We start from the raw sequence: 93,134 nt of genomic DNA on the forward strand, positions 1-93,134 counted from the left end.
CCAACGCCCGCAAAACGTCGTTGCTGGAGGGGATCGCGGACGTGCTCGCCGCGGCCTGACACAGCGGTGGCCCGCCGGCGAAACACCGGCGGGCCACCGTGAACTCACTGCTGTGGCACGAAGTACGACCGTTCGAGGTTGCCAGAGACGACACCGTCGGGCGTCCGGCTCGACACGGTCAGGGAGAACGTTCCGCTGGACGGCAGCGTCACGGTGAACCGCGCCTTGCCGTCCTCGCCGACCGGAACGACCTGCGGCGGGTTGAACGCGATGTTCCACAGGACCTCGCGCGACCCGGCCAGCGCCGGCGTCACCACGAACTCGATCGGCTCACCCGGCCGTGCCGTCACCGGTCCGCCGTCCGGGTACTGCGGGCTCGTGACGACCGGGAGCGCCGCCTTCACCTGGAACATGTACGACCGCTCGTCCGACTCCACGCCGCCCGCCGTCACGCCCATCACGTGCAGGTAGTGGTAACCCGGCTTCTTCGGTGCCCACTGGACCTGCGTGCCCGTGGTGCTCTGCCACGGCTCGTCGTCGAACTTGTACTTGTACGACACGACAGGCAGCCGCGGCGACGAGAACGTGAACGTACCGGTCTGGCCCGGCGCGCCACCCGGCTCGTACTTGTAGTCGTTGCTCGTCACGTCCGGTGCCGGAGCTTCGGCGAGGAACTCACCGGTGCCCCAGCCCGAGCGCACGCCCGCGGCGTTGATGCTCGCCACCCGCATGGCGAAGTCGCCCTTCGCTGTCGGCGTGTACTCGAACGTCAGCGACCCGTTCGCGTTGGCGGGCAACTGCTTCTCCGGCTCGTCACCGACCTTGTACACGTACGACACCACACCGGTGCGGCCCGTCGACACGGTGACCGTGCGCGTCTGGCCGACCACGCCGTCCCACGGGTCGACCTCGACGTCGGGCCGGAACAGGTTCACCGAGAACGACCGCTCCGAGTCACCGGACCTGGTGCCTGCGGCGTTGACGGTCCAGACCTTGATCTCGTGCCTCTCCTCACCCTGTTCGGTGAAGGTGACGGTCTTGCGGCCCTTCCGGTCCTCGCCGACGGGCACGGTCTGCTCGGCCCCGTCGTCGAGCTGGTAGACGAACTGGGTCGCGCCGTCCTGGTTGGCGGTGAACACGAAGTCGCGCGGCACACCGATGTCGAACAGCGGGACCTCGACGAACGGCGCCGTCGTGCGCACCCAGAACCGGTAGCTGGTGCCCGGCGAGCGGTGACCGGCCCTGTCGATGCCCGTGACGGAGATGTACAGCGGACCGTCCGTGGTCGGCGTGATGGAGACCGTGGCCTTGCCTCCGGGCGCGTCGGCGTTCACCCGGCCCCCGCGGAAGCCGAGACCGCCGTACTCGAACGCGATGACTTCCTCGTCGCCCTTGGCGTCGAAGGTGAAGTCGCCAGGAATGCCCTCGCCGCCGTCACCGGGCGGGCCACCGTTCTCGCGGTAGGTCGTCGACGAGATCGCCGGCGCGGTGGCGGGCGGGGTGAAGTCGGCGGTGAACTGGCACGGCGCGGACCACTCGGAGGTGGCGAACCCGTCCTCGGTGCGGGCGGCGAACGCGTAGACGCCGCCGTCCTTGACCATGCCTGCCGGGAACCAGCCGTTCAGGTAACCGCTGCCCGCCCACAGCAGGCCGGACTCGACCCGTTGCTCGGGCGCGGCCACCGGCCAGAACGCCAGCCGGCCCTCCAGCCCGTAGGTGCCGTCGGCGTCGTGCGCGATCGCCGACACCGCGGGCTGAGCGTCGGAGAAGAAGTTCGTTGCGGGGTCACATGTTCCGTTGCCGACCTGGAGGTCCGTCGGGACACCGGGCGGCGTGTTGAACGTCGTGCTGAGCACCGCGGCGGGGTCGTAGGTGCGGCCGTACTCGACCTTGCCCTGAACCGGTTCCGCGATCCGCAGCGCGAACGTGATCTCGGTGCGGCCGCGCTCGAGCGCCTTCTTGATCGGCTCGACGACGTTCCAGGTGACCCACGGCGAGACGCAGTCCTCGTTGGCCGTCGGCGCGATGTTCGTGATCTCCCAAGGCTGGTTCGCCCAGGTGATCCGTTCCTGCGGCTTCACGACCCACAGCTGGGTGGAACGCGGTTTGGTGCAGTCGTTCGCGGCCTTCTCCGGCGTCCTGAGCGACGCCGTGAACAGCTGCGTGCCCTTGAAACGCGACAGGTCGAACGTGAAGTAGGACTTGCCGATGTGGTGCCTGTCGTCACGCCAGGCGCCCACCCTCGCGTCGCCCGTGGTGATCGACTTGTGCGGCTGCTTGGAGTCCGTGGTGACCCACCTGACCGGTGATGACGTGGCCCAGTTGGGTTGCTGGGCGGCGTGCGCGGTGCCGGGCACCACCACGACGAGTCCTGCGACGAGCGCGGCGACGAGTGCCCCAGCGCCGCGCCAGGGTCTGCCTGAGCTTCTCATGTTCCCCCTATGCCGAACCGTTCGGTGGATCGTGTCATCCGTCCAACGCCAGGTGGTACGGGTTTGTTGATTCCACATCGGACAATTTCGGAAGGTGTCAGCGGATGCGCCCGTCCTGGCGATGGACATCGTCAGGACGGGCGAGGATCGTGCAGCAGGTGGAGCAAGTCGTCGAAGCGACGGGCTTGGACGCAGCGCACGAGCTGCTGAGCGCGGCGTACGGCCGGATGCGGCTCAACGGCGGTGTGCGGAGTGCGACGCTGCGAATGGCCACGAGGGCGCTCGGACGGGTCCGGTTCGACGAGGTCAACGGTCGGATCGGTCTCGAGGTCGACAGCGAACCGCCCGGCGCGTACCTGTTCGGGCACCTGACTGGCGGTCGGATCTGCTACCGCTCGGACGGCGAGGAACGCCGCCTCGTCGCCGGTGACGCGTTCCTCGCGGTTCCTCCTGGCAGCTCTTACACGGCGACCGCGCAAGACCCGCAGGCGTCGATGGTCGTGCTCAGCCAGGCCCTCGTGGACGAGGTCGCCGAGGACGTCCGGTTCGTGGGTTGCAGCCCTCTCTCCGCTCGCGCCGCTGCGGCGTGGCGGTCCACCTGCGTCCTTCTGCACGACGAACTGCTGCCGGTGTTCGGAAGCAACCGTCTGGTCGTGGCGAACGCGACACGCCTGCTGGTGGCCACGACACTGGCCACTTTCCCGAACACCGGGCTGGTGGATCCCACGGCCGCTGATCGGCGTGATGCGCGTCCCCAGGCTTTGCGGCGTGCCATGGCGTTCATCGAGGACAACGCCGCGTCGGACATCACCGCCGCCGACATCGCGTGCGCCGCCCGTGTGTCCATTCGTGCGATGCAGCTCGCGTTCCGCCGTCACCTCGACATGACGCCGATGTCCTACCTCCGAAGCGTGCGTCTCTCGTGCGCACACGACGACCTGAAGTCGGGAAACGGTTCCGTGACCGCGATCGCCGCACGTTGGGGTTACGCCCGTCCGAGTGTCTTCGCAGCTCATTACCGCGCCGCTTACGGCGTTTCTCCGTCGCAAACCCTCCGGTCACGCTGACGCGCTTCGCTTTCCCGTGCGTGGGTTCGCTTCCGCTGCTATCGCTGCGTTCGGGGAGTGCGGTGAAGTGATGTCCACTTTCTGGTGATGTGAGGGGCTATGAACGCCTGTGAGACGACTCCGTTCGCCGTGCGGACGCAGCGCGCGGGAACCCGCTTCGTGGCCACCTGCCAGGGCGAGATGGACGTGACGACCTGCGACCTGTTCTTCGCCGCGGTGCTGCCCGGCATCACGGACCCGGCCACCGACCGCGTGTCCGTCGACCTGGCCGAGGTGACGTTCCTGTCCGCGAGCGGCCTGCGCAGCCTCCTGCTCCTGCTGTGCGCCGCGCACTACAACGGCAAGTCGTTCGACCTGCACCGAACCCAGCCCCAGGTGCGCCGAGTGCTGGACCTGTTCGGCTTCACCACCTTCAAAGCAGGCCTTGTGTGGGAGACAACCATGTCGCCGAAGGTCCGCCGTCACTAGCTTGACCAGCTATGTTGCTCCCGCTGGTACTCGTACTCGCGCTGACTCCGCCGGCCGCGGTGGTGAAGGTCCCGGGCGCCGAACATCAGCAGCTCGCCCACCTGGCCGACCTCACCACGACCGGCACCACCGCCACCGGCCACACCGACCCGGCCGACTGGGCGGGCCTGACGAGCGCCACCCTGCCGGTGCCCGCCGCCGTCCCCGGCCTCCAGATCGACGGCTACTTCCCGGACAAGTCGTCCACGAACACCAACCACGGTTGGAACCACGACTCCCAGTTCGTGGTGCGCCTGCCCGACCACTGGAACGGCGGCCTGGTGGTCACAGGCGCACCTGGCGTGCGCGAGCAGTACGCGAACGACCGCGCGATCTCCGACTGGGTCCTGTCCCGCGGCTACGCCTTCGCCTCGACCGACAAGGGCAACACCGGCGCGCAGTTCTACCGCGACGGCCGAGCGATGGAGGAGTGGAACCACCGCTTCACCCAGCTGACCGTGGCGGCTCGTTCCGTTGTGGCCCAACGCTATGGTCGTGGGCCGCGCCGAACGATCGCCACCGGCATCTCCAACGGCGGCTACCTCGTGCGCTGGCAGCTGGAGAACCGCCCGCACCTCTACGACGGCGGCGTCGACTGGGAGGGGACACTGTGGACGGTCGACGGCCCGAACCCGCTGACGTTCCTGCCCCCGGCACTCCGCGCCTACCCCGCCTACGTCGCCGGTGCGCCGGGCGCGCACGAGGCGATGGTGGCGGCGGGTTTTCCGGCCGGCACGGAATTCCTGTGGGACTACCACTACCGCTACTACTGGGACCTGACGCAGCGGATCTACCGCGAGGAGTTCGACCCGTCTTTTGACGGCGCTTTGGAGGCCGGCGTGCCGTTCTGCGCTTCGGGAACGCCGTTGTGCGACGCGGACTACTCGTACGCCGCGCGGCGTCGCGTCGCGGGGCCGTTGGTGTCGCGGATCGATCTGACCGGCGCGGTCAAGCGGCCGTTGCTGACGGTGCACGGGACGTACGACGTGCTGCTGCCGATCAGTCAGGACTCGGACGTGTACGCGGGCATGACGCCTGATCGGTTGCACCGGTACTACCGGGTGGAGCAGGGGACGCACGTGGACGGGCTGGTGGACGCGTACCCGGATCGGTTGCGGCCGTTGGCGCCGTGTCATCGGGCGGCGTTCGTGGCGCTGGAGAGGTGGTTGGAGGGGGTGGAGCCGCCGGCGTCGGCGACGTTGGGGCGGCCGGCGGATGTGGCGACCTGCCCGCTGTCGTGAGCAGAGTGGGGAGGCGCGGGTCGCGCCGCAGCGACCAGGACGGCGGCTGACATCGGGTGCGTTGGTCGGGTCGCCACCTGCCCGCTCTCGTGATCCAATCAACCACGTGGCCACCATCGAGTACGTCCTCGGCGACATCACCGAGCAGGAAGTCGACGTGATCGTGAACGCCGCCAACTCCTCCCTCCTCGGCGGCGGAGGAGTGGACGGCGCGATCCACCGCAAGGGCGGCCCCGAGATCCTGGCCGAGTGCCGCAAACTGCGAGCCGGTCACTACGGCGGAGGCCTCAAAACGGGCCAAGCCGTCGCCACGACCGCCGGACGCCTGCGCGCGCGTTGGGTCGTGCACACCGTCGGCCCGGTCTGGTCGGCCACCGAGGACCGGTCGAACCTCCTCGCCGACTGCCACCGCAACTCCCTGCGCGTGGCCGCCGACCTCGGCGCCACCACGATCGCCTTCCCGGCGATCTCCACCGGCATCTACCGCTGGCCGGTCGAAGACGCCGCCGAGATCGCCCACGCCGCCGTCGAGGACGCTCCGCTCGACCTGATCAGGTTCGTCCTGTTCGACCAGGCCACCTACAACGCCTTCGCTCGTCCGTAGTCCGCGATCTCCATCGCCCACCGGTAGCGCAGGTGAACTTCATCGGGCCACTGTGCTTTCCCGCACCAGCAACGAGAACGGCGTCTCCACGTGCTCCAGTGCCGGGGACGACGTCTGGCGGTGCAGCAGGTCGACGGCGGCCCGGGCGATGGCGCCCTTGTCGGGGGCGACGGACGTGAGGGACGGCGAGCTGTAGACGCTCTCCTCGTTGTTGTCGAAGCCCACGACAGCCAAGTCGGCGGGCACTCGCACGAAACGTTCGGTGGCCGCCCGCATCGCGCCGATGGCCAGGAGGTCGTTGAAGCAGAACACGGCGTCCGGTGGGTTTCGCAGGTCCAGCAACGACTTCATGGCGGCGGCACCGTCGGCTCGGTGGTAGTTCAACGCCGTCACCACCAGTTCGTCCAGGAACGGCAGACCGGCCTCTTCCAGAGCCGAACGGTAGCCCTCCAGTCGCAGGGCCGCGGTGCCGCGCTGCGGGTGGGCGCCGATCGCGGCGATTCGCTTGCGGCCCAACGAGATCAGGTGGCGGACCGCAACCCGCGCCGCGGCCACGTTGTCGATGCCCACGCGGGAGATCGGGACGTCCACCGCGTGCTCGCCCAGCAGGACGGACGGGACGGAGAGCTGGAAGTCGTCCACGTGCAGGGCTTCCGGGCTCAGGATCGCGGCGTCGACCAGGTGCGGGCCCAGGGAGGCCAGCGCTGATCGTTCGCCGGAGAGGGTGCCGAAGGTCTGCTCGATCAGCACGTTCCACTCGTGTTCCTGGGCCGCGGCGATGACCAGGCCCGCGAGCTCCGCGAAGTAGGGGATCGAGAGCTCCGGCAGGACCAGGGCGATGGAGCCGGTGCGGCCGCGGCGCAGGTTGCGGGCGCCGAGGTTCGGGCGGTAGCCCGTGGCCTCCAGGGCCTCCTCGACGCGGCGGCGGTTGTCCGGTTTCACGAACGAGTAGCCGTTGACCACGTTCGACACGGTCTTCACTGAGACGCCCGCCAACCGGGCGACGTCCTTGAGCGTGGCCAACGCCAGCCTCCAGAGTGGTACCGGGAAAAGTACCGGGAAGTGTTTCGTCTTTACATCGTTGGAACAACGATGGAAATCTAACCGGTGAGAGCGCGACCACGACAGTCCGTGTAGGAGCCAACGATGTCTCGCATGCTGCTCATCGCCGTCACCGCCCTCCTCGTGACAGGGTGCACCGCCAGAGAAGGTCAGGAGACCGCGGCCAGTGGCGGGCCCGCCGCCAGCGCCGCGCAGCAACAGGCCTCCGGTCCCGGCTGTGCGCGCGCCAGGACCGGCTACCCGCAGGTCGACCTCAAGGGCGCGACGGTCGGGTTCTCCCAGTCGGAGAAGGAAGCGAACCCGTTCCGCACCGCCGAGACGCAGTCGGTCAGGGACGAGGCGGCGACGCGCGGGGTGAACCTGCTGGTCACGAACGCGCAGAGCGACCTCAACAAGCAGATCAGCGACATCAAGTCGTTGCTGGACCGCGGCGCGAAGCTGCTGATCGTGGCACCGCTCAACTCCGACGGCCTCCAGCCCGCGTTCGACGCCGCGAAGGCCAAGCAGGTGCCGGTCGTGACGATCGACCGCAAGGTGACCTCGCAGCCCTGCACGGACTACCTCACGTTCATCGGCTCCGACTTCGTGGAACAGGGCAAACGCGCCGCGAAACAGATGGTCAAGGCGACCGGCGGCAGCGGCAAGGTCGCGATCCTGCTCGGCGCCTCGGGCAACAACGTGACGGTCGACCGGACCAAGGGCTTCAAGGACGGGATCGCCGGCACCGGACTGCAGGTGGTGGCCGAGCAGACGGGCGAGTTCGACAGGTCCAAGGGGCAGGCCGTGATGGAGCAGCTGATCCAGAGCAACCCCGACATCACCGCCGTCTACGCGGAGAACGACGAGATGGGCGTCGGCGCCGTGACCGCCCTCAAGGCCGCGGGCAAGACTCCGGGCAAGGACATCAAGATCGTGTCCGTCGACGGTACGCGCAACGCCGTGCAGCTGATCGCGGACGGCAGCTACACCGCGGTGATCGAGTCCAACCCGCGCTTCGGGCCGCTCGCGTTCGACACACTGGAGAAGTTCGGCAAGGGCGACGAGATCCCGCAGAACATCGTGATCTCCGACGACGAGTACGACACCTCCAACGCCGCCCAGAAGCTCGACAATGCCTACTGATCCGGTGATCGAGGTCGCCGGCGTCACGAAGACCTTCGCCGGCGTGCGGGCGCTCGACGACGTGGACTTCACCCTCGAGAAGGGCGAGATTCACGCGCTGGTGGGGGAGAACGGCGCCGGCAAGTCGACGCTGATCAAGGTGCTGACCGGCATCCACACCCCGGACGCCGGACGCGTCGAGCGCCACGGCCGGATCTCCACGATCTACCAGGAGGTCAACCTCGTCCCGCTGATGAGCGTGGCCGCCAACCTGTTCCTCGGCCGCGAGCCGCGCACCCGGCTCGGCCTGATCGACCGCGCCCGCCGCGACGCCGACGCCGCCGCACTGCTCGGCGGCTACGGCATCACGGCGGACGTGCGCAGTCCACTCGGGACACTCGCGGTCGGCGAGCAGCAGATGGTGGCGCTGGCCAGGGCGGTCCAGGCCGAGGCGGACGTCGTGATCATGGACGAACCGACGTCGTCACTGGAACCGCGCGAGGTCGAGACGTTGCTCGGCGTCGTCGCGAAGCTGCACGAGGCGGGGATCGCGATCATCTACGTCAGCCACCGCATGGACGAGCTGTACCGGATCTGCGACCGCGTCACCGTGCTGCGGGACGGGAAGAGCGTGCACACCGGCTCCCTGGCAGAACTTCCGCGCATCGAGCTGGTCTCGCTGATGCTGGGCCGCTCGGTCACCGAGATCCGCACGCACGGCACCACGGCGTTCGGCGAGGACCACCACGCCGACACCGAACCGGTGCTCGAAGCACGCGATCTGACCAGCACACCACGCATCAACGGCGTCAGCGTCGCGATCCGGCCCGGCGAGGTCGTGGGCCTCGCCGGACTGCTCGGCTCCGGCCGCACCGAGACCGCGAAAGCGATCATCGGGGCGCTCCCGCTCGACCACGGCACCGTGCTCGTCGCGGGCAAACCCGTGCCGCACAACGTGAAAGCAGCCACCAGAGCGGGCATCAGCATGCTCGCGGAGGACCGCAAGACGGAGGGGATCATCCCGAACCTGTCCGTGCGCGAGAACATCGTGCTGGCCGCGCTGCCGAGGCTGAGCCGGTTCGGCGTGACGAGCCGGGCGAAGCAGGACCGGATCGTCGACACGTTCGTCAAACGCTTGCGCATCAAGGTGTCCAGCCCGGAGCAGAAGGTGTCCGAGCTGTCCGGCGGCAACCAGCAGAAGGTGCTGCTGGCCAGGTGGTTGTGCACCGAGCCCAAGATCCTCCTGCTCGACGAACCGACCCGCGGCATCGACGTCGGTGCCAAGGCGGAGGTGCAGGCGTTGATCGACGAGCTCGCGCGGGAAGGCCTGGCGGTGCTGCTGATCAGCTCCGAGCTGGACGAGCTGCTCGACGGTGCGGACCGGCTCGTGGTCCTGCGGGACGGGGAGGTCGCGGGTGAGCTGGAGGGAGCCCGGCTCACCCGCGAGCACGTGCTCGCGGCGATCGCGGCGGAGGTGATGGATGACGCTGACAGCCACTAGAACGCGCTGGCTGCAGGACAACGGTGTCTACGTCGCCGTGGTGGCGCTCCTGCTGTTCAACGCCGTGTTCACGGCCAACTTCCTGACGCTGGGCAACTTCCGCACCCAGCTCGTCCAGGCGGCACCGGTGCTGATCGTGGCGCTCGGCATGGCGCTGGTGATCGGCACCGAAGGCGTCGACCTGAGCGTCGGCGCGGTCATGGCGCTGGCCGCCGCGATCATCCCGCTCTACCTCGGCGCCGGCCCGGTCCCCGCCGTCCTGATGGCGCTCGTCGCGGGCCTGGTCGCGGGGGTCTTCAACGGTTTTCTCGTCGCGAAGGTGGGCATCCAGCCGATCGTCGCCACCCTCGCGCTGCTCGTGGGTGGCCGCGGCCTCGCACTGGTCATCGCGAACGGCCAGTTGGTCCAGTTGCACGACCCGGCATTCCTCGCGCTGGGTACCGAGGACGTCCTGGGCGTCCCGATCAGCGTGCTGACCGCGGTCGTGCTGGCGGTGGCGGTCGCGGCTCTCACGAACCGCACGACGTTCGGCCGGCAGCTCGTCGCGGTCGGCGGCAACCGCAGGGCGGCCGCGTTGGCCGGGTTGCCGGTCAACCGGGTGCTGATCGGGGTCTACACGATCTGCGGCGTGCTGGCGGCGGTGTCCGGCGTCCTCGCCACGTCCCGGCTCGGCGCCAGCGATCCCGCGGACATGGGCCTGCTGATGGAGCTGTCCGCGATCACCGCCGTCGTCGTGGGCGGAACTCCACTCACCGGCGGCAAGGTGCGCGTTCTCGGCACGGTGATGGGAGTGGTGCTGATGCAGCTGGTCAGGGCCACGCTGATCAAGCACGACCTGCCGGACTCGATCGCCCAGATGATCCAGGCCGCGATCATCGTCGCCGCCGTGTACGTGGCACGGGAGCGCCGATGATGACGTTGACAGCGGCAACGAGAACGAAGGTCCTGCAACGCCAGGGATCCGCCGTCGCGCTGGTGCTGGTGGTCGCCGTGTCGTGGCTGGTCTTCCCACGTTTCGGCAGCCTCGACAACCTGCGTGACCTCGCCCTGCAGGGCTCGTTCCTCGCGGTGATCGCGCTCGGCATGACGTTCGTGATCATCACCGGCGGGATCGACCTGTCCGTCGGGTCGGTCTACGCCCTCGGTGGTGTGCTCGCGGCCTGGGGCTCGCAGCACGGTTTTCTGGTGGCGCTCGCACTGCCGCTGGTGGTGTGCGCGGGAATCGGCCTGGTCAACGGGCTGCTGATCGCCCGCACGAACATGGCGCCGTTCATCGTGACGCTGGCGTCGCTGCTGTTCGCGCGCGGGCTCCTCCTCGTCATCACCGACGAGGGCGCGATCACCTACCAGATCCCGCCGGACAGCGCGTTCGTCGAGCTCGGCCGCGGCACCGTGTTCGGCTTCGGCTACCCGATCTTCGTCGCGGCCGCGCTCTGCCTCCTGGGCGGAGCGGTCCTGAACCGCACGAGCTTCGGCCAGAACGTGTTCGCGACCGGCGGCGCCGAGCAGTCCGCCATCCTGATGGGCGTTCCCGTCGCCAGGACCAAGATCGGCGTCTACACCGCGAGCGGCACCCTGGCCGGCCTCGCGGGCGCCCTGACGGCTGCCTACCTGCAGTCGGGCGTCACGGTCATCGGCGTCGGCACCGAGCTCGACGCCATCGCGGTCGTGGTCATCGGCGGCACCCTGCTGACCGGTGGCACGGGCACGGTCCTCGGCACCGTGATCGGAGTCGGCCTGATCAAGGTCATCCAGAACGTGATCAACCAGATCGGCACTCTCGACAGCAACTACCAGTCGGTGGTCAGCGGCGTCTTCCTGCTCGTCGTCGTTGTCCTGCAACGAGTTCTTCGGAGATAAAAGGGGGAACCCATGACCAGACGCGTCCTGGGCGTGTTGGTCGGAATCCTGATCGCAACCACGACAGTCGTACCGACAGCACATGCGGCGGAGTGGGTGCCGAAATCCCCTCCGCTCACGACACCCTGGACGTCCCAGGTGTCGCCCTCCAACGCCCTGCCCGAGTACCCGCGCCCCCAGCTCGTGCGCACCGAGTGGCAGAACCTCAACGGTGTCTGGGAGTTCACCGGCGCACCGAACCTGAACGACCCGCCGATCGGCAGGCCGCTGGCCGAAGGCGTTCTCGTGCCGTACCCGATCGAGTCCGCGCTGTCAGGCATCAAACGGCACGAGGACAACATGTTCTACCGCCGCACGTTCACCGTTCCGTCCACTTGGAACGGACGGCACGTCAAGCTCAACTTCGGTGCCGTCACCTGGCAGACCAGGGTGTGGATCAACGGCAGGGAGGTGGGCGCGCACACCGGCGGCTTCGACGCGTTCTCGTTCAACATCTCGGCGGCGCTGACGCTCGGTGTGAACGAGATCGTCGTCGGTGTCCACTCACCGGTCGACGGCAGCCGTTACCCGATCGGCAAACAGCGGAAGACGCCGGGCGGAATTTTCTACACCGCCGCGTCCGGAATCTGGCAGACCGTGTGGCTGGAACCGGTGCGTGCCGAGCACATCACGCGCCTGGACACGACCCCGAACGTCGGCGCGAGCGCGCTCGACCTGGTCGTGCAGAGCACCGCCGGGCAGTCCGTCACCGCCGAGGTGCTCAGCGGCGGCCAGGTGGTCGGCAGGCAGACCGGCACGACCGGCGGATCTCTGCGGATTCCCGTGCCGAACGCCAGGTTGTGGTCGCCGGACGACCCGTTCCTCTACGACCTGCGCGTGACACTGGCGAGCGGGGACGTCGTGACCGGCTACTTCGGCATGCGCTCGCTCGGCAAGGCGATGGTGGGCGGCGTGATGAGGCCGTTGCTCAACGGGAAGTTCGTCTTCCAGATCGGCACGCTCGACCAGGGCTACTGGCCGGACGGCATCTACACCGCGCCGACCGACGAGGCGCTGCGCTGGGACCTTGAACGCCAGAAAGCACTGGGGTTCAACATGGTCCGCAAGCACATCAAGGTCGAACCCGCGCGCTGGTTCTACCACGCCGACCGGCTCGGCCTGATGGTGTGGCAGGACATGCCGTCCGTCGACGCGGTGGACGAGGTGCCGAACTCGCACGCCGACTACGAGTCCGAGCTGCGCCGGATGATCGACCAGCTCAAGGGCATCACGTCGATCGTGCAGTGGGTGCCGTTCAACGAGGGCTGGGGCGAGTACGACGCGGCCAGGATCGTGGACCTGGTCCGCGGCATCGACAACACCCGTCTGGTCAACCACAACTCGGGTTCCAACTGCTGTGTCTCCGATCCCGATCCCGGCAACGGTGACGTGATCGACGACCACGCCTACCAGATCACCACGGCCACCCGGCAGCCCGACGCGAACCGCGTCGCGGTGCTGGGCGAGTTCGGAGGTCTGGGGCGTCGAGTCGTCGGGCACGAGTACGAGCCGGGCAACGGGTTCGCCTACGGCGCGCTGTACCCGGACGAGCAGTCGCTCACCAAGCGGTACGAGGAGATCACCAAGCAGGTCGCGCGGATGGTGCACACACGCGGGCTCTCCGCGTCGATCTACACCGAGCCGTACGACGTCGAAAACGAGATCAACGGCTTCTACACCTACGACCGCCGCGTGCTGAAGATGACCGAGGCACGGGTGCGCGAGGTCAACCAGAAGGTGCTCGCGATCGCGCGCGGCACCGCGGTCGGCCCGGACGACGTGGTCTCGTTGCGCGTCACCACGAGCGGCTTCACCAACCGCTACCTGCGCCACCAGAACGGGCTGGCCCGCACCGACGAGGTCAGCACCGATCAGGGCAGGCTGGACGCGACGTTCCACGTGCGTCCGGGACTCGCTGATGCCGCATGTCTTTCGTTCGAGTCGCGCAACTTCCCCGGCCAGTTCCTCAGGCACAGCAACGGGCGCATCCGCAAGGACGTGAACGACGGCACGATCGCCGCCGACGCGACGTTCTGTGCGCGTGAGGGCACTGGCGGCACGGCGCTGGAGTCGTTCAACCAGCGCGGGTCGTTCATCAGGCACTACAACGAGACCGTCTACCTGGCTCGCTCCGGTGGCCCGAACCCCTGGGACACACCGAACTCGTTCGCCGCGGACACCACGTGGGCGGTGGGCGTGGCGTTGTGGCGCAGCGGTGCGGACCTGCCGCTGGACCAGGCCAGGTCGTTCCGTGTGACCACACCGGGTTTCACGGACCGCTACCTGCGGCACCGCGACGGCCTGGCGCGCACGGACGTCGTTTCCGGCACGAGTGACGGCCTGCTGAAGGCGGACGCGACCTTCGTGATCAGACGCGGTCTCGCCGACCCGACCTGCTACTCGTTCGAGTCGCGCAACTTCCCGGGCAACTTCCTGCGGCACGCGGATTTCCGCGTCCGCCTGAACGCCAACGACAACACCGACCTGTTCCGTCGTGACGCCACGTTCTGCGCCCAGCCGGGCGCGGGTGGCGTGCGGCTGGAGTCGGTCAACGAGCTCGGCACCAACATCCGGCACTACGCGGAGGAGGTCTGGGTCGCCTCGAACGGTGGCTCGCACACGTACGACAACCCTGTCTCGTACAACCAGGACGTGAGCTGGACCGTGAGCTCGCCCTGGGCCTAGGTGAACAGGATCCGCTTGGCCACGGCCTTGCCGAGCGGCGTGCGCAACCCCGCGAACGCCAGCTCGGCAAGGTCCGGCTCGCGCACCATCGACAGCCCGCGCCGCATCAACGACCGCACCCGATAGCGCCGTCGCAGCGCCGCGCCGTCGTAGTGCTCCAGCACGAACCTGTTGCCACTGCGCAGGTAGTCGAACGTGACCGAGGCCGCGAGCTCGGACATCCGCAGGCACGGGTCGAGCCCGCCCGCGGTGAGCGGGGAGACCGCGCCCGCCGCGTCACCGACCAGCAACCCTTGCTGCGACACGATTCTGCGCAGCAGTCCGCCGACGGGGATGGGTCCACCGCGGCGCTGGACCGGGCCGGCCGGTTCCGGGGTGGGGAAGCTGTCGCGGAACCGTTGCAGCAGCTGGGGGAGCGGTGCGCGGAACCTGTCGGCGCGGCCTGCCAGGCCCACGTGCGCGTGTTCGCCGTCGTCGATCACCCACGCGATGTAGCCGGGGGCGAGGCGCGGGTCAACGACGCAGTGGAACGTGGGCGTCGAGCCGCTCCTGACCGGGTAGACCTCCTCGATGCCGGTGATGAGCTGCCGGTTGACGTCGAGGCCGAGCTTCTTCGCGACCGTGGAGCGCGCGCCGTCCGCGCCGATGGTGAAGCGCGCCTTCGTCGACTTGGCGGGATAGCTCGCGTTCAGCGTGACCTGCGCGCCTGCTCGTCGTGCGTCCTCGACGGCCTGGGCGTAGATGCCGGCCATGTCGCCGACGCGGAACTCGTCGCGGGCGCTCACGAGCTCGACCGGGTCCCGGTGCGACGGCGGGTAGAGCAGCACGCGCCGGACCGCGGGGCCGAGGTGCGGCAGCGCGTAGTCGTCGAGGGTGCGCCGGACGAAGATGCCGGTCGTGCGGATGCCGGTCTCGAGGCTCGTCCTGCGCTCGCACACGGCCACGTCCAGGCCTGCTTCCGCGAGCAGGCGCGCGGTGTTGAGACCGGCCAGACCGGCGCCGACGACGAGCACGTCCACGGTGTCCATGCCCGACGGTAGAACCGGCCCGCGGTTCTCCGGCTGCACCTTCACGAGATCTGCACAGCATCTCCACAACCCTTGCGCACCAACAGATGCACCTGGTGGAACGGCCGCTCGCCCTCGTGGGGCTCGCGCCGCATCCTCCCGACCTCGCTGAAACCGGCCTGGCGCAACAGGTTCACGAGGCTGTCGGGTGACCACCGGTAGGCAAGCGTGACCTTGTGGTCGAACGCCTCCGGCCGCGGGTCGTCACCGGCGAAGAAGCCGAGCATCAGGTGACCGCCCGGTGCCAGCACACGTTCGAACTCGGCGAACACGATCGGCAGCTCGTCCGGTGGCGTGTGAATGATGGAGAACGACGAGAGAACGCCGCCGAGAGCCCCGTCGGCGAGGTCCAGCGCGGTCATCGCCCCGACCTCGAAGCGCAGGTCCGGATGCGCGCGGCGAGCGATGGCGATCATCTCGGGGGAGAGGTCGATGCCGAACGCGCTCAAGCCCAGCCCGGTGAGGTGGGCGGTCACGTGGCCCGGCCCGCACCCGATGTCGGCGACGGGGCCCTGGTCTCGCACGAGCTCCGCGAACGCGGCGAGCATCGCGCGTTCCAGCGGCAACGTCCTGAGCACGTCGCTGAACAGTTCGGCGTAGAGGGGTGCGACGGCGTCGTAGGCGGCCCTGGTGTCGAGTTCGGTCACAGTCAGAACCTTGACACATCGGAGGTCTGTCGCTGATCGTGGTGCGTACCGCCGCCTCGGACCGCCGCCTTGGTTCGAGGAGGAGCTGATGGACTTGTTCAACCGCCGCACGGCAATGCGAGGAGCACTCGCCATCGCGGCGACGCCGTTCGCGGCCGGTATCGCGTCTGCAGACGTGGGGTCACTGGCGTTCGTGCAGAAGTGGGCGGCGAACCCCGGTTCGGCCGGGCTGAAGGCGTTCGTCGGCATCGAGGACGACCGCGCGAACTCGCACCCGTCCGCCACGCACATCTTCGCCGAGAGCGACCAGTACCGGTTCGTGATGCACAGGTCCGACCGGGACGGATCGGACCGGCAGCGCCAGGAGGTCCGCGCGATCCAGACCAACGGCACCCGCCACGACATGAAGAAGGGCGAGACCTGGCGCTACACCTACCAGATGTACATCCCCAGCTCGTTGAAGGGGACCACCAGCTTCACACACATCTTCCAGGTCAAGCACACCGGCGTCGCCTCGCCCGTGGTCACCATGTCGCTGTTCCGCTCCGGCTCGGCGGAGTCGGTCGAGATGCGGCTCTTCGGTGCCGGACAGGCGAAGCTCGGCAGCACACCGCTGGCGCCGTTGCGCAACAGGTGGATCGACGTCGAGATCGAGATCAAGGTCGCCGACTCCGGCAGCCTGCGGTTCACCCTCAGAGACGGCGGTGCCACCGTCGTCAACGCGTCCCGGTCCGGTTTCGACACGTGGCTCGGCGGTGACCAGGCGCATCCGAAGTGGGGCATCTACCGGTCCCTCGGCGACTCCGCCCAGCTCCAGGACACCTACCTGCTTCTGCGGAACATGAAGGCCTACCGGAACGAATGAGGTGTTCCCAGGCGAACGTTCAGAGGTGAGAATTGTTCGCGTGGGGGACCTACACGGACGCACGGTCGAGAGCAGGGCCGGTGTCACCGCGTTTCTGGCCGGCGTGTGGCTGATCGCGGCGCCACCGATCCTGCACTTCAGCGCGTCCACGCACGCCTTCCGGCCGTACTGGTGGTCGATGGGACTGGCCGTCGTGCTCATGCTCCTCGGCATGGTGCGGGCGATGGCGCCGCTGGACGTGCCGTTCGCCCAGCCCGTGACGATCGCGCTGGCGCTGTGGCTCGTCGTCGTGGCGCTGCGAGGAGACGGCTGGGTGTGGGCCGTTTGGCTCAACCAGCTCGTGGTGGCGACGGTGATCGCGCTGTCCGCCGGGCTCGCGCTGCTGATCGGCCTGCGTCGATGAGCAAGTGGCACGAGCCGTCCGACAACTGCCTGATCTGCCGCGGTCAGCAGGAGGTCGTCGTCGGCATCCGGGAGCGCGGGCCGTACGAGCGGATGCACGACTACACGCGCGTGCTGTTCTGCGCGGCGTGCGACGTCGGCGAGCTCCGTGCGTTCAGCTACGACGACTTCGTGGTGTTCGGCGAGGAAGACGACGTCATGGTCTGGTCGGCGATTCTCGCCTCGGAAGACGTCGGCCGGTTGCGTTCGGGGTTCGCGTGCACGTCGCCGCTGAACCACGAGTGCCAGTGCGTCCAGCACGTCAGGGCCTACGACACGAGCCTGAGTGCGACCAAGACCCTGCTGCCCGAGTACGGGCCCGCCCGGCACAGTCCGGACGGGCGCACCACCGTCACCGTCGAGCTCGTGGACGGGCTGGCGGAGTTCCGCTGAGCCGCTGGTGCATCAGTCGATCACGGCGACCGCCTCGATCTCGACCAGGTGCTCCGGCACGTCGAGCGCGGCCACACCGATCAACGTGGCAGGCGGCGCCTGACCCTGCGTCACGCGGGCGATGCCTTCGAGCAACTGCGGCATCTTGTCGGGCGTCCAGTCCACGACGTACACGGTCACCTTGACGAGGTCGTCGAACGTCGCCCCGGCCGCCTTGAGCGCGACGTGGACGTTCTCGTAGGCCTGCGCGGTCTGGGTGGCGAGGTCCGGCGCGGCGTCCCAGGCGACCTGGCCTGCGACGTAGACGGTCTTGGACCCGCTGGCGACGGCCACCTGGTGGTAGACGTCGATCTTCGGCAGCTCGTCGGGGTTGATGAAGGTGATCACTGTTCGTCCTTTGCTCTCTTGTGGTTACTGGCAAACCGTAGGAGAGTGAACGCTGACCTGGAAGAACGCACTTTTTCGTGAGTGGGGAACCAAAAGGTGAGCAAGCAGCTCAGCGGGGATCTGGCGCGGGCGGATTCGTTGGCGCGCGAGATCTTCTCGGACATCGCGAACAAGTGGGCGCTGCTGATCATCGAGACGATCGGTGACGCGACCAAGCGCTTCACGGAGCTGAAGGTGGAGGTCGACGGGATCAGCCACAAGATGCTGACGCAGAACCTGCGGCTCTTGGAGCGCAACGGGTTGGTCGTGCGGGTGGTGCATCCGACCGTGCCGCCGCGGGTCGACTACACGTTGACCGAGCCCGGGCAGGCGTTGCGGGCGACGGTGGATGCGATGTGTGACTGGACGCAGCGGTATTTGGGGGAGATCGAGGAGGCGCGCAGCCGCTTCACCGGCTAGTCCTCGTCTCCGGTCAACTGCCGCAGGAAGTCCAATGCTTCCTCATCCTCGGCGGTGTCGTCGACGGTTCGGCCGCTCAGATACGTGGAGACGAAGGAGGAACAGTCGTCCTCGCTCGTGCTCGGCTGGAACCGTTTGACCAGCTTCACGACGACCCCCAGGCTGATCTGATCGGCCGCGCCCCTCACCACCGCGTGGAGACCGGCGAGAAGGTTGTCGTTGATCGTCGGTTCGGTTGTCCGTGCTTCAGCCAGGTATTCGAAGGCATCGACGGGGAGGTATCCGGAGCGGAACTCGTCCAGGTGAGGTGTCGAGGCCCTTTCCACGAGGTCGGCGAAGTCACGGAACGCGTCATCGATTCGGCTGTCGTCCGAGTTCAACGTGGCCCACACGAGCACGAGCGACGGCAGCGCCCCTTCGCCGGTCGCCTTGAAGATGTGCGGCAGCAGTTCAGCGGGGAACGCGCCGCGACCGATCAGGTCGGGGTGGGCGCACACCATGGAGATCAAGTCAGATGGGTGTGCTCCAAAGCTTTGACAGTCGTCCGGTGTGCGCGGGGCGAGGAGCTCGAGCCCGCGCTCCACGACGCGGCGGGGGAGCCTCGTCGCTTCTCTTGCGAGCGCTGCCGCCAGGACCCGACCCGTACGGCGACTCATCGAGACGTTGGGGCTCAGTTCGTCGAGAACGAAGCCGATGACATCGACGTCGTGGGGGAATGCATGTCCTGTGCCGCCGGATCCAGAAGCGCTGGCGAGCCAATGGCACAGGTCTTCGACGAGCGTCTGTTCGTGGGGATCCGCCGTGATGCCGGCGTCGACGAACGCCCGGCCGGCTCGCAACATCCCTTCGGCGACGGGGTCGCCGAGCAGTCGCGCCTCCAAGACCGATGTGATGTGGCCATCCTTCTCGGGGATGACGTGCAACGTGTCTGGTGTGAGCGTGATGGCGTCGAGGAGTTCGTTCCAGCCCTCGGGGTCCAAGCCCGACTTCCACAGGTTGACCATGGAACGCCAGGCCCTGAGTGGCGTGGTGTCGCCTTGAGAGAGCGGACCTTCGAGTGGTGTCTTCAACCCGGGGTTCAGGAGTACCCGCAAGGTGACGAGATTGGCTGAATAGTTGGCGATGCGGCTCACGACCGTGCCGTTCGCGGGTCGGTAAGTCGGGTGAGGGTCGAGCAGCGCCCGGTCGTGGAAGGACTGGATGAGGTCGTCGAGCGTTGCCAGCACGCGTTCCTGCTCGTCGGCGTTTAGTGCGTTGAACAAGCCCTGTGCGAACTCGATGATCGGCCCGCGTTTGACGAAGGCCTGGTGCGACGTGAGTGCGAACAGCCCCGAGTCGTCCGGCGTCACGACCTCGCCGAACGGGTTGGCTGTCTGGACGGCTCGCGTGGCGGCCATCTGGACGAGCAGCTTCATCGTGACTTCAGCGATCAGATATTCGCCAAAGGTCGCGTGCAGGAACTCGTAGGTGCGCAGGGTGCCATCGTTGATCTTCGGCGAGTGGATGAAGAAGAAGTTCTCGACCGTGCGGTCGGCGTCGTCGATCGGAGTGTCGAAGGTGGTGCTCGTCCTGGTCACGCGGTTCGGTGCGAAGACCGCGAGATCCTGGTTGAGCTGCGGCGCGGTCACGTACTGGTGGCCGCGGTTGAACATTGCGAACGCGGCAATTCCCAACCGCCACGAGTTCTGGACCGTGAGTCTCTTGATGATGTCCGGTGCCAGGGGTTCGGCGCCCTTCTGGCTCACCTGGCGCACGACGAACAGGTTGATCAGGCGCCGGTACAGCTCGGCGTTCGACAGGCTCGGATCGTCCAGCGGCGCCTGACTCGGGTCGGCCGCGTAGATGGCGAGCATGAGGAGGAGCAACGGTTGCCGCGCCAGTTCGAGGTGCTGGTCGAGCGACTCCACGGTGATCGGGCGGAAGTCGGGAGTGGCGTGGTTCGCCGTGTTCCACGTGTCCAGCCAGCGCCCGATCCGGTCGTCATCGAACTCCTCCAGCTTCACGATCGGCACGCCGTGCGGGATGCGCGCCCGGTCAGCGACGAGCATCCGGGACGTGACCAGCACGGCGACCGGCCTGCCCAGGTCTGCTTGGTGCTGCTGGAACTCCTGCACCTGCTGGAGGTAGTTCGACTGGTGCACCCCGCTCGCCTGGATCAGCTCGTCGAACCCGTCCAGCAGGATCACCGGCAGGCTGTCTTCGCAGCTGTCGGCGAGTTCGTGCCAGTCGACGCCCTTGCCCAGCACGGGTTGCAGCGCCGTTTCGATCTGGTCCTGCAGGCGGTCCTCGGCGCGGACTTTGCGGAGTTGAACGGTGACCACGGTGAACTGGCTGGCCGGCAACCGGGCGGAGAGGACGTCCATCAACAGCGACTTTCCAGCGCCGGGGTTGCCGAGCACCAGCAGGGGACGCTCGATACCCTCGACCCCTGTCAGGTGTGCTGCCAGGAACATGTCCAAGTCATCACGGACATGTGTTTTCTCCGTCCACCACTCCCTGGACGACGCGACCGTTTCGTCGGCGTAGACAGCGAGTCGATAGCCGGGGGCGATGAAGCCCTCCTCGACCGTCGGGAACACGGCCTCGACCGAGGACGGATCGATGTTGGATCCGATGATCGGCCTCTTGAGCACCGCCTCGGCGACATTGCGCAGCTTCTTGCGATACCGCTGACCCGGCGCGGCCTGTCCGGCTGAGATCTGAGCCATCAGCCGGGCGAACAGCTCGAGTGACTCCGTGCGGACGGCGGCCAGGTCTCGTGCGAGTTCGGTGTTGTTCTCCTCGATCTTTGCGCGCGTCGCAGCGTGTTCCCCGAGCAACGCCCAGATCTGGAGCTCAGGAATCGCAGAGGCGATCCCGAGGTAGTGGTGGTAGTAGATGTTGACGGCTTTCTGGCACACCAGCCCCGAGAAGTCCGCGGTCTTGACGCGCGTCGGCTGGCCGATCAACTTGGTGAGGAACCTCTGCACGTCGATGATGGCCTTGGCCAGGAACTGCAGCAGTGGTCCCTGGAAGTTCTCGTGGAAGCCGCGGGTGGCGCTCGGCAGCGGTACGGCGAGCGACGTGAGAGCCGGCAGGGCGGAGGCTTCTTTGCGGTTCTCCGGCGGTTCCGTGTACAGGATGCGGAACTTCTCGCTGTCTGTGATCTCGAGCTTCTCGAAATCCTCTCCGATTGCCTCCTGGAAAGCCTCGAACACCGATGTCACAACGATGATCGTGTGCGCAGCTGCGATCAGCTCGTGCCGATGGGTTCCCGACAAACCGGTGAGTTTGTCGGTGATGCCGTTGAGGATCTTGCGGAGACAGGCGGTGGCCTCGTTCTTGGGGTCGACCAGGCTGAGCACGTCCGGCTCGATCGCGCCACCAACGAGGATGCCGACGCCCAGGAAGGTGTCGGCCTTGTCCAGCCACGGTCTGTCGTACTTGCCGAGCACCCGGAGTGCGCCTTCGTACGAGAACAGGGCCGGGCGCGACATCCGTTACCTCCGCTGGGGGACTGCAAGATCTATCGCCGCCTGTATGACGCGGGTTACACCCAAACGACTTGGTCACCGACCTTGATAGTCACTAATCATGACTATATGGTGGGTGCATGACGAAGAAGATCATTGCTGTGGTGGGTGCGACCGGTACGCAGGGTGGAGCGGTGGCGCGGGCGTTGTTGGCCGATGGGGAGTTCGCGGTGCGAGCGCTCACTCGAAGCACCGAGTCGGATGCGGTGCAGGAGCTCGAAAACCTGGGCGCCGAGGTCGTGAAAGCCGACCTCTACGACGTGGAGAGTCTGCGGAAGGCGTTCGACGGGGCCTACGGGGCTTACCTGGTCACGCCGTTCTTCACGCACCTGTCGGCGGCCAAGGAGTTGGAGGAGGTCACGAACCTCGTCGCGGCGGCCGAAAACCTCCAGCACGTCGTGTGGTCGACGCTGGAGGACACCCGCGAGGTGATTCCGCTGGACGACGACCGGATGCCCACGCTCGACGAGAAGTACAAGGTGCCGCACTTCGACGTGAAGGGTGGCGAGGCGGACGCCTTGTTCGAGCAGGCCGGTCTGCCCACGACGTACGTGCGGATGTCGTTCTACTGGAACAACTTGCTGCGTGACCTGGCGCCGCGGCGCGGCAACGACGGTGTGCTCAGGCTGTCGTTGCCCATGGGGGACAGCAAGATCTCCGGCATCGCCGCCGAGGACATCGGCAAGGCGGTGGTGAGCGTGTTCAAGCGGCCCGCGGAGACCGTCGGGCACACGATCGGGCTCGGGTCCGAGCACCTGACCGGGCAGCAGGTGGCGCAGGCGTTCAGCGAGGTCTTGGGCGAGGAGGTGTGGTACGAGCCCATGTCCCACAACGACTTCCGCGGGCTCGGGTTCCCTGCGGCGGAGGAGCTGGGCAACATGTTCCAGTACTACGCGGAGTTCCCCGAGCACATCCTGCCCCGCCGGGACGTGGAGCTGACGCGCTCGATCGTGCCGACCTGGTTGTCGCTCAAGGACTTCCTCGCGCTGCACCGCGCGGAGATCACGATCGGCGGGTGATCTCCGCGAAGACCTCCTTGAACGCGGCGAACCGCTCGGGGCCCACCTCGCGGGCCAGCCGGGACTCGATCTCGGCGATGATCCTCGCGGCCTGGACCATCTGGTCGCGGCCGAGCTCGGTGGGCACGACCAGCTTCGCCCGCCGGTCCGCCGGGTCTGGCCGGCGGGTGACGTAGCCGAGGCGTTCCAGCTCGTCGATCAGCGTGCCGATGACCTGCTTGTGCTGGCCTGAGCGTTCGGACAGCTCGCTCGCCCGCGTGCCTTCTGCGGCGATGTAGGCCATGACGGCACCGTGCCGCGGGCGCAGCTGCTCGTGGCCCGCCTCGGCGAGGCGGGTGAAGAGCTCCTTCTGGAAGCTCGACAGCAGGTGGGCGGAGAGCACGCCGACGTCCGACATGTCCAGCATGGTAGCCGGATCGCCCGTCAGTCCGAAGAGGACGGAACGGGAGTGCTTTGGAAGTCGGAGATCTGGCGCACGATTCGAACGGCGAGGACGGCGGCGAGGATGCCCACGACCGCCGAGATGGTGCTGAACGTCGCGGCGATCAGGAACGAGTCCATCGTGAGCCGGCCGTTGACGTAGAACCGGACGTACGCGAAGTCGAAGAGCCACATCAGCAGGTACGCCGTCCACCACTTCGAGATCGTCCTGGACGGCGGACTGCCTGCCTGCCAGATGTCCTCGACGACCTGCTTGGGGTACCAGAGGTTCACGACCGGCACCAGCCAGCCCAGCCAGACCCAGACGCGGCTGTGGCGGTGTTCGGCCTCGGGGCTGAGGCGTTCGGCGTTGATGCGCGCGTTGTACAACCAGGTGAGGAACACACCGATGGTGACGAGCGTGAGCAGTGTCAGCGGCCAGTCGACGAGGACGTTGGCCACGTCGGCGTTCCTGAGGTCGGCGGGGGTCGCGGTGCCGGCCCACAGGTCGCCGGCGGTCGACCAGGTGAACCAGCCCACCGCCGCCTCGGCGACGTTGCCGAGGGCGGTCAGCCCGATGAGGACGGACGCGGCGAGACCGAGGCCTCGCACAGGTCTGAAGTGCTCCATGCCCGCAAGACGCGGGCAGGCGCGGATTTGTTGAGTGGCCCGCCGTGCGACGGGCCACTCGCGCAACTCAGGCCTTCGGCTCGTAGAGGCTGAACGGCGTGCCCTGGTCGTCCGAGCAGTGGGCGATGCGGCCGACGTCGGGCACGGTCTGCACGTCGTCGCTCTTGCCGCCGAGCTCGGCGACCTTGCGCACGGACGCGTCGATGTCCGTGGTGTGGAAGTAGATGCGCGGCTGGGTGAGCTGGCCGTCCTTCGCGGCGATCGCGCCGGACGCACCGTTGGTGATCACGTGGTAGTCCTCGCCCATCGGGCTGGTTTCCCAGCCGAACACACCCGCGTAGAACGCCCGTGCCCGCTCGGTGTCCTCGGCGGGCAGCTCGAACCAGTTGACCTGTCCGGACATCTCGATCGCTCCTTCGGTTGTCGGTGCTGTGACCTGAGGACGAGCGAACATCCCGGAACTCGACATCAGTCTCCGAGAATTTTTCTGGCGGTGTCGTAGTGGTCCAGAGCAGCGCCAACGGCGGCGGCGACGGTCACCTCGAAGATCTCGTCCTCGGTGTGGTCCTGCCTGAGACGGGCGATGTCGTCGTCGGTGATGCGGTGGGAGGCCTCGCGAACCGTCGCCGCGAAGGTGCCCCAGGCGTCCCCTGCCGCAGCGGCCCGCCGGAGCTCCGCCGGGGTGTGCGCGGGAGCTTCCAGGACGGCGCGGCGGAGTTCGGCGATCGTGCCTTCGCCGGGCCCGGTCAGGAAGCGCGGGAAGCGGTAGCCGAACCGGTGCAACGAGCGGGTTCCCGACTTCAGCTGGCCCGGCCGCAGCTGGAAGTCGAACGTGTTGGCGAGCCGGTTCACCACCTGGAAGACGAAGCTGACGTCGAGCGCGCCCACCGCCGCGTCACGGGGCAGGTCCGTGGGGGGCAGGTCGTCGAGAAACGCCAGCGCGGCCACGAGTTCGGGACGCAGCGGTGAGGGATCACCGGCCAGTTCGATCAGCTCGGTGTGCGTGACGGCGCAGAACGGGCACCGCAGCCGTTCGGAGGTGGCCCTCGCCAGGTACTCGCGTTCCCCCGCCGTCCAGAACGACGGCCCGCGCATCGCCTTCGCCGTCAGGTCGAGGAACACCGCGCCGAAGAAATCCGGGCGGTACAACAGGGCTTTGGGCACGTCCGACATCGGCACCCGCGACACCAGCTCGGTGAAGCCGAAGAACACGCGGGCCGGCAGCCGGTGACCGCGGTCGAGCACGGTGAGTCGCATCAGTGGACCTCCAGGGAACGCAGTCGCCCGGCCAGGAACCGGCGATCCGCGGGACTCGTCGCCAGGTCGTGCGCGACCCGGTACGCCGCAACGGCTTCGTCGCGCCGGTCGAGGCGGCGCAACAGGTCGGCGCGGGCGGAGTGCAGCAGGTGGTACGAGTCGAGGCCCGAGATCCCGTCGATCAGCTCGAGCCCCGCCGCGGGTCCGTCGGCCATCGCGACGGCGACCGCGTGGTTCAGCTCGACGACCGGAGTCGGTGCCACGCAGAGGAGTTCGGTGTAGAGAGCGGCGACGCGGCGCCAGTCGACCGGGTCCTGCACGTGCAGCGCGGCGATCGCGGCGTGCAGCACGTACGGGCCGGGCGAGCCGAACCGCAACGCGCGGGCGAGCAGCGCCACGCCCTCGGAGATCTCGTCGGCGTTCCACAGCGTGCGGTCCTGGTCCTCGAACAGCACGACGTCACCGTCCGCGGAGAGCCGGGCCGCGCTGCGCGAGTTGTGCAGCAGCATCAACGCGACCAGGCCGTGCGCCTCGGGTTCGTCGGGCATCAGTGCCGCGACGAGCTTGCCGAGCCGCAACGCCTCCAGCCGCAGCGAGGCGTCCGCGGTCGTGTAGCCGCGCGTGAAGATCAGGTAGATCACCGCGAGCACGCCCTGCAGACGTTCGGGCAGCAGGTGGTCGGCCGGCACCTCGAACGTGATGCCGGCGTCGCGGATCTTGCGCTTGGCCCGCACCAGCCGCTGGGCCAGCGCGGGCTCGGCGACGAGGAACGTCCGCGCGATCTGCGCGGCGGTGAACCCGGCGACGGCCTGCAGGGTGAGCGCCACCCGCGCGTCCTCGGCGAGCGCGGGGTGGCAGCAGGTGAAGATCAGGCTCAGCCGTTCGTCGCCGAGGTCGGCGAGCTGCTTCTCGCTCATCGTGACCGGCTCCGGCGGCGCGGGGAGCCTGGTGCGGGCCATCTTGGCGTGCCGGAGCCGGTCGAACGCGTGGTTGCGCGCCACCGTGAGCAGCCACGCGAACGGGTCGTCCGGCACGTGCGAACGCGGCCACTTCCGCAACGCCTGCGAACACGCCTCCTGCAACGCGTCCTCGGCCAGCTCGAAGTCGCCGAGAGCGCGCACGAGCGCCGCGAGCATCCGGGTCCGGTGCTCGCGGTACACCTGCTCGACCGCTGCCGACGCGAGGTCGCTCATTCCAGCCCGTGGTTCAGGCCGGGGATGCGTTCGACCGGGCGCACCTCGACCGTGCTGCCGTACTGCGCCTGCGGGCACATCTCGGCCAGCTCCAGCGCCTCGTCGAGGTCGCGGCAGTCGAGCAGGTAGTACCCGCCGAGGTGCTCGTGGGTCTCGGCGAACGGCCCGTCGGTGAGCATCGCCTTGCCCTCCCGCACCCGCACGGTCGTGGCGGTGGTGACGGGCTTGAGCGGGTGGCCGGACACGAAGACACCGCGGCGCCGGCACTCGTCGGCGAACGCGTTGACCCGCGTCAGCAGCTCGTCGAACCCCGGATCACCCGGCTTCGGCCGGTCCCCGCAGTTGTAGATCAGGAACATGTAGTGCACGGATGCCCTCCAGTCGTCGTTCCGAGGACGAACGAGGCCTCTGGAACTCGACATTCGAGCACGTCCGGTTTTTCACGGCGCGGCGAGCCCTCAGGGTTGGGCCGCCAGATCGGAGGGGTGCGTGGCCAGCGGCGTCACCTGGACCTGCATGAACTCCCACAGCGGCAACGACGAGAGGAACGCGTGCAGCTCGTCGTTGGACGGCACGTCGAAGATGCTGATGTTGCTGTGCAGCCCGACGACCCGCCACAGGTGTTGCCACACGCCCATCTTCTGCAGCTCGAGAGTCCTGTCCCGTTCGGCCTGCACCAGTTCGGCGCGGCGGTTCGGGTCGAGGTCGTGGGGAAGGGAAACGTCCATCCGCACGTGGAAGAGCACGGTCACCTCCTGGTAGATGCGGTGACCAGGAATACCCGGTGCGGCGGTGATCGAAGCGGTGACGCCCTGCGCTCGCGCGGTACCCCTCCGTGGGGCCACGAGCCGTGAGCCTCAGGCCCCCGTGACGCCGTCGATGCCCTCGCGCAGGAAGTCCGCGTGACCGTTGTGCCGCGCGTACTCGTGGCACAGGTGGTGCATGACGAGCCGCAGTGACACCCGCTCCTGCCAGCGCGGCTGGTAGCCCGTCACGTCCAGCGACTCGGCCTCGCGCTCGATCTTGCGCGCGTGCTCGACCTCGTTCTCCCACACGGCGAACGCCTCGGACCTGCTCGACCCCGAGGCGTCGTAGGCCACCTGGTAGTCGTCGTCCTCCGACCACACCAGCGGGATGTCCTCGCCGTTGATGACCTTGCGGAACCACGTGCGCTCGACCTCGGCCATGTGCCGCACGAGTCCGAGCAACGTCAGCGTGGACGGCGGCATCGAACGCCGGCGCAGGTCGTCGTCGGAGAGGCCTTCGCACTTCATCGCGAGGGTGGCGCGGTGGAAGTCGAGGAACGCGCGCAGGGTCTCGCGCTCGTCGCCCTGCAACGGCGGGCCGGGTCGTTCGGTGGTCATGCGCGGAGTCTGCCCGACGTGCCGGTCGCCACAACGTCAACGGGGGTCGTGAACGCTAACGTGGCGGTGTGACGGAACTCGACCAGGCCGAGTCGGTGTTCGCAGCGGCCCGGCCGAGGCTGTTCGGCATCGCCTACCGCATGACCAGCAGCGTGGCCGACGCCGAGGACCTCGTGCAGGAGGTCTGGCTGCGCTGGCAGAACGCGGACCGCGAGGCCGTCCTCCACCCCGAGGCGTACCTGGCCAAGGCCATCACGCGGCTCGCGATCAACGAGTCGCAGACCGCGCGGGCGCGCCGCGAGACCTACGTCGGGCCGTGGCTGCCCGAGCCCGTGGACACCTCCGCCGACCCGCAGGTCGGGGCCGAACGGGGTGCGGTCCTGGAGCTCGCGGTGCTGATGCTGCTGGAGAAGCTCACGCCGACGGAACGCGCCGCGTACGTGCTGCGCGAGGCGTTCGACTACCCGTACCGGGAGATCGCCGAGATCGTGCAGACCAGCGAGGTCGCGGCGCGGCAGCTGGTCAGCAGGGCGCGCAAGCACCTCGCGGACGAGCGGCGCACCCCCGTCGAGCCCGCTGAGCAGCGCAAACTGCTGGAGGCGTTCGTGGCGGCCGCGCAGGCCGGCGACCTCGCAGGCCTGGAGGAGCTGTTCGCGCAGGACGTCGTGAGCTACTCCGACAGCAACGGCGCGGTGCGCGCGGCGGGCCGTCCGCTGTTCGGCGCGGCGTCGCTGGCGAAGATCTTCGCGTCGTGGGCGCCCGGCTTCTGGGCCGGTGCCCAGGTCGACTACGTGGAGGCGAACGGGCTGTCCGCCGTGCGGCTGCGCAAGGACGACACGTACGCGGTGATCACCGTGACGGCTTCGGAAAAGGGCATCGACCAGGTGATGTGGCTGGTCAACCCGGAAAAGCTCGCCGCGTTCCGGTAGGTCTGTCACAACCGAGAGGGCTGTCCTGTCCTAGCTCGTGAACACCCGCAGGAAGCGGGCTCACGAGAGGGACGGGACCCATGAGGATCGTTGTCATCGGCGGCACCGGGTTGATCGGCAGCCAGGTCGTGAAGCGGCTCGGTGAGCACGGCCACGACGCCGTGCCCGCGTCTCCGAACAGCGGCGTCAACACGGTCACGGGCGAGGGCGTGAAGGAAGTTCTGCGGGGCGCCGACGTGCTCGTCGACGTGTCGAACTCGCCGTCGTTCGCCGACGACGACGTGATGAACTTCTTCACCGCCGCCACGACCAACCTGACCGAGGCCGCCAAGGAGGCGGGCGTCGGCCACTACGTCGCGCTGTCGATCGTCGGCACGGACGAACTGCCCGACTCCGGCTACCTGCGCGCGAAGGTGGCGCAGGAGAAGCTGATCAGGGAATCCGGCCTCACGTACTCGATCATCCGCGCCACCCAGTTCTTCGAGTTCGCGGGCGCCATCGCGAACTCGGCCACCGTCGACGGCGAGGTGCACCTCCCGCACGGCGGCGTGCAGCCGATCGCGGCCTCGGACGTGGCCGCGGTGGTCGGCCGCACCGCCGCGACCGAGCCGGTCGGTGGCCTGCTGGAGATCGGCGGGCCGGAGGAGTTCACGATGGACGGGTGGATCCGCACGGTCCTGGAGCGGCGGGGCGACGAGCGGAAGGTCGTGAGCGACCCGCAGGCCCAGTACTTCGGGACGTCGCTGACGGGCAAGCAGCTCGTGCCGAACGCGGGGGCGCAGTTGCAGCCGACGAGCCTGGAGCAGTGGCTGGCCGCGGGCAACTGACGTTCTGTCCGGTGTGGACGGGCGGCTAACCGTCGCTCGTCCACAGCCGCCGCGAGTTCACCGGACGTCCGCGGTGTGCGGCTGCTGACTCGAGCCGCGCCGCGAGGTCGTCGGAGGAGGCAGGCCATCCGCTCAGCCGGGCGTAGCCGCTGATCAGGTTGTCGACGAGACGCGATGGCAGACCGTGGCCGAACTCGGTGACCAGCGCGTCGTTGATCTGGTCGGCCGTGCGGAGGACGTCCTGGGCACGCGACGGCGGCGTCGACGGCAGAAGATCCGTGACGACGTCCAGGAGCGGTTCGGCGGACGGAAGCAACACGCCGAGCACTGGTCTTCGTTCGCCGTCGTCGGACGACCTCAACGCCGCCTGGATCTCCCAGTCGACCCACCGGCGCAGGTAGGTCTGCCTGCCGATCATGACGACCAGGAAGTCGCACTCCACGACCCGTTGCCGGATCGTCTTGCGCACCACGGCATCGGTGGACGGGGTGGCGATCTCTCCCAGATAGACCGACGAGCTGAGGAACGCCGCGTTGAACTCGGCCTCGAACCGCTCTCGTTCGTCGGCGTCCTCGCCGTGGTGGTAGCTGAGGAACACGGAGCGCCTCACCGGCACGGGAGCGTGGAACCGGTGCCCGTCGCGCGAGAGCACCGGCGTGATCTCGTCCCGTGGACGGCCGTCGTACCGGTTGACCTTCGCGCCACGCAGGTCGAGCAGGACGTGTGCCAGTGGCAAGTTGTCCAGGTAGTCGAGGAAACCTTGCTCGAACTCCTGCTCGTAGCGCTTGTCCGCGCTCACGTACTTGGACTTCTGCACCGTGATGCCGTTCGCCCACTGCTCAGTGACCATCTGTTCGTGGAAGCGGGGATGGCCCCATCCGAGCAGGATCACGACGCTCGGCCGGTCCTGGTCGCGGGAGTCCTGCTGCGCGGCCACGAGATCTTCCGAACCCCGCTCGTCCAGACCTGGGCGGCGGTGTTCGTCTCGATCGTGTTGCAGGCGTTGCCTTTCCTCACGCTCGGGGTCGCGTTGTCGGCCGTCATCGCGGTGTACGTGTCGTGTGACGTCCTCACGAAGGTCCTGCCGAGCAGACCCGTGCTCGCCGTGCCCGCCGCCGCAGTCGCCGGGGTGGTGCTGCCCCGGCTGCGAGTGCGGGTCGGTGCCGGTGCCGGTGGCGGGAGCGTTGCTGCGCAAGGGCAGGACCGACTGGATCAGGATGCCCGAGCACTCGCACGACCACGGGTTCCTCAGCCGGGCGCGGCACGACTTCCTGCACGCGGGCGGGTTCCCGCCCACTTCGTGCACCTGGACGACGCGATCGCCACGTTGCGCGAGACCGGGGCCGACATGAGCGACAAGTAGAAGGAGACCGCGCGGGGAGGGCTTGTCGTCAACGTCGTCGAATGCTGACGCGACGTCGCGGAGCAACTTTCGGCGTGATGTCGGGATCCGCCTACCTCGACGATCGTCGCGCTGTTAGGGTCGGCGCTTGCTGACTCACAGCTCCTGGGGGAAGAACATGAGTCGAAGACTCTCTTTTGCGTTGGCCACGGCACTTCTGGCGACGGTCGTCGGCGCGGCTCCGGCTCGCGCCGAACTGACGCTGCTCGACCTCGGCGGACTGCCGTCGTCGACGTCGAACTGGGTTGGTTCGATCAACGACTCCGACATCGCCGTGGGCGCCTCCTACACCGACCGCCGCCATGACCGCGCGGTCAAGTACGACGGCAAGGGCGGGTCGTCCGAGCTCGTCGGACCGGCCGGCGCCAGCACCACGGTGAAGGCGGTCAACAACCGCGGTGCTGCGGCGGGCACCACCAGCGGTGCCGATGTCGGCACCAGGGCCATCCGGTTCAACCCGGACGGAACGTACCAGCTGCTGATCACGCCCTCCGGTTACCACTCCTCTCTCGGGTTGGCGATCGACGGCTCCGGCACGGTCTACGGCATCGCCATGCGCGAGAACAACCAGCAGATCCCGGTGCGCTGGCGGCCGAACGGCGTGCTCACCGCGATGAAGCTGCCGCAGGGCGCCACCTGGGCGTACGTGACGAGCGCCTCGGCGAACGGGTACGTCGCGGGCTACGTCTCCGGTCCCGGTATCGCGGGCCTGGCGGTGCGGTGGAACCCCGACGGCACGGTGACCACGCTCGGCAGGGTCACGAACGGTGCGACCAGCGCCCAGGCCGTGAACAACCGCGGCGAGGTGGTCGGCAACGCCAATGGCAGCAACAACGAGGGCACCTACGGTGCGCGGTGGACGGCGGACGGATCGGTGATCATGCTGGCCGGCGACGTCTATCCGAAGAGCGTCAACGACAGCGGCGTGATCGTCGGCTTCAAGTACCTCGATGGCAAGAGTCGCCCGTACCGCTGGACCTACAACGGTGACGAGCTCGACCTCGGCCTGCCGGAAGGCGCTACCGAGGGCGTCGCGCTGGACGTCAACAGCGACGGCGTGATCGTGGGCATCGCAGGGTCGGCCGCAGTGAAGTGGACGACGTTCTAGAGCCCAGCGGTCCACAGGTGCGGTGACCAGTCGTCACCGAAGAGGACCACGCCGCGCACCAACGGATTTTCGCCGGCCGGTGGCAGGTCGGGCAGCGTGACGTCCCGCTCCGCGAACACCTCCGCGGTGGCGCAGCGGAAGCGCGCGTAGTCCGCGTCGGCTTCTTCGCCGTTCAGCAGCACCAGTTTCACTCTGGACGGCGGAAGAAGCCGCAGGACCTCCCCGACCTGCCAGACCGTGCCGGGAGAGGCACCAACGGCCGGAATGAGGACCAACCGGCAGTGGGGAAACGCCGCCGTGAGGGCCGTCTGCCGGTCCGCGGCGGGAAGGGGTAGCCGTCCGGGGACTTCCGGCTCGGACGTCCCTCGCGTGTAGGCGACCAGGAACTGCGCGCCGATCGACAGCACGGGTTCGAGGCCGGTTTCGACCGCGGACGACGGACAGGGATCGTCCGGGTGCGGACGCAGGTACAGCGCACACGGTTCCCGTCGCAAAACCTCCGGAACTTCGGGCGCACGCAGGAAGAGAGCTCGGCTGCTTCCGGCGGGGATCACCCGCAACATGCGGAGGCGCTGCACGCCACCACCCGCCCACCGGTCGACCGTCCAGAACCGCCCCAGCGCCTCGTGGCGGCAGCGGCGCGGAGCGTCGACGAACCGGGCGCCCTCGTCGAGGTACCACCTGGTCACCATGATGCCGAGACCGAACCGGCCGGGCCAGCGGACCACGAACTCGTTCACGAAGCGCGGGACACCGCTCGACGCCGGTTCCTCGTCCGGGAGACGCACCGCCACCTCCGTGCGTCGCCAGCCGGAAGGAAACGAGCTCTGCCTGACGATCACCGCGATCATCGTCGCCACGATCACGGGCAACGCGAGCCGGCGCGCCAGGTCGTAGTCCTGCCACTTGAACGCGGCCACCACTCCGGCGAGGCAGAGGACGACGGCGGCCAACGCCTTGAGCTGCCAGTGGATGCGACCCCGCGCCGGAAGGACCGCGGTGCCCGGCAGCACTTCCTCGCGTGCCTCCAGCCACGGGACGATCTGCGTCCGCACGGTGCGGCGCCAGCGCGAGTACGGCGTCAGCCCGCGAGTCGTCGCGGCGTCGAAGTGGACGAACTCCGCCTCCCACCCCGGGCCGAACTGGACGACACCGTGGAACGGGTAGGGGCTCGTGGGCCTCTCCGGCCAGTGCGGCAGGTCCGGTGGCAGCGACTCCTCGGCCCGTGCGCTGCAGTACTCGGTCGCCCGCACCCGGAAGCGTTCGTACCCGTCGCGGCCGAAAACGGCGAGCACGAGCCGTGACGGCGGGAGCAGCCGCAGCGCTTCCGAGTACTCCCACAGCGTTCCCGCGGCACTGGCCGGGTCCTGACCGACGCCCGCCACCAGGACCACCAGCCTGGCCCGCCGGATGAGCTCGCTCACCTCGGTCTTCCAGTTCTCTCCCTCGGCGTGCAGGTAGAAACGGCGGCCACCCACCGGAGGCAACGGCTCGCCGGGCCTGCCGACCGCGGCCACCCGCCCGAGCCGGTCGAAGAGACCGGTCAGGCGTGCCTCCCAGGTGGCCTCGAGCTGGAGGCGGTCGTGCAGGCCGAAGTGACTGGCGAAAGTCGACAGGACGTGCGTGCCGCGCATCTCGTCGTGCCGGCTCAGTTCGCCGTCGACGTCGAACGCGCGGAGGTAGAGGACGTAGTCGCGGTCACCGGTCGGTGTCTGGTCGCCCGTGCCGGCCGCGACCAGGGACGAGCGGTGCCGGAAGATGCCCCGCATTTCGGCCGTCGTCATGACCAGCGCGACAGGCGTGACCAACAGCAGCAGGACCGACAGGTACCACGGGATCGAACCTGCGACCAGGCTGCCGAAGAACCAGTACGGGAGGTACACGACCGCGTTCGCGGCCGAAGCGGCGTACAGCAGGATGAGTGCCAGCAGCCGCCGATCGTCCATCTTCCCATTAGTGCAGCGCGGACGATCACGGTCGATAGATCGTCCGGGTGCATAGGACTACCGAATGGCGATCAGAACGTGGCGTTCCTGAGCTGCCGGCGCGAAGTCACGCCGAGCTTGCCGAACACCTTGCGCAGGTGCCATTCCACGGTTCGTGGACTGATGAACAGCCGCGTGCCGATCTCCGGGTTCGAGTAGCCCTCACGGGCCAGCCGCGCGATCTGGTACTCCTGCGCGGTCAGCTCGTCGGTGGGCTCGGCCGTGCGCTTGCGGGCCGTCTCACCGGTGGCCTGCAACTCACGCCACGCACGGTCCGCGAACGCCGTCATTCCTGCCGCCAGAAGCATTTCGTGCGCTGTGCGGAGGTGCTCGCGGGCCTCGACGCGCTGGCCCTCGCGGCGCAGCCACTCGCCGAACAGCAGGTGCGTGCGGGCCAGTTCGCCCTTCAACGCCGTGCGGGACAGGAACGAGATCGACTCGCCGAAGCCTGCCGAGTCGCCGTTCAACGCGCGCAAGCGGGCCTTGAGTCCCGACGACCAGTCGGTGTCGACCCAACTCGCCGCACGTTCCCAAGCCTCAGCCACCAGCGCGGTGTCGCCGGTGCGGGACGCGGCCTCCGCCAGTTCCGTGACGATCATGCTGCCGTAGAACAGGGAATCGGATTCGAGCACCCGCAGCGCGGCGTCACGGGCGAGGTCGTGGCGGCCCAGTCCGTTGTGGAGGATCGCGGCGGTCCAGTCGGCGATCACGGCCAGCCGTCCCTGACCGGCCTCCAGCGCGTCACGGGAAGCTCGGGAAGCGACGTCCTCACCGCGGTAGGCGGCCTGGAGCAGCACGGCGTACCCGATCGGTGGCGTGCCGGTGACCTCGGAGATCCGCCGGTCCTCCTCGATCAACGCCTGCGCGGCCGCGGGCTCCCCGGCGAGGAGTTCGTTGTCCGCCAGGAAGTTCAGCGCGAACTGGAGCTGCACGAGCGCGCCGGCGTCCCGGGACAGGCGGACCTGGAGCTGGGCGAACTCGCGCCGCGTGGTGAAGTCCCACATCTCGCTCGCGATGATGCCGCCCGCCCGGTTGCCGAAGAGCCACGGCAGACGGCTCACGTCTTCCGCACCCACCTTCAACGCGCGCACCTCGTCCAACGCGCGCGCCATGTGCGGCACGGCGGCCGTGTAGCCCGCTGTGATGCGCGTGGTCAGCGCCGCCAGGACCAGGTCGATCGCGCACGGCGGGGTGCGCGGCGGGGGAGCGGTGCGGGCGGCGTCGGCCAGCGGCGCACCGGCCCAGATCGCCGCGGAGAGGGCTTCGAGGTGCGTCTCGCGGGCCAGGTCGGCGTCGAACGGGGCCAGCCGGCGAGCCGCGCTGAACAGCAGCGGCGCGGCGTCGGCGACCCGGCGCTGGTCGAACGCGATGTGCCCGCGCAGGTGCTCGATCTCGGCGCTGCGGCGCTCGTCGGGCGGACCGGCCTCGACGGCGCTCAACAGCCGCAACGACGCGTCCAACGCGCCCGCGTCGCGCTTGGCCCGCGCCGCCGCCAGTTCACGCGACGCACGGCGTCCCGGTTCCGGCGTCAGCACCGCGGCCTGTTCGAGGAACGCGGCCGCGGCGAGCAGACCACCCCGGGCCTGCGCGCGGGACGCCGTGTTCTCCAGATCGGCGGCGACCTCCTCGTCCGGCGCGGCGGTGCCCTGGGCGCGGTGCCAGGCCCGGCGGTCCGGGTCGATCTCCGGATCCGTCACGTCCGCCAGCGCCCGGTGCACGCGCAGACGGTCCACAGCGGACGCCGACCGGTACACCGCCGAGCGCACCAGCGGGTGCCGGAACTGGACCCGCGCCCCGAACTCGATCAGCCCCGTGCCCAGCGCCGCGGCGGCGGGGTCGGCACCCAGCCCGAGCAGCCCTGCCGCGCGCCACAGCAGGGTGGCGTCCCCGAGCGGTTCGGCGGCGGCGGTCAGCATCAGCAGCCGGGTGTCGGCGGGCAGCGGTTCGATCTGACGGACGAAACTCTGCTCGATCCTGCTGGTCAGCGGCCCCGCGTCCAGCCCGTCGGCCACCTCGCGCGGCAGCTCCAGCAGCGCCAGCGGGTTACCGCGGGCCTCGGCGACGATCCGGTCGCGCACGCGCCCGTCCACCGGCCCCTTGATCACCGACTCGAGCAACGTGCGGGCGTCGGCGTCGTCGAGACCCCGCACGAACAGCTCGGGCAGCCCGTCGAGGTAGTCGTTGCCCTCGCGCAGGACGAAGACCAACGCGATCCGTTCGGCGAGGAGCCTGCGGGCGACGAACCCGAGCACGGCGGACGACATCGAGTCGAGCCACTGCGCGTCGTCGACCAGGCACACCAGCGGCTGCTCGTCGGCGACCTCGGCGAGCAGCGTCAGCACCGCCAGACCCACCATGAACCGCGTCGGCCGAGGCCCGGACGCCATCCCGAACGCGGTGCCGAGGGCCTCGCGCTGGGGTGCGGGCAACCGGTCCAGCCGGTCGAGGAACGGCACGCACAACTGGTGCAGGCCCGCGTACGGGAACGCGCTCTCGGACTCCACGCCCGCGGCGCGCGCGACCCGGAACCCCGTGGCCCGCGACGACACGTGGTCGAGCAGCGCGGTCTTGCCGATCCCGGCCTCGCCGCGCAGGACCAGCACCTGGCCGCTGCCCGCCTTCGCCTGCGTGAGCAGCTCGTCGAGCGTCTCGCCCTCAGTGCGTCTGCCGAGCAGACCGTCGTCCGACACGGGCCCGAGCCTACGTGGCCAGTGGGTGACCAGGGTGTTCCACGGGTTCGAAGGACCCCCTGGCAGGGCCACTGTTGCGGTACACGAACCGAAGGAGTTGAACCCCGATGGACTACAAGTTCGAGGTGGCCGTCATCCCGGTGAGCGACATCGACCGGGCGATCCACTTCTACAAGGCGCTGGGCTGGCGCTTCGACGCCGAGTTCGCCGACGACGAGGGCTACCGCCTCGTGCAGTTCACCCCGCCGGGCTCGCCCGCGTCGATCATCTTCGGCAGCGGCGTGACCGACGCGGAGCCGGGCAGCACCGAGGGGCTGCACCTGATCGTCGAGGACGTCGTGGCCGCTCGTGAGGACCTGGTCGGCCGCGGTGTCGAGGTCAGCGAGGTCTTCCACGACAAGACCGGCGTCTTCCACCACGCGGGCACCACCGCGCGGGTCGCGGGCACCGACCCGCAGCGCACCAGCTACGGCTCGTACGCCTCGTTCAGCGACCCCGACGGCAACGGCTGGGTCCTCCAGGAGGTCACGACGCGCCTCCCGGGACGTGTGTGATGAACCAGTACGACGTCATCGTGATCGGCGGCGGTTCACCCGGCGAGCACTTCGCCGCCGCCGTCGCCGACGGAGGGCTCCGCGTGGCGATCGTGGAGCGCGAGCTGCTCGGCGGTGAGTGCTCGTTCTGGGCGTGCATCCCGTCCAAGACGTTGCTGCGGCCCGGCGAGGTCGTGGCGGCGGCGCGGAGCGTGCCCGGCGCACGTGAGGCGATCACCGGTGAGGTCGACGCCAAGGCCGCGTTGGAGTGGCGGGACTTCATGGTGTCGTCCTACGACGACGCGGGCGGCGAGAAGTGGGCCCGCGACACCGGCATCGACGTGTTGCGCGGCGACGGACGGATCGACGGCCCGCACCGGGTCGCGGTGGGCGATCAGGTCTACACGACCGACCACATCGTCGTCGCGACCGGCTCTGCGGCGTTCATCCCGCCGATTCCCGGCCTGCGGGACCTGGACGTGTGGACGAACCGCGAGGCCACCGGCGTCAAAGAGATCCCGCGCAGGCTGCTGATCCTCGGCGGCGGACCCGTGGGCGTCGAGATGGCGCAGGCGTTCCGGGGTCTCGGCGCCGAGGTCGCGCTGGTCGAGGGCGCGGGCCACCTGCTGCCCCGCGAACCCGAGGCGGCCGGGCGCGCGCTCGGCGAGGTGCTGACCGCGGACGGCGTCGAGCTGCACCTCGGCGCGCACGCCACCGCGGCGTCGTTCGAGAACGGCGAGTACGTGCTCGACCTCCCGGACGGCACGCGGCTGCGCGGCGACAAGCTTCTCGTCGCCACCGGAAGGCGGCCGCGGGTCGACGGCATCGGGCTCGAAACCGTTGGGGTCGAACCTGATCCGCAGGGCATCGCCACGGACGACACGATGAACTTCGGCGTCGGCCTGTGGGCGGTCGGCGACGTGACGGGGCAGTGGAACCTGACCCACGTCGGCAAGTACCAGGGCCGGGTCGCCGCCGCGAACATCCTCGGCCACGAGGCCGAGGTCGACTACGACGCCGTGCCGCGGGTCGTGTTCACCGAGCCGCAGGTCGCCGCAGTCGGTGCGGCAGAAGGAAAGCACACCGCAACAGTCCACCTGTCCGGAGTCGCGCGCACGGCCACGTACACCCGTGACTACGACACGCGCCCCGGCTTCCTGACCCTCGTCTCCGACGGCGAAGTCCTCACGGGCGCCCACGCCGTCGGCCCCGAGGCGGGCGAGTGGCTCCAGCAGGCCACCCTCGCGATCCGCGCGAAGGTCCCGCTGTCCGTGCTGCTCGACGTCATCCAGCCGTTCCCCACCTTTTCGGAGGCCTTCCTCAACGGTCTCCGCGAGCTCGCGAAGGAAGCAGCGAAGTGAAGAACCTTGCAGAGATCGACATGAAGCTCGAAGTCACCGTCATCCCCGTCACCGACGTGGAGCGCGCCAAGGAGTTCTACAGCCGCCTCGGCTGGCGCCTGGACGTCACCCCGCCGTGGGTCGTGCAGTTCACCCCGTACGGTTCCAGTGCGTCCATCCACTTCGGTGAGGGCGTCACGACCGCGGAACCCGGTTCGGGACGGCACTTCCTGATCGTCTCCGACGTCGTCGAGACGCACGAGACGCTCCTGGCGGCCGGGATCAAGGTCGGACCGCTCTACCACGGCGGCCCCGACGGTCCGGTCGAAGGCCCCGACCCCGAGCGCCGCAGCTACTTCACCCGCGCCGAGTTCGCCGACCCGGACGGCAACACGTGGATCCTGCAGGAGGTCACGACCCGCCTGCCCGGCCGCGTCGACGCCGACGACACGTCCTACGCGTCGATCTCCGACCTGGCCTCGGCGTTGCGCAGGGCCGCGCTGGCCCACGGCGAGCACGAGAAGCGCAACGGCGGCGAGTTCGACGAGAACTGGCCCGACTGGTACGCCGAGTACCTGGTGAAGGAGCAGACGGGCGAGCAGCTGCCCCTGTGACGGTCCCTAGGGGGCGTCCCTGATGTGGGAAACCCTTGGTGCCGCTTACCTTTCTCGGCAAGCGAGGGAGGCCGCGAATGAAGGCGATCGTCCAGGACAGATACGGCTCGGCCGACGTGCTCGAGCTGCGAGAGGTCGAACGGCCCGTGCCCGCAACCGGCGAAGTGCTGGTGCGGGTGCGGGCCTCGTCCGTGAACGCCGCGGACTGGCACGTCATGCGCGGCGACCCGTACTTCGCACGGTTGTTCCTCGGGCTGCGCGGCCCGAAGACCCGGATCCGCGGGCTCGACTTCGCCGGTGTCGTGGAGGCCGTCGGGCCAGGGGTGAGCGGGTTGCTGCAGGTGGGCGACGAGGTGTTCGGCGAGGTCGAGGGGGCCTTCGCCGAGTACGTCCGGGTGCCGGCGCACCAGGTGCAGCACAAGCCTTCGAACCTCACGTTCGAGCAGGCCGCGACGCTGCCGTTGGCGGGCAACACCGCGTGGATGGGGCTGCGCGACCTCCAGGCCGGTCAGAAGGTGCTGATCAACGGCGCGTCCGGCGGGGTGGGGCTGATGGCGGTGCAGATCGCCAAGGCGCGCAATGCGGTCGTCACCGGTGTGTGCAGCACGCGCAACGTCGAGCAGGTGCGTGCGGTCGGTGCGGACCACGTCATCGACTACAAGAGCGAGGACTTCGCCCGGAGTGGCGAGCGCTACGACCTGATCTTCGACCTCGTCGGCAACCGGACCATGGGCGAGCTGCGCGGTGCGCTGACCCCGGACGGCACGCTGGTGCTCTCCGGCGGTGGCAGCTTCACCGGTGGTGCGCTGTTCGGGCCGTACCGGTTGATCATCCAGGGCAAGGTGCTCGGGCCGTTCGCGCGGCAGCGGCTCGTGGTGCTCGAAGCCAAGCCCAGCAAGGAGAACCTGGCCGCGTTGCGCGAGCTCGCCGAGTCCGGGCAGCTCGTGCCGGTGATCGAACGGACGTATCCGCTGACCGACGCGCCCGACGCGATCCGGCACGTCGAGTCCGAGCACGCGCGGGCGAAGGTCGTCGTCACGGCGTGAGTGGAAAATCTCTGGCATTTCGGCGGCCGTTGCGGCAACGATCCCGCCCATGGTCGAAGTGCGGGTCACCGCTGGAACTGTTCGGGGCTCTGTGGAATCGGGAGTGGCGGTCTTCCGCGGCATCCCGTTCGCCGCACCACCGGTCGGCGCGCTGAGGTTCGCGGCACCCCAACCGGTTGCGGCGTGGGAAGGCGTGCGGGAGGCGGTGGCGTTCGGCCCGCCGCCACCGCAGGCAGGGTTCTTCGGCATGGACGGCATGGGCGTCGCCGGTGACGACTGGCTGACGGTGAACGTCTGGTCGTCCGCCGTGTCCGGCGACCTGCCGGTCATGGTGTGGATCCAGGGCGGCGGCTACACGGTCGGCATGTCCGGCCTGCCCGAGTACGACGGCACGCGGCTGGCGCACGACGGCGTCGTCGTGGTGACGTTCAACTACCGCGTGGGCGTCGAGGGGTTCGCCGCGATCGAGGGCGCGCCCGCCAACCGCGGCCTGCTCGACCAGGTCGCGGCCCTGCAATGGGTGCGCGACAACATCCGCGCGTTCGGTGGCGATCCCGCGCGCGTGACGGTGTTCGGCCAGTCCGCGGGTGGCGGTTCCGTGGCAGCGTTGCTCGCGATGCCGCGCGCTTCCGGGTTGTTCCACCGCGCGATCGCGAGCAGCGTGCCGGGCCCGTTCTTCACACCGGAGCTGGCCGCGGACGTCGCCGAGGTGTGCGCCGCCGAACTGGGTCTGCGTCCCACAGTCGCCGATCTGTCCACTGTGGATCCGACCGTGCTGCCGATCGCGGGCGACGAGGTGATGGCCAAGATCGGCCAGTTCGCCGGGCGCTGGGGTCAGGCCGCGCACAAGCAGATCCCGTTCGCCCCGGTCGTCGACGGGGACGTGCTTCCGGTGACGCCCTGGCAGGCGTTGGCCGACGGGGCGGCGCGGGACGTCGAGCTGATCGTCGGTCACACGCGCCATGAGCAACGGCTGTTGTCCGTGCTGGAAGGACTGGTGGGCAGCGTGACGCCGGAGCAGGCGTCGGCGGCGTTGGAGGTGTTCGCGCCCGGTCTCGCGTACCCGTCCGCGGAACCCGAGGAGCTGTTCGAGCTGGTCTGCTCCGACTGGTTGTTCCGGATGCCGTCCCTGCACCTCGCGGAAGCACAGGTGGCGGCGGGCGGCCGTGCGTTCGTCCACGTGGTGGCGTGGGAACCGACTCCTGTGTTCCGCGCGTGCCACGGCCTCGACGTGCCGCTGGTCTTCGGCAGCCTCGACCGGGGTCAGGCGGCCGCGGTGCTCGGCGAGGTGACGGCGGACACCGAGGAGGTGTCGGCGCAGATGCGCGGCGCGTGGACGGGGTTCGCGCGCGATGGCGACCCCGGCTGGCCTGCCTACGACGCCGTTTCGCGGCTCACCCGGGTCTTCGACGTGCCGTCTGCCGTCGTCGAGTACCCGGAGGAGACGTCACGGCGGATCTGGGCGGGGCACCGGTTCGAGCCGCTGCCGCTGATCGGAGGAATACCTGCCGCCGGGTGACGTTGTACGCCTGCGGAAGGGAGGTTCGATGAGCGACAACTGGGTCACTGTGACGAGTTCGTTCGACACGGTCCGCGTGGAGAGCGCGGCCGACAAGTGGGAACGCGCACAGCTGCTGTTCGAGGTCAGGGACTACGCCAAGGCCGCGCAGCTGCTGGCGGAGGTCGCGGAGGAAGTGCCGTTCCAGACGGACCTCCGGCTGCTGCTGGCACGCGCCTACTACCACTCGGCCCAGCTGGGCAAGGCCGAGTCGCAGCTCCGCGTGATCGTGGAGCGCGACCCGGTCGAGCACTACGCCCACCTGCTGCTCGGACGCACGCTGGAGCGGCAGGGCAGGCCTGAGGAGGCCGCGCCGTGGCTTCGGCTCGCGGCGGCGTTCGGCGGGGAAGTAGCGGAAATTTAGCCGACGTCCAGCTTGGCGAACTGGCGCAGCAGACCCGGCGCGACCCGGCTCGCCAGCCGTGCCGCCTTCGCCTCGACCGTCACCGGTACCACCGGGCGGTTGCGGCGGACGGCGCGCACGATCTCGGCGGCCACGCCCTCGGGGCCGAAGCCGCGCCGGGCGTAGAGGCGGGACGCGCGGTCCTGCTTGCGGCGCTCCTCGTCGGCGCTGACACCGGAGAACGTCGTGGTCGCGGTGATGTTCGTGTTCACCACGCCGGGGCAGATCGCGCTGACGCCGATGGCGTGCGGCGCGAGCTCGGCCCGCAGGCAGTCCGAGAGCATGAACACCGCGGCCTTGCTGGTCGCGTACGCGGAGAGGATCTTCGACGGCAGGTAGGCCGCCGCCGAGGACAGGTTCACGATGTGGCCGCCCTCTCCGCGTTCGACCATCAGCTCGCCGAACGCCCGGCAGCCGTGCACCACACCCCACAGGTTGACGTCCAGCACCCGCTGCCACTGCTCGGTCGACGTCGACAGGAACGACCCCGAGTGGCCGATGCCGGCGTTGTTCACCACGACGTCCGGCACGCCGTGCTCGTCGGCGACCTGCCGCGCCCAGGCCCTGACCGCCTCCTCGGACCGCACGTCGACCTCGTAGGCGTGACCGTCGACCATTCCGGCGGTCTCCTCGGCGGCGGCGAAGTCCACATCGGACACCACCACCCGTGCGCCTCTTTCGGCGAACGCGAGCGCGGTCGCACGGCCGATCCCGCTGCCACCACCGGTGACCACGACGAGCTCGCGCGGGGGAGTGGAGTCCGTGACGAACTCGCTGATCATGCGGGCGAGCGGTTCCGGGTGGCTCAGCGGTGCCCAGTGCCCCGCGGCGATCCGGCGGCGGGTGAGTGCGGGCACCCAGCGCTCCAGGTCGAGCGGCCGCGTGTCGACGTAGCGGTCGCGCGTCGGCTGGATCACCTGCACCGGCATGGGCGCCAGACGCTGCCGGGGTGAGCTCATGACCTGGCGGATGTTGGCCCGGTACAACGAGATCCCGCGCACCGCGTCCCTCGTGATCGTGCTCGCGGGCTTGGCGTGCACGCCTTCGAGGCGCTTCAGCACGCCTCCCCAGCGCGGGCCGAGGTAGAGGCGCCAGAACAGCGGCGCGACCACGGGCAGGTGGAACGCGCCGATGTACCAGGACCTCACGAACTGCTTGAGGTGAGCGAGCGACAGGCCCTTGCGCGACCAGTGCCCCATGTGGTCGAGGCACGGCCCGGAGATCGACGTGAACGTCGCGATCCGCGCACCGGGCGTCGTCACCGCCTCCCACGACTGGATCGAGCCCCAGTCGTGGCCGACGACGTGCACCGGCTCGTCCGGGCTGATCTCGTCGATCACCGCGAACAGGTCCCGCGCCAGGTGTTCGAGCCGATAGCCGGTCTCAGTGGACGGTGGCGTCGACTCGCCCGCACCGCGCACGTCGTACGTGACGACGCGGAAGTCCTTCTCCAGCAACGCGGCCACGCGATCCCACACCGCGTGCGTGTCGGGATACCCGTGCACGAGCACCACGGTCGGCCCGGACGTGCCGCGCACCTGCACGGCGAGTTCGACTTCCCCGGAACGCACCTTCAAAGCTCCTCCAGCACGAGTCGGTCACCGGTCGGCCTGTCCACGCAGATCCGCACGCCACCCACGTCGCACGTGCCGCAGAACCCCTGCCGGCACGAGTAGGCGACCGACGGCCGGAAGTCCCTGATCACGTCCAGCGCGGATCGATCGGCGGGCACGTCGAGGGATACCCCGCTGCGGCGCAGTTCCACCGTGAACGGACGCCCGTCGACGACCGGCGGCGGGCTGAACCGTTCGAAGTGCAGCCAGCGCGACGAGAACTCCGCCCGCACCTGTTCCAGCATCGACGCCGGGCCGCAGCAGTAGACCGCGCCCTGAGGTTGCGCGTCTTCGAGCAGCGGCCCGCCGCGTCCGATCCTGATGTCGACCCGGCCGATCGGCAGCTCGTCGAGGAACGGCATGGCTTTCGTCGAGCGCCCGCAGTACACGAGCCGCCAGTCGAGACCTCGCCGCGCGGCCGCGTGCACCATCGGCAGGATCGGCGTGATCCCGATGCCGCCCGCCACGAACACCACGGGCCCGATCCCGGCGAACGGGAACGCGTTGCGCGGCCCGCGAACCTGAATCCGGTCGCCGACCTGCAACGCCTGCACCTCGCGCGAGCCCGCGCCGACCTCGCGCACGGCGATCCGGTACGTGTCGTCGGCGGGGTCGCCGCACAACGAGTACTGGCGTCGCAGCCCGGACGGCAGGTGCAGATCGACGTGACAACCGGGCTGCCACGCGGGCAGTGCCGTTCCGCCGAACCGGAGGCTGATGACTTCGTCCGCGACCTGCGCGCGTTCGACGACGTCGAGCCACAGCGCGTCCCGTGCGACACCGGGACGCGCCCGGCCTCCGAACCTCGTGACGGCGGCGTCGTAGAGGTCGCCGAACCTCGTGAGACCTCGGAGCATCAGTGCGCCTCGCGGGCTGCGGCCGAGGACGCCAGGTATGCGACGGCCTGCGACGTCGACCCCTCCTGCTTCGGGTGGTACGCCGGGTGGAAGTACCGCAGGAACGCCCGGAAGATCTCCGACAACCGGGGCAGCAACCCCCGTCGCCCGGCCCGCATGACCTCACGCCAGGTCAACCGGACTTTCGTGGTCTTGTCCGCGTGCACCATGAACCGCGCGCCACGCACCCACAGCCAGAAAAGCACCGGTGCCACCAGCAACATCGTGCGCGCGCGACGCACGTACCGGCGGTCGAGGTGACACATCAGGTCGTACGCGACGCTGCGGTGCTCGACCTCCTCGGCCGCGTGCCAGCGCAGCAGGTCCAGCATCACCGGGTGGATGCCCGCCCGGTCGAGCGCGCCGGCGTTCAGCATCCAGTCGCCCAGGTACGCCGTGAAGTGCTCGACGGCGGCGACGATCGCGACCCGTTCGATCAGCTGCTCGCGAAGCTGTGCTTCAGTGAGCCCGGCCTTGGGTCCGAGGATCCGCTGGAAGACGTGCTCCATCTGCCGGGTGAACGGGCGCGGGTCCAGTCCGTTGGCGAGCAGGTGGTCGAGCACCTCGCTGTGCGCCTCGGCGTGCATCGCCTCCTGCCCGATGAACCCGAGCACGTCCTCGCGCAACGTGTCGTCGGAGATCAGCGGCACGGCCTGCTGGAACGTCCGCACGAACCAGCGTTCGCCCTCCGGCAGCAGCAGGTGCAGGACGTTCATGACGTGCGTGGTCACCGGCTCGTCCGGCACCCAGTGCATCGGCAGGGTCGACCAGTCGAATTGCACGTCACGCGGCTGCAGAACGAGGTTGTCCGGCTCCATCGCTTACCTCCGCCAATTACTACGGCACCGTAGCTTTGTGAAAGCTACGCCACCGTAGCAATATGGATCCGTGAACACAACGCGCCGGAAGTACGCCCGTCGCCTGCCCCCGGAGCAGCGCCGCGAGCAGCTGCTGGACGCCGCGCTGACCCTGATCCCGGCGGGCTTCGACACCGTGACGATGGAGGCGGTTGCCAAAGAAGCCCAGGTCACCAAGCCCGTGCTCTACGACCTCTTCGCGAACCGCGCGTCGTTGATCAGCGCCCTGCTCGAACGCGAGGCCACCCGCGCCACCGAACAGGTGATCGCCGCCCTGCCCACCGACTTCGCCACCCGCTCCCCGGACGACGCGTTCGCCGACGCCGTCCGAGTCTTCGTCAACGCCGTCGTGGAGGCCCCCGCCCGCTGGCGCCTGGTGCTCCTCCCGCCCGAGGGCACGCCCCGCGAGTTCCGGGCCCAGGTCGAACTGGTCCGCGCGGGCGTGCTGGCCCAGATCGAGGACCTGGCCGCACTCGGCCTGAAGGAGCTGGGCGGCCTCGACGACCTCGACTCGGGCCTGCTGGGCCACGCGATGCTGGCCCTGGCCGAGATGTCCGGCCGCCTGGTGCTGACCGACCCGGAGAAGTTCACGCCAGACCGTCTGGTGGCCTTCGTGACCCGGATCGCCCACGGCCTGCGCTGAGCACCCGGCGCATGTAGAGCAACGCCTCCCGGTCGTCCATCCCCGGTTTCGCAGCGCTCAGGTCGCCGAGGAGCCGTTGCGCCGCCAACGCCCCGAAGTCGTTGGCGTGCTTCAGATAGCCGAGCACCACCGCGGCTTCTTCCGGAAGGGCGTCCTTGGTGACGGCGACGAACTCGACCGCCACCACACTCGCCGCCACGACGTTGCCGGTCTCCAGCAACTCGTCGACGTGCGCTGCGAGCAACTCGAGCGCCCGGTCGGTGTCACCTCGGCGGAACTCGCGACGCGCCTCGGTGGTCTTGTTGGCCGACAACGTGCCCGGCGGCAGGTCGACGTCCGCGGCCTCGTCGAAGAACGGATCGGGATCGCGGCCCTGGAACATCGCGCTGTACCCGAGCGTCTGCAACGCCCAGTGCAACAGCGTCGGCGGCCCGTGCACCCGGTACCGCTCGGCGAGCTTGGTGACCACGGTGTCCACGTGCTCGAACCGGCCGGCGCCGAGCAGGGTTCCTGACGGCATCAGCTCCAGAAACGCGCTGAGACGGGGATCGTTGAGAGCGGACACCGCGTTCGGGAGGGAGTCGAGAAGGGCTGTGCCGTCGCCGGACGCGTAGGCGCGGGCGTAGCGGCTGAGCGGGTCGTCCGGCGTGCGGGGGAGCGCGGCGGGGGTGGAGCTCTGCGTGTTGCGCTCGGCCACCCAGATCAGCCAGAAGCCGTCCGGTCTCGCCTCGCCACCGCCGCCACCGCCCCCACCGATCAACCGTTCAGCCCAGTCGCCGATCTCCCTCCTCCCCCGCAGCGGCAGCTCCAGGACCACCGGCCGGACCAACGCGTCCGCCAGCCCCAAGTCCCCGGACTCGAACGCCCACGTCACCGCCGCCCGCAGGTTCGGCCACAACTCGGCGAGCCGCCCCACCCCCTCGGCCTCACCAGGACCCGACAACAACGTCCCGACAGCCGCGACCTGCCGCACACACCACGACGCGTGCGCCGCCAACGCCCCCGAGCGGTCCCGGAGCAGCGAGGAAGCGAACTGCCGCAACGGTTCCAGCAGGCGGAACCGCCGTCCGAACGGTCCCTCGTGGACCGCCACCACCGAGCGCTCCACCAGGTCCCCGAGCAGTGAATCGCGAGACACCGCGTCGAGGTCGAACGGCCCGGCGAACACCGAAAGCCGGCAGAACAGCTCCTGCTCCTCGACGGACAACAGGTCGTAGGACCACTGGATCGCCGCCCGCAGCGTCCGGTGCCGCGACGACCCGGTCCGCCGCACGCCGATGTCCAGCCTGGTCAGCAACTCGGCAGGCCGATGACTCCGCACCCGCGCCGCGGCCAGCTCGATCGCCAGCGGAATCCCGTCCAGCCGCTGGCAGAGCTCGTACACGGCAGAGTCACGGGAATACCGCGAGTCCGCTGCACGAGCGCGAAGATCGAACAGCTCAACACTCGCGTCCACATCCAACGGCTCCACAACAACAACCTGCTCGTCGGCGACAGAAAGTCGTTCACGCGAAGTCGCCAGCACACGCACCGACGAGCACACCGTAGAAGCGAACGCCGCAGCACCGTCAAGGACGTGTTCGCAGTTGTCCAGCACCAGCAACGAAGGCCGCGCGGACAAAACAGCCTGCGCCACCGTCACCCCAGGTCGTTCGACGATCCCCAACGCATCGGCCACAGCACGAGGCACTTCAGAAGACGAAGTGATCTCCGCCAAAGAAACGAAAGTCCCGCCCAGCGCCAAAGCCAGCCGCGTCTTGCCGATCCCGCCCGGCCCCACCAACGTCACCACAGGCGACCAGCGCAAGGCTTCCGAGACCAGAACAAGCTCAGCGTCACGCCCGATCAACACCGGGCCAGGAACCTCGGCGTGCGCGAGCACCTCCTGCTCGACCGCCCGCAACGCCGGACCGGGCTCCACCCCGAGCTCCGCCACGAGATGCTGCCGAACCCGTTGGTACACCGCGAGAGCGTCGGCCTGCCGACCGGTCCGATAGAGCGCCGTCATCAACAACGCCGCCAACCCCTCACGGGTTGGATGCTCTGACACGAACGATGACAGCTCACCAACAACAGAGCGCGGATCTGCCATCACACGGCGAGAGAAGTCCATCTCTACCGCCGCCAGCCATTCCTCAACAAGACCGGAAACGGCTGAAGCGAGACCAGGTGCCGAAAGCCCGGCCAACGGCACGCCACCCCACGCAGCGACCGCCGCCGCCGTGTCACCCGCACGGACGAACTGACGGAACTGCGACACGTCGGTGGGCACGTCGAGCCGGTACGCGGCACCAACAGTGGTGATCGCCGACGCGCCGAGGGCTTTCCGCAGCTGCGCGATGTGCCACTGCACCGCCTTGGGAGACGCGGGCGGCGAGTCACCCCACACGAGATCGATCAGGCGCGACACAGGCACCGGCGTTCCCTGCCACAGCGCCAACGCCGCCAGCACCGCCTGCGACCTGGGGGAACCGATGTCGATCGGCTCGCCGTCGTCGGTGGTGGCGCGGACACCACCGAGCAAACCGATCCGCACGGGCGAATTCTCACACACCGAACGCACACCAGGCCCACACCGACGTCAGTCAACGTTCGCGCCATGACTGCACGTGTTGTTGGTTCCCTCTTCATCATCGCAACGGCCGCAGGGGTGGTCAGCGCCGCGACACAAGGCACGGCCAGAGGGCTGATGGTGTTCCTCATGGCGGTGTGCATCGCGTTCATCGCACCCACGTTGTTCCCCACGCTCAAACAACACGGCGAAGCCCTCGCGCTGGGGTACGTCGTCGCCAGGACGCTCGAGGTCGTCTTCCTGATGACCGCTATCGCGCCGTTGGCGAACATCAGGGTCGATGAGCTGTGGGGCCACGCCAGCGCGATCTACTTCTGTGTCAGTGTCGTGCTGCTGAACGTCCTGCTGTTCCGGTCACGGCTCGTACCGCGCTGGATCTCCGTGTGGGCGCTCATAGCCGTGGTGCCTTACCTGACAGGTGCCGTCCTCGTGTTGCTGACCCGCACACAGGTGAGCGCGCTCTTCGTGCCGTTGGCGGTCAACGAGATGGTGCTGGCGGTCTGGCTGCTCATCAGGGGCTTCACGCCCGAACGTGCGTGAGCAGCACCAGCCTCACCTTGCTGCTTTCCGGTAGACCAGGCGGATGTTCTGCGGCCCGGCGGCGGTGTGACGGCGTTCGAACAGCTCGTCCAGCACGGCCACGACAGGGCGGCGCCGAGTCCGGGTGAACACCGGCCGCCAGAGGAACAGGACGAGTTCGCCGCCTGGTCGAAGGACCCGGTGCGCCTCGCGGATCGCTGCCAGGGGGTCCGGCATCTCTTCGAGGCTGTAGCCGTAGAACAGGATGTCGGCGTGGTTGTCGGCCAACGGAAGCAGGCAACCGTCACCGGCCACATAGGACATCCGGGCGCCGGGGGAGTCGTCCAGCCGCTGCTGCAGCGACCGCATGGCCGACGGCGACGGATCGAGGGCGACCAGAGTGCTGCCGGTGCCCAGGTGGGCCTTGAGCGCTGTGGTGTAGAAGCCTCCTCCGCTGCCGACTTCCACGCAGACCGTCCCGGGGCGGCGGCTGATCACGCGCACGTCGTATCGGGGCAGGTCCCATCCGAGGATCATGCGCAGCGCCGGGCTGCTGATCATTCGGTACAGGCCGGCGGGTGTGCGCCAGCCGCCGCCGACACCGGGCTGCGCGGGAGGTGTTGTGCCGGTGCGGAGGTCGAGATCGGTCATCGTGGTTCCTCGGATTCGGGCAGCGCACGCGCGGCTGCGATCGTGGCCAGGACGAACAGGACGGCGCCGGCCACCAGCGCGGCCCGCATGCCGGTCACGAACGCGGCGCGGGCGAGTTCGAGCAGCTGAGCGCTCGCTTCGGGTGGCAGTCCGGCAGCGGCGGCCGTGGCTTCGGTGAGGCCGTCGCGTGCCTGCGATGCCGTGCCCGGAAGACTGGCCGTGTAGATCAGGGTGGCCACGCTGCCCAGAATCGTGACGCCGAGCCCGGCGCCGAGTTCGTAGGCGGTCTCCTCGACAGCGGCCGCGGCACCTGCCTGCTCGGCGGGCGCGGCGGCGAGCAGGGCGTCGGAGGCCGCGGTGAGCGAAACCGAGACCCCGAACCCGGTCGCGGCCAGCACGGGCCCGAGCAGCCACAGGTTCTCCGTCACCGTCAGGCCCGCGGCGGCCGATGTCAGAGCTGCCGCACCGACGACGAAACCGGCGACCGTTGCCCGCCGATTCCCCAGCCGTTGCAACAGCGGACCGGCGACGATGCTGCCGACGACCGCGGCGACCATGACGAACAGCAGCCGCAGCGCCGCCTGCATCGGCTGCAGCGCGAGCACGAGCTGGAGGTACTGCGCGAACAGCAGACCGAGCCCGACCAGCGAGGTCATGACGAGCAGGACACTGCCGACCGCGACGCTGAACGCGCGGTTGCGGAACAGCGTCACGTCGAGGAGCGGCACGGGCAGTTTTCGTTGCCGCCGAACGAACGCGACGAGCAACAGGCACCCGAGCAGTCCTGCCAACGGCCCGAGCACGAACATCGTTCCGCCGTGCGGGGTCTGCTTGATCGCGAAGGCCACCGCGACGACCCCCAGCGCGGCCAGCACCGCGCTGAGCACGTCCCACGGCCCGTCCGGAGGGTCCGCGGACTCTCGAATCAGCCAGTACGTCAGTGGAATCGCCACGACCATCACCGGCACGTTGATCAGGAACGCGGCGTGCCAGGAGAACGTCTCCACCAGAAAACCGCCCAGCAGCGGCCCGAGCACCGCCCCGGAACCGGCGACACCGCTCCAGATGCCGATCGCGACCTGGCGTTCGGCTCGATCAGGAAATGCCTGGCGCAGCAACGACAGCGTGGCCGGCATGATCATCGCGCCGCCTGCGCCGAGCCCCGCCCGCGCGGCGATCAGCACCGCGACGCTCGGGGCCCACGCGCAGGCGAGTGAGGCCAGACCGAACACCACGTAGCCGAGCACCAGGATCCGGCGGCGGCCGTACCGATCGCCGAGCGTGCCGAAGGCGAGCAGCAGAGGTGCCGCGACGAGCGAGTAGACCGCGATGATCCACAGTTGGCTGGTGGCGGTGGGCCGCAGGTCCTGCGACAGCGCGGGCAAGGCCATGTGCAGCACGGTCGCGTCCACGGAGACCAGCAGCAGACTGGCGCACAGGATCGCGAGCACCACCCAGCGCCTGCCCGTCACGACCTCGGCAGAAGGAACGGTCACAACCCGGCCTCACGCCGACAGCGATGCACACCCCCACTCTGACCAATTCCGGTCCGCGCCGCCTCATCCTCAAGGTGATCGCGAATCATTCTTTGGTCGTAGAGCCGCGCAGCCTGATGGCGGGCCTCACCCAGCCGATCGGCTGGTGCTGTGCATCGGCATGCGGTCGCGCCAGCCCACCCCGGCCCCGCGCAGCCGGCCGATCACGAGGAACCCCGCAGCGGCGAGCAGCAGGAACGCGGGCACGAGCAGCAACGCGTCGGGAGTGACCGCGGTGGCCGACCAGCCGCCGTCTCGGGAGGCCCCGTCGATCGTGACTCGCAGAACGCTCAGGTAGGTCAGATGCGCGGCGATGGACGTCCACAGCGAACCAGTGGTGATCCTGGCGATCAACAGGACCGCGCCGAAGATCGGGTACAGAACCGCGTAGGCGATCGGGTCCTCGCCCGCAGGCGCGAATCCGGGCGGCGGCACGTTCTCGCCCAGCAGCGTGCCCACCACCGCGTGCACGACGGACGAGGCGGCGCCGGCGAAGGTGAACAGCGCAACCGTGGTGAGGAACGCCGTCCAGCGGCGCAACGCCTGGTTGAGCGAGGTGTAGACGTACCCGCGGAAGACCAGCTCCTCCGGGAACGCCTCCAGCGCGAACGCGATCAGCCCGTTGACGACGAGGAACTGCACGAGTCTCGCCGGGTCCAGCTGCCCCCAGCTCAGCCAGCCCGCCCACGTGCCGGCGCCGAAGACGACCGCCGCCGAGCCGCCGGTGACCAGTGCGCCGACCCCGAAAGCCCGTGCGCCCCCGCTGAAACCCAGATCGGACAGCGGCAGCCGGTCGACCCGCCGGCGCAGCAGCACGATCAACGACACCGCGAGCACAAGGCAGATCACGGCGGCCAATGCCTGGCGCCCGAGGCCGCTCAACCCGGTGCGGCTGTGCACGGCCTGCGCTGCGGCTCCGGCGGTGCCGAGCGCCACGGCCATCGCACAACCGCCCGCCACCGCTCGCACGACGGCCAGAAGTCTGGACTGGTTCACGCTTCCCCCTGGTGCCTTATTTCGGTCAACTGTACAGAAACAAGGCGGGAGTGTAGAAAGGTCAGGTGCCGAAGATCGTCGACCACGAGCAACGCCGCTGGGAGCTGGTCCGTGCGGTGTGGACGGTCATCCGCGAGCGAGGCGTCCAGGGCGCGTCCGTCCGCGCCGTCGCCCGTCAGGCCGGCTGGTCGCCGAGCTCGGTCCAGTACTACTTCTCCACCCAGGCGGAGCTGCTGTTGTTCGCCCTCAAGGCGATCTCGGAAGCCGCCGACCTCCGACTCGCCGCCCCGGATCTGCCGTCCGATCCCCGCGACCGCGCCCTGACCCAGCTGGAACTGCTGCTTCCGACCGAACCGGACTCGCACGTCGCGACCGAGATCTGGGTGGCGTTCCTGTCCCTGGTGCGCATCGATCCCCAGGCCGGTGAGCTCAACACCGAGGCCCACGCCCGGCTGACCCACCTGTGCCGCGAGCTGCTCGAAGCGATGGCCGACGCCGGGCAGATCGCCCCGGGTGCCGACCTCGACCTCGAAACGAGGCTGCTGCAGGCGTTGTTCGACGGCATCGCCCTGCACGCGGTGACCGTGCCGGACCAGATGCCGCCGACCCTCGTCCGGCGGCTGCTGGAACACCACCTGGCGCGGCTGCGCCTGTCAGGCTGACAGCTCAGGGCACTGGTTTCAGCCAGGTCTCGAGCGTGATCGACTCACCGATCCAGCGGAACTTCTCCAGCCGCTCCGGCGTCATCACGAGCATCGTGACGTACGCGGCGGGTTCGTTGTCTTGGTGCCGGAAGTACAGCACCGCGTTGGCCGGATCCTGCACGAGAGGCTCCAACCTCGCCAGCGACCTCTTGTGCTCAGCCAGAGTCGGCTTCCCGGTGGCCGCCTCGACCACGCACAGGTCGCCCTTGACGAGGTTGCCGAGTTCGCGACGCACGCCGTCCAGGTCGCCCCGGTGCACCTCGACCACGGTCACCCCTCCCTTGGCGCGCCAAGGCAGGCCGAACTCGTCGGCGTGCGCGTCGAGGTAGGCGTAGAGGTCGGTCGGTCGTTCCTTGGAGGGCTGCCATCCGGTGGCGGGCGGCGAGCACGGCGCCGGTCGTGGCAGGACGTTCCACGCGCGGTCCTCTTTGCCGGGGTTGTTCGGGTCCTCCGCGGGCGCGGTTTCGGTGACGGTCAGCGTCCCCGCCTTCCACACACCGGTCAGCAGTGCCAGCGCGACCCTCTTCCCCTCGTGCACGTGCCCCATGGGCAGTTTCGCGAAGTCGACCCCGACAACGGGCACGAAGTACGGGCACTGCGTCGGGTCGGGACCGGTCACACCGTCCCAGCACAACTTGACGGTGCCGTCGCCCTGCTCCACAACGGAACCGCCCGCGCGCACGGTCGTACCGTCCCGCACCACGAGCTTCTCCAGCTTGCTCGCCGGCTCGACCTCGGACGGCGGCGACGATCCGGTCGCGTAGACCAGTCCACCCGCCACCAGCACCACCGCTGCTGCCGCCAGCGCCGGCACCCAGCGCGTTCGCCCGCGCAGCCGTGACACGTCGATCTCGGGCGGTGGCGGCTGGGCGGCGCGCCACTCGTCTCCCGCCCTGTGCAGCAGGTCGTCCACGACGTCGTTCATCCGACCACCTCCAGGTAGGTGCGCAACTTCGTGCGCGCATCCGCCAACGTGGACTTCACCGTTCCCTCGGCGCACCGCATGACCGCCGCGGTCTCGGCGACGGTCAGCCCCGCGAAGTAGACGCAGTCGACGGCCAGCCGCTGTCGTTCGGTCAGCTGGTCGAGCGCGGTCCGCAGGTCCAGGTCGTCGTCAGGGCCGCGCCCGGTCACGGCGACGTCGTCGACCGCCGGCGCGAGCCGTCTGACCTTGGCGGCGGCTTTGCGCGCCTGGTCGGCGGTGATCGCCAGCAGCCACGCCGACGGCGCACCGCGCGCCGCGTCGTACTGCCGGCGTTTGATCCACGCCCTGACCAGTGACTCCTGCACGATGTCGTCGCGGTCGGCGCCAGGCGCGAGTCGCGCCGCCAGCCGTGCCATCGCCGTGACGTGCGGACCGGCCCAAGCGGCGAAGTCCTCAGCGTTCATGCCCCGTCTACCCCTGGAGACAGGTGGTCGGTTGGGGCACGGACCTGAAGTTGCTGCGGATGGAGCAGGGGCAGCGCCGGCGAGATCAAGCCCGGACGTGCGTGAGCAACGCCAGCCCGGTCGGGTCGTAGCCCACCGACACGGGACGGCCTGGCAGCAGCGCGCGCACGGCGGGCTCGTCGCGTTCGATCACCTGCCAGTCCATCAGGTACTCGAGTGACCACCGGAACGGGTTGCCGGTCTTGGTGCTGGAGAAGTAGAAGGTTCCGCCAGGACGGCACAGCCTGGTCAGCACCGCCTCCGTCAGCCGGACGGCCGCGCGGTCGTTCAGGTAGTCGTACAGGCCGTTGACGAGCACCAGGTCGAACGGCCCGAGCTCGGCGAGGCGGGGGAGGGCGCGGAAGACGTTGCCGGGGACCGCGGTCGTGAAGCCGTTGAGCAGGCCGAGCCGCTTCTGCGCCAGTTCCAGCGCGTCCGGGTCGACGTCGGTGAGCACGAACCTGTCGCCGGGCCGGACCGTGCCGGGCGGGATGTGCCGCAGGTCCGGGGCGGCACCGGAGGCGATCACCAGCACCGATCGCGGGCCGGAGCGCGGCGCGGTGAGGACGTCGCTGATCAGCCGGGCCTGGTGCATCACCCGGTTGCGCAGCTGCTGGGTGATCGCCGAGTTCTGCAGGTTCGTCTCGACGTGCCAGCCGAGCGTGCCCGGTGCGGCCTCCACCGCCTGGGCCAGGACGTGCTCGACGAGCCGGAAGTCGCTGGGGTAGCCGCGAGCCCACTCCTGCTCGTCACGCATGAAGGGCGAACGCCCGCACGCCGACCGCGCGGGCTGGACGATCGCGGCGATGTCCTCGTCCGGCACGCCCGCGAGCACGCTGGACCCGATCTGCGCGCCGAGGGTGCGGAAGCGGCCGCCGACCAGCATGTGCGCCGAGGGGTCGGTGAGGTTGAACTCCTTCTCACCGCGCAGGAAGCCGTCCACGGCGTCGCTGAGCCGGTGCAGGGCGTCGGTGCTGTGCGGGAGAACGGTCATCAGGCACTTCCCTCGCTGCGGCAACGGTTCCAGAGCCTGTCAGTCGACGCCGCCGCCCGACAGAGGCTTTCGGGTAATACGGGGAAAACCCTGCCGCGGTTCGGGGGTTGGCCTCGTGGTCGCACCACGTGAGAAAGCGAACTCTGGACGTCACCCGAAAGGAGTTCGACGATGACGGAGTGGCTCAACGAGCTCGCCTCGTGGGCGTGGGCACGGCACCACAACGAGCTCAGCTGGTACATCCGGCCGCTGTTCCTGCTGCCGTTCGCGTACTTCAGCTACCGGCGCAGCGGGTGAGGCATCGCGCTCACCCTGGTGGCGCTCGCGACGAGCATGGCCTGGTTCCCGGCGCCGGAGCACCCGACGCCTGCTCGGCGGGCTGGCTGCGGCGCTGTGGCGGCGTTCGCTCGTGTGGGCACTGGTCGTGATCAACGGCGGTGGCCTGTTCAAGATCGCGTGGACGTTCTTCGTGAGCGACACGGCGGGCGTGGTGCAGCACCTGTACCCGGCGGTGGCAGGACTTCTGGTGGTGAACGCGGTCGTGGTGGTCGTCTGGAGGCGACGGCACGTGGTTGCATCGGTCCATGCGGGTAGCGGTAGCTGACGACGCGGCGCTGTTCCGCGAGGGCGGCTGGCCGAGAGCTCGCCCGAACTGCTCGTCGCGGCACGGGAGGAGCACGCACGGGCGCTGGACGACCTGCGTGAGCTGGCCCGGGGCATCTACGGTGCTCGGCCTGGACGACCGCGTGGCCGCCGTCGGCGGGCGGCTGACCCTGCTCTCACCGGTCGGCGGGGGAACGACGGTGCGGGCGGAGTTCAGCGACTCGCGGCGCTGACCGCGTCCGCGATCGCCTGGTGCCCGGCCGGAGTGGGGTGCACGTCGGTGTGGTCGCAGAAGTAGGTGATCGTGCACACCTCCGCGACCGAGGACGGGATCTGCCCGTACTTCGGGTCGTGCGTGAGCTCGGTCAACGCCCCGTAGCCGCCGGTCTTGCCGGTGATGTCGACGTACTTCGCACCGAACTTCGCGTACTCGGCGGCGACCTGGCTGTTGAAGTCCTCGTACAACGTCACCGACGTGCGGGCCAGGTCCTCGCCGTTCGGGAACTCGGGGTTCACCCACGCCCCGAGGAACACGTCCGGATAGGACAGTCCGACGATCTTCACGTCCGGTGCCGCCTCCCGGAACCGGGTGAGCGCGGTCGCGATGTTGGTCCTGGTGTCGGCGGCGACCCCGGCAGCGCACTCGGCCGGGTTCTCCGCCACCGCGCACGGTTCCAGCAGGTCGTTGCTGCCGATGACCATCGTGATCAGGCCGACGTCACTGGTGCGCAACGCCTCGACGGTCGCGTCGACCTGGGTCCTGCCCTCGGTCTCTGGCCCGCACGCGGGCTGGGAGAGCAGGTCGGCGGAGGTGGCGCCGTTGCAGGCGAAGTTCACCAGGTTCAGGCCCTCCTGCCTGGCCACGATCCGCGCGAAGCTCTCGCCGGTCCCTTCAGGACTCAGGCCCGTCGCGTAGGAGTCGCCGAGCGACACGTACGTCCGCAGCCCGGGCTGCGCGGCGACGGCCGACTCGGGCAGAGGTGCCGTGCACGCCGTGAGCGCCGTCAGCAACGCCACGACCAGGGCGAACCTCGGCACACGTGCTCCTTTGTATCGGCAACCGATGGGCCGAGGTTACGCAACTGTCCGTGAGGGCCGCGTCAGCGGGCCGCAGCGGTGACGGCCTCGGCGATCGCCTGGTGGCCCGCCGGCGTGGGGTGTACGTCGGTGCGGTCGCAGAAGTGCGTGAGCGTGCACACCTTGGCGACCGAGGCCGGGATCCGGCCGTACTTCGGATCCTGGGTCAGCTCGGTCAGCGCGCCGTACCCGCCGGTCGCCTCGGTGATGTTCGCGAACTTCGCGCCGAACCGGCCGTACTGGGCGGCGATCTTGGTGTTGAAGTCCTGGAACATCGTGACCGACAGCTGGGCGAGGTTCTTGCCGTTCGGGAACGACGGGTTCACCCACGCGCCGAGGAACACGTCCGGGTAGGTCAGCCCGACGATCTTCACGTCCGGCGCGGCCTCTCGCAGCTCGGCGAGCGTGCCGGCGACGTTGGTCTGGATGTCGGCGACGGTCCTGGTGGCGCACTGCAACGGGTCCTGGGCGATCGCGCACGGTGCCAGGTCGTTGCCGCCGATCACCACGGTGACCAGGCCGTCCTTCTTGCCACGCACCGCCTCGACGGCGGCGTCGAGCTGGGTCTTGCCCCCGGCGTCGGACCCGCAGGCGGGCTTGGTGGCGAGGTCGGCGGACGTGGCGCCGTTGCACGCGAGGTTGACGAGCTTCAGGCCAGACTGCTTCGCCACGATCTGCGCGAAGCTCTCACCGGTGCCGCTCGGCCCGAAGCCCGTCGCGTACGAGTCACCGATCGACACGTAGACCTGCTGCGCGGGCGGCGGCGCGCTGCTGGAGGTGGGGACCGCCGGCCTGGACTCGGGCGTGGTCGAGGTGCACGCGGCCAGCGCCGTCAGCAACCCTACGACCAGGACGAACCTCGGCACACCTGCTCCTTGTGATCGGGAACCGATGTACCGAGGCTACGAAACCGCCCGTGAGGGTCGTGTCAGCGGAACCCGCGCAGACGCAGGCTGTTGCTGACCACGAAGACAGGTTGCCCTTGATCGTCGCCAACGTGCGGCGCGAGAGCCTGATCGCGTCCACGGCGGCCCGCAGGTCACCGCGCACCAGCGTGAGGTCGCTGGCCTCGATCGCGGCGTCGATGCCCATCGCCACGACCCGACCCTCGTCCTGGAGACGCTTCACGACGTCGACCTTGTCCGCGGGCAGCACCTGCTTCGGCCGTGGAGATCTGGGGGAGCGGTGCGCTCTACCGCCATTTATACCCTAGGGGGGTATGGGTATGTCAAACGGTCACCCCGGTGGTGCCCAGCGGCAGGCCGGAGAAGTTCGTCGTGCCGGTCACCGCGGTGATCATCGTCGGGCTGTTCCTGGTGCAGCGCAGGGGAAGCGCGGCGGTAGGGAGGTTCTTCGGGCCGGTGATGATCCTGTGGTTCGGCGCGATCGGCGCGGCCGGGATCGCGGGCATCACGAAGCATCCGGAGATCCTCAAGGCGTTGTCGCCGACCTACGCGCTCGGATTCTTCTTCGGACATTTCGACATCGCGTTCTTCGCCCTGGCCGCGGTCGTGCTGGCGGTGACGGGCGCCGAGGCGCTGTACGCGGACATGGGGCACTTCGGGCGGCCCGCGATCGCGCGCGGGTGGTTGTTCCTGGTGTTCCCGGCGTGCGTGCTCAGCTACCTGGGGCAGGGCGCGCTGGTCCTCGACGACGAGGCGAACGTCAGCGGGCCGTTCTTCCTGCTCGTGCCGGAGTGGGGGCGCTGGCCGATGGTCGTGCTCGCGACGGCGGCGACCGTGATCGCGTCGCAGGCCGTGATCACCGGCGCGTACTCCGTGGCGTCGCAGGCCGCGCAGCTCGGGTACCTGCCGCGGTTGCGCATCGCGCACACGTTGGTCGTGGTGTCCATCGAGACTGAACCGGTGCCGCGCGTGCCGCCCGACCGCCGGATCGAGGTCGACGAGCTCGGATACGCCGACGACGGGATCATCCACGTGAGCGCGCGCTTCGGGTACATGGAGACGCCGGACGTGCCGGCGGCGCTCGCGTTGCTGGAGCCCTCGCAGACCGAGGGTGCGCTGAACCTCGACCAGGCGTGGTACTTCCTGTCGAAGATCGAGCTGCAACGCGGCAAGGCGCCGACGATGGCGGCCTGGCGCAAACGCCTGTTCGTCGCGACCTCCTACATCACGGCCGACGCCGCGGAGCACTTCGGACTGCCGCGGGAACGAACGGTGATCATGGGAGCCCACATCGACGTTCAGGCCGGGGGATCACCGGTCGGGGCGCGTGCCCCGACCGGTTCGCGCTGTGGATCAGAGGCGGTAGAAGTTCTCGTAGTGGTCCGGCGAGAAGTAGACGGCACCGTCGGTGCGGTCGACGACGATCCGGTACGCGTCCCGGGAAGCGTTGCAGGTGCGCGGGTAGACGTCGAACTCCTGGTAGCGGTGGTTCGACGGCAGCTGGCCCTCGCGGTTCTGGAAGGTGCCGCCGGCGAAGTTGCACTGCCCGTTCGGCCAGCTGTACCAGCCGCGTGAGCTGGGGTAGCCCTTCGACGACCAGGTCGAGTTGGCCGAGCGTGCCGCGGAACACCGCGACTGGGTGCAGGAGCTGTGGACGTCGGCGTTGGCCGCGGGCGTGACGACGGTCGTGACGCCGAGGACGGACGCGACGACGGCGAGAGCGGCGAACAGGCGCCGTGCCCGGTGTGACTGCAGGGTGAGCACTTCAGACCTCCATCGGCAGGGTGCGTGGATGTCGTGATCATTTCTGTTGATCACCACGGGCCGGTGAACGGCGGGCGAAGCGCCGTGTAACGGCGGTGGCATGTTCACGTTCCCACGAACGGCGGTCCGGCATCTCCTTCTGGACCAACTGCAGTGGCAGCCTCTGAACGCCCGAGTTGATCAACTCCGAACAGCCGATTGATCGTGCTGCCTCGGAGGATAGATTTGTCCTATGACAGCACGGAAGCACTTGTTGGTGCTGTTGACCCTGCTCACCGCCGCCTGCACGGCCGAGCAGGGCGGCACGCCCTTCGCCGCCCCGAGGATCTCGTCTCCTCCCTCCGCGGACCTGGGACCGTCCACAAAGGTGAGTGCCGTCGTGGACGGCCGCACCGTCGAACTGGCGGACGGCACCCGAGCCCGCATCTCGCTGCTCGCCGAACCGTCCTCATGCGCCGCCCCCGCCGCGCTCGAGTTCGCGACGAAGACGTTGCTGGACAAGGAGGTCCGCGTCAGCAGCATCACGCCGGGCGAGGTCTCCCTGGTGCTCCAGGACGGCGCCGACTACGCGTTGCTGGCGGTCAAGAACGGTGTCCTGCGCACCACCGGTGTGGACGGCGGACCGCTCATCGAGGCGGAAACCAAGGCGGCACAGGCGAAACTCGGCCTGTGGGCGCAGGACTGTGCCACGTCGACCGCACCGCGGCCGCCGGCCTCGACGTCGACCACCACCACCCCGCCACCTCCGCCTCCACCGCCGTGCGTCGTCGTGTACCGGGTCACCAACGAGTGGCCCGGCGCGTTCCAGGCCCAGGTGACCGTGCGCAACGTCAGCGGTGCGCTGGTCAACGGGTGGACGTTGCGCTGGCGGTTCACCGACGGCCAGACCGTGGCGCAGATGTGGAACGGGACGGTGTCCCAGGCCGGTGGCGACGTGACGGTGACCAACGCCGGGTACAACGCGTTGATCGTGGTGGACGGGTCGGTCGAGATCGGGTTCAACGGGTCGGTGACCGGGCCGAACTCAGTGCCGGGTTCGTTCACGCTGAACGGCAGGACCTGCACGGCCGGATAGGTGCGGAGGTTTCCACTCAGTGGAAGCCTCCGGTCGACGGCGGCGGGCCCGGCTCCCTAGCGTCTGATCTCGTGACGACCAGCCAGCACGAGATCAGCGACGAGATCGCGAAGATCCAGGCCGACACACCGACCGGTGCGCCGCTGCTGGACTTCCCGCCGTACCGCAGCACCCGGCTGCGCCACCCGACCAAGGAGTTCCAGCAGGTCGACCCGGAGGGCGCCGAGCTGCTCGCGCCGGTCTTCGGGCACTCCGACGTCGCCGCAGTCGAGGCCGACCTCACGATCGGGCGGGGTGGCGACCCGATCGGCGAGCGCATCCGCGTGCACGGCAGGGTGCTCGACGGCGACGGCCGCCCGGTGCGGCGCCAGCTCGTCGAGATCTGGCAGGCCAACGCGGCCGGTCGTTACTCGCACCAGGGCGACCAGCACCCGGCACCGCTGGACCCGCACTTCACCGGCGTCGGCCGCTGCCTGACCGACGACGACGGCTGGTACTCGTTCACGTCGATCAAGCCCGGCCCCTACCCGTGGCGCAACCACCACAACGCCTGGCGGCCGGCGCACATCCACTTCTCGTTGTTCGGCACCGACTTCACCCAGCGGTTGATCACCCAGATGTACTTCCCCGGCGACCAGCTGCTGGCGCTGGACCCGATCGCCCAGTCGATCACCGACCCCGCCGCGCTGTCCCGGCTCATCGCCACGTACGACCACTCGCGGTCCGAGCACGAGTGGCTGCTCGGCTACCGCTGGGACATCGTGCTGACCGGAAGCCACGCGACCTACCTGGAGCCGTCCGATGACTGAAGCGACTCCCGGCCAGACCGTCGGCCCGTTCTTCCACCACGCGCTGGCGTTCCCCGGCGACTCCGAGCTGATGCCGTTCGGTTCGGCCGGATCCGTGGTGCTGCACGGGTACGTCTTCGACGGCGCCGGTGACCCGGTGCCGGACGCGATGATCGAGATCAGGCAGTCCGACGCCTCGGGCGTGGTGCCGAGCGTCGGCGGTTCGTTGCGGCGGCGGGGCGCCGGTTTCACGGGCTGGGGGCGGTGCTGCACCGACAGCGCCGGACACTACTGGTTCAGCACCGTCGAGCCCGGGCTGCCGTTCTTCGCGGTGACCGTGTTCGCGCGCGGGCTGCTCGACCGGCTGTTCACGCGGATCTACCTGCCCGAAGCTTCCGGTGCCGTGGACGGTTTGGTGGCGGCGCGGGAGGACGACGGTCGTCTCCGGTTCGACATCCACCTGCAAGGGCCGTCCGAGACGGTCTTCTTCAAGTTCCCGCGGACCTGACGTGCTGCCCGGTTCACATCGCGCCTCCGGCCTGGTCGACGACACCGCGCTGGTGCGGGCGATGCTGGAGGTCGAGGTCGCGTGGGCACGCGTGCTCGGCACGCCGATCTCGCTCGGCTCGTGGGTGCCCGTGCTGGACCCGGCCGAGGTCGAGGCCGCGGGCAACCCGGTGCTGCCGCTGGTGTCGGCGTTGCGGGCGCACGTCTCCAGCACCGTCCACACCGGACTGACGAGCCAGGACGTGCTCGACTCGGCGCTGATGCTGCTGGCGCGCGACGTCGTGCAGCGCGTGTCGGTGGATCTCGAACGGGTCGCCCGTGCGCTGGCCGGGCTGGCGGACGAGCACCGGTCCAGCGTGATGGCCGGGCGGACGTTGACGCAGTACGCCGTGCCGATCACGTTCGGGCTCAAGGCCGCGCGGTGGCTGACCGGCGTGCTGGACGCGGTGGCGGAGCTGGAGGTCGTGGCGCGGACCCTGCCGGTGCAGTGCGGTGGCGCGGCGGGAACGTTGTCCCGCGCGGCTTCCGTGGTGGATCCGGTTGCGGCCGCCGCGGAGTTCGCTCGTCACCTGGGACTGGTGTGGCCGGGGGTGCCCTGGCACACGTACCGCGCTCCGGTGACGCGTCTCGGCGACGCGCTCGTGCGAACGTGCGACGCGCTCGGGGTGATGACGGCCGACCTGCTGACGCTGGGGCGGCCGGAGATCGGTGAGGTCTCCGAGGGCGCCGTGGCGGGGCGCGGCGGGTCGTCGACCATGCCGCACAAGCGGAACCCGGTGCTGTCGGTGCTGGTGAACAGCGCGGCTCTGCAGGCACCCCAGCTCGGGGCGCAGCTGCACCTGTGCGCGGCACGGGCGGTGGACGAGCGTCCGGACGGGGCGTGGCACGCGGAGTGGCCCGCGTTGCGAGCGTTGATGGAGCTCGTGGTCGTGGCCGCTTCCCAGGCGGCCGAACTCGTTGAGGGACTTGAGGTGCACGCGGACGTGATGGCACGCCGGGCCGACGGGGCCGCCGGGGAGTTGCTGGCCGAACGGGGTGGTGGTGCCGATCCGGGCTCGTACCTCGGTGCGGCCGAACTGTTCGTGGACGAGGTGCTGAAGAGGTGGCGCGATGACCGTTGAGCTGAGCCTCACCCGGCTCGCCGGATCGGAGTTCTCGTCGCGGCTGCTGGTGGTCGGGCCGTCGCTCGGCACGTCGGTCGCGCTGCTGTGGCGGGACTGCGCGATGGTGCTGCCCGGCGAGTTCGAGGTGATCGGCTGGGACCTGCCGGGCCACGGCAGCGGCGCGCCGGCGACCGCGCCGTTCACCGTGCAGGACATCGCCGACGAGCTGACCGACCGCGTCGTGGCGCTGGCCGGTGAACGGCACGCCGCCTACGCCGGGGTGTCCTTCGGCGGTGCGGTCGGGTTCGAGCTGGCGAGCCGGACCGACGGACCGTTCGAGACCGTGGTGTGCATCGGCGCGGCGCCGCGGATCGGGTCGCCCGAGGCGTGGCACGAGCGGGCCGCGCTGGTGCGGCGAGCGGGAACACCGGTGATGGTCGACGGTTCGGCGCAGCGCTGGTTCGCGCCGGGCTTCATCGAACGCGCGCCGCGGATCGCCGGGGCGCTGCTGCGGGCGTTGGCGGACACCGACAAGGAGTCCTACGCGCTGGCGTGCGAGGCGTTGGCGCTGTTCGAAGCCGGTGAACCCGTGCTGCCCCTGCGGGTGCTGGTGGGAGAGCACGACGTCGTGGTGTCGCCTTCGAACTCCGACCGGGTGCTGGACGGGTGCGGGCACCTGCCGCCCGCCGAGGATCCGGCGGCGGTCGCATCGGTGTTGGTGGAGGAGTTGCGGTGTCCTACGACGACGGCATGAAGGTTCGGCGTGAGGTGCTCGGGGACGCCCACGTGGACCGGGCGGTCCCCGACGACTTCACGCGCGACTTCCAGGACTTCATCACCCGGTACGCGTGGGGGGAGATCTGGACGCGGCCGGGGCTCGACCGGCGGATGCGCAGCGCGATGACGCTCACGGCGTTGATCGCTCTCGGGCACTGGGAAGAGCTGAAGCTCCACGTCGCGGCGGCGCTGCGCAACGGGCTGAGCGAGAACGAGATCGGTGAAGTGATCTTGCAGAGCGCCATCTACTGCGGTGTGCCCGCGGCGAACCACGCGTTCGCGGTCGCGCGCCAGGTTCTGAAGGAGGAAGCGTGACCACGCGCACCCAGGTCGGCATCGTCGGTGGGGGACCGGCCGGGCTGATGCTCTCGCACCTGTTGTCCCTCAACGGGATCGACAGCGTCGTCGTCGACAACAGATCCCGGCTGGAGATCGAGAACACGATCCGCGCCGGCATCCTGGAGGCCGACAGCGCCCGCCTGCTCGCCGACACCGGCGTGTCCGACCGGGTGCTGCGCGACGGACATCCGCACGAGGGCATCGACCTGCGGTTCGGCGGCGAGAGCCACCGCATCGACTTCCGCGCCCTGGTGGGCGAATCGGTCTGGCTCTATCCGCAGACCGACGTGTTCGTCGACCTGGCGAACGCCCGCGAGCGCGACGGCGGCGACGTGCGGTTCGGCGTCAGCGACACGTCCGTCGACATCACCGAGCCCGCCATCCGGTTCGTCGACAGCGACGGCGTGCGGCAGGAAATCCGCTGCGACCTGCTCGTAGGAGCCGACGGCTCCCGCTCGATCTGCCGGGCGCAGGTGCCGGAATCCGTGCGCACGCACAGCTTCCGCGAGTACCCGTTCGCCTGGTTCGGCATCATCACCCAGGCCCCGCGCAGCGCCCCGGAGCTCGTCTACACGCACTCGCCGCGCGGGTTCGCGTTGATCAGCCAACGCACCGAGACCCACCAGCGCATGTACTTCCAGTGCGACCCGGAGGCCGATCCCGTCGCGTGGTCCGACGACCGGATCTGGGAGGAGCTCCAGGCCCGCGTGGCCGGACCGGACGGCTTCACGCTGAAGGAAGGCCCGATCACCGAGAAGACGGTGCTGCGCTTCCGGTCGTTCGTCGCGGAACCCATGCGCCACGGCAACCTTCTGCTCGCGGGCGACGCCGCCCACACCGTCCCCCCGACCGGCGCGAAGGGCCTCAACCTCGCCCTGGCGGACGTCCGGGTGCTCGCCGAGGTGATCGAACGCGCGTTGCTCAAGAACGACCGCGACGCCCTCGACGAGTACGGGCCGCGCGCGTTGGACCGGGTCTGGAAGGCCCAGCACTTCTCGTACTGGATGACGACCATGCTGCACGCCCTGCCCGCCGCCACGGACTTCGACGTGCGCCGCCAGCTCGGTGAGCTGAGGTCCGTGGTCGGGTCGGAGGCGGGGTCGAGGTTCCTCGCCGAGGGCTACACCGGGACCTGGCCCGCCTGAGCGCTGATCAGCTCGACCTCGCCGCCCTGGTGCCCGGGAGGGACGACGGCGAGGGCGTCGGCGAGCGCGGCGCCCCACAGCGAACCGGGGCGGTCGTGGCCGACGGGCATCGCGTTGTCGCCGCGCCTGGTCACCGGGACCAGGCGTGTGTCTCGGGGGTGCGCTTCTACTTGCGTGAGGCGCGCGGTGATCGGTGGGTGTGGCGCGTGCCCGCCGAGGGTGCTGAGCAGCGGCTGGAGCAGGGTGAGGACCGCGGCGAAAGCGGCGAACGGGTTGCCCGGCAGGCCGACGACGCAGCGGCCGTCGGGGAGCGTGGCGAGCAGCATCGGGTGGCCCGGGCGGCAGGCGACTCCGCTGACGAGGATCTCGGCGTCGAGGTCGTGGAGCACTCGGCGCAGGTGATCGGCTGGGCCGACCGACGTGGCGCCACAGGTCACGAGGACGTCGGCCTGGGTGGCGCTGGTGAGGGCCGGCGGGCTGACGCGCCGGTGGGTTGTGAGGGCGTCGCCCAAGGCGGACGGGTCGTCGCGCACGTGGTTGGTGCCGATCAGGTCGGCTCCCATGAGCAGGCCGGGCAGCATCGGCCCGATGGCGTCGCGGACCCTGCCTGGGCGCGGTGGGCCGGCGTGGAGCAGTTCGTCGCCGGTGACGATCACGGCCACGCGCGGGCGGCGGTGGACCAGCAGGGTGTCGTGGCCCGCGCCCGCGGCGAGGCCGAGGACGGCGGGGGAGACCGCCGAACCGGCCGGGACGAGCTCGTCGCCGGCTGACCAGTCCTCGCCGCGGCGGCGGATGTTTTTGCCGACCTGCGCAGGTACAGGATGTTGACATCCCGAATGTCTACATCCTGAATGTTGACATTGTGCTTGTTCGACAAGCCTGGAGCCTTCGACCGTGCAGCGCTCCACCGGGATCACCAGGTCTGAGCCAGCCGGCACCGGTGCGCCCGTCGCCACCCCGAACGCCTCACCGGACTGCAGCGTCGTGTCAGGCACCGGATCGCCCGCCGCCACCCGCCCCGCGACCGTCCACGGCCCCGGCCCCGGCCCGGCCACCGCGTACCCGTCCATCGCCGAGGTGTCGCACGTCGGCTGATCGGCCAGCGCACGCACCCCGGACGCGAGCGCGAAACCGACGGCATCGGGCAAAGCCAGCTCGACGGCCTCCAACGGCTTCACGGCTTCCCGCGCCGTTCGACGGGCCAGAGGCCAAGTCATGTTCTGAGACATGTTGTGGGGCATGTTCATCAGGGCTCCCGTGGTATAGCCTACCTCATACTGTATGCAATCCTCGGGACGGGGTGAAGGGCATGCCAGTCGCGACTTACGTACGTGATCACGTCGGCAGGCTCTACCGGGTGGGGGAGACCGACGTCGAGGTGTCGGGACGCTCGCGCCGCGCGGTGCTGTGGGCGGCGTGGGCGGCGATGCTCGCGGCCGGCATCGGGCAGTACGGGTTCGGTGCGTTGATCCCTCAGCTGCAGGACCGGTGGAGTGTGCCGGAGCTGTTCTGGGCCCTGGCGTTGTGGACGGTGTGCCAGGCGGGCACGGCGTTCCCCGCTGCCTGGTTGAGGGAGCAGAACAGACTCACGCCGACCGGCGCCATGTGGATCGGCGCGCTCCTGTGCGGCACCGGCCTGCTGACGCTCGGGCAGGGGCAGCTCGTCGGGTACGCCGTGCTCGGTGGCATCGGTGCGGGCCTGGTGTACGCGACGTGCCTCGGCACGGTCGTTCGCTGGTATCCCGAGCGCGTGACCAGGAAGGTCGCGTTCGTCAGCGGGGCGTTCGCGTACGGGTCGGTGCCGTTCGTGCTGGCCGCCGGGGTGTTCTTCGGCAAAGGTTTCCTCCTGCAGGCGTCCATCGCGGTCACCGTGGTCGTCGCCGTCGCGGGCGTGGTGATGAAGGACCCGCCCGAGCACTGGTGGCCGCCGCACGTGTCGCCGCGCGAGTGGGCGCTGGACCGGGCGCGGGTGCCGAACCGGGCCGCACTCAGGGAGTTCCGGCCGGAGCAGGCCATGCGGTGCGGCACGTTCTGGTGGCTCTACGGCGGTGTGGCGTTCGCGGCGGCGGTGTCGCTCTACGACCTGGCGTACCTGCCGTTGTTCGTGGGAGACAAGACACTCGGCGCGGTTGCTCTGGCGACGCTCGCCGCGGCGACGGGCACTGGACGCGTGCTGGTCGGGTGGATCTCGGATCGTGTCGGACGCCGCAAAGCGATCGTCTGGACGTTGGCGACCGGCGGCTGTGCGCAGTTCGTGCTGCTGTACTCGCACCACGTCGTGGGCCTGCTCATCGGTGCGACGCTGGCCGGACTCGGCACGGGGTGCTGTTACTCGTTGCTCGTCGGTGTCACCAGGGAGTACTTCGGCGAGACGAACGGCGCGCGGAACTTCGGCGTGCTCTACACCGCGAAGGCCACCGGAGCGCTCATCGCCGCGATCGTCCTCGCCTCGCAGGGGCCGGCGTTCGCCTTCACCGCGGCGGGAGTGCTGGGGCTGGCGGGTGCGCTGTTCACCAGGCACCTGTCGCAGCCGGGAAGGCCCCGCCTGTGAGCCGGGTGCCGAGGCTCGCGAAGGGCCGGCACCCGGCACCCGCGGACGGGTGTTGCCTGATGGAGCTCACGTCGGTGCTCGCGGGCGAGGTGTGGTCGGACCGGCCCGCCTGCGTGCACCCGGTGCTGGCGTGCGTGGCGCGGTGCGTCAACGACCAGTCCACAGAAGACGGTCGGAGGAAGCTGTTGCCGTTCGCCACCAGGGTGATCGGCACGCGGAAGGCGTCCGCGCAACGCCTGGTCGCGCATTGCGTGCGCAGGGCGGGCATCGCCGCGCCGAGGTGGTGGCCGCGCAGCTGGGTGGTCACCAGGGCGGTGCGGGCGATGAACGGGGACGAGGTGTTGCGGCGCCTGCTCGACGAGTGCGTCGCGATCTGCAGGGAGGCAACCGATGGGGCGAGTGACGAGCAGGCGGCGCGTGATCCGGCTGGTGGACGACGCGGTCACCGCGCGCCCGGACACCCTGGCGGTCGAGGAACCGCTGGAGATCCGCGTGCGGGGCAAGTCCCTCGCCGTGACCATGCGCACGCCGGGTGACGACTTCGACCTCGCGGCGGGTTTCCTGGTCAGCGAAGGCGTGGTGCGCAGCCCGTCCGACATCGCCTCCATCCGCTACTGCGCGGGCGCGACGGCCGACGGCGGCAACACCTACAACGTGCTCGACGTCGGCCTCGGAGAAGGCGTCGCGCCACCGGATCCGTCGATCGAACGCAACTTCTACACCACGTCGTCGTGCGGCCTGTGCGGCAAGGCGAGCCTGGACGCCGTGCGCACCACCGCGACCTGGCAGGTGGCGTCCGACCCGATCCGGCTCGACCCGCGGGTGATCACCGAGTACCCGGCGAAACTCCGTGCCGCGCAACGGGTTTTTGACCGGACAGGTGGCCTGCACGCGGCCGGCCTGTTCGACGCCGGCGGCACCCTGCTGTGCCTGCGCGAGGACGTCGGCCGGCACAACGCGGTCGACAAGGTCGTCGGCTGGGCCACCCGCAACGGAAGGCTGCCGCTGACGAGCACCGTGCTGATGGTGAGCGGCAGGGCGTCGTTCGAACTGGTGCAGAAGGCCGTCATGGCAGGGATTCCGGTGCTCACGGCGGTGTCCGCGCCGTCGTCGCTCGCCGCCGACCTGGCCGAGGAGATGGGCGTGACGCTCGTCGGGTTCCTGCGCGGCACGTCGATGAACGTCTACACAGGAGGGCACCGCCTAGGCGTGACGGCCGGAGCGCGCTAGTCGCGTGATTCGTGGCGGTGCCGCGAGGCGTCCTGCTGAGCGTGAATTCACCGCCACCGTCGCGAGCCACGCCACTAGGCCGATCAGCGTCCTCCGCGAGGAGGATGCCTCACGGCGGACGCGATCTTGGTACGAACCGCATAACGTTCCTCCCATGTTGACTGTGAGGGGGATCAGCCGGAGCTTCGGCGACCACCGCGTCCTCGACGAGGTGAGTTTCGACGTGAAGCCCGGCAGGATGACCGGCTTCCTGGGGGCCAACGGATCCGGCAAGACGACGACCATGCGGATCGTGCTGGGGGTGCTCGCCGCGCACGGGGGTTCGGTGAGCTGGCAAGGGGAGCCGGTCACTCCTGCGCACCGGCCCGACTTCGGCTACATGCCGGAGGAACGCGGGCTCTACCCGAAGATGAAGGTGCGCGAGCAGATCACGTGGCTCGGCCGGCTGCACGGCGTCGACCGGACGACCGCGCAGCGCAACACCGACGAGCTGCTCGCCGAACTGGAGCTGACCGACCGCGCCGACGACCGGCTGGAGGCGCTGTCGCTCGGCAACCAGCAGCGCGTGCAGATCGCCGCGGCGCTCGTGCACGACCCGGACGTGCTGATCCTCGACGAGCCGTTCTCGGGCCTCGACCCGATCGCCGTCGAGACCGTGCTGGACGTGCTGCGCAAGCGGGCCGCGAACGGTGTGCCCGTGCTGTTCTCGAGCCACCAGCTCGCGATCGTGGAACGGCTCTGCGACGACGTGGTGATCATCTCCAAGGGACGGATCGCCGCGAACGGATCACGTGAGGAGCTGCGCCGCCGCCACGCCGGTGAGCGCTACGAGATCGTCGTCGAGGAGGACGCGGGCTGGATCCGTGACGTGCCGGGCACGACGATCCTGGAGCTCGACGGGCCGCGCGCGGTGTTCGAGTCCGAACCCCAGCAGGTGCTCAGGGCCGCCCTGGACCGCGGCGAGGTCCGCTCGTTCACCCCGGTCGTGCCGACGCTCGACGAGATCTTCAAGGAAGTGATCTGACATGGCCAGGGCCTCCTTCAGCCAGTCCACCTGGCTCGTCGCCGAACGCGAGATCAAGACCCTGGTCGGCACCAAGGGTTTCTGGATCGGCTTCCTGTTCACGATCGTCGGGTTGTTCGCGCTCACCGTGCTGCCGACGGTGTTCGGCGGTGACGATCCCAAGGTTGCCGCGGTCGGGTCCGCCGTGCGGGCCGTGCAGGGCAAGCAACTCGACGTCCGCGAGGTCGCCACCGTCGAGGAGGCCGCCGGTCTCGTGCGCGAGGACGAGGTCGAGGCGGCGATCGTGCCGGACGGCGGCGGGATCAAGGTCCTCGCGCTGAACGACCCGCCCAACGACGTGATCCAGCAGCTCGTCGAGTCACCGCCGGTGGAGCTGCTCGACGCGTCGGCGGTGAACTCCGGTCAGCGAGCCGTCACCGTGATCGTGTTCGGACTGGTGTTCCTGATGTTCGGCATGGGCGGCGCGGCGATCGCGCAGAGCACCGTGACCGAGAAGCAGACCCGGATCGTGGAGATCCTGGTGTCGACGGTGCCGGTGCGGGCTCTGCTCGCGGGCAAGATCCTCGGCCACACCATCCTGACGCTCGCCCAGGTCGTGGTGCTCGCGCTCGCGGCACCGATCGCGCTGCGGGTCGCCGGTCTCGGCGAACTGCTCGGGGTGGTGGCGCCCGCGCTGGGCTGGTTCGTGCCGTTCCTGATGCTCGGGTTCGTGCTGATCTCGTCGATGTGGGCGGTCGCCGGTGCGCTGGTCAGCCGTCAGGAGGACCTCGGCTCGACGATGGGCCTGGTCATGCTCGCGGTGATGGGACCGTACTTCGGCGTGCAGTTCTTCTACGAGAACGCCGCGGTGCTCAAGGTGATGTCGTTCGTGCCCTTCACCGCCGGTGTCGCGATGCCGGTGCGGTTGTTCGCCCAGCAGGCGCAGCCGTGGGAGGCGATCCTCTCACTCGTCCTCCTCGCGGCCACGGTGGTCGCGATCCTGCTGGTCGCCTCGCGCCTCTACACCGGCTCGCTGCTGCAGACCGGTGCACGGGTGAAGCTCGCGAAGGCGTGGGCACCGGCAGAATAGGGCCATGATCGCTGATCCGATTCGCCTCGCCGTCGTCGGCCTGGGCGCCATGGGCACCCGGATGCTGACGGCGGCGCAGGCACATCCGGGCTACACGGTGGTGGCCGGCGTCGACGTGGCACCCCGATCGCTCGACGTTCCGGTGGTGATCTCTCTGGACGAGGTCCTGTCCGATGTGGACGCCGTGTACGTCTCGACGCCACCGGCCTCGCACGCCTCCCTGGTGCTCGAGGCGTTCGAGGCGGGCAAGGCCGTGTTCTGCGAGAAGCCGCTCGCCGTGGACCTCGGCGAGGCCCGTGCGATGGCCGTCGCCGCGCAGGGACGCCCGAACGCGGTGAACTTCGCGTTGTCGGACATGGTCGCGACCCTCGAGATCGAACGGCGGCTGCCGGAACTGGGAACGCTGCGGGGCGTGGAGATCCGGCTGCAGTTCCCGCGCTGGCCGCGCGCGTTCCAGGCGGAGGCGGCCTGGCTCGCGCGCAACGAGCAGGGCGGGTTCGTCCGCGAGGTGTTGTCGCACTTCGTGTACCTGACCGACCGGCTGCTCGGACCGCTCACGGTCGAGTCGGTGTCGGCGGACTTCCCCGAGCCGGGTGCGGCGGAGGTGGCGGCACGCGGCGTGCTGCGGGGCAACGGCGTGCCGGTGCACGTGTCCGCGTTCTCCGGGCTGGCGGGTCCCGAGATCTACGAGTGGACGGTGTGGGGCACGGAACGGTCGCTGCGGCTCGACCAGTGGGCCTTGCTGTCCACTTCGGACAGTGGTCCGTGGGAGCAGGTGCCGTTGGAGCAGACCGGTTCGGACTACTCGCGGCTCACGCTGTTCGCGCAGGCCGTGCGGGGTGAGCACCCGCACGACCTGGCGAACTTCGACAGCGGACTGCGCGTGGCAGAGGTGATCGAGGCGTTCCTGCGGTGAGTCAGCCGAGGACCTCGCGCAGCCTCGCGCCGAACTCCTCCGGCTTGCCCGCCCAGCCGAACTCGCCACCCATGAACCCGCCGTGGTGGCTGGGGAAGACGACCGCCTCCAGGCCGAGCAGCTTCGCGGTGTGCACGGCGGTGCGCGCGGTGAACGCGTTGCCCGTCTCCTCGCCGACCGCGATCACGATGCGCGTGGGCGCTGCCTTCAGCGCGTCGACCCGCGGGTAGTAGTCGGTGATGGCGAGCGAGGACGTGCCCAGCAACGGGTCGTCGCGCTTGCCGTCGTCCTCGGCCGGCATGCCGAACTGCGCGGGATCCGGTGCGGGCAGGGCGAAGTAGTCGTCGGTGTACTCGCCCTGCCACGAGCTCATCTGCATGAACGCGGCCATGCCCGAGCCCGAGCCCTTGGCCTGGTAGACCTCGATGAAACCGTCGCGGGCACGGCGGGCGGCCCGCGCGTCCGGCAGCACGTCGATGATCGGCGGCTCGTGCGCGACGAGCGTGACGACGTCGTTCGGGTAGGACGCCACGAGTTCCAGCGCCGTGACCGCGCCACCGCTGGACGCGAAGAGGTCGACCGGGCCGCCGACGGCCTCGATCACCGCGTGCACGTCCGCCGCCTGCGTCTCGGGCGTGTTGTCCGTGCGGCCGTCGGATCTCGTGCTGCGGCCGAGACCGCGCGGGTCGTAGGTGATCACGGTGCGGTCGGGGAACTGGGCGCGCAGGGCGGTGAAGCCGCTGGCGTCCATGGGCTGGCCGATCATCATCAACGGGCGGCCGCCCTCGCCGTGCACGTCGTAGGTGATGGCCGCTTCGTTGGTTTCGAGAACGTGAGTTGTCACGGTTGCTCCCCAGGTTCAGTTGGCCTGAGCAGCCTAGTCACAGACGTGAACCCGCGTCGGCCAACAGGCCGATCGACCTGCGTGTATTCGGCTGTTATCAAAGATCACATGACGCGAACAGCAGTGGTGACCGGCGGCGGCACGGGCATCGGCAAGGCGGTGGCGGCCCGGCTCGTGGAGCAGGGGCTGGACGTGGTGATCACGGGTAGGCGGGAGGACGTCCTGAAGGCGGCGGCCGAGGAGATCGGCGCGCGGGCGGTGGTGTTCGACGCGGCCGACCCGGACGCGGTCCAAGCGGCGTTGAGCGATCTGCCGGCGCAGGTGGACGTCCTGGTGAACAACGCGGGCGGCAACATGACCCGGCGGCTGCCCGCGCCGGAGAACCTGGCGGACGTCCGGAACCTGTGGCTCGCCAACTACGAGTCCAACGTGATCAGCGCCGTGCTCGTGACCACCGCACTGGAGCCGCGCCTCGCCGACAACGCGCGTGTGGTGACCATCGGCTCGATCGCGGGCCGGCGCGGGTCGGGTGCCTACGGCGCGGCGAAGGCGGCGGTCGAGGCGTGGACCGCTGACCTCGCGTTCGCGGTGGGAGCGCGGGGGATCACGGTCAACGTGGTGTCGCCCGGCGTCACGCAGGACACCGAGTTCTTCGGCGGGACGCTCAGCGAGGAACGGCGCAAGAAGCTCGTCGGCAACCCGGCGAACGGCCGCGCGGGCACGCCCGCGGACATCGCCGCGGCGGTGGCGTTCGTGGCCTCTCCCGAGGCCGGTCACATCACCGCGCAGGTCATCGGGGTGAACGGCGGAGCCGGGCTCGGACGCTGAACGCGATCACCGCGAGCAGCACGACCAGCAACGCGATCCACGAGAACTCGGCGAGGTAGTGCTCGGCCGCCTCGCCGACGAAGTAGACGACAGCGGTCGTGCCGCCGGCCCACGCGATGCCGCCAGCTGCGTTGGCCAGCAGGAACTTCCCGTAGTGCATGCCCATCGTGGCGGCGAGCGGACCGGACAGGATCCGCAGCAACGCCACGAACCGGCCGAAGAAGACCGCCCGGGCGCCGTGCCGTTCGAACAGCGCCTGGGCGCGGCCGACTTTTCCCGCGTCGAAGTGGCGGGGGAACTTCTCGCCCGCCCACCCGAACACGCGCGGCCCGAACCGTTTGCCCAGCGCGTAACCGGTGCTGTCGCCGGTGATCGCCCCCGCGGACGCCACCACGCCGACGATCACCGGTGAGATGCCGTCGTGGTGCGAGGCCATCAACGCCGCCGTGACCAGGACGATCTCGCCCGGCACCGGGATTCCGACACTCTCGATGCCGACCACAAGGCCTACGACGACGTAGACCAGCACCGGAGGGATGGTGTGGAGCCACTGGGTCAGCACGTGATCGATCTTCCTCCTGCGGCGGAATCCGTGCAGCGGTCTCAGGTCCGTCGATAAGGTGTTGATCATTCGGACCTAGGGGGCGGCGTGACCAGCCAGTTCGGCGTGCTGTTGCGTCAGTTGCGGCGGCAGGCGGGGTTGAGCCAGGAAGCGTTGGCCCACAGTGCCCGTGTGGGGACTCGAACGGTGCGCGGGCTGGAGACCGGCGAGCGGACCAACCCGAATGCCGAGACCATGCGGGCACTGGCCAAGGCACTGGAGCTGACCGGGGCCGAGCGGGCCGAGTTCTTCGCCGCCGCCGGACGTGACGAGCCGGTCCAGGCCGAGCCGGTGCGGTTCGACCCGCTGGCCGAGGCCGCGGAGACGTTGAAGGTCGCGGTCGAGGCGCGCTGGCGGCGGGAAGAGGAACAGCGGCAGATCCACGACCCGGTGCCGCTGCCCGTGCGGTGGGACGGGGCGCCCGCCCAGCTGCAGGACAGCTGGCTCAACATCGGCGGAGAGGCCGACCTCGGCGGGCGGGTGGACCAGGTCGTCGAGGTCTACCGGAGGGTCGGGTCGCGGCGGCTCGTGGTGCTGGGACGCGCAGGGGCCGGGAAGACCGTGCTGACCACGCGGTTCGTGCTCGACCTGCTCAAGGCGCGTGACACGACCGACCCGGTGCCGGTGATCTTCAGCCTCGGGTCGTGGCACCCGGAACGGATCGGGCTGCGCGACTGGATGGCCGAGCAGCTCATCCGCGACCACCCGTTCCTCGAGGCGCCGGGGCCGAGCGGCGGCACGGTCGCCGCGGCGCTCGTGGACGCGCAACGGGTGCTGCCCGTGCTGGACGGGTTCGACGAGATCGCAGCCGGATTGCACCGACCGGCACTCAACGCGCTGAACACCACCACTCTGCCGTTGCTGCTCACCAGCCGTGTGGACGAATACCGCGACGCGGTTGAAGGCACGGACGTGCTGACCTCGGCGGCCGCGGTGGTGGTGGCCGACCTGACGTCCGACGACTTGGCCGACTACCTGCCACGGACCACGCGCAAGAAGGTGTGGGCGCCGGTGCTCGACGAGGTGCGCGGCGGTGGGCCGTTGGCGAAAGTGCTGGTCACACCGTTGATGGTGGCGTTAGCACGGCGGATCTACAGCGACACCCCCGACCACGACCCGGCTGAGCTGCTGCGGTTCCACGACGCCGACGAGATCGAACGGCACCTGCTCGGCAGCTTCGTGCCCGCGGTCTACGGGACCGACGCCGAACGCGTGCAGCCGTGGCTCGGTCACCTCGCCGATCATCTGACCAGGCTGGGGACGCACGACGTCGAGTGGTGGCGTTTCGGCACGTCCTCGAAGGTCACCGGGGTGGGCGTCGGGCTCGCGGTCGGCCTGGCGGACCTCGTGATCGAGGCCGTCGTGCTGGCGGCCCTGACCGTCAGAGGGCTGCTGTTCGCGACGATGATCGGGCTGGCCACGGGCGTGATCTTCGGGCTGGCGCACTGGTACGTGGTCCGCGCGGCACCGCTCGAGCCCGTGCGCACCCGGCTGCGGCTGCGCGGCCGGCTGGGGAAGCGCGTGGGGGCGCGGGCCCTGCTCGGGCTCGCGTTCGGCGGAGCGGCCGGCGGCGCGTACGGACTGGTGCGCGCGACGGCGTTCTGGCTGGTCACGCCCCAGTATTCGTGGACGACTGGGGTCCTGGTCGACGTCGGCGTGTTCGCGCTGGTCTTCGGGCTCGGCGCCGGCCTGGTCTTCGGGCTGGTAGCCGCGATGGAGGTACCGCTCGACGTGCGGTCAGCGGGCAGCCCCGACGACCTGATCGAGGCCAACCGGCGTCACGTGTTGGCACTCGTGGCGATGATCGTCCCCGTGTTCGCGGTGTTCGTCGCGGCGGCCACCGGAGTCGTCGTGGGCGGGCTCACGGCGTTGCGGTTCGACGTGGTGTGGAGCCCGACGACGGCGCTGGCGCTCGGGCTCGTCGGCGGTGCCGGAGGCGGTCTGGCCTACGGGCTGAGCCTGACCGCGTGGGGACAGTGGGTGCTGTTCGCGCGCATCTGGTTGCCGCTGACCGGACGGCTGCCGTGGAAGCTGCCGGCGTTCCTCGACGACGCCTATCGGCGTGGTGTGCTGCGACGCGCGGGTGCGGTCTACCAGTTCCGGCACGCCCGGCTGCAGGAGCACTTCGCACGTTTGCGCTGATCACCGGTACCGGCCACAGGTGGCCGGTCGTGTGGCCTGTTCTCTCGTTTGGTCCGGCTGTGATCGTTTGCCGGGCCGGACGAGGGAGGGAACGCAGGGTGCCAGGCAACGAGTCACCGCCGAGCCAGATCAACTGGGAGGCGTACAGCCACGAAGAGCTCCACCGGATGCTGTGGCAGGACGCCGACGTCGCGGACGTGAGCACGGTCGCCGACGAGTGGACGCGCCACCGCGCGGCGTTGGACACGCACGCCGAGGTGCTGCGCGAGCAACGGACCGCGTTGCTCGACGGGTGGACCGGCGCGGCCGCCGAGGAGGCAGGAGCCCGGCTGGCCGCGCTGGCCGAGCGGATAGAGAAGATCAGCGCACTGTGCGCGGCGGGGCAGCGGGCCGCGCAGGACTCCGCCGACGCGCTGGCGGCGGCGCGGGCTGCGATGCCACCGCCACCGGACGGGACGACGACGCCGGCAGCGTTGGCCTTGCCGACTGCGCCGACGCCGTTGGGCTCGCCGACTGCGCCCGCGCCGTTCGCACCGTTCACGCTGCCGAGCGCACCGGCTCCGATGTCCCTGCCGAGCGCTCCCACCATGCCCGCGGGCACCTCGGGCTTCTACTTCTACTTCGGTGCCGCCGCAGCCGACCAGCAGAAACAGCAGGCCGTCCGCACGATGCAGACCTACGAGTCGAGCCTCAACGGCAGCGGCCGCCTCATCGACGACGCCCGCGCCAACGTTCCGCAGGCCGCTCCATCACCGCGCCCTGCCGCCCAGGCCGTGAAAACCCCGAGCTCCGGCGGCGTCCCGTGGCAACGCCTCGTGAGCGGCACCAGAGGCCTGGTGATCGGCGCCGCCACCCCGGTCAGCCAGCAGGTCAGCCAGCAGATCAGTCAGCAGCTCAGCCCCGGCCTGCGCACCGGCGTCATCGGCCCGCACGCCGGCCTCACCGCGATCGGTCCGTTCACCGCGGAGACCCGCGCGACCGCCCAGAACAACGCGATGGCGTCACCACCGCCCGGTGCCGCGCGCAAGGACGACGACCAGACGCACGAGAACCAGATGCCGACGCTCGACCACGACCTGTTCGCGGTGAACGAGCGGGTGTCTCCGGCAGTCATCGGGGAGGAGTCGTGACCGGCTTCGAGGTCGCACCGGACCGGCTGCAGGACCGGATCACGACCCTGACCAGGCTCGCGGCGCTGACCGGCGACCTGGTGGCGACCGCGAGCAGGCTCGCCGAGCGGCAGCCGTTGCTCGGCACCGCGCCGCCCGCCCGTGACCTGTCGCACCGGCTCAAAGAGGCGGGCGGAGGGCTCGCGGGCGAGGTGAAGGCCGCCGAGCGCGAGGTGCGGGAGTTCCAGGAGATGCTCGCCCAGATCAAGACCTCCTATCTCGAGGCCGACGCCGGGCAGGTGGCCCGATGATCGCCTTCGACCTGGTGGAGATGGACCTGCTCGCCACGCACGCCGGGGTGCGCTGGCCGTTCCCGCTGCGGGTGCCGTCGTTCGGCAGGCTCGCGGACGAACGGGCCGCGCTGCTGTCCGAGGCGGGTCACGGGTTGCAGGCGCGTGGACTGGCCGAGGCGCACGGACCGGTCGGCGTGGCCGCGGAACTGGTGACGGCGCTGCACGAGCACACCGCCGTGGTGGACCTCGTCGTGCCGGGGACGGGTGCGGTCGCGATGGTCTACGGCGACGACGCGCTCGTGTGCACGCAGTCCGGCAGCACGGTCCGGGTGACGCACGTCGAGGCCGAGACGCTGGGCGACGAGCTCGTGGCGCTGGTACCGCACGCGAAACCCGCACAGCTCATGCCGATCACCCTGCCACCCGGCGCCGGGCTCGACTTCGAGGTCGTCGCGCAGGGACAGGCCGGGGTGGTCCGCGGCGGTCAGCGCGCGGAAGTGTCCTGGTTGGACGGTGCTTCCGGACGGGTCAGGGTCGACGTGGGCAGTGACGGCTGGGTCAGCGTGAACCCCATGCGGCACAACGACCTGGTTCGAGCGATCGGTGAGCTCGCGGCAGTGGCGCGAGCCTAGAAGAGGGGGAGACAGTGGATCCAGCACAGTGGCTGGCGGACTACCAGGAACGCCTGGAGCGAGTCGCGTACAGCGCGCGGTCGGCGAGCGCGAGTCTCGCGGAGGTCGGGGCGAGCGCGACCTCGCCACGCGGTGAGGTCACCGTGACGGTGAACGCCGGTGGCGTGCTCGGCGACGTCGCGCTGACGCCGGCGGCGCGCAAGCTCGACGTCGACACGCTCGCGATGCTGATCGTCAGCACCGCGCGGGAGGCGCAACGGCTGGCGAGCGCGCGCATGACGGAGATCATGGCGGACTACCTCGGTGAGAGCGACGCGTTGCACCAGGTCACGAAACACCTCCCGGAGGCCGTGCGATGAGCTTCACCGTCGACCACGAGCAGCTGCGCGGTCACGCCGCGACGCTCGCCGGGTGCGCTGACCGGTTGTCCGCCACCGGAAAGCAGCTCCCCGACCAGCTCGGCCAGGACTCGCTGGGTTCGTTCGCGCAGTTCCTGACCTCGGGCCTGGGCGCGGCGATGGGGGAGACGCTCGCGGCCTTCGCCCATGTCGCGTCCACAATGGACAAGGTGGGCGCCGGCCTGCGGCAGACCGCCGACACCTACCAGCGCACCGACGACGACAACGTCGTGAACCTCACCGGGGCCGCCCGATGACCGCCACCGCGACGGACGCGGGCACGATCGCCGCGCTGCTGAACGAACTCCGCACCACCACGAACGCGATCGCCGGTGACGAGTGGCTCTCATCGGACCTCGCCAACACCCCCAAGGCCGACATCAGCCGGCTCGGCTCGAACGACAAACCGTTGCAGGCACTGGACAGCGCGGGCGTCGGCTTCCTCACGCCGATGATCTCGTTCCTCGAAGAGCCGCTGAACCAGTTGCGCGGCAACCCGGACGGCGTCGGGCAGGGCGCGGGCGAGTTCCAGAACGCGGCCAGGACGGCAACGACGCTCGCCGAGGAGTACAGCTCCAAGGCGAGCACTGAGACCAGCGGCTGGTCCGGCCAGAGCGCGACCGACTACGCCAAAACCGGCAAGGAGATCGCCGACGGCGTGTTGTCCGTCGCCGAGACCGCGCTGACCAACGCTACCGCGCTGATCAAGGCGGGCGAGGTGGTCGCCCAGGTCGTCGCCGAGGTGACCCGGCTGATCACCGAGGCGATCGGCAAGATCGTGCCGATCATGACCGAGGCGATCGCGGCGGCACCGGCGACGTTCGGGCAGAGCATCGCCGTGGCCATCCCGCAGTGCGTGCAGATCGCCGTCGAGTGCGGGGCGCAGATCGCGGCCGAGCTCGGCGAGCTGCTCGCGAGCGGCGAGAACCTGATCAAGCTGGTCGAGGGCGCGCAGGCCGTGCTGAAGATCGTGAAGCAAGCGCTTTCGGTGATCGGTGACAAGAGCACCTCGACGGAGGCGACCACGTGAAGCGACTCACCGCCGACGGCCGGTCCGTGTCGGTCGTGACCAACACGAACCAGCCCGGCACGCAGCCGTCCGCCATCGCGGTGGCGGACAAGGCGTTGTGCACTAGCTGGTCAAGATCGCACGTGCCAGGGCGGCGGTTTCGGACGGCGTCTTGCCGACCTTGATCCCCACCGCCTCCATGGCCTGCTTCTTGGCAAGCGCGGTGCCCGAGGACCCCGAGACGATGGCGCCCGCGTGGCCCATCGTCTTGCCCTCGGGCGCGGTGAAGCCGGCGACGTAGCCGACCACCGGCTTGGACACGTTGTCCCGCACGAACTCCGCCGCCCGTTCCTCCGCGTCACCGCCGATCTCGCCGATCATCACGATCAGCTCGGTCTCCGGGTCGGCCTCGAACGCCGCGATCGCGTCGATGTGCGTCGTGCCGACGATCGGGTCGCCGCCGATGCCGACGCACGTGGTGAAGCCGAAGTCCTTCAGCTCGTGCATCAGCTGGTAGGTCAGCGTGCCGGACTTCGACACCAGACCGATCGAGCCGGGCTTGGTGATGTCCGCGGGGATGATGCCCGCGTTCGACTTGCCGGGGCTGATGATGCCGGGGCAGTTCGGCCCGATGATCCGCGTCGACTTCCCTCGGGCATGAGCCCAGAACTGTGCCGTGTCGTGCACCGGGACACCCTCGGTGATCACCACCGCCAGGCCGATCCCGGCGTCGACCGCCTCGATGACGGCGTCCTTCGTGAACGCGGGCGGCACGAACAGCACCGACACGTTCGCGCCGGTCTCCCGCATCGCCTCGGCCACCGTGCCGAACACCGGGAGCGTGACGTCGTCGAACCCCACCGAGGTGCCGGCCTTGCGCGCGTTCACGCCGCCGACGACCTGCGTGCCCGCCGCGAGCATGCGGCGGGTGTGCTTGGCGCCCTCCGAGCCGGTCATGCCCTGCACGACCACGCGGCTGTGCTCGTCGAGGAAGATCGTCATCAGGACTCCTGTCCGGCGCCGGCGAGCGCGGCGGCACGGCCCGCCGCGTCGTCCATCGTGTGCGCCACGGTGATCAGCGGGTGTCGTGCCTCGTCGAGGATGCGGTGGCCGGCCTCGGCGTTGTTGCCGTCCAGGCGCACCACCAGCGGTTTGTCGGCTCGGTCGCCGAGGAGACCCAGTGCCTGCACGATCCCGTTGGCCACCGCGTCGCACGCGGTGATGCCGCCGAAGACGTTCACGAACACGCTGCGCACCGACGGGTCGGAGAGGATGACGTCGAGACCGTCGGCCATCACCTGGGCCGAGGCGCCGCCGCCGATGTCGAGGAAGTTCGCGGGCGCGGCACCGGCCAGCGCCACGACGTCCAAAGTGGACATGACGAGACCCGCGCCGTTGCCGATGACACCGACCGTGCCGTCGAGCTTGACGTAGTTGAGGCCTTTCTCGGCCGCCCGCACCTCCAGCGGGCCACCCTCCGCGCCTGAATCGGTGCGGGAGTGCCGGAAGGACGCGTTGCCGTCCAGCGTCACCTTGCCGTCGAGCGCCACGATCCGGCCGTCCTTCGTGCGCGCCAACGGGTTCACTTCGACGAGGGTGGCGTCCTCGGAAACGAAGACCTTCCACAACGCGGAAGCGACGGCGTTCACCTCCGCCGCGATTTCCGGTGGGAACACCGCAGCTGCGTCGAAGGCCGAAGCTGGCATTCGAGTGATGGAGTCCGCCATCTCCTCGATCTCCACGCCGCCGGTGGCCGACGCCATGCCGATGAACGTCCTGTTGGCACGATCGAGCAGGAACGACAGGTAGTACTCCTCGGCGATCTCACTCGCCTCGGTCACCAGCACCTCGTGCACGGTGTGCCCCTTGATGTCCATGCCCAGAACGGCCTCGGCCGCGGCGAAAGCTTCGTCCGGCGACGAAGCGAGCTTGATGCCACCCGCCTTGCCGCGCCCGCCCGTCTTCACCTGAGCCTTCACGACAACGGTGCCGCCCAGTTTCGCGGCTGCCTCGCGCGCGGACTCAGGAGTGTCCGCCACGAAACCGCGCGGAACGGGCACTCCATGACGCTCGAAGAGGTCCCGAGCCTCGTGTTCGAAAAGATCCCCAGAAGAAGTCACAGGCTGCGTCCTCTCGCCGAAAACTTGCGGCCATCTATGGACATCCGGTTGGTAGCGGAGTAACGATATGCCTACCTCATACGGTATGCAATCTACAGTCGAGCGCTGCAGGCCGGCGCTGGGGAGGAGCTGGTCACTGATGACGACTTCCGCGGAGCCGGAACAGATCTCAGGTGGGCATCTGGTCGCCAAGGCGCTCAAAGCCGAGGGTGTCGACACCATCTTCACGCTGTGCGGCGGCCACATCATCGACATCTACGACGGCTGCGTGGACGAAGGCATCGCCGTCGTCGACGTACGACACGAACAGGTCGCGGCACACGCGGCCGACGGCTACGCCCGCATCACCGGCAAGCCCGGTTGCGCCGTCGTCACGGCGGGTCCCGGTACCACCGACGCCGTCACGGGCGTCGCCAACGCGTTCCGCGCGGAGAGCCCGATGCTGCTGATCGGCGGCCAGGGTGCGCTGAGCCAGCACAAGATGGGCTCACTGCAGGACCTCCCGCACGTCGACATGATGACGCCGATCACCAAGTTCGCCGCGAACGTCCCGCACACCGCCCGCATCGCGGACATGGTGTCGATGGCTTTCCGCGAGGCCAACGCCGGCGCGCCCGGCCCGTCGTTCCTGGAGATCCCGCGCGACGTCCTCGACGCGAAGGTGCCGCTGAGCACGGCCCGCGTCCCGCAGGCAGGCCACTACCGCGCCTCCACGCGCAGCGCCGGTGACCCGAGGGACGTCGAGAAGCTCGCGGACCTGTTGGTGCACGCCAAGAAGCCGGCGATCCTGCTCGGCAGCCAGGTGTGGACGACGCGCGCCACGGACTCGGCGATCGAGCTCGTGCGGACGTTGAACATCCCCGCCTACATGAACGGCGCGGGCCGCGGCACCCTGCCTCCCGGCGACCCGCACCACTTCCAGCTCTCTCGCCGCTACGCCTTCGACAACGCCGACGTCATCGTCATCGTCGGCACCCCGTTCGACTTCAGGATGGGCTACGGCCGCAGGCTTTCGCAGAACGCGACGGTCGTGCAGATCGACCTCGACTACCGCACGGTCGGCAAGAACCGCGACGTCGACCTCGGCATCGTCGGCGACGCGGACCTGGTGCTGTCGACCGTCGCGCAGGCCGCGTCGGGTCGTGAGGACAACGGCGCGATGGGCCGCAAGGTGTGGCTGGAGGAGTTGCAGGCGGTCGAGGAGAAGGCCCGGCAGAAGCGCCTGGAGCACCTGCGTTCCGACGACATGCCGATCCACCCGTACCGGCTCGTGAGCGAGATCAACGACTTCCTCACCGAGGACTCCATCTACATCGGCGACGGCGGCGACGTCGTCACGTTCTCCGGTCAGGTCGTGCAGCCGAAGTCGCCCGGCCACTGGATGGACCCCGGTCCACTCGGAACGCTCGGCGTCGGCATCCCGTTCGTGCTGGCCGCGAAACTGGCCAGGCCGGACAAGGAGGTCGTGGCCCTGTTCGGCGACGGCGCGTTCAGCCTCACCGGCTGGGACTTCGAGACGCTCGTCCGCTACAACCTGCCGTTCGTCGGGATCGTCGGCAACAACTCGTCGATGAACCAGATCCGCTACGGCCAGGCGGCGAAGTACGGCCTGGCACGCGAACGCGTCGGCAACACGCTGGGCGACGTCAAGTACGACCAGTTCGCCAAGATGCTCGGCGGCTACGGCGAGGAAGTCCGCGACCCCAAGGACATCGGTCCCGCGCTGCAGCGTGCCCGCGAGTCCGGCAAGCCTTCGCTGATCAACGTGTGGATCGACCCCGACGTGTACGCGCCCGGAACCATGAACCAGACGATGTACAAGTAGGTGAGCGAGATGGCCAAGGCCCTGGAAGGCGTCAAAGTCCTCGACATGACGCACGTGCAGTCCGGACCGTCGTCGACCCAGCTGCTCGCCTGGCTGGGTGCGGACGTCATCAAGCTGGAGACGCCGGGACGCGGCGACATCACACGCGGCCAGCTGCGTGATCTGCCCGATGTGGACAGTCTCTACTTCACGATGCTCAACTGCAACAAGCGGAGCATCACCCTCAACATGAAGTCTCCTGACGGCAAGGAGGTCTTCGAGAAACTCATCGCGGACGTCGACGTTCTCGTCGAGAACTTCGGACCCGGTGTCGTCGAACGGTTCGGCTACCCGTGGGAGAAGCTCCAGGAGCTCAACCCCGAGCTGATCTACGCCTCCATCAAGGGCTTCGGCCCCGGCCGCTACGCCGACTTCAAGGCGTACGAGGTGATCGCGCAGGCCATGGGCGGCTCGATGAGCACCACCGGGTTCGAGGAAGGTCCGCCGCTCGCCACCGGCGCGCAGATCGGCGACTCCGGTACCGGGATCCACCTCGTGGCGGGCATCCTCGCCGCGTTGTACCAACGCACGAACACAGGCCGTGGGCAACGCGTCCAGGTGGCGATGCAGGACGCCGTGCTCAACCTGTGCCGGGTGAAGCTGCGCGACCAGCAGCGGCTCGCCCACGGGCCGCTGGGGGAGTACCCGAACGAGCAGTTCGGGGACGAGGTGCCCCGCTCCGGCAACGCATCCGGTGGTGGCCAGCCCGGCTGGGCGGTGCGCTGTGCCCCCGGCGGCCCCAACGACTACATCTACGTGATCATCCAGCCGGTCGGGTGGAAGCCGCTGACCGAGCTGATCGGCAGACCGGAACTCGCCGACGACCCGGGCTGGGCGACACCGGAGGTGCGGCTCTCCAAGCTGGACAAGGCTTTCGCGCTGATCGAGGAGTGGACGGAGAAGCACACCAAGTGGGAGGTGATGGACAAGCTCAACGCCCACAACATCCCGTGCGGACCCATCCTGTCCACGAAGGAGATCATCGAGGACGAGACGCTGGCCGAGCTCGGCACCGTCGTCGAGGTCGACCACCCCGAGCGCGGCACGTTCAAGACGGTCGGCAACCCGCTCAAGCTCTCCGACTCGGAAGTTCCGGTGCAGCGCCCGCCGCTGCTCGGCGAGCACAACGACGAGGTGCTCGGCGCGTTGGGCTACAGCACCGAACGACTGGCCGAACTCCGCACCGCCGGCGTCATCTGACACCCCTAGGGAGACGAGATCTCATGCCGGACAACGGCTACGACCGCGCCGCGGTCGAGAACGTGCTCGCGAAGGTGCGGGCGGAGGGACGGTCGTCGCTCACCGCGCCGGAGGGCAAGAGGGTCTGCGACGCCTACGGGATCGCGACCCCGGCCGAGGCGCTGGCGAAGTCTTCGGAGGGCGCCGTCGCGTTCGCGGAGGAGATCGGCTACCCGGTCGTGCTCAAGATCGTCTCACCGGACATCCTGCACAAGACCGAGGCCGGCGGCGTCCTCGTGGGCCTGCGCAACTCCAGCGAGGTCGCCGAGGGCTACCGCACGATCATCGACAACGCCCGCAACCACAAGGCGGATGCCGAGATCACCGGCGTCCAGGTCCAGCAGCAGTTGCCGACCGGCAACGACGTCCACGAGGTCATCGTGGGCGCGGTGACGGACGAGACGTTCGGCAAGATCGTCGCGTTCGGCCTCGGCGGTGTGCTGGTCGAGGTGCTCAAGGACGTCACGTTCCGGCTGGCGCCCACCAGCACGTCCGAGGCGTTGGCGATGGTCAACGGCATCGCGGCCGCCGAGATCCTGCACGGTGTGCGAGGTGCGCAGGGCGTCGACACCGCGAAGCTCGCCGATCTGATCCACCGCGTGTCGGACCTGGTCACGGACTTCCCGCAGTTCGCGGAGGTCGACCTCAACCCGGTGCTCGCCACTCCTGGTGGCGCCACCGCGGTCGACGTGCGGATCCTCGTGGACGAGGACGCCGCTGTCGGACCACACCGGTTCACGCAGGACGAGATCCTCGCCTCGATGAACCGGATCATGAAGCCCGCCGCCGTCGCCGTGATCGGTGCCTCGAACGAAGAGGGCAAGATCGGCAACTCGGTGATGAAGAACCTCGTCAACGGCGGCTTCCAGGGCGAGATCCACCCGATCAACCCCAAGGCGGACGAGATCCTGGACAGGAAAGCGTTCGCGAGCATCGCCGACGTGCCGGGGGACGTCGACGTCGCGGTGTTCGCGATCCCGGCGAAGTTCGTGCCCGCCGCCCTGGAGGAAGTGGGCAAGAAGGGCGTCGCCGGCGCGATCATGATCCCGTCCGGCTTCGGCGAGACGGGCAACGTCGAGCTGCAGGAAGAGATCGTCACGATCGCGCGCAAACACGGCGTGCGCATCCTGGGCCCGAACATCTACGGCTACTACTACACGCCGGAGAACCTCTCAGCGACGTTCTGCACGCCGTACGACGTCAAGGGCGGCGTCGCGCTGTCGTCGCAAAGTGGCGGAATCGGCATGGCGATCCTCGGGTTCAGCCGTTCCGCGGGCATGGGCGTCTCCGCGATCGTCGGCGTGGGCAACAAGGCCGACATCGACGAGGACGACCTGCTGACGTTCTTCGAGCAGGACCCGAACACCCAGCTCGTCGCGATGCACCTGGAAGACCTCAAGGACGGCCGTTCCTTCGCGGAAACCGCCAAGCGGGTGTCGACGAAGAAACCGGTCGTCGTGCTGAAGGCCGGACGCACCGACCAGGGAGCGAAGGCGGCGAGCTCGCACACCGGCGCACTGGCCGGCAACGACCGCGTCTACGACGACATCCTCAGGCAGAGCGGCGTCATCCGCGCACCCGGCCTGAACGACCTGCTGGAGTACGCGCGCGGCATTCCGCTGCTGGCCACGCCGAAGGGCGAGAACGTCGTCATCATCACGGGTGCGGGCGGTTCGGGTGTGCTGCTCTCGGACGCCTGTGTGGACAACGGGTTGTCGTTGATGACCATCCCGGACGATCTGGACGCGGCGTTCCGGAAGTTCATCCCGCCGTTCGGCGCGGCGGGCAACCCGGTCGACATCACCGGCGGCGAACCGCCGTCGACGTACCGGAACACGATCGCGCTCGGACTCGCGGACGACCGCATCCACTCGTTGATCCTGGGCTACTGGCACACCATCGTCACGCCACCGATGGTGTTCGCGAAGCTCGTGGTCGACGTCGTGGAGGAGTACCGGGCGAACGGCATCCACAAGCCCGTCGTCGCCTCGCTCGCCGGGGACGTGCAGGTGGAGGAGGCCAGCGAGTACCTGTACCGGAACGGAGTGGTTGCGTATCCGTACACAACGGAGAAGCCTGTCGCAGTGCTGGGTGCGAAGTACCGGTGGGCACGTGCCGCTGGTCTGCTCGGGTAGCAACAGGTTTCTTGTGCAGCAAGGGAGAGATGGCCCGTCCGCGACCGTGACACGCCCACGGTCGCGAACCCGCCAGGGAGGTCAACGAAGACAGCCGGTCCTCTGGAGGTTGTTAACCGTGGATGATCCAAACCTGGTCGCCCGTACGGAAGTCAGCCCGCCACCCCAAAAGGAGTCACAGGGGGAGCGTGTCTGGCCCGCGGGCAGGCTGGAAGCGATGCCCATCAGGAAACTGCCCGACGCACCACCGTCGATTCACCTGCTGGGCCCCACCGTCTTCCTGGTGGCTCTGGGCGTGGGCATGGGCGAGTCCTACATGTGGCCCCGCCTGGTGCTGGTCTTCGGGCCGGACATCAGATGGCTCTTCCTGATCGGCGTGACGCTGCAGGCCGTCGTCATGCTCGAGATGGCGAGGTACGCGATGGCGACGGGGGAGAGCATCTTCTTCGGCGCCGCGCGCGTGTTCAAACCGATCATGTGGTTCTTCTTCGTGGTGGCGGCACTCGTCTACATCTGGCCGGGCCACCTCTCCGCGGGAGCGGCGGCTCTGGAGAAGATCACCGGCATACCGTGGACGGTGTCGGCCTGTGTCGGGCTGGTTCTGGTCGGGATCCTGTTCAGCCTGGCCAAGGTCATCTACAACCTGCTCGAGAACCTGCTGTCCATCCTCATCGGACTGCTCGTCGTCAGCACGGCGGTGGTGGCGGCGATGGTCGGCACGTGGAGCGACCTGACCAGCACCGTGACCGGCATGTTCCAGTTCGGGTACTTCCCGGCGCAGGCCATGTCGCCGGAGTGGTTCCCGATCATCGTCGGCTCGATCGCGTTCGCCGGGCCCTCCGGCATGCAGCAGATGTGGTACACGCTGCACCTGCGCGACAGCGGTGCCGGCATGGGCGCGCACATCCCGAAGGTCCGCGGGCTGCGGCACGCGGGCGACGAGGAGAAGATGCCCAGCCGGGGTTTCATGTTCGACACCCAGGACAAGGCCGAGCTCGCGAAGTGGAAGGGCTGGCGGCGCTGGGTCACGTTCGACGCCCTGCTGCTCTTCTGGGGCATCACCATGCTCGTCACGGTTTCCTTCACGGTTCTCGCGCAGTCGGCCTCGCGGACCTCGCCGGACGTCAAGGCGCTCATCGAGTCCGGTGAACGCGAGGCGGCGCTCAACGCCATGTCGGACGCCTTCGCGTCGGCCGGCGGGCCGGTGCTGGGCGCGGTCTTCCTCGGGTTCATCGCGTTGATCGGCCTCAACGCCACGCTGGGTCTCTTCGACTCGTTCTCGCGCGGCCAGGCGGACATGACGTACCACTTCGTACGCGGCGCGAAGAAGTTCCGGATGTCGCACCTCTACGCGGGATTCCTCTGGGGCGTCATCACCTTCGGCATCCTGATCCTGCTGTTCGGACCGGCTGACGGACCCGGTGCGATCCTCGACGTGCTCGCCTTCCTGTCGACGTTCGCCATGGGCGCGTACTGCGTGGTGCTGCTGCTGGTGAACAACCGGATGCTGCCCAAACCCATCCGTCCCAAGCTGATCACGAACATCATCATCGGCTTCGGCGCGGTGTTCTACCTGGGCATGCTGTTCTTCAGCCTCTTCAAGTTCGGTGTGGTGGTGGGCTGATGCAGGTCCGCGAATGGCCGAAAAAAGAGGCACTGCCCGGTGCGTTCGTCGGTCTCGCCGCCGGGCTCATCGCGGGAGGGCTGGCCGCGCTCGTCGGCCAGCCGCTCGGGTGGGCTCTGGTCACGATGGTGGCGCTCGGCCTGCCACTCGGGGCGTTCGGCGGTGCATTCGGCCTGCTGGTGGCGGCAGGCCGGCTGCCGGCCGGACGGTTCGCTCCCGTGGCGCTCTACTGGCTGGTCGCGTTCCCGTTGGCGCGCCTGGTGCACGAGGTCACCGTGAGCCTGGTGCTCACCGGTCAGGTTCGGCTGCCCTCGGACCTGGCGGGTTTCCTCGCCTACCAAGGGATCGTGAGCCTCGGCTGGGCCATCGGTTTCCTGTGGCTGCACGAACGCATCGCGGTTCGCCTGCGTCAATCGCGTTCGGGTGCCGCCGCTGCCCGCTGACCTTCCGCCGAAGGAGCGAGAATGCTGGATCTTCCTGTCTGGGTGTGGATCGCGACCTTGGGCGGACTCGCCGTCGTGATCGCGTTCGACCTCTTCCTGGTGGTGCGCAAGCCCCGCGAACCGACGTTTCGCGAGTCGGTCTGCTGGGTTCTGTTCTACGTGGGGCTGGCCGTCCTCTTCGGACTCGGGGTGACGTTGTTCGCCGGCGGACAGCACGGTGGCGAGTTCTTCGCCGGCTGGATCACCGAGTACTCCCTCAGCGTCGACAACCTGTTCGTGTTCGTGCTGATCATGGCCCGGTTCGCGGTGCCGCGGGAACAACGGCAGAAGGTGCTGATCGTCGGCATCCTCCTGGCGCTGGTGCTGCGCGCGATCTTCATCGCCGTCGGTGCCGAGGCGATTTCCCGGTTCGACTGGCTCTTCTACGTCTTCGGCGCGTTCCTCATCTACACCGCGTGGAAGCTGTTGGCGCACAACGAGAGCGAGGAAGCCGAGTTCTCCGAGAACGCCGCGTTGCGCGCGGTGCGCAAGGTGTTTCCCCGCGCCGGTCCGCTGCTGATCGTCATGGTCGCGGTCGGCACCACGGACCTGCTCTTCGCGGTCGACTCGATCCCGGCGATCTTCGGGCTCACCAAGGAGCCGTACCTCGTGCTGACCGCCAACGCGTTCGCGTTGATGGGCCTGCGCCAGCTCTTCTTCCTGGTGGGCGGTCTGCTGGATCGCCTGGTGCACCTCAGCAAGGGCCTCGCGGTGGTGCTCGCGTTCATCGGGCTCAAGCTGATCTTCGAGGCGATGCACCACCACGGTGTGTCGTGGGCTCCGGAGATTCCGATCGTGGTGTCTCTCGGCGTGATCGTCGCGACCCTGGCGATCACCACGGTGTGGAGCCTGCACACGTCCCGGCGGGCCGCCCGTGCCGCCGTGGAGGAGGCTGAAGCTCAGCGCTCCCAGCGAGTCGAGGGCGCTCAGCCGTGAATCGTGTGACCCTCGCTGTCCTTGCCCTGCGAGTCGGGGCGCAGCGTCTTCGCCACGGCCGCGACTGCTTCGGCGTCCTTGCGCTGCTCGTTCAGCGCGGTGGACAGGCCGAGGCCGATCGCGCGGCCGTCGGCGGAGGCGCCCCCACGCGGCTGGGTGAGCGAGCGCGCGAAGTTCTTCAAGCGGGACATGGTGTTCCTCCTGTCGATGGTCGCTCCCGAGGCGTGCAAGAACCCAACAGGCCAAGAGCCAACAGGCCAAGGGCTAACAGGCGCTGTCGCACGGGAGGTGCAGGGGTGCGGCCGGGGTCTCAGTCAAGTGGGTACCCGGTTCAGGTACCCGTTGATCCCGTCCCTGACACCATTCAGCATACTGCGTTTTGTATGCAATCCACGATCATCGTGTCGCGGATCACCCGTGTGGCACCAAATGACCGTTTTGGGGTGATCCGCGCGTAACGCCTCAATCACTCTCGGTTGAAGCTACGGTGAGTTTTCTGGGGTCCTGTGCTCGTGGTAGGTCTGCCGGGTCTGCTCCGCGTGACGGTGCATGACCTCGCCTGCTCGCTCAACGTCACCGTCGGCGATCGCGGCGACGAGCTCGGCGTGCTCCTTCCACGAGTCACCGCTGCGTGGACGGGCGATCGGGGTGTAGTACCAGCGGACCCTGCGGTCGACCAGTCCGATCATCTCGGCCAGGACCTTGTTGCGGCCGATCGCCGCGATGGCCGCGTGCAGGTCGGCGTTCGCCTTGACCAGGCGTTCGACGTTGGCGGTGACCAGTGCCTCCTCGCCGGACTTCTGCAGCCTCTTGAGCATCTTCACGTCGGACGCGGTGGCGTGCTCGGCGGCGAGCTTGGCGGAGTACGTCTCCAGCACGCTGCGCACGGCGAGCAGCTGGTCGGCCTCCTCCTCGGTCGGGGTGTGCACGAACGCGCCCTGGGCGGGACGCAGGTCGACCCAGCCGTCGGTCTGCAACCGCTGCAGGGCCTCGCGCACCGGCTGCCTGCTCACGCCCAGGTACTCGGCGAGCTCGGCCTCGACCAGGTGCTGACCGGGGGCGAGCGTCCGGTTGACGATGAGCTCGAGCAGGGCGTCGTAGACGGCCTGTCGCAGCGGTGCCGGCCGTTCGACCCGGCGGCTCGCCGCGGCGCTGAGCGAACCCTTGGCGGCTCGGCGGCCACTGGGCAAAGAGGTCATGCGCGACAGAATACAGCTTTTGGTATGCAAAAAGCACTTCTAGAGCATTGGTCATGTTGTCCGTATACTGTATGCAATCCTGCGACGATCGGGGCGTGACATGAAGATCGCTGTTCTCGGAGCTGGAGCGATCGGTGCCTACGTCGGTGCGGCCTTGCATCGTGCGGGCGTGGAAGTTCACCTGATCGCGCGCGGAGCCCATCTCGCCGCCATGCGGGAGCACGGCGTGCGGGTGCTGAGTCCGCGCGGTGACTTCACCGCGCGTCCACACGCGACCGACGATCCGCGCGAGGTGGGCGAGGCCGACTACGTGTTCCTCGGCCTGAAGGCGTACTCGTACGCGTCGTCGGGCGACCTGCTGGCGCCGCTGCTGGGCCCGGACACGGCCGTGATCGCGGCGCAGAACGGGATCCCGTGGTGGTACTTCCACGGCATGACGGGCCATCCCCTCGAAGGGCAACGGATCGAGGCCGTGGACCCCGGCGGCTCGGTCACGGCCGTGCTGCCGATGGAACGGGCGATCGGCTGTGTCGTCTACTGCTCGACCGAGATCGAGGCGCCGGGCGTGATCCGGCACCTGGAGGGCACGCGGTTCTCGATTGGGGAGCCGGACCGAAGCATTTCTCCGCGCTGTGTTGCCTTGAGCGAGGCCATGGTCGCAGGCGGGCTGAAGTGCCCTGTCGAGAAGGACGTCCGCGAGGACATCTGGATCAAGCTCATGGGCAACGTGGCGTTCAACCCGTTGAGCGCACTGACCCGCGCGACGATGGTGGAGATCTGCGACCACTCGGACAGCCGCGACCTGGTCGCGCAGATGATGGCCGAGACCCTCACGATCGCCAGGGCCGCCGGCTGTGATCCGCAGATCTCCATCGACAAGCGCATCGACGGCGCCCGCCGCGTCGGGCGCCACAAGACGTCGATGCTGCAGGACCTCGAAGCCGGCAAACGGCTGGAGATCGACGCGATCATCGGCGCGGTGGTGGAGATCGCCGAGCTGACCCGCGTGCCGGCCCCGACGCTGCGGCACGTCTACGCGGCGATCGACCTGCTGTCGCGCACGTCGGCGGTGTCCTGAGCGTGGTGCTGCGCGGGTTCCGGCGGGGGTGGTCACCTTCTGCTGGTCTTGGTCGCCTTTGTGCTGGTGGTTGCTTTGGGTCGTATGACGAGCTTTGGTTGCGTCATCGCCGCTTCGCGACGATTGCGATTG

Annotated in this window: 95 protein-coding genes and 2 pseudogenes (1 of these 97 cut by a window edge); 59 read left to right on the plus strand and 38 right to left on the minus strand. The window is 69.2% G+C overall.

What is annotated here, in order from left to right:
• Positions 1–59 carry the end of an adenosine deaminase gene (gene add / locus ACFOWZ_RS25935; RefSeq protein ID WP_382376486.1) on the plus strand. 946 nt of this gene lie to the left of the window's left edge, so 59 of the gene's 1,005 nt are visible here — the last part of the coding sequence; the start codon falls outside the window, past its left edge; the stop codon is at positions 57–59.
• A gap of 45 nt (positions 60–104) precedes the next feature.
• On the opposite strand, the gene ACFOWZ_RS25940 is transcribed toward add, so the two are convergent.
• Positions 105–2,432, minus strand: coding sequence for a hypothetical protein (locus tag ACFOWZ_RS25940; protein ID WP_382376487.1), 2,328 nt, complete (start codon positions 2,430–2,432; stop codon positions 105–107).
• A 158-nt stretch (positions 2,433–2,590) separates the two neighbouring features.
• On the opposite strand from ACFOWZ_RS25940, the gene ACFOWZ_RS25945 reads away from it, so the two are divergent.
• The 4 genes from ACFOWZ_RS25945 to ACFOWZ_RS25960 all read left to right on the plus strand — a co-directional run bounded on the left by ACFOWZ_RS25945 (position 2,591) and on the right by ACFOWZ_RS25960 (position 5,851).
• On the plus strand, positions 2,591–3,499 hold the full coding sequence (locus ACFOWZ_RS25945) for an AraC family transcriptional regulator (RefSeq protein WP_382376488.1): 909 nt from the start codon (positions 2,591–2,593) through the stop codon (positions 3,497–3,499).
• Between the two features lie 99 nt (positions 3,500–3,598).
• Entirely contained in the window at positions 3,599–3,967 is a 369-nt protein-coding gene (locus tag ACFOWZ_RS25950; RefSeq protein ID WP_382376489.1) for an STAS domain-containing protein, read from the plus strand.
• 11 nt (positions 3,968–3,978) lie between these two features.
• Positions 3,979–5,247 (plus strand): tannase/feruloyl esterase family alpha/beta hydrolase, encoded by a 1,269-nt coding sequence (locus ACFOWZ_RS25955; RefSeq protein WP_382376490.1) that lies wholly within the window; start codon positions 3,979–3,981, stop codon positions 5,245–5,247.
• Between the two features lie 106 nt (positions 5,248–5,353).
• Complete coding sequence (locus ACFOWZ_RS25960) at positions 5,354–5,851, plus strand: O-acetyl-ADP-ribose deacetylase (RefSeq protein WP_382376491.1); 498 nt, start codon at positions 5,354–5,356, stop codon at positions 5,849–5,851.
• 39 nt (positions 5,852–5,890) lie between these two features.
• On the opposite strand, the gene ACFOWZ_RS25965 is transcribed toward ACFOWZ_RS25960, so the two are convergent.
• Positions 5,891–6,874, minus strand: a complete 984-nt coding sequence (locus ACFOWZ_RS25965) for a LacI family DNA-binding transcriptional regulator (RefSeq protein WP_382376492.1) — start codon at positions 6,872–6,874, stop codon at positions 5,891–5,893.
• Between the two features lie 123 nt (positions 6,875–6,997).
• Here ACFOWZ_RS25965 and ACFOWZ_RS25970 point away from each other — a divergent pair, with 123 nt between their 5' ends.
• From ACFOWZ_RS25970 to ACFOWZ_RS25990, 5 genes are read left to right on the plus strand one after another with little or no spacing between them, the layout of a single operon-like run.
• Entirely contained in the window at positions 6,998–8,035 is a 1,038-nt protein-coding gene (locus ACFOWZ_RS25970) for an ABC transporter substrate-binding protein (protein ID WP_382376493.1), read from the plus strand.
• The gene (locus tag ACFOWZ_RS25975) at positions 8,025–9,515 is read left to right on the plus strand and encodes a sugar ABC transporter ATP-binding protein (RefSeq protein ID WP_382376494.1); all 1,491 of its coding nucleotides are present in this window, start codon (positions 8,025–8,027) and stop codon (positions 9,513–9,515) included. Before ACFOWZ_RS25970 ends, ACFOWZ_RS25975 begins: the two co-directional genes overlap by 11 nt.
• Positions 9,496–10,428 (plus strand): ABC transporter permease, encoded by a 933-nt coding sequence (locus tag ACFOWZ_RS25980; protein ID WP_382376495.1) that lies wholly within the window; start codon positions 9,496–9,498, stop codon positions 10,426–10,428. Before ACFOWZ_RS25975 ends, ACFOWZ_RS25980 begins: the two co-directional genes overlap by 20 nt.
• Positions 10,425–11,375, plus strand: coding sequence for an ABC transporter permease (locus ACFOWZ_RS25985; protein ID WP_382376496.1), 951 nt, complete (start codon positions 10,425–10,427; stop codon positions 11,373–11,375). The genes ACFOWZ_RS25980 and ACFOWZ_RS25985 overlap by 4 nt, the downstream gene beginning before the upstream one ends.
• Positions 11,376–11,387: 12 nt before the next feature.
• Positions 11,388–14,099 (plus strand): AbfB domain-containing protein, encoded by a 2,712-nt coding sequence (locus tag ACFOWZ_RS25990; RefSeq protein WP_382376497.1) that lies wholly within the window; start codon positions 11,388–11,390, stop codon positions 14,097–14,099.
• Here the strand turns inward: ACFOWZ_RS25990 and ACFOWZ_RS25995 are convergent.
• Entirely contained in the window at positions 14,096–15,127 is a 1,032-nt protein-coding gene (locus ACFOWZ_RS25995) for an FAD-dependent oxidoreductase (protein WP_382376498.1), read from the minus strand. The genes ACFOWZ_RS25990 and ACFOWZ_RS25995 overlap by 4 nt on opposite strands.
• Positions 15,128–15,168: 41 nt before the next feature.
• On the minus strand, positions 15,169–15,813 hold the full coding sequence (locus tag ACFOWZ_RS26000; protein ID WP_382376499.1) for a class I SAM-dependent DNA methyltransferase: 645 nt from the start codon (positions 15,811–15,813) through the stop codon (positions 15,169–15,171).
• 88 nt (positions 15,814–15,901) lie between these two features.
• On the opposite strand from ACFOWZ_RS26000, the gene ACFOWZ_RS26005 reads away from it, so the two are divergent.
• Genes ACFOWZ_RS26005 through ACFOWZ_RS26015 form a run of 3 tightly spaced genes read left to right on the plus strand, consistent with a single transcriptional unit; the run spans position 15,902 to position 17,512 of the window.
• Entirely contained in the window at positions 15,902–16,678 is a 777-nt protein-coding gene (locus ACFOWZ_RS26005; RefSeq protein ID WP_382376500.1) for a Tat pathway signal sequence domain protein, read from the plus strand.
• A gap of 40 nt (positions 16,679–16,718) precedes the next feature.
• A complete protein-coding gene (locus ACFOWZ_RS26010; RefSeq protein ID WP_382376501.1) occupies positions 16,719–17,081 on the plus strand; it encodes a hypothetical protein in 363 nt (120 codons plus the stop codon).
• Positions 17,078–17,512 (plus strand): hypothetical protein, encoded by a 435-nt coding sequence (locus tag ACFOWZ_RS26015; RefSeq protein ID WP_382376502.1) that lies wholly within the window; start codon positions 17,078–17,080, stop codon positions 17,510–17,512. The genes ACFOWZ_RS26010 and ACFOWZ_RS26015 overlap by 4 nt, the downstream gene beginning before the upstream one ends.
• 12 nt (positions 17,513–17,524) lie before the next feature.
• Here the strand turns inward: ACFOWZ_RS26015 and ACFOWZ_RS26020 are convergent, their stop codons facing one another.
• Positions 17,525–17,899, minus strand: a complete 375-nt coding sequence (locus ACFOWZ_RS26020) for a RidA family protein (protein ID WP_382376503.1) — start codon at positions 17,897–17,899, stop codon at positions 17,525–17,527.
• A 96-nt stretch (positions 17,900–17,995) separates the two neighbouring features.
• Between ACFOWZ_RS26020 and ACFOWZ_RS26025 the strand changes: the two genes are divergently transcribed.
• Positions 17,996–18,358, plus strand: a complete 363-nt coding sequence (locus ACFOWZ_RS26025) for a winged helix-turn-helix transcriptional regulator (RefSeq protein WP_382376504.1) — start codon at positions 17,996–17,998, stop codon at positions 18,356–18,358.
• Here ACFOWZ_RS26025 and ACFOWZ_RS26030 read toward each other — a convergent pair.
• Positions 18,355–21,834, minus strand: a complete 3,480-nt coding sequence (locus tag ACFOWZ_RS26030) for an NACHT domain-containing protein (protein WP_382376505.1) — start codon at positions 21,832–21,834, stop codon at positions 18,355–18,357. The two genes, ACFOWZ_RS26025 and ACFOWZ_RS26030, sit on opposite strands and share 4 nt — an antisense overlap.
• A 116-nt stretch (positions 21,835–21,950) precedes the next feature.
• Between ACFOWZ_RS26030 and ACFOWZ_RS26035 the strand changes: the two genes are divergently transcribed.
• Positions 21,951–22,889 carry an NmrA/HSCARG family protein gene (locus tag ACFOWZ_RS26035; protein WP_382376506.1) on the plus strand — a complete coding sequence of 313 codons (939 nt, stop codon included), beginning with the start codon at positions 21,951–21,953 and terminating at the stop codon, positions 22,887–22,889.
• Here the strand turns inward: ACFOWZ_RS26035 and ACFOWZ_RS26040 are convergent.
• The 8 genes from ACFOWZ_RS26040 to ACFOWZ_RS26075 form a co-directional block, all read right to left on the minus strand.
• The gene (locus tag ACFOWZ_RS26040) at positions 22,873–23,286 is read right to left on the minus strand and encodes a MarR family winged helix-turn-helix transcriptional regulator (RefSeq protein WP_382376507.1); all 414 of its coding nucleotides are present in this window, start codon (positions 23,284–23,286) and stop codon (positions 22,873–22,875) included. The genes ACFOWZ_RS26035 and ACFOWZ_RS26040 overlap by 17 nt on opposite strands.
• A gap of 26 nt (positions 23,287–23,312) precedes the next feature.
• On the minus strand, positions 23,313–23,939 hold the full coding sequence (locus ACFOWZ_RS26045; RefSeq protein WP_382376508.1) for a DUF4328 domain-containing protein: 627 nt from the start codon (positions 23,937–23,939) through the stop codon (positions 23,313–23,315).
• A gap of 67 nt (positions 23,940–24,006) precedes the next feature.
• Positions 24,007–24,342: a VOC family protein gene (locus tag ACFOWZ_RS26050; protein WP_382376509.1), complete on the minus strand. Its 336-nt coding sequence runs from the start codon at positions 24,340–24,342 to the stop codon at positions 24,007–24,009.
• Between the two features lie 65 nt (positions 24,343–24,407).
• On the minus strand, positions 24,408–25,196 hold the full coding sequence (locus tag ACFOWZ_RS26055; protein WP_382376510.1) for a hypothetical protein: 789 nt from the start codon (positions 25,194–25,196) through the stop codon (positions 24,408–24,410).
• A complete protein-coding gene (locus tag ACFOWZ_RS26060; protein WP_382376511.1) occupies positions 25,196–26,389 on the minus strand; it encodes an RNA polymerase sigma factor in 1,194 nt (397 codons plus the stop codon). The genes ACFOWZ_RS26055 and ACFOWZ_RS26060 overlap by 1 nt, the downstream gene beginning before the upstream one ends.
• A complete protein-coding gene (locus ACFOWZ_RS26065; protein ID WP_382376577.1) occupies positions 26,386–26,748 on the minus strand; it encodes a YciI family protein in 363 nt (120 codons plus the stop codon). Before ACFOWZ_RS26065 ends, ACFOWZ_RS26060 begins: the two co-directional genes overlap by 4 nt.
• A 99-nt stretch (positions 26,749–26,847) precedes the next feature.
• Complete coding sequence (locus ACFOWZ_RS26070) at positions 26,848–27,135, minus strand: muconolactone Delta-isomerase (RefSeq protein ID WP_382376578.1); 288 nt, start codon at positions 27,133–27,135, stop codon at positions 26,848–26,850.
• A 111-nt stretch (positions 27,136–27,246) separates the two neighbouring features.
• Complete coding sequence (locus ACFOWZ_RS26075) at positions 27,247–27,753, minus strand: DinB family protein (protein WP_382376512.1); 507 nt, start codon at positions 27,751–27,753, stop codon at positions 27,247–27,249.
• Positions 27,754–27,821: 68 nt separating this feature from the next.
• Here ACFOWZ_RS26075 and ACFOWZ_RS26080 point away from each other — a divergent pair, with 68 nt between their 5' ends.
• Complete coding sequence (locus ACFOWZ_RS26080) at positions 27,822–28,682, plus strand: RNA polymerase sigma-70 factor (RefSeq protein ID WP_382376513.1); 861 nt, start codon at positions 27,822–27,824, stop codon at positions 28,680–28,682.
• An 80-nt stretch (positions 28,683–28,762) separates the two neighbouring features.
• Positions 28,763–29,509 (plus strand): SDR family oxidoreductase, encoded by a 747-nt coding sequence (locus ACFOWZ_RS26085; protein ID WP_382376514.1) that lies wholly within the window; start codon positions 28,763–28,765, stop codon positions 29,507–29,509.
• Positions 29,510–29,534: 25 nt separating this feature from the next.
• Here the strand turns inward: ACFOWZ_RS26085 and ACFOWZ_RS26090 are convergent, their stop codons facing one another.
• The gene (locus ACFOWZ_RS26090) at positions 29,535–30,359 is read right to left on the minus strand and encodes a TIR domain-containing protein (RefSeq protein ID WP_382376515.1); all 825 of its coding nucleotides are present in this window, start codon (positions 30,357–30,359) and stop codon (positions 29,535–29,537) included.
• An 18-nt stretch (positions 30,360–30,377) separates the two neighbouring features.
• On the opposite strand from ACFOWZ_RS26090, the gene ACFOWZ_RS26095 reads away from it, so the two are divergent.
• Both ACFOWZ_RS26095 and ACFOWZ_RS26100 read left to right on the plus strand, forming a co-directional pair.
• Positions 30,378–30,872 (plus strand): permease, encoded by a 495-nt coding sequence (locus ACFOWZ_RS26095; RefSeq protein WP_382376516.1) that lies wholly within the window; start codon positions 30,378–30,380, stop codon positions 30,870–30,872.
• 181 nt (positions 30,873–31,053) lie between these two features.
• Positions 31,054–32,019 (plus strand): hypothetical protein, encoded by a 966-nt coding sequence (locus ACFOWZ_RS26100; RefSeq protein ID WP_382376517.1) that lies wholly within the window; start codon positions 31,054–31,056, stop codon positions 32,017–32,019.
• On the opposite strand, the gene ACFOWZ_RS26105 is transcribed toward ACFOWZ_RS26100, so the two are convergent.
• The gene (locus tag ACFOWZ_RS26105; protein WP_382376518.1) at positions 32,016–33,965 is read right to left on the minus strand and encodes a hypothetical protein; all 1,950 of its coding nucleotides are present in this window, start codon (positions 33,963–33,965) and stop codon (positions 32,016–32,018) included. The genes ACFOWZ_RS26100 and ACFOWZ_RS26105 overlap by 4 nt on opposite strands.
• 71 nt (positions 33,966–34,036) lie before the next feature.
• Complete coding sequence (locus tag ACFOWZ_RS26110; RefSeq protein WP_382376519.1) at positions 34,037–36,694, minus strand: helix-turn-helix transcriptional regulator; 2,658 nt, start codon at positions 36,692–36,694, stop codon at positions 34,037–34,039.
• 107 nt (positions 36,695–36,801) lie between these two features.
• On the opposite strand from ACFOWZ_RS26110, the gene ACFOWZ_RS26115 reads away from it, so the two are divergent.
• The 6 genes from ACFOWZ_RS26115 to ACFOWZ_RS26140 all read left to right on the plus strand — a co-directional run bounded on the left by ACFOWZ_RS26115 (position 36,802) and on the right by ACFOWZ_RS26140 (position 42,149).
• On the plus strand, positions 36,802–37,248 hold the full coding sequence (locus ACFOWZ_RS26115) for a VOC family protein (RefSeq protein ID WP_382376520.1): 447 nt from the start codon (positions 36,802–36,804) through the stop codon (positions 37,246–37,248).
• Entirely contained in the window at positions 37,248–38,588 is a 1,341-nt protein-coding gene (locus tag ACFOWZ_RS26120) for a dihydrolipoyl dehydrogenase family protein (RefSeq protein ID WP_382376521.1), read from the plus strand. Before ACFOWZ_RS26115 ends, ACFOWZ_RS26120 begins: the two co-directional genes overlap by 1 nt.
• Positions 38,585–39,181 carry a VOC family protein gene (locus ACFOWZ_RS26125; protein WP_382376522.1) on the plus strand — a complete coding sequence of 199 codons (597 nt, stop codon included), beginning with the start codon at positions 38,585–38,587 and terminating at the stop codon, positions 39,179–39,181. Before ACFOWZ_RS26120 ends, ACFOWZ_RS26125 begins: the two co-directional genes overlap by 4 nt.
• Before the next feature lie 77 nt (positions 39,182–39,258).
• The gene (locus tag ACFOWZ_RS26130) at positions 39,259–40,227 is read left to right on the plus strand and encodes an NAD(P)-dependent alcohol dehydrogenase (protein WP_382376523.1); all 969 of its coding nucleotides are present in this window, start codon (positions 39,259–39,261) and stop codon (positions 40,225–40,227) included.
• Positions 40,228–40,276: 49 nt separating this feature from the next.
• On the plus strand, positions 40,277–41,746 hold the full coding sequence (locus ACFOWZ_RS26135; protein WP_382376524.1) for a carboxylesterase/lipase family protein: 1,470 nt from the start codon (positions 40,277–40,279) through the stop codon (positions 41,744–41,746).
• 28 nt (positions 41,747–41,774) lie between these two features.
• The gene (locus ACFOWZ_RS26140; RefSeq protein ID WP_382376525.1) at positions 41,775–42,149 is read left to right on the plus strand and encodes a tetratricopeptide repeat protein; all 375 of its coding nucleotides are present in this window, start codon (positions 41,775–41,777) and stop codon (positions 42,147–42,149) included.
• Here the strand turns inward: ACFOWZ_RS26140 and ACFOWZ_RS26145 are convergent.
• From ACFOWZ_RS26145 to ACFOWZ_RS26155, 3 genes are read right to left on the minus strand one after another with little or no spacing between them, the layout of a single operon-like run.
• Positions 42,146–43,759 carry an SDR family oxidoreductase gene (locus ACFOWZ_RS26145; protein WP_382376526.1) on the minus strand — a complete coding sequence of 538 codons (1,614 nt, stop codon included), beginning with the start codon at positions 43,757–43,759 and terminating at the stop codon, positions 42,146–42,148. The two genes, ACFOWZ_RS26140 and ACFOWZ_RS26145, sit on opposite strands and share 4 nt — an antisense overlap.
• Positions 43,760–43,761: 2 nt before the next feature.
• Positions 43,762–44,658, minus strand: coding sequence for a PDR/VanB family oxidoreductase (locus ACFOWZ_RS26150; protein ID WP_382376527.1), 897 nt, complete (start codon positions 44,656–44,658; stop codon positions 43,762–43,764).
• On the minus strand, positions 44,658–45,515 hold the full coding sequence (locus ACFOWZ_RS26155) for a metal-dependent hydrolase (RefSeq protein WP_382376528.1): 858 nt from the start codon (positions 45,513–45,515) through the stop codon (positions 44,658–44,660). Before ACFOWZ_RS26155 ends, ACFOWZ_RS26150 begins: the two co-directional genes overlap by 1 nt.
• A gap of 70 nt (positions 45,516–45,585) precedes the next feature.
• Between ACFOWZ_RS26155 and ACFOWZ_RS26160 the strand changes: the two genes are divergently transcribed.
• A complete protein-coding gene (locus tag ACFOWZ_RS26160; protein WP_382376529.1) occupies positions 45,586–46,197 on the plus strand; it encodes a TetR/AcrR family transcriptional regulator in 612 nt (203 codons plus the stop codon).
• Here the strand turns inward: ACFOWZ_RS26160 and ACFOWZ_RS26165 are convergent.
• Positions 46,142–48,733 (minus strand): AfsR/SARP family transcriptional regulator, encoded by a 2,592-nt coding sequence (locus tag ACFOWZ_RS26165; RefSeq protein WP_382376530.1) that lies wholly within the window; start codon positions 48,731–48,733, stop codon positions 46,142–46,144. The genes ACFOWZ_RS26160 and ACFOWZ_RS26165 overlap by 56 nt on opposite strands.
• Before the next feature lie 63 nt (positions 48,734–48,796).
• On the opposite strand from ACFOWZ_RS26165, the gene ACFOWZ_RS26170 reads away from it, so the two are divergent.
• A complete protein-coding gene (locus ACFOWZ_RS26170) occupies positions 48,797–49,309 on the plus strand; it encodes a DUF4386 domain-containing protein (RefSeq protein WP_382376531.1) in 513 nt (170 codons plus the stop codon).
• 12 nt (positions 49,310–49,321) lie between these two features.
• Here the strand turns inward: ACFOWZ_RS26170 and ACFOWZ_RS26175 are convergent, their stop codons facing one another.
• The 3 genes from ACFOWZ_RS26175 to ACFOWZ_RS26185 form a co-directional block, all read right to left on the minus strand.
• Positions 49,322–49,939 carry a class I SAM-dependent methyltransferase gene (locus tag ACFOWZ_RS26175; RefSeq protein ID WP_382376532.1) on the minus strand — a complete coding sequence of 206 codons (618 nt, stop codon included), beginning with the start codon at positions 49,937–49,939 and terminating at the stop codon, positions 49,322–49,324.
• Positions 49,936–51,435: an MFS transporter gene (locus tag ACFOWZ_RS26180; protein ID WP_382376533.1), complete on the minus strand. Its 1,500-nt coding sequence runs from the start codon at positions 51,433–51,435 to the stop codon at positions 49,936–49,938. The genes ACFOWZ_RS26175 and ACFOWZ_RS26180 overlap by 4 nt, the downstream gene beginning before the upstream one ends.
• Before the next feature lie 126 nt (positions 51,436–51,561).
• A complete protein-coding gene (locus ACFOWZ_RS26185) occupies positions 51,562–52,470 on the minus strand; it encodes a CPBP family intramembrane glutamic endopeptidase (protein ID WP_382376534.1) in 909 nt (302 codons plus the stop codon).
• Between the two features lie 65 nt (positions 52,471–52,535).
• Here ACFOWZ_RS26185 and ACFOWZ_RS26190 point away from each other — a divergent pair, with 65 nt between their 5' ends.
• Positions 52,536–53,132 (plus strand): TetR/AcrR family transcriptional regulator, encoded by a 597-nt coding sequence (locus tag ACFOWZ_RS26190; protein WP_382376535.1) that lies wholly within the window; start codon positions 52,536–52,538, stop codon positions 53,130–53,132.
• Between the two features lie 4 nt (positions 53,133–53,136).
• Here the strand turns inward: ACFOWZ_RS26190 and ACFOWZ_RS26195 are convergent, their stop codons facing one another.
• The 3 genes from ACFOWZ_RS26195 to ACFOWZ_RS26205 all read right to left on the minus strand — a co-directional run bounded on the left by ACFOWZ_RS26195 (position 53,137) and on the right by ACFOWZ_RS26205 (position 55,596).
• Positions 53,137–54,099: a hypothetical protein gene (locus ACFOWZ_RS26195; protein ID WP_382376536.1), complete on the minus strand. Its 963-nt coding sequence runs from the start codon at positions 54,097–54,099 to the stop codon at positions 53,137–53,139.
• Positions 54,096–54,563 (minus strand): RNA polymerase sigma factor, encoded by a 468-nt coding sequence (locus ACFOWZ_RS26200; protein WP_382376537.1) that lies wholly within the window; start codon positions 54,561–54,563, stop codon positions 54,096–54,098. The genes ACFOWZ_RS26195 and ACFOWZ_RS26200 overlap by 4 nt, the downstream gene beginning before the upstream one ends.
• Before the next feature lie 85 nt (positions 54,564–54,648).
• Entirely contained in the window at positions 54,649–55,596 is a 948-nt protein-coding gene (locus ACFOWZ_RS26205) for a class I SAM-dependent methyltransferase (RefSeq protein WP_382376538.1), read from the minus strand.
• A gap of 171 nt (positions 55,597–55,767) precedes the next feature.
• Between ACFOWZ_RS26205 and ACFOWZ_RS26210 the strand changes: the two genes are divergently transcribed.
• From ACFOWZ_RS26210 to ACFOWZ_RS26220, 3 genes are all read left to right on the plus strand, one after another.
• Positions 55,768–55,893 carry a hypothetical protein gene (locus ACFOWZ_RS26210; protein WP_382376539.1) on the plus strand — a complete coding sequence of 42 codons (126 nt, stop codon included), beginning with the start codon at positions 55,768–55,770 and terminating at the stop codon, positions 55,891–55,893.
• A gap of 112 nt (positions 55,894–56,005) precedes the next feature.
• Positions 56,006–56,200 carry a hypothetical protein gene (locus tag ACFOWZ_RS26215; protein WP_382376540.1) on the plus strand — a complete coding sequence of 65 codons (195 nt, stop codon included), beginning with the start codon at positions 56,006–56,008 and terminating at the stop codon, positions 56,198–56,200.
• A complete protein-coding gene (locus ACFOWZ_RS26220; RefSeq protein WP_382376541.1) occupies positions 56,181–56,432 on the plus strand; it encodes a hypothetical protein in 252 nt (83 codons plus the stop codon). Before ACFOWZ_RS26215 ends, ACFOWZ_RS26220 begins: the two co-directional genes overlap by 20 nt.
• On the opposite strand, the gene ACFOWZ_RS26225 is transcribed toward ACFOWZ_RS26220, so the two are convergent.
• Positions 56,413–57,237 (minus strand): SGNH/GDSL hydrolase family protein, encoded by an 825-nt coding sequence (locus tag ACFOWZ_RS26225; protein ID WP_382376542.1) that lies wholly within the window; start codon positions 57,235–57,237, stop codon positions 56,413–56,415. The genes ACFOWZ_RS26220 and ACFOWZ_RS26225 overlap by 20 nt on opposite strands.
• 62 nt (positions 57,238–57,299) lie before the next feature.
• Positions 57,300–58,142, minus strand: a complete 843-nt coding sequence (locus tag ACFOWZ_RS26230) for an SGNH/GDSL hydrolase family protein (RefSeq protein ID WP_382376543.1) — start codon at positions 58,140–58,142, stop codon at positions 57,300–57,302.
• Between the two features lie 411 nt (positions 58,143–58,553).
• Here ACFOWZ_RS26230 and ACFOWZ_RS26235 point away from each other — a divergent pair.
• Positions 58,554–59,462, plus strand: a pseudogene (locus tag ACFOWZ_RS26235) (KUP/HAK/KT family potassium transporter); the annotation flags it as partial.
• Positions 59,463–59,534: 72 nt separating this feature from the next.
• On the opposite strand, the pseudogene ACFOWZ_RS26240 reads toward ACFOWZ_RS26235, so the two are convergent.
• Positions 59,535–59,771, minus strand: a pseudogene (locus tag ACFOWZ_RS26240) (ribonuclease domain-containing protein); the annotation flags it as partial.
• Positions 59,772–60,177: 406 nt separating this feature from the next.
• On the opposite strand from ACFOWZ_RS26240, the gene ACFOWZ_RS26245 reads away from it, so the two are divergent.
• The 7 genes from ACFOWZ_RS26245 to ACFOWZ_RS26275 all read left to right on the plus strand — a co-directional run bounded on the left by ACFOWZ_RS26245 (position 60,178) and on the right by ACFOWZ_RS26275 (position 65,679).
• Positions 60,178–61,020 carry a cellulose binding domain-containing protein gene (locus ACFOWZ_RS26245; protein WP_382376544.1) on the plus strand — a complete coding sequence of 281 codons (843 nt, stop codon included), beginning with the start codon at positions 60,178–60,180 and terminating at the stop codon, positions 61,018–61,020.
• Positions 61,021–61,091: 71 nt separating this feature from the next.
• Positions 61,092–61,829 carry a protocatechuate 3,4-dioxygenase subunit beta gene (pcaH, locus tag ACFOWZ_RS26250; RefSeq protein WP_382376545.1) on the plus strand — a complete coding sequence of 246 codons (738 nt, stop codon included), beginning with the start codon at positions 61,092–61,094 and terminating at the stop codon, positions 61,827–61,829.
• A complete protein-coding gene (gene pcaG / locus ACFOWZ_RS26255; protein ID WP_382376546.1) occupies positions 61,822–62,316 on the plus strand; it encodes a protocatechuate 3,4-dioxygenase subunit alpha in 495 nt (164 codons plus the stop codon). Before pcaH ends, pcaG begins: the two co-directional genes overlap by 8 nt.
• Position 62,317: 1 nt before the next feature.
• Positions 62,318–63,436, plus strand: coding sequence for a lyase family protein (locus ACFOWZ_RS26260; protein ID WP_382376547.1), 1,119 nt, complete (start codon positions 62,318–62,320; stop codon positions 63,434–63,436).
• Entirely contained in the window at positions 63,426–64,172 is a 747-nt protein-coding gene (locus tag ACFOWZ_RS26265; RefSeq protein ID WP_382376548.1) for an alpha/beta fold hydrolase, read from the plus strand. Before ACFOWZ_RS26260 ends, ACFOWZ_RS26265 begins: the two co-directional genes overlap by 11 nt.
• Positions 64,169–64,510, plus strand: coding sequence for a 4-carboxymuconolactone decarboxylase (gene pcaC / locus ACFOWZ_RS26270; protein ID WP_382376579.1), 342 nt, complete (start codon positions 64,169–64,171; stop codon positions 64,508–64,510). The genes ACFOWZ_RS26265 and pcaC overlap by 4 nt, the downstream gene beginning before the upstream one ends.
• Positions 64,507–65,679 carry a 4-hydroxybenzoate 3-monooxygenase gene (locus ACFOWZ_RS26275; RefSeq protein ID WP_382376549.1) on the plus strand — a complete coding sequence of 391 codons (1,173 nt, stop codon included), beginning with the start codon at positions 64,507–64,509 and terminating at the stop codon, positions 65,677–65,679. The genes pcaC and ACFOWZ_RS26275 overlap by 4 nt, the downstream gene beginning before the upstream one ends.
• Here the strand turns inward: ACFOWZ_RS26275 and ACFOWZ_RS26280 are convergent.
• A complete protein-coding gene (locus ACFOWZ_RS26280; protein WP_382376550.1) occupies positions 65,655–66,896 on the minus strand; it encodes a molybdopterin molybdotransferase MoeA in 1,242 nt (413 codons plus the stop codon). The genes ACFOWZ_RS26275 and ACFOWZ_RS26280 overlap by 25 nt on opposite strands.
• A 92-nt stretch (positions 66,897–66,988) precedes the next feature.
• Between ACFOWZ_RS26280 and ACFOWZ_RS26285 the strand changes: the two genes are divergently transcribed.
• Positions 66,989–68,230, plus strand: a complete 1,242-nt coding sequence (locus tag ACFOWZ_RS26285) for an MFS transporter (RefSeq protein WP_382376551.1) — start codon at positions 66,989–66,991, stop codon at positions 68,228–68,230.
• On the opposite strand, the gene ACFOWZ_RS26290 is transcribed toward ACFOWZ_RS26285, so the two are convergent.
• Positions 68,190–68,537 carry a hypothetical protein gene (locus tag ACFOWZ_RS26290; RefSeq protein ID WP_382376552.1) on the minus strand — a complete coding sequence of 116 codons (348 nt, stop codon included), beginning with the start codon at positions 68,535–68,537 and terminating at the stop codon, positions 68,190–68,192. The two genes, ACFOWZ_RS26285 and ACFOWZ_RS26290, sit on opposite strands and share 41 nt — an antisense overlap.
• A gap of 83 nt (positions 68,538–68,620) precedes the next feature.
• Between ACFOWZ_RS26290 and fdhD the strand changes: the two genes are divergently transcribed.
• From fdhD to ACFOWZ_RS26310, 4 genes are all read left to right on the plus strand, one after another.
• On the plus strand, positions 68,621–69,460 hold the full coding sequence (gene fdhD, locus ACFOWZ_RS26295; protein WP_382376553.1) for a formate dehydrogenase accessory sulfurtransferase FdhD: 840 nt from the start codon (positions 68,621–68,623) through the stop codon (positions 69,458–69,460).
• 154 nt (positions 69,461–69,614) lie between these two features.
• Positions 69,615–70,484: an ABC transporter ATP-binding protein gene (locus ACFOWZ_RS26300; RefSeq protein ID WP_382376554.1), complete on the plus strand. Its 870-nt coding sequence runs from the start codon at positions 69,615–69,617 to the stop codon at positions 70,482–70,484.
• 1 nt (position 70,485) lies between these two features.
• Positions 70,486–71,553 carry an ABC transporter permease gene (locus ACFOWZ_RS26305; protein ID WP_382376555.1) on the plus strand — a complete coding sequence of 356 codons (1,068 nt, stop codon included), beginning with the start codon at positions 70,486–70,488 and terminating at the stop codon, positions 71,551–71,553.
• 4 nt (positions 71,554–71,557) lie between these two features.
• Complete coding sequence (locus ACFOWZ_RS26310) at positions 71,558–72,469, plus strand: Gfo/Idh/MocA family protein (RefSeq protein WP_382376556.1); 912 nt, start codon at positions 71,558–71,560, stop codon at positions 72,467–72,469.
• 1 nt (position 72,470) lies between these two features.
• Here ACFOWZ_RS26310 and ACFOWZ_RS26315 read toward each other — a convergent pair whose 3' ends face one another.
• Positions 72,471–73,313: an alpha/beta fold hydrolase gene (locus ACFOWZ_RS26315; protein WP_382376557.1), complete on the minus strand. Its 843-nt coding sequence runs from the start codon at positions 73,311–73,313 to the stop codon at positions 72,471–72,473.
• Positions 73,314–73,421: 108 nt separating this feature from the next.
• Between ACFOWZ_RS26315 and ACFOWZ_RS26320 the strand changes: the two genes are divergently transcribed.
• Positions 73,422–74,141 (plus strand): SDR family NAD(P)-dependent oxidoreductase, encoded by a 720-nt coding sequence (locus ACFOWZ_RS26320; RefSeq protein WP_382376558.1) that lies wholly within the window; start codon positions 73,422–73,424, stop codon positions 74,139–74,141.
• Here ACFOWZ_RS26320 and ACFOWZ_RS26325 read toward each other — a convergent pair.
• Positions 74,104–74,703, minus strand: coding sequence for a DedA family protein (locus ACFOWZ_RS26325; protein WP_382376559.1), 600 nt, complete (start codon positions 74,701–74,703; stop codon positions 74,104–74,106). The two genes, ACFOWZ_RS26320 and ACFOWZ_RS26325, sit on opposite strands and share 38 nt — an antisense overlap.
• Before the next feature lie 87 nt (positions 74,704–74,790).
• Here ACFOWZ_RS26325 and ACFOWZ_RS26330 point away from each other — a divergent pair, with 87 nt between their 5' ends.
• From ACFOWZ_RS26330 to ACFOWZ_RS26360, 7 genes are all read left to right on the plus strand, one after another.
• Complete coding sequence (locus tag ACFOWZ_RS26330) at positions 74,791–76,884, plus strand: helix-turn-helix domain-containing protein (RefSeq protein WP_382376560.1); 2,094 nt, start codon at positions 74,791–74,793, stop codon at positions 76,882–76,884.
• 98 nt (positions 76,885–76,982) lie between these two features.
• Positions 76,983–78,014, plus strand: a complete 1,032-nt coding sequence (locus ACFOWZ_RS26335) for a hypothetical protein (protein ID WP_382376561.1) — start codon at positions 76,983–76,985, stop codon at positions 78,012–78,014.
• Positions 78,011–78,304 (plus strand): hypothetical protein, encoded by a 294-nt coding sequence (locus tag ACFOWZ_RS26340; RefSeq protein WP_382376562.1) that lies wholly within the window; start codon positions 78,011–78,013, stop codon positions 78,302–78,304. Before ACFOWZ_RS26335 ends, ACFOWZ_RS26340 begins: the two co-directional genes overlap by 4 nt.
• On the plus strand, positions 78,301–78,918 hold the full coding sequence (locus ACFOWZ_RS26345; protein ID WP_382376563.1) for an ESX secretion-associated protein EspG: 618 nt from the start codon (positions 78,301–78,303) through the stop codon (positions 78,916–78,918). Before ACFOWZ_RS26340 ends, ACFOWZ_RS26345 begins: the two co-directional genes overlap by 4 nt.
• Before the next feature lie 14 nt (positions 78,919–78,932).
• Positions 78,933–79,277: a YbaB/EbfC family nucleoid-associated protein gene (locus tag ACFOWZ_RS26350; RefSeq protein ID WP_382376564.1), complete on the plus strand. Its 345-nt coding sequence runs from the start codon at positions 78,933–78,935 to the stop codon at positions 79,275–79,277.
• Positions 79,274–79,573 carry a type VII secretion target gene (locus ACFOWZ_RS26355; RefSeq protein ID WP_382376565.1) on the plus strand — a complete coding sequence of 100 codons (300 nt, stop codon included), beginning with the start codon at positions 79,274–79,276 and terminating at the stop codon, positions 79,571–79,573. Before ACFOWZ_RS26350 ends, ACFOWZ_RS26355 begins: the two co-directional genes overlap by 4 nt.
• Entirely contained in the window at positions 79,570–80,346 is a 777-nt protein-coding gene (locus tag ACFOWZ_RS26360) for a hypothetical protein (protein WP_382376566.1), read from the plus strand. Before ACFOWZ_RS26355 ends, ACFOWZ_RS26360 begins: the two co-directional genes overlap by 4 nt.
• 102 nt (positions 80,347–80,448) lie before the next feature.
• Here the strand turns inward: ACFOWZ_RS26360 and sucD are convergent, their stop codons facing one another.
• Together sucD and sucC are read right to left on the minus strand one after the other, a co-directional pair.
• A complete protein-coding gene (gene sucD / locus ACFOWZ_RS26365) occupies positions 80,449–81,327 on the minus strand; it encodes a succinate--CoA ligase subunit alpha (RefSeq protein WP_382376567.1) in 879 nt (292 codons plus the stop codon).
• Entirely contained in the window at positions 81,327–82,445 is a 1,119-nt protein-coding gene (sucC, locus tag ACFOWZ_RS26370) for an ADP-forming succinate--CoA ligase subunit beta (protein ID WP_382376568.1), read from the minus strand. Before sucC ends, sucD begins: the two co-directional genes overlap by 1 nt.
• A gap of 139 nt (positions 82,446–82,584) precedes the next feature.
• Here sucC and ACFOWZ_RS26375 point away from each other — a divergent pair, with 139 nt between their 5' ends.
• The 6 genes from ACFOWZ_RS26375 to ACFOWZ_RS26400 all read left to right on the plus strand — a co-directional run bounded on the left by ACFOWZ_RS26375 (position 82,585) and on the right by ACFOWZ_RS26400 (position 90,725).
• Positions 82,585–84,270: a thiamine pyrophosphate-binding protein gene (locus ACFOWZ_RS26375; protein WP_382376569.1), complete on the plus strand. Its 1,686-nt coding sequence runs from the start codon at positions 82,585–82,587 to the stop codon at positions 84,268–84,270.
• A 9-nt stretch (positions 84,271–84,279) separates the two neighbouring features.
• Positions 84,280–85,509 carry a formyl-CoA transferase gene (gene frc / locus ACFOWZ_RS26380; protein WP_382376570.1) on the plus strand — a complete coding sequence of 410 codons (1,230 nt, stop codon included), beginning with the start codon at positions 84,280–84,282 and terminating at the stop codon, positions 85,507–85,509.
• Between the two features lie 23 nt (positions 85,510–85,532).
• Positions 85,533–87,683, plus strand: a complete 2,151-nt coding sequence (locus ACFOWZ_RS26385; protein WP_382376571.1) for an acetate--CoA ligase family protein — start codon at positions 85,533–85,535, stop codon at positions 87,681–87,683.
• A 217-nt stretch (positions 87,684–87,900) separates the two neighbouring features.
• Complete coding sequence (locus ACFOWZ_RS26390; protein WP_382376572.1) at positions 87,901–89,307, plus strand: Nramp family divalent metal transporter; 1,407 nt, start codon at positions 87,901–87,903, stop codon at positions 89,305–89,307.
• Entirely contained in the window at positions 89,307–89,750 is a 444-nt protein-coding gene (locus ACFOWZ_RS26395) for a hypothetical protein (protein WP_382376573.1), read from the plus strand. Before ACFOWZ_RS26390 ends, ACFOWZ_RS26395 begins: the two co-directional genes overlap by 1 nt.
• 24 nt (positions 89,751–89,774) lie before the next feature.
• Positions 89,775–90,725 carry a TerC/Alx family metal homeostasis membrane protein gene (locus tag ACFOWZ_RS26400; protein WP_382376580.1) on the plus strand — a complete coding sequence of 317 codons (951 nt, stop codon included), beginning with the start codon at positions 89,775–89,777 and terminating at the stop codon, positions 90,723–90,725.
• Here the strand turns inward: ACFOWZ_RS26400 and ACFOWZ_RS26405 are convergent.
• A complete protein-coding gene (locus ACFOWZ_RS26405) occupies positions 90,716–90,916 on the minus strand; it encodes a hypothetical protein (protein WP_382376574.1) in 201 nt (66 codons plus the stop codon). The two genes, ACFOWZ_RS26400 and ACFOWZ_RS26405, sit on opposite strands and share 10 nt — an antisense overlap.
• 291 nt (positions 90,917–91,207) lie before the next feature.
• Positions 91,208–91,924, minus strand: coding sequence for a GntR family transcriptional regulator (locus tag ACFOWZ_RS26410; protein WP_382376575.1), 717 nt, complete (start codon positions 91,922–91,924; stop codon positions 91,208–91,210).
• 100 nt (positions 91,925–92,024) lie between these two features.
• On the opposite strand from ACFOWZ_RS26410, the gene ACFOWZ_RS26415 reads away from it, so the two are divergent.
• Positions 92,025–93,002: a 2-dehydropantoate 2-reductase gene (locus tag ACFOWZ_RS26415; protein WP_382376576.1), complete on the plus strand. Its 978-nt coding sequence runs from the start codon at positions 92,025–92,027 to the stop codon at positions 93,000–93,002.
• The last annotated feature ends 132 nt before the right edge of the window (positions 93,003–93,134 follow it).

The organism is Lentzea rhizosphaerae (genome assembly GCF_042649515.1).
Taxonomy (GTDB): domain Bacteria; phylum Actinomycetota; class Actinomycetes; order Mycobacteriales; family Pseudonocardiaceae; genus Lentzea; species Lentzea aerocolonigenes.

Bases quoted from the DNA above. Each gene is read 5' to 3' on its own strand.
- ACFOWZ_RS25940 (WP_382376487.1), bottom strand. From the start codon at position 2,432: ATGAGAAGCTCAGGCAGACCCTGGCGCGGCGCTGGGGCACTCGTCGCC.
- ACFOWZ_RS25950 (WP_382376489.1), top strand. From the start codon at position 3,599: ATGAACGCCTGTGAGACGACTCCGTTCGCCGTGCGGACGCAGCGCGCG.
- ACFOWZ_RS25955 (WP_382376490.1), top strand. From the start codon at position 3,979: ATGTTGCTCCCGCTGGTACTCGTACTCGCGCTGACTCCGCCGGCCGCG.
- ACFOWZ_RS25970 (WP_382376493.1), top strand. From the start codon at position 6,998: ATGTCTCGCATGCTGCTCATCGCCGTCACCGCCCTCCTCGTGACAGGG.
- ACFOWZ_RS25975 (WP_382376494.1), top strand. From the start codon at position 8,025: ATGCCTACTGATCCGGTGATCGAGGTCGCCGGCGTCACGAAGACCTTC.
- ACFOWZ_RS25980 (WP_382376495.1), top strand. From the start codon at position 9,496: ATGACGCTGACAGCCACTAGAACGCGCTGGCTGCAGGACAACGGTGTC.
- ACFOWZ_RS25985 (WP_382376496.1), top strand. From the start codon at position 10,425: ATGATGACGTTGACAGCGGCAACGAGAACGAAGGTCCTGCAACGCCAG.
- ACFOWZ_RS25990 (WP_382376497.1), top strand. From the start codon at position 11,388: ATGACCAGACGCGTCCTGGGCGTGTTGGTCGGAATCCTGATCGCAACC.
- ACFOWZ_RS25995 (WP_382376498.1), bottom strand. From the start codon at position 15,127: ATGGACACCGTGGACGTGCTCGTCGTCGGCGCCGGTCTGGCCGGTCTC.
- ACFOWZ_RS26005 (WP_382376500.1), top strand. From the start codon at position 15,902: ATGGACTTGTTCAACCGCCGCACGGCAATGCGAGGAGCACTCGCCATC.
- ACFOWZ_RS26015 (WP_382376502.1), top strand. From the start codon at position 17,078: ATGAGCAAGTGGCACGAGCCGTCCGACAACTGCCTGATCTGCCGCGGT.
- ACFOWZ_RS26030 (WP_382376505.1), bottom strand. From the start codon at position 21,834: ATGTCGCGCCCGGCCCTGTTCTCGTACGAAGGCGCACTCCGGGTGCTC.
- ACFOWZ_RS26035 (WP_382376506.1), top strand. From the start codon at position 21,951: ATGACGAAGAAGATCATTGCTGTGGTGGGTGCGACCGGTACGCAGGGT.
- ACFOWZ_RS26040 (WP_382376507.1), bottom strand. From the start codon at position 23,286: ATGTCGGACGTCGGCGTGCTCTCCGCCCACCTGCTGTCGAGCTTCCAG.
- ACFOWZ_RS26045 (WP_382376508.1), bottom strand. From the start codon at position 23,939: ATGGAGCACTTCAGACCTGTGCGAGGCCTCGGTCTCGCCGCGTCCGTC.
- ACFOWZ_RS26050 (WP_382376509.1), bottom strand. From the start codon at position 24,342: ATGTCCGGACAGGTCAACTGGTTCGAGCTGCCCGCCGAGGACACCGAG.
- ACFOWZ_RS26055 (WP_382376510.1), bottom strand. From the start codon at position 25,196: ATGCGACTCACCGTGCTCGACCGCGGTCACCGGCTGCCGGCCCGCGTG.
- ACFOWZ_RS26060 (WP_382376511.1), bottom strand. From the start codon at position 26,389: ATGAGCGACCTCGCGTCGGCAGCGGTCGAGCAGGTGTACCGCGAGCAC.
- ACFOWZ_RS26065 (WP_382376577.1), bottom strand. From the start codon at position 26,748: ATGTTCCTGATCTACAACTGCGGGGACCGGCCGAAGCCGGGTGATCCG.
- ACFOWZ_RS26075 (WP_382376512.1), bottom strand. From the start codon at position 27,753: ATGACCACCGAACGACCCGGCCCGCCGTTGCAGGGCGACGAGCGCGAG.
- ACFOWZ_RS26085 (WP_382376514.1), top strand. From the start codon at position 28,763: ATGAGGATCGTTGTCATCGGCGGCACCGGGTTGATCGGCAGCCAGGTC.
- ACFOWZ_RS26090 (WP_382376515.1), bottom strand. From the start codon at position 30,359: ATGGTCACTGAGCAGTGGGCGAACGGCATCACGGTGCAGAAGTCCAAG.
- ACFOWZ_RS26095 (WP_382376516.1), top strand. From the start codon at position 30,378: ATGGCCCCATCCGAGCAGGATCACGACGCTCGGCCGGTCCTGGTCGCG.
- ACFOWZ_RS26105 (WP_382376518.1), bottom strand. From the start codon at position 33,965: ATGGACGATCGGCGGCTGCTGGCACTCATCCTGCTGTACGCCGCTTCG.
- ACFOWZ_RS26115 (WP_382376520.1), top strand. From the start codon at position 36,802: ATGGACTACAAGTTCGAGGTGGCCGTCATCCCGGTGAGCGACATCGAC.
- ACFOWZ_RS26120 (WP_382376521.1), top strand. From the start codon at position 37,248: ATGAACCAGTACGACGTCATCGTGATCGGCGGCGGTTCACCCGGCGAG.
- ACFOWZ_RS26130 (WP_382376523.1), top strand. From the start codon at position 39,259: ATGAAGGCGATCGTCCAGGACAGATACGGCTCGGCCGACGTGCTCGAG.
- ACFOWZ_RS26135 (WP_382376524.1), top strand. From the start codon at position 40,277: ATGGTCGAAGTGCGGGTCACCGCTGGAACTGTTCGGGGCTCTGTGGAA.
- ACFOWZ_RS26140 (WP_382376525.1), top strand. From the start codon at position 41,775: ATGAGCGACAACTGGGTCACTGTGACGAGTTCGTTCGACACGGTCCGC.
- ACFOWZ_RS26150 (WP_382376527.1), bottom strand. From the start codon at position 44,658: ATGCTCCGAGGTCTCACGAGGTTCGGCGACCTCTACGACGCCGCCGTC.
- ACFOWZ_RS26155 (WP_382376528.1), bottom strand. From the start codon at position 45,515: ATGGAGCCGGACAACCTCGTTCTGCAGCCGCGTGACGTGCAATTCGAC.
- ACFOWZ_RS26170 (WP_382376531.1), top strand. From the start codon at position 48,797: ATGACTGCACGTGTTGTTGGTTCCCTCTTCATCATCGCAACGGCCGCA.
- ACFOWZ_RS26175 (WP_382376532.1), bottom strand. From the start codon at position 49,939: ATGACCGATCTCGACCTCCGCACCGGCACAACACCTCCCGCGCAGCCC.
- ACFOWZ_RS26195 (WP_382376536.1), bottom strand. From the start codon at position 54,099: ATGAACGACGTCGTGGACGACCTGCTGCACAGGGCGGGAGACGAGTGG.
- ACFOWZ_RS26200 (WP_382376537.1), bottom strand. From the start codon at position 54,563: ATGAACGCTGAGGACTTCGCCGCTTGGGCCGGTCCGCACGTCACGGCG.
- ACFOWZ_RS26205 (WP_382376538.1), bottom strand. From the start codon at position 55,596: ATGACCGTTCTCCCGCACAGCACCGACGCCCTGCACCGGCTCAGCGAC.
- ACFOWZ_RS26210 (WP_382376539.1), top strand. From the start codon at position 55,768: ATGACGGAGTGGCTCAACGAGCTCGCCTCGTGGGCGTGGGCACGGCAC.
- ACFOWZ_RS26220 (WP_382376541.1), top strand. From the start codon at position 56,181: ATGCGGGTAGCGGTAGCTGACGACGCGGCGCTGTTCCGCGAGGGCGGC.
- ACFOWZ_RS26245 (WP_382376544.1), top strand. From the start codon at position 60,178: ATGACAGCACGGAAGCACTTGTTGGTGCTGTTGACCCTGCTCACCGCC.
- pcaG (WP_382376546.1), top strand. From the start codon at position 61,822: ATGACTGAAGCGACTCCCGGCCAGACCGTCGGCCCGTTCTTCCACCAC.
- ACFOWZ_RS26265 (WP_382376548.1), top strand. From the start codon at position 63,426: ATGACCGTTGAGCTGAGCCTCACCCGGCTCGCCGGATCGGAGTTCTCG.
- pcaC (WP_382376579.1), top strand. From the start codon at position 64,169: ATGAAGGTTCGGCGTGAGGTGCTCGGGGACGCCCACGTGGACCGGGCG.
- ACFOWZ_RS26280 (WP_382376550.1), bottom strand. From the start codon at position 66,896: ATGACTTGGCCTCTGGCCCGTCGAACGGCGCGGGAAGCCGTGAAGCCG.
- ACFOWZ_RS26285 (WP_382376551.1), top strand. From the start codon at position 66,989: ATGCCAGTCGCGACTTACGTACGTGATCACGTCGGCAGGCTCTACCGG.
- fdhD (WP_382376553.1), top strand. From the start codon at position 68,621: ATGGGGCGAGTGACGAGCAGGCGGCGCGTGATCCGGCTGGTGGACGAC.
- ACFOWZ_RS26300 (WP_382376554.1), top strand. From the start codon at position 69,615: ATGTTGACTGTGAGGGGGATCAGCCGGAGCTTCGGCGACCACCGCGTC.
- ACFOWZ_RS26305 (WP_382376555.1), top strand. From the start codon at position 70,486: ATGGCCAGGGCCTCCTTCAGCCAGTCCACCTGGCTCGTCGCCGAACGC.
- ACFOWZ_RS26310 (WP_382376556.1), top strand. From the start codon at position 71,558: ATGATCGCTGATCCGATTCGCCTCGCCGTCGTCGGCCTGGGCGCCATG.
- ACFOWZ_RS26320 (WP_382376558.1), top strand. From the start codon at position 73,422: ATGACGCGAACAGCAGTGGTGACCGGCGGCGGCACGGGCATCGGCAAG.
- ACFOWZ_RS26345 (WP_382376563.1), top strand. From the start codon at position 78,301: ATGATCGCCTTCGACCTGGTGGAGATGGACCTGCTCGCCACGCACGCC.
- ACFOWZ_RS26355 (WP_382376565.1), top strand. From the start codon at position 79,274: ATGAGCTTCACCGTCGACCACGAGCAGCTGCGCGGTCACGCCGCGACG.
- ACFOWZ_RS26360 (WP_382376566.1), top strand. From the start codon at position 79,570: ATGACCGCCACCGCGACGGACGCGGGCACGATCGCCGCGCTGCTGAAC.
- sucD (WP_382376567.1), bottom strand. From the start codon at position 81,327: ATGACGATCTTCCTCGACGAGCACAGCCGCGTGGTCGTGCAGGGCATG.
- ACFOWZ_RS26375 (WP_382376569.1), top strand. From the start codon at position 82,585: ATGACGACTTCCGCGGAGCCGGAACAGATCTCAGGTGGGCATCTGGTC.
- frc (WP_382376570.1), top strand. From the start codon at position 84,280: ATGGCCAAGGCCCTGGAAGGCGTCAAAGTCCTCGACATGACGCACGTG.
- ACFOWZ_RS26385 (WP_382376571.1), top strand. From the start codon at position 85,533: ATGCCGGACAACGGCTACGACCGCGCCGCGGTCGAGAACGTGCTCGCG.
- ACFOWZ_RS26390 (WP_382376572.1), top strand. From the start codon at position 87,901: ATGCCCATCAGGAAACTGCCCGACGCACCACCGTCGATTCACCTGCTG.
- ACFOWZ_RS26395 (WP_382376573.1), top strand. From the start codon at position 89,307: ATGCAGGTCCGCGAATGGCCGAAAAAAGAGGCACTGCCCGGTGCGTTC.
- ACFOWZ_RS26405 (WP_382376574.1), bottom strand. From the start codon at position 90,916: ATGTCCCGCTTGAAGAACTTCGCGCGCTCGCTCACCCAGCCGCGTGGG.
- ACFOWZ_RS26410 (WP_382376575.1), bottom strand. From the start codon at position 91,924: ATGACCTCTTTGCCCAGTGGCCGCCGAGCCGCCAAGGGTTCGCTCAGC.
- ACFOWZ_RS26415 (WP_382376576.1), top strand. From the start codon at position 92,025: ATGAAGATCGCTGTTCTCGGAGCTGGAGCGATCGGTGCCTACGTCGGT.